The organism is Streptodolium elevatio, assembly GCF_053592165.1.
Genome location: NZ_JBSFVE010000006.1, coordinates 1 through 114,142 on the forward strand (window position 1 = coordinate 1; position 114,142 = coordinate 114,142).

A 114,142-nucleotide genomic window follows, 5' to 3' on the forward strand; every position below is an offset into this window, starting at 1 on the left:
CCCTTCCCCAGCCGCCCCCCCCTGGCCCGCGTTTTTCCCCCCCCGGTACCCGGGGGGTTGCGGCCGCGCCCACCGCCTTCCGCAGGCGGTGGGCGCGGCCCCGACTTAGCATCGTCGGCATGGAGTCCGTACCCGGGAAGCCCCACGCAGAGCGGCCTTCCGCATGAACTTCACCCTGGTCCAACTGCGCTACTTCGTGGCCGCCGCGAGGCACCGCAGCATGACCGGGGCCTCCCGCGAACTGATGGTGTCGCAGTCCGCCATCTCGGCCGCGATCGCGCACCTGGAGCGGGAGTTCGGCGTACAACTGCTGGTGCGCCACCACGCGAAGGGGCTGTCCCTGACCACGTCGGGGGAACGGTTCCTGGCAGAAGCCCGCGGGCTGCTCGGGCACGCCGACGAGATGGCCGCCAGTGCCAAGGCCTTCGGCGGGGCCCTGCGCGGGGTGCTGACGCTCGGCTGCGCCGACACCGTCGCGCCGTTCTACCTGCCTCCGCTGCTCGCCGAGTTCGCCGAGCGCCATCCCGAGGTCGAGGTGCACATGACCGAGGGCGAGGACGACGGCCTGCGCGAGACCCTTCTCGAGGGCGGCTGCGAACTCGCGCTGATGTACGACCTCGGCAACAACGTCAACGGCAACGGGGGCGGCGAGTCGCTGGACGGCGAACTGCTCGCCCGCATACCCCCGCACGTCATCGTGCCGCCGGGCCATCCGCTGGCCGGCGAGAAGGCGGTGTCGCTGCGCGCGTTCACCGGCGAGCCCATGGTCCTCCTCGACCTGCCGCACAACCGCGACTACTTCGCGGTCCTGGCCCGCCGGGCCGGGATCAGTCCCCGTGTGCGCTTCCGCAGCCGCAGCCCCGAACTGGTGCGCGCGCTCGTCGCCGCCGGGCAGGGCTTCGCGATCCTCAACCAGCGCCCGGCCACCGACACCACGTACGACGGCGGCCGTGTGGTCGCCCTGGAGCTCACCGACGACCTGCCGCCGCTGCCGCTGATCCTCGCGCAGGCGCGCGGAATCCGGCCGACCCGCCGGGCCGCCGCCTTCGCCGCGGTGTGCCGGGACTGGTTCGTACGCGGCCGACGCCCGCTGAGAGTGACGTAGATCACATCAAGTCACCGCGATGCCCGCGTCACGATTCCCGGTCGGCCCACTCTCCATGGGTATGACGAACCCTCAGAACGCCCGCCGCGAGAACCCCTACGTCTCCGCCGACGAGCCGCTGTGCGCGACCGACCGGCACCTGGCATGGCTGCTTGCCGAGTGGCGCCGCCGCAGTTACGCGGCGGGTTGGCCGGGACACGCCGTGTGGCTGACCCCCGGTGCCGAGGCGGCCGTGGCGGCGTTCTTCCAACCCGGCAGGATCCGCGGCGCGTGCGAGCTGCTGGCCCGCGACCGGGCCGACGCGGACATCCCCCTGCTGACCGCGCTGTCCGACCTGGACCTGCTCTTCCTGACCGCGGTGGGCCGCGGCGCGTCCGACTCGGTGGTGTCCGGGTACGCGGCCGCCCGGCACGCCCGCAGCCCTGTCGTCGAGGGCTACGACCCGGTGTCCGAACTGCCGACCGAGGTCCTGCTGCGGCGGCATCTGATGCGGATCGCGGCCGACACCTCGCTGACGCCGCACGAGCGCCCGGCCGTGGTCGCGGTCGAGCCGCAGATCGGCGCGTACCCCCTGCATGAGCGGCTGCGCCTGACGCTGCTGGTCGCGCAGCACGTCATGGAGATCTTCGGCGCGCCCGCGCACCTCCTCGGCGACGGGCGGCTCGCGGTGGCCACGACGCGCCACGACGTGCTGCCCTCTCTCCTCCAACTGGCCGAGCTGGCGCCCTACGACCCGGTGCTGGCCGCGACGGGCAGGAGCGCGCTGCCCACCCTGCGCCCCTCGGTGGTCCGCGTCGAGCCGCTGCCGACCGAGGGCACCGGCCGCCGGGGCGGGCTGTGGGTGGCGTGATCCCGTCGGCCCCGGCCGCACTCGGCGGGCTGGGCCCGGGCCTCGCCGGTGCGGCGGGTGCCGCGAGCGGGAGGGACGCGGCCGGGGTCGGCGTCACGCTGGGCGGCGTGACGTCGGTGGGCGCGGTGGCGGCGGGCGCCGTCCGGGCCGGCTTCGTCCGCGACCGGCACGCCGGTCCCGCCGACGCCGCGCCGCTGTGCCGGTGAAGCCCGGCGGCGCGACTACTCGCGCACCACCAGCACGGGGCACGCGGCGTGGTGGACCACGGCCGTGCTGACCGAGCCGAGCAGCAGCCGCGAGAAGCCGCCCGTGCCGCGCGATCCGACCACGACCATCACGTGCCGCTCCGACATGCCGAGCAGGACCTCGGTGGCGGTGCCCGCGAAGACCTGGACGTGCAGATCCCCGTCGAAGGGCGTGTCGCGCGCCCGGTTCACGTCGCCCACGAGGGCGTCGGTCTCGCCGCGCACCGCTTCGAGGGCGGCGTGCATGTCCTCGACGTAGACCGCGCCGGGGGCCATCGCGGCGTAGGTGCCGGCCGGGGGCGCGGCGCTGACCACATACAGCGGCAGGCCGCGCAGTTGGGCCTCGGTCATCGCCCAGTCCAGCGCGCGCCGGGCGGGTTCCGACCCGTCGACGCCGACCACGACCCCGCGCGGTTCGTCCTCTGCCATGGGTGGCCCTCCCAGTGCGTGCCGCAGAAACCCGTTCGGCTGCTCCGAAGGGCTGGAAGGGCTGGTACCGCAAAACCCACAATTCATCACATTTTCTGAGAATTGCGGCACAGGTATCACCCGCCCGGACGTGCGTCGACGGGCGGCCGGGACGGGCAGGCGAAGAAGAAGGCAGGCGAAAACACTGCGAGGCAACTGCGAGGCAACTGCGAGGCAACAAGGGAAAAGGTCAGGTGCAAGGCAGCCGAGGGGTCATGGGAAGGCGCCCCCCGGCGGACCTTCCCACGACCGGCCTCTGCTCCGCGGTCGGGTGCTCCCGCTCCCCGCCGGACACGGAGAACCGCAGGCTATCCACAGAGTGTTAGGAACAGATGACGGCAACATGACGCGTGTGCGGCGGCCCGGGTCGGCAAGATGCCGGCCGGGCCGCCGCGGTCGCGCCCAGGTGCCTCGTTCAGCCGACGCCGCCCGCGAGGGAGACCCCGCCGTCCACGACCAGCGTCTCCCCCGTGATCCACCCGGCGTCGTCCGAGAGCAGGTACGCCGCCGCCTTCGCGACGTCCTCCGGCACCCCGAGCCGCTTCATCGGGTACGCGGCGGCCGCCTCGTCCTCGCGCCCCTCGTACAGCGCCTCGGCGAACCGCGTCTTGACCACCGCCGGCGCGACCGCGTTCACCCGCACGCCGGGCCCGAGTTCGGCCCCCAGCTGGCGCGTCATGTGGATCAGCGCCGCCTTGCTGACGTTGTACGCGCCGATGAACGGCCCCGCGACGATGCCGCCCACCGAGGCCACGTTGAGCACGGATCCGCCGTGCTCGCGCATCCACGCGCCGTACGCCGCCTGCGTCCAGCCCAGCGCCGAGACGAGGTTGACCTCCATGATCTTGCGCACCGCACCGAGGTCCGCCTCGATCAGCGGCCCGAAGTGCGGGTTGATCCCGGCGTTGTTGACCAGCATGTCCAGCGAGCCGAAGCGCTCCAGCACCGCCGCGACCGCCTCTTCCCGGTGCGCGGGGTCGTCCGCCTTGCCCGCCACCGCGATCGCGACGTCCGGCCCGCCGAGTTCCTCGACGGCCGCGTCCAGGTCCTCCTTTTTGCGCGCGGTCAGGCACACCTTGGCGCCGCGCGCCGCGAGTTCCGCCGCGATGCCGAGCCCGATACCGCGGCTGGCCCCGGTGACCAGCGCCGCCTTCCCGGCGAGCCGGTCCGTCAAGTCGACCGTCATGCCACGAACTTCCCTTCTTCGAGGACGGTCCGGGCCTTGGCCGCGAGACCGGAGAGTTTCTCCCTGCTGAACCGGGCCGCCCCGCCGTCGCCCGCCTGGTCGCCCATCGCGCCCGCGGTGTACCGGTCGAGGACGCCGGCGAGGATGCAGGCCAGCCGCCAGTAGGCGAAGGCGGCGTACCACGCGATGCCGGCCAGGTCCCGGCCGGTGGCCTCGGCGTACCGCGCGCAGAAGGCGGCGCGGTCGATGAAGCCTTCCGAGGCGGTCCCGTCGGACGGCAGCAGGTCGCCGGTCTCGCCGCGCTCGACCCAGTAGACGAGGGTCGTGCCGACGTCGGCGAGCGGGTCGCCGAGGGTGCACAACTCCCAGTCCAGGACCGCCTGCACGCTGCCGTCGGGGCCGATGATGCAGTTGTCGAGCCGGAAGTCGCCGTGCACGATCGTGGCGCCCTGCTGCTCGGGCACCGAGGCCACCAGGGCCGCGTGCACCTCGTCTATCTCCGGTACGCCGTCCAGCCGCGTCGCGTCCCACTGCCGGTGCCAGCGCCGCAACTGCCGCCCGATGTAGTCCTCGCGGCGGCCGAGGTCGCCGAGCCCGACCGCGTCCACGTCGACCGCGTGGATCGCGGCGAGCGTGTCCGCGAGCTGCTCGCCCGCGCGGCGCCGCCCGGCGACGTCGAGGGCGCGCGTGGCCGCCTCGGCGTTGCGCAGCACCTCGCCTTGCACGAACTCCATGACGTAGAAAGGCGCGCCGTTGACCGAGTCGTCCGGGCTCAGGCCCACGACCGGCGGCACCGGCACCGGTGTGCGCCCGTCGCCGAGCGCGGCCAGGATGCGGTGCTCGCGCCCCATGTCGTGCGCGGTCGCCAGCACGTGTCCGAGCGGCGGCCGGCGCAGCACCCACCGCGTGCCGACCCGGTCCTCGACGACGTACGTGAGGTTGGAGTGCCCACCCACAACCGGGGTGAAGGCCAGCGGCGGCACGAGCGAGGGCACACGTTCGGACAGCCACGCGGTGACCTCGCCGGGGGCGACGCCGGCCGGGGCCGCGGTGCTCGGTTCGGTCACGCCTGGGCCTCCGGTGCGTCGAGCAGGGCGGCGAACTTCTTGCGGGCTTCCTCGCGCCGGGTGGGCACGTGCTCGGTCGGCACCTCGGCGGGCCGGTAGTTGCGCAGCACCTGCCGGGCGACGCTGACGCGGTGGACCTCGTCGGGGCCGTCGTAGATGCGGGCGGCGCGCGCGTACCGGTACATCTGCTCCAGCGGCAGGTCGGTGGAGAAGCCGAGCGAGCCGTGGATCTGGACGGCGCGGTCGATGACGTCGTAGAGCACCTGCGCGCCGAAGAACTTGATGGCGGAGATGTCGGTGCGGGCCGCGGGCGCGCCGTCGCGGTCCATGCGCCAGGCGGCGTGCAGGGTCATCAGGCGGGCGGCCTGGATGCCCGCGTACGAGTCCGCGATCCAGTTCTGCACGGTCTGCTTCTCGGCGAGCAGCGAGCCGTGCGCGTACCGCGACAGCGCCCGCTCGCACAGCATGTCCAAGGCCCGCTCGGCCTGTCCGAGCCAGCGCATGCAGTGGTGGATGCGGCCGGGGCCGAGCCGGAGTTGGGCGAGCTTGAAGCCGTCGCCCTCGTTCCCGATGAGGTTCTCGTACGGCACCCGCACCGAGTGGTAGCGGATCTCCGCGTGGCCGCCGAAGCCGTGGAACCGGTCGGTCCGGCCCGGGTCCTCCAGCGTCGCCACGTCGCGCACGACCTCGACGCCGGGGGTGTCGGCCGGCACCACGATCATCGAGGCGCGGCTGTGCGGGTTGGCCTCGGGGTCGGTGACCACCATGACGAGCAGGATGTCGGCGACCGAGCCGTTCGACGTGAACCACTTGTGGCCGTCGATGACCCACTCGTCGCCGTGCCGCACCGCGCGGGTGGCCAGCAGGGTCGGGTCGGAGCCCGCGGTGTCCCGTTCGGTCATCGAGAAGGCGCTGCGGATGTGCCCGTCGAGCAGCGGTTCCAGCCACTTCTTGCGGTGCCGGTCCCGTCCCGAGGCGGCGATGCCGTGCGCGAGCAGTTCGGCGTTGCCGGAGTCGGGCGCGTTGTTGCCGAACACCACCGGTCCGTAGGGCGTGCGGCCGAGGATCTCGTGCATCAGTCCCAGGCGGACCTGGCCGAACCCCTGCCCGCCCAGGTCCGGCGGCAGGTGGGCGGCCCACAGGCCGCGGGCCTTGACCTCCTCCTTCAGCGGTGCCAGCACCGCGCGCAGTGTGGCGTCGTCGAATTCGAGTGTCTCCAGCGGGTAGATCTCGTCGCGGACGAATCCGCGCATCCACTCCAACTGCTCCTCGAACTCCGGCTCGGTGGAGAAGTCCCAGGCCATAGTGCCCATCCCCTCGCGTGATCGGTGCTGGTCGGTCGAGTGCCCGCGGCGGCCGGACGGCGGTCTAGCCGGCCGCGGCGTACGGGCGTGCCACACGTCTGGAGAAGGCCAGCGAACGGCCCGCCTCCAGCGCGGCGAACTGCATGAGGTGCGGGAGCAGCCGGTGCAGCGGTCCGACCGTCACCGCGGGTCCGGGGGTGCGCCCCGGTCCCGAGACGCCGAGGAGCGCGCCGAGCCGTACCGCGGCCCGGCCGACCTCGCCGTGCGTCATGGGCCGCGCGGGGCCGTGGGTCTCGGCCGCCGCGCCGCGGTCGAACAGGGCGACCGTGGAGGTGGTGACGCGCTCGGCGTACGGGCGCACCGCGTCGCGGTCGCGCGACACCGCCCACGAGGTGAGCACCTGCAGACCGCCTTCCCTCAGCACGAACATCTCCTGCGGCGGGTCCGCCGCACCACCGGTCGCCCGGGCCACCGTCATCGCGTCGCCGCCGCTCTCGACGAAGACCATCCGCGGTGCCGTACCCCGCAGTGCGCGGTGGCACGCCGCGACGCCCTGGCCGGGCGGCATCGGGACCGTGGCGGCACCGGCGGCCAGTACCGCGAGGTCGAGCACGGTCCACTCGACACACGGTCTGACCATGACCCCGATCCGGTCTCCCGGCAGTACGCCGCCGGCCATGAGCCCGGCCGCCACGGCGACCACCCGGTCCTCCAACTCCCGCCAGGTGAGCGAGCGTTCCACGTGCCCTGCGGGGTCCTGCCAGTGTGCGGCCATGCGTTCGGGCCAGTGGTCGGCGGCCCGCCACAGCGCCGCCAGCAGGTTGCGCGCGTGCTCCACGCCGACACCTCCCTGCCCGGCCGGAGACCGCGGGGACGGGGCGCGGATGTCGGCGCGCCGTACTCGTGCCGCCGGATGCCAACCAACGGTAAGCATCGTCGTCGACCTGCCCCGAACCTTGAAGACCCACGGCCGCACACCTCGACTCGGACCGTCCGGCTCACACGCCGAGCGAGCGCCCGATGATCTCCTTCATGATCTCGTTGGTGCCGCCGTAGATGGCCTGCACCCGGCTGTCGATGAAGGCCTTGGCGACCGGGTACTCCATCATGTAGCCGTAGCCGCCGTGCAGTTGCAGGCAGCGGTCGACGACGCGCTTCTGCAGGTCGGTGGTCCACCACTTGGCCTTGGAGGCCTGTACGGCGTCGAGTTCGCCGTCGACGTGCCGCATGATGCAGTCGTCGAGGTACGTGCGGGCGATGTCGAGTTCCGTGGCCATCTCGGCGAGTTCGAACCGGGTGTTCTGGAATCCCCCGATGGGCTGCCCGAACGCGGTGCGCGTCTTGCAGTACTCCACGGTCCCCTCGAACACCGCCTCGGCGCCCGCCACCGCGGCCACCGCGATGCCCAGGCGCTCCTGCGGCAGGTTGTGCATCAGGTGGTAGAAGCCCTTGTCGACCTCGCCGAGGAGGTTGTTGCCGGGCACGCGCACGTCGTTGAAGAAAAGTTCGGCGGTGTCCTGGGCCTTGAGGCCGATCTTGTCGAGGTTGCGGCCGCGTTCGAAGCCGGCCATGCCGCGCTCGACCATCAGCAGGCTGGTGCCCTTGCTGGCCTTGGCCTCGGGGTCGGTCCTGGCGACCACGACCACCAGGTCGGCGTTGATGCCGTTGGTGATGAACGTCTTGGCGCCGTTGAGGATCCAGTCGTCGCCGTCGCGCACCGCGGTGGTCCGGATGCCTTGCAGGTCGCTGCCCGCACCGGGTTCGGTCATGGCGATCGCGGTGATCAGCTCGCCGGAGCAGAAGCCCGGCATCCAGCGGGCCTTCTGCTCGTCGGTGGCCAGGTCGTTCAGGTACGGCGCGACGACCTCGTTGTGCAGGCCGAAGCCGACGCCGCTGGCCCCGGCGCGCACGATCTCCTCGGAGATGGCGGCCAGGTAGCGGAAGTCCCGGACGCCGCCGCCTCCGTACTCCTCGTCCACGTCGATGCCCAGCAGGCCCTGCTTGCCGGCCTTTCGCCACAGCTCGCGGTCGACGATCCCGGCCTTCTCCCACTCCTCGTGGTACGGCGTGATCTCGCGGCGGACGAACTCCCGCACGCTCTCCCGGAACGCGATGTGCTCGGCGTCGAGATGACGGTCCCTCATGGCTGATCCCCCTGCCTGGGCTCGGGTGACTCGGAAGACTCCGAGGAATCGGACGGCTCAAACAGCTCGGACAGCTCGACGGGCTCAGACGGCTCGACGGGCGCCGACGGCTCGCACGGCTCGGAAGCCCCGGATGACCGGGGCGCATGCGCCGGAAGCGCAGCCGCGCGCAGCGTGTCGACCTCGCGCTGCAGGTCGGCGGCCATCTCGGCGATGAGCGCCGCGCGGTCGATCGCGCCGCCTTGGTCGGCGGCGCGCGCGGGGTCGCGGCGCAGCAGCCCGCCCAGGGCGAACCGGGCGAGCATGGCCGCGAGTTCCTCCGCGGTGTACTCGCCGTCGGGGCGGTACCACTTGAACATCCAGTTGCACATGCCGATCGCGGCGAAGCCGGCGATCTTCGGGTCGACCGCCATGAACTCGCCGTCGGCGACGCCCTCGCGGATGACGGTGCGTACCGCGGTGTCGATGTCGCGCTTGAACTTGTCGAAGACTTCGCGGGCGCTGTCCGGCAGTTGGTCCTCGTCGCGGAACCCGAGCCGGTAGAGGTCGAGGTCGCGGGTGAGGCCGAGCACGTGGAGCTCGATCATCCGGCGCAGGCGTACGGACGCCGGCTCGGCGAGCACCACGACGGCCGAGATGCGGTCGAACCCGACCCGCGCCCAGTCCTCGAAGATCGCCCGGACCAGCGCCTCCTTGTTCGGGAAGTAGTGGTACAGCGCGGCCTTGGAGACTCCGAGCTCGTCCGCGATCTCCTGGAGCGTGACGGCGCCGATGCCGCGCACGCCGAACAGCCGCGTCGCGGTACCGCGGATCTCGTCGCGCATCAGCTTGTTGCGTGGCGCCATCGTCAACCCATGGGTAGGAATTCCGACTCTCTGGTCGGATGCTAGGCGCGCGGCGGATCCGGGGCAAGACTCGATCAAGAGATGACCGCGGAACGGTGCCCGGCCACAAGCAATGCCGCGGTACGCGTGCTCCTACCCGGTTCCCGGCGCTCTCCCGGCAAATTGGCCCGCTGGCCGGTCGGTGGGAGCAGCCGCGCGGCTCCGAGCAGGGCTCGCGACACGCATTCCCAACACATAAGTTGGAAGACTTCCGGGAATCGGCGGGCCCGGGGATGTCAAGACGGCGGCGCCGGCTCCGACCACCTTGCGAAGGGCCCCGGCCGGGGGCCCGCGGTCCACGAGGAGCAGTGAGATGCAGTTCCTGATCAGCATGCACATCAACCCGGCGGTGTTGGACGCGCTGACCGACGAGGAGAAAGCGGCCATCGGCGAGGGCCACGGGAGGCTGCTCGCCGCGCTCAAGGAGTCCGGCGAGCTGCTCACCACGCAGGCGCTCGTCGACCCCTCGCAGGCCGCCGTGGTGTCGGTGCGCAGCGGCCAGCCGGTGGTGACCGACGGCCCGTTCCTGGAGTCCAAGGAGTACCTGGGCGGCTTCTACCTCCTCGACGTCGAGGACAAGGCGCGCGCGATCGAGATCGCGGCGCAGATTCCGGACGCCGCGATCAAGGGGCTGGGGATCGAGGTGCGCCAGGTCATGTTCTCCGACGGACAATTGGAGGCGTGACAGAACCGGACATCGAGGACCTGCTGCGTGAGCTCACGCCGCAGGTCCTCGGCCTGCTCGTACGCCGGCACGGCCAATTCGAGGGGTGCGAGGACGCTGTTCAGGAAGCCGTCCTGGCCGCCGCGGTGCAGTGGCCAACCGACGGCGTGCCGGACAACCCCCGCGGCTGGCTGGTCACGGTCGCCTCCCGGCGGCTCGTCGACCAGATGCGCAGCGACCACGCCCGGCGCGAGCGCGAGGTGGCGACGGCCGTCGAGGTGGTGCCCGGGAGCGTCCCGGACACCGACGACACGCTTGTCCTGCTGTTCCTGTGCTGCCATCCGACACTGACCGCGGCGTCGCAGACCGCCTTGACGCTGCGGGCGGTCGGCGGCCTGACCACGGCCGAGATCGCCCGGGCGTTCCTGGTGCCGGAGGCCACGATGGCGGCCCGGATCAGCCGGGCCAAGCAGCGCGTCAGGGCGGCGGGCAGCACGTTCGCGCTGCCGCAGGGCGCCGAGCGCGAGGAGCGGCTGCGCGTCGTCCTGCACGTGCTGTACCTGATCTTCAACGAGGCCTACACCGCGTCGTCGGGCAACGAGCTGCACCGGGTGGACCTCGCGCGCGAGGCGATCCGGCTGACCCGCATGGTGCACGCGCAACTGCCCGAGGACACCGAGGTGGCCGGACTGCTCGCGCTGATGCTGATCACGCACACCCGCCGGGACACGCGTACGACCGCGGGCGGCGACCTGGTGCCGCTGGACGAGCAGGACCGCACCCGTTGGGACCGCGAACTGCTGGACGAGGGCACGGCGTTGGTCAGGACGTCGCTGGCCGGGCCGGCGCTCGGGCCGTACCAGCTGCAGGCCGCGATCGCGGCCACGCACGCGGACGCGGCCAAGGCCGAGGAGACCAACTGGCGGCAGGTGCACGCCCTTTACCTGATCCTGGAGCGGATCGCGCCGAACCTGATGGTGACCCTCAACCGCGCCATCGCCCTGGCCGAGACCGAGGGGCCGGAAGCCGCACTGACCCTGCTGGCGACGCTGGACGACGACGCGCGCACGGCCGGACACCACCGGCTGCTCTCCGTACGAGCGCATCTGCTGGAGAAGACCGGTGACACGGCGGGCGCGTACGAGCACTACCGCCGTGCCGCCAAAGCCACCGCGAGCATCGCCGAACAGCGCTACCTGGAGTCCCGGGCAAGCAGGTTGCGGGCGTGACGGCCCGCGCCCGCCCCGCCGGTCAGGCGACCGCGGCGATGACGCTGCCCGCCGTCGCGGCCGTGCCCGTGCCCCAACGCGTGGCCCGGCCCGCGGCAACCCCGCGCAGCCACAGCTCGGCACCCACGACATCGGCGAATCCGCCCAGCAGTTCGCTCGGGTCGCCGCCGCCGGCGCCTTTGCCGAGCACCGGCCTTGTCGCCCGGTCGAGCGCGGCGCGTACCGCGGTGGTGTCGAGGATGCCGACTTCGGCCAGCAGCGGCGAGGCGAACAGGTCCCGCAGGTCCGCGGCGTTGCGCCGCAGGCCCCGGATCTCCGAGCGGGTGTAGTCGCCTTTGCCGGTGCGCGACAGCGCCGAGCGGGGCACCAGGCCCTCGACGGCGGTGTGCAGGAGCGTGCGCGGCCCGTCGCCGCGTCCGCGCGCCCACGCCGGCAGCGCGAGACCGGCCCGGACCACGGCGTTGTCCAGGTACGGCGCCCGCATCCGGACCCCGCTGCCGTCCGCGATCTGCTGCATCACCCGGTGCCGGTCCGCCGCGCGCCGCACGGAGACCCACGACGCACGGTCGCCGGGCCTGCGGTGCACGGACGGGTCGGCGCGGCGCTCCGCGGTGTCCGCGGCGGTCAGCTCGGCGTGGGCGCGCAGCGCCGCCGCGACGCCGCGCCGGGCGTCCGGGTCGGCCCACACAAGTGTGGGACCGGGCGCGACCCAGTTGACGAGGGCGTCCATACCGCCCGCGGACATCCCGAGTTCGTCGGCTTCGAGCACCTCGGCCAGCCCGACCAGCGCCCGGTCGAAGCCGGTACGCCCGACGCGGCGGGCCGCCGCGGCCAGGTCGCCCGGCCGCACGCCCGCGACCCGGGCCCACGCGCGGGCGTGCCGCATCGCGGCGACGGGGTGGCGGTCCATCGCGAGGTCGGCAAGGTAGGCGAGCGGCGTGCCGAGCACCGCGTCGCCGCCGTAGCCGGTCAGGTGCACGTCGATGCCCGCCTCGCGGGCGGCCTCCATGTGCCGCAGCGTGCGGGCGATCGTGACCAGCGACGAGGCCGGGTCGTCGGGGACCGGCGGCGCGTCGAAGGCGTCGATCAGCCGCGCGTACGGCAGGCAGTCCGCGTCGGCGGGAACGAGCAGGTGCCGCAGGCGCGCCGACTTGGTGGCGACCTGCGAGGCGTACTCGACGTCGTCGCGAGCGCTCGGGTCGGCCCAGGTCACGGCCACGACTTCGTGCTGCGCGGCCCGTGCGGCCAGGAGCGAGAGGACGGTCGAGTCGCGCCCGCCCGACAGGTCGGTCCCCGTCTTCGCGGCGGCCCCGACACGGCGGTCCACGGAGGCGGTCAGCGCCTCGCGCAGCGCCGCGGCGGCGGCCGGGAAGTCGAGGGGTGCGGCGCCTTGTTCGTGCAGGCGCAGCCGGACCTTGGAGCCGGTCAGCTCAAGCGTGTGGCCCGGCCCGACGCACTGCACGCCGGCGAACAACGAGCGGCCGGCGGTCAGTTCGGGGACGTCCGGGCACAACACGCGCGCCGCCAGCAGGTCGCGGTCCAGGCGGGCGCTGGTGAGGTCGGCGAGCGGGAGGGCGAGGGAGGCGTACACGAGGCCGTCCTCGAACGGCGCGTGGTAGACCTGCCGCAACCCGGCCAGATCGCCGAGCACCAGCGTGCGGCGCCCGAGCCGCAGGACCACGTGGTAGCTGCCCGGCCAGCACGTCAGATGTCGCAGCCCGCCGCCGCGCGCGACCGCGAGCCCCACCTCCAACTCGGCGTCGGTGGCCCGGCAGTCGCCCAGCACGGCCATCTTGTCCCGCCCCCGGGCGACGGTGCGCACCTCGTCCTGCGGCCAGTCACCCACCAGCCACAGGGGATCGAGGCCGTCCCAGACGACCGTCGAGTGGTCGGGTCGCGGCGCCGAGTGGCTGCCGCTCGTCCCAGCGAACCAGCGCATGTCAGATCCCCCTGTACCGCGGTCCTCCACGGCACCGGCCAACGCATCGCCGGCACCAAAGCCCTTACAGTCAAGCAAGGTTAGGCAACCCTGTGCAGAGCGCATGGGCAGGCGCACAGGCACACGGTACCGGCGCACGGCACAACATCACGCCCGAGTGTCGCTCTTTTGTTGGTTTTTCCACCTTTTGGTGGCGAATTTTGACGGCCTATCAGCTACCTGATGCGTACCGTCTTGACGCCTCTCGTACACCCGTTGACCGGCGCTCGTACGAAAGCGTCATTCCCCTTACCCGCGCCACCCCCTCCGGTTACCCTGAGGTAGACGGAAGTCGCCTTTGGGGGCAAGCCATGCGCAGTGGTCCTAAGAGCGACGGGTCAGGGCAAGCCGCCCTCCGACCCGCGGTGACGGCTTCCCGTCTTCCCCGGCCACTCCCCCGTCCGCGCGAGGTACGCGCCCACGAACCCCCGGACGCCGCAACCCGATCCGCCGCATCCGCCGGCGCCGGGTCCACCACGGGACCGGCCGCGCGAGCCACGGCCGCCCCGTCCGCCGCCGCACCGTCCGCAGGCACGACGCGCAAGCGTTCGAGCCGGTCGGCCGCGGTCCGCGACGAGGCACAGGACGGTGACACCGGTCCGGTGTCACCCGGGCAGGGCACGCACCGGCCGAACGCGCGTGAGCCGAACACACGGGAGCAGGCCGGTCGCGAACAGGCTCCTCGGGGGCCGAACGACCTTCTCGGCACGCTCCTGGTACGCGCCGGCGTGAGCAACGCCGGTCTCGCGCGCCGGGTCAACGACCTCGGTGCCGCCAGCGGCCTCACCCTGCGCTACGACAAGACCTCCGTGGCCCGCTGGGTCGGCAAGGGCATGACCCCGCAAGGCCCCGTCCCCCACCTCATCGCGGCGGTCCTCGCCGAACGGCTCGGGCGCCCCGTGCCGTTGGAGGAGATCGGCCTCGACGAGAGCGGCCCGTCCGATCCCGATCTGGGCCTCTCCTTCCCGCGCGACCTTGCCGAAGCCGTCGTCAAGGCCACCGACCTGTGGAGGCACGACCACGTGAACCGCCGCGAATTCCTGACCGGGACATTCGCCGTCACCGCCTTCGCGACCCCCCTCGCGCGTTGGCTCATCACCCCGGCGGACGCACTGGCCGAACACCGCGGCTCCGACCGCAAGGTCGGCCAGACGGATGTGGCCAAGCTCCGGGAGGCGGCGGCCGAGGCGAGGCGCTGGGACAGCAAGTACGGCGGCGGGGACTGGCGCGCGTCCATGGTGCCCGAATGCCTGCGCGTCGAGGCCACGCCGCTGCTGCGCGGCAGCTACCAGGACTCGGTGGGACGCCAGTTGTTCGGCGCGACCGCCGAACTGTCCCGGCTGGCCGGGTGGATGGCGTTCGACACCGGGCAGCACGAGATAGCCCAGCGCTACTACATCCAGGCGCTGCGGCTCGCCCGCGCCGCGGCCGACGTACCGCTCGGCGGATACATCCTGGCCACGATGAGCCTCCAGGCCACCTACCGCGGCCACCCGAACACCGCCGTCGACCTCGCGCAGGCGGCCGTGGAGCGCAACCGCAGCGTGGCCACCGCCAAGGTGACCGGCTTCCTGCACCTCGTCGAGGCCCGGGCGCACGCGCGCGCGGGCGATCCGGGGGCGTGCGCGCGGTCGCTCAACGCCGCCGAGGGGCACCTCGAACGCGCCCGGACCGGTGACGACGACCCCGAGTGGATCGACTTCTTCTCGTACGACCGCCTCTGCGCGGACGGCGCCGAGTGCTACCGGGACCTCCGGCTGCCCGAGCAGACCCGGCGCTTCACGGCGGCCGCGCTGGCCGGGCGCAGCGAGGCGTACATCCGCTCGCACGGCCTGCGCCTGGCCGTCGGCGCCCATGCCGACCTCGCGGCCGGGGACATCGACGCGGCGTGCGGCGGCGGCATGCGCGCACTCGCGGTCGCCCAGCGCGTGCACTCCGCCCGCAACACCGCCTATGTGCGCGACCTCGTCTCCGGACTCCAGGCCGCGCACGCCCGCGAGCCCGTCGTACGGGAGTTCTCCGAGCAGGTGCGCACCTCCATCGGCATCACCGCCTGACACCGAACCCACGGCGAAGGGCCGCACCGCGACGGCCCGTACCGCGACCGGCCGCACCGGCGCCGCGCGATACTGGGCGTCGGCCGGGGGCCGATCGGAGGCCGCCGGGGGGCGGGCCGGGAACGCGGAGGGGCGCATGCTCAGGTACGACGTGATCGTCATCGGCGGCGGCATCGTGGGGCTGTCGACGGCGTACGCCCTCGTCCGACGAGCCCCGGGCACCACCGTCGCGATCCTGGAGAAGGAGACCTCCTGGGCCGTGCACCAGACCGGCCGCAACAGCGGGGTGATCCACTCCGGGCTCTACTACAAGCCCGGCAGCCTCAAGGCCAGGTTCGCCGTCGAGGGCGCCCGCCGCATGGTCGAGTTCTGCGCCGAGCACGGCATCGCGCACGAGGTCACCGGCAAGCTCGTGGTCGCCACCGACCCGTCCGAACTCGGGCGCATGAAGACGCTCTTCCAACGCGGCGAGGCCAACGGTGTACCCGTGCGCGAGCTGACGTCCGATCAGATCCGGGAATACGAGCCGAACGTGCGCGCGATCGCCGGACTGCACGTCGGGACCACCGGCATCGTCGACTACACCGACGTCTGCCGCACGCTCGTCGGCCTGCTGCACGCCGAAGGCGTGTCGCTGCGCACCGGCGCCGGAGTCACCTCGCTCGCGGTGCACCCGGGCGAGGTCGTCGTGCAGACGCGCCTCGGCGAGGTGCGCGGCCGGGTCGTGGTCAACTGCGCGGGCCTGTACAGCGACCGCATCGCCGCGATGGCCGCCCGAGCCGAGGGCGGCGCCCCGCCGCCGGTCCGCATCGTGCCCTTCCGCGGCGAGTACCACGAGCTGGCACCGCACCGCCGCGGCCTGGTCCGCGGCCTCGTCTACCCGGTCCCCGACCCGGCGTTCCCCTTCCTCGGCGTGCACCTGACCCGCGGCATCCACGGAGACGTGCACGTCGGCCCCAACGCGGTGCTCGCGCTGCGCCGCGAGGGGTACGCGTGGACGCAGGCCGACCCGCGCGAACTCGCCGCGACCCTCGGCTACTCCGGCATGTGGCACATCGCCCGGCGGCACTGGCGGTACGGCGCGGGCGAGATGCTGCGCTCCCTGGCCAAGCCCGCCTTCACGCGCGCCGTGCAGCGCATGCTGCCGGCCGTCACCGCGGACGACCTGGTCCGCGCCCCGGCCGGGGTGCGCGCGCAGGCGGTACGCCCCGACGGCGAACTCGTCGACGACTTCCTCTTCACCGGCGGCGAGCGCATCGTGAACGTCCTGAACGCCCCGTCGCCAGCGGCCACCGCCTCTCTCCCGATCGGCGAGGAGATCGCCGACCGCGTCCGGGAACGCCTCGCCGCGGGCATCTGAGGACAGCGGCAGGGGCCCGCAAAGCCCTCCGCCGAACCGCCTCACTCGCCTGCCTGACTTGCCACCCTGACTCGCCACCCTGACTCGCCACCCGACATGCCCACCCCGAGGAGCGGCCATGGCCAAGGTCACCATCTCCCTCGACGCCGACCTCGCGATCGAGCTCATGCTGATGTCCGGCACCAAGAGCCCGCAGGACGCCGTCCAACTGATCGCCCTGGACTATCTGGCCCGCGGGCGCCGGACCGAGGCACGCACCGGGGACGCCCGAGACGCGCGCCGCACCGCCGAACCGCGCCCGGGACCGTCCGAGCAGGGCTGACCGGCCCCCGGGCAGGGCCGGATCGGGCCCACGCCTCCCGTAGCATCGAAGAGTCTCCCGGCACGGCCTCCGCGTGCCGTGCCCCCGAGCCGACGGCCTTCTCCCCATGTCCTCCGCCACGCCTTCCGACACGTCCGCCACGTCGACGACGTCCGCCACGGTCTCCGCGTCCGCGCACCGGCCGGCGTCGCCGCCCGCGGGCACCGAGTCCACCTTGGCGCCCGACCCCTTCGGCGGGCCGCCGGTCGGGGTCGTCCGCACGTTCCACCCGCGCCGAGGACGGCTCAGCCCGCAGCAGCAGGACGCGATAGAGCGGCTGTGGCCGGCGTACGGCCTGCCCGTGGACGGCAAGCCGCGCGAACCCGCGGCGCTGTTCGGCAACGGCGGTCCGGTGGTCCTGGAGATCGGGTTCGGCATGGGCGAGGCCACGGCGGCGATGGCCGAGGCCGAACCCGGCGTCAACATCCTCGCCACCGACATCCACACCCCCGGCATCGGCAATCTGCTGCACCTGATCGAGGCACGCGGGCTCGGCAACGTGCGCATCGCCGAGGGCGACGCCGTGGTCCTGCTGACCGAGATGCTCCCGGCGGACTCGCTGGCCGGGATCCGGGTGTTCTTCCCGGACCCGTGGCCCAAGTCGCGCCATCACAAGCGCCGCCTGATCCGGCCCGGCTTCGCCGCTCTCGCGGCGTCGCGCCTGGCCCCCGGCGGCACGCTGCACTGCGCGACGGACTGGGCGCCGTACGCGGCGTGGATGCTGGAGGTCCTCGAGGCCGAGCCCGCGCTCGCCAACACGGCAGGGCCGGGCGGCGGGTACGTACCGCGCCCGGACCGGCGGCCGATGACACGCTTCGAGCGCCAGGGCCTCGCCAAGGGCCACGAGGTCGCCGACCTGATCTTCCGCCGCGTCTGAACCGCCCGCGACGCCCCGCGGACACGGGACGACGCATTTTGGGCCAAGGAAACGAACCGGTCGCCGGTCCCGGCTATCGTCACACCATATGGACACGCCCGATCACGCGCTGACCGCCGCCGGACCCTCCGGCGGCGGTAAGGCGCGGGCGCTGCGGGCGTTCCTCGCGAAGCCGCGCAACCGGATCGTGGTGCTCGGCCTGCTGTTCGCCGGATGCTGGATCACCGCCGCGGTCAAGATGAGCGACGTGACCGGCCTCGACGGCCTCGCGGTCGGCATACCGCTCGCGGCGGCCCCCGTACCACTGGTGGTCGGCGTGTTCCTGCTGCTCGCGCGGGCCCGACCGCAGCCGTGGCAGCACCTGGCCTTCGCACTGTCGTGGGGGGCGGGCGCGGGCGCACTCGCGGCCCTGTACGCCAACTCGTGGTCGATCGACGCGATCGTCGACCGCTCCGGCGAGTACCAGGGCGAACTGCTCGGGCTCACCGTCGTCGCGCCGTTCGTCGAGGAACTGGCCAAGGGCGCCGCGGTCCTGCTCCTGCTGCTGTTCCGCCGCCCGTGGTTCCGCGGCCCGCTGGACGGACTGGTCCTCGCCGCCACCACTGCCGCGGGGTTCGCGTTCACCGAGAACGTCCTGTACTTCGGCCGGGCCTTCGGGGAGGGCAGCGACGAGGGCGACGCCGCCGCGCAGACCGCCGCGATCTTCCTGGGCCGGGCGATCCTCACGCCGTTCGCGCACCCGCTGTTCACCGCCGCGACCGGCCTCGCCCTCGGCATCGCGGTGCTCCTGCGGAACCGCTCGCGGGCGGTTCTCGTGGCCCTCGGCGGCTATCTGGTGGCCGTCGGCCTGCACTCCGCGTGGAACGGCTCGGCGTGGAAGACCACGGTCGACGACGAGCCCGCGATCATGCTGTCCGTCTACTTCCTGGTCATGGCACCGCTGCTCGCAGGCGTGTTCGTGACCGGCCACAAGCTGCGCGGCGCGCAACTGGACGCGGTCCGGACCCAACTGCCGCACTACGTCGGGGCGGGCTGGTTCAGCTGGAACGAGCCGTACGTGCTCGGCTCGGTCGCCGACCGCAACCGCCAGCGCCGCGCCGCTCTCGCGCTGTACGGGAAACCGGGCGAGCGCGCCGCACGGCAATACCACTGGAACGCCACCGCGTTGGCCGAGCTGCGGCGGCGCGCGGTCCGGGGCGACGTCACCGCGGAGGAGTTCACCCCGCAGGAACGGGTGTTCCTCGACCGGTTGTGGGAGCTGCGCCACGCGCTCGGCGAGGTGCCGGAGCGCACGATGCCGACGCCGCGCTGGGGGCCGATGCCCACATACGGCTGGACGCAGGGGGCGGCGTGGCCGCAGTACGGCCCGGCGGGGGTCCCGCAGGCTGCCGGGCCGCCGTACGCGGCGAACCCGTATGCGGCCCCCGCGCCTGCGGCGGCGTTCGCGGCGCATCAGTACGGCGGCGCCTATCCGTATTCAGCGCACCCTTACTCGGCGCACCCTTATTCGGCGCAGCTGTACCCGGCACATCTGTACGCGGCAAATCCCTATACCGCGCACCCCTACGCCGCGCATCTGTACGCCCCCGCCCACGCGTACGCCGCCGTCCCCCACGCGGGCGCCGCGCACGCCGTCGTCCCGCCCGGCTGGAGCGTCCGGCCGCCCCCGGCCGGGGACCCGCAGCCCGCCGCACCGAACCCCGTGGACGCGGTCCCGCCGAAGCCTTCGGCGGCCCCCGCAAGCGAGCCCACGGGCGGCTGAACCGCCGCCCGCACCGCCCCCGCGTACCGCGCACGGCACCAAACGCGGGTGCGTCCGCCGCAGACCCGGACGCGTGGGACTATGGTCCCCGCCCGCGCCCGCCTGTGGGCCCGACTGGAGAATGCCCGTGCACATCAGCGTCAACTACATCCCGAGCGAGCGCGACATCGCCGACGGGGTCATCGCGTTCCGCCGCGGCCTGTTCCGCGGTCTGACCGTGGGCGGCGCGATTCTGCTGGCGGCGGGTCTGGTGGTGCTGCTGATGGGCGCGCTGGACGGCGGGGTCGCCTTCTGGCCCTTCATCTTCCTGGCCTTCGGTGCGGCGATGCTGGGCCTGCGCCTGTGGGCGCCGCTGCAGGCGGCCCGGCAGAACCGGCACATGCACGGCGACGTGTGCGAGGTGACGTTGACCGACGAGGTGTACCGGTCGGCGATAGGGGCCAATCGCGCGGAGATCCCGTGGAGCACCTTCCGCAAGCTGCGGTCGGTGGACGAGCAGTGGATCTTCGAGTTCAACCCGGCGCAGGCGATCATGGTGCCGCACCGGATCTTCAGCGCCGAGCAGAACGCCGAGATCGGCGGCTTCCTGCGCGAGCGCGGCCTGACCCGGCGCTGACCCGGGGCCGACGCCCGGCCCCGACCGAGCACATCCGACCCGGACCCGACCCGAATCCGGCCCGGCGCCGACGCGGCTGCGTCAGCGCCGGTCGATCGGGCGTACCGCGTAGTCCCCGCGCGCCCGTTCGCGCCGCTCACGGTCCATCTGCCGCGCGATGACGACCTCCAGCGCGCTCCACCCGCAGGCGAGCAGGAAGAGCGCGGCGAACACCAGCGCGACGACCCACAGCCACGAATGCGCGATCACGGCGAACGCCGCGACCATCACGGCGACTATCGTCATCGCGAAGAACACGAAGGTCAGCGCCGCGGCGTCGCCCGCCCGTTCCGAGAGTCGGTTCCGCCCCACCGGCCGCCCCTCCCATTTCGCATCCACACCCTTTAGGGGTAGATGCCCGGGAAGCGCGCGGCCATACGCGCGCGGGCGCCTCACGGCTCCAGTACGACTCCCGAGGTCACGTGCGTGACGGTACCCGTCATGCCGCGCGAGCGCGGCGACGCGAGGAACAGCACGGCCTCGGCGATGTCCTCCGGCTGCGTGATGCGCCGCAGCGCGGCGCTCGACGCGAACTCCGTGCGGACCTCGTCCGCCGTCAGGCCGCGGCGTTCCGCGACCTCCTCCAAGTACTTGGCGAGCTTCGCGTTGTCGGTGTAGCCCGCGACCACGACGTTGACCCGGATGTTGTCGCGGCCCACTTCGCGCGCCATGGTGGCCGAGGCGATCTCCATGGCCATCTTGGTCGACGCGTACGCCGCCATGTACGGCAGCTTCATGCGGGGCGCCTCCGTGCTGATCTGCACGATCGACCCGCCGCCCACCGCCCGCATGTGCGGCAGCGCGGCCCGGCTCACCTCCAGCACGCCCAGCACGTTGACGTCGAACGCCCGCCGGTACTCGTCGCGGTCCAGGTCCTCCACGCGGCCGGACGGGTTGTAGGTGGCGACGTTGACCACGACGTCCACCCGCCCGAGCCCCTCCGCGGCCGCGCCGACGAGCGCGTGGCACGCGTCGCGGTCGGCGATGTCGGTCGGTACGGCGAGCACCTTGCGGCCGGTCTGCGCCGCGACCCGGTCGGCGAGTTCGCGCAGCGGTTCGGCGCGTCGCGCGCCGAGCACGAGGTCGGCTCCCTCGCCCGCGAGGGCCAGCGCGGTGGATAGCCCGATCCCCTCGCCCGCGCCGGCCACCACCGCGACCCGTCCGTCCAGGCTCCCGCTCATCGACGCCACCCTCTTCCGCGCGTAAGACCGCGCATACATCCGCACATGCCCCCCGGCACACACCCGCGGATACTTTCCTTGCCCTTATCGGGTATCAAGGAACTGACGGATCATCAAGATCAGTCCACCGGCACACGGAGCGGAGACGGCATGGACGAGGGCGCGATGCGGGACGTGGGCAGGCTCCTGGCGTACGAGGAGATCCGCCAGTTGGCCGCGCGCTACGCACTCGCCGTCGACAGCAGGGACCTCGACGGGTTGTGCGCGTTGTTCGTCGACGACGTCCGCGTCACGCGCGACACTTCCGGGCGGGAGGCCCTGCGTGCGTCCTTCGCCGACCAGTTGCGTCCGCTCGGGGTGACCATCCTCAACGTGGGCACGCACGTCATCGACCTGCTGGACGAGGACCACGCGACCGGCCACGTCTACTGCAAGGGCGAGATCCAGGAGGGTTCGCGCTGGATCCACCAGGCGATCCTCTACCGCGACGTGTACGAGCGGCGCGGCGGACGCTGGTACTTCGTGCGCCGCCGCCACGATCTCTGGTACGGCGCCGACGTCGGGGCGAACCCGATCGGACTGCCGCCCGCGAACTGGCCCGAGCGGTCGTACGGTTCGGGCACTGTCCCCAGCCTGTGGAAAACCTGGCAGGAGTTCACGGACCCCGAGGGCAACAAGGCGGGCGAAAACGGAGAAATGCCCTAGCCCTTCGGCGTAACCCCTATCGGCTGGTATACGTATGAGACTCATGGAACCGGCCGTCTGGGTGCCGGCTTCCTGACTCGGCAACCAGAGGGGCAGCACGTGATCCGGTACCGACTCCGGGTGGACTTCTATCAGGACGTCCCGGAGGACCGGCCCCCGACGGGGTACGTGGGTTCGCTGCTGTCCGGCGACTTCGCGGGGCCCGCGCTGCCGCGCGGCGGCGACTCGATCTCCGCGATACCGCTGGGCGGCGCGTACGTCGGCCCGTGGACAGGCGGTCCGTACATGCTCGTGCACCGCGTCGAGCACCACCCGGTGCCGGTCGACCTGGACGGCCACATAGTGGAGTGGTGGGAGCAGTACCCGCACCCGTCGGTGCACGTCGTGGTGCGCGCGGAGTGGCCCGACGAGGAGAAGTCCGAGCACGAGCTCATGAACGTCTACGAGGCGCAGGGCTGGAGTTCCTTCCCGGCGGGCCCGGACAACCCGTTCGTGGCGACCACCGACGTCGCGGTGTTCTGACCCGGCACCGACCCGTCTGGACCGGTCCTGGGGCTCCTGACCCGGTTTCCGGCGGCCCGCGCGGCCCGAAGGCCGCCTGCGCGGGCTACGGAGCCTTGTAGCTCTTCTTGTCCATCGTCGTGACCAGCTGCTTGACGACCGCGTCGTAGGTCTTCGGCAGCCCGCCGGTGCTGAACGAGATCTTCGACTGCGGCAGCCACCACACCTGCGGCTCGATCGACGTGCCGTCGGTGCAAGGGACGGTGTAGCGCGCGTACTCGTACGTCAGCGCCCCGAGCTTCTGGAACTTGCGCCCCGTGGTCTTCGGCTTCGGCCCCGCGGCGCCCGGCGCGAGCGAAGGGCACCACGCCGCGGGCGCGCCCAGCGTCCAGCCCGCCGGGTCGTCGAGGGCCACCTTGCGGTCCTGGCTCTCGCCGACCCATACGCGCAGTCCGCCGCGCAGGCAGTCGGTGCGCACCTCGACGGGCAGTTCCAAGGGAGCCACGCACACCATGGCGGGGCCGTTCGGCCGGGCGTCCCATCCGGCGGGGATGGTCAGTTTGAGGCCGGACAGGTCGAACACACCCGGGCCGACGAGAGTGCCCGGCGGCGGGGTGTCCGGTTTCGCCGCCGGCGGCGCGGGCGGCTTTTCCTTTTCGTCACCGCCGATCGCGGCGACCGCCGCGACCACGCCGACGATGGCGGCCACGACCGCCGCGGCGGCGATCAGCGGCTTGCGGTGCCGGGCGAAGACGCTGCCCGCACTCTCACCCGTGCCGCCGTCACCGTCGGCGGCACGCCCGCGACGCCGACCGGACGCTCCGCCGGTTCCGCCGCCGTCGGCGAACAGGCCCGCCAGCGAGTCGCCGACGACCGTGTCGCTTTCGTTGGTCCCGGGCCTGTGCGGTGTCCCGGATGCGTACCCGGGAGCGGCGCCGAAGGCGGCGTCGCCGTACGGCGCGTACCCGGCGGGTGCCGTACCCGGGCCGGGGGGCATCGGCGGCGGAGTCGGCGGGAGCGGCGGCACCGAGCCGACCGGCCCCCGCGGTTGCGGGACGCCCGGCGGCGGCACCGGGAGCGGCGCGGGGACGGTGGCCCCGTCCGCCATTCCGCCCGGCTGCTGCCCGAAACCGGGCCCCTGAGTCTGCCCTTGGGAAAAGTCCTGTCCGAACTCCGGTGCGGGAGCGGCCGCATGGCGCCCGGCCCGGCGCCTGCCGGTACCAGGTGCGGAGATGCCGGATGCGGAGGCGCCGGGTGCGGCGGGACCGGGCGGCGCCGGTGGGGCCGCGGTGCCCCCGTCGGAGGCCCAACCCCCCTCGATGGCCGGGGCCTTCCAGTGCAGGTTGATCAGCGACGTGGCGTCCGAGACCGGGTCGGCCGCCGGTGCGCCCGCCCCGAGCGCGCCGCGCCAGGTGCCGGTGACCGTCTCCAGCACCTGGTGGGCGGACGGCCTGCGCAGCGGGTCCTTGTCCGCGCTCCAGTCCACGATGCCGCGCAGCGCGTTCGGGACACCGGCCGTGTCCGCGTCGTCCTGGAGCACGCGCAGTGCGACCACTTCGGGGGCGCCGGTGCCGAAGGGTATGACGCCGGTCGAGGCGTACGCGACCATCATCGCCCAGGCGTAGACGTCGGCCGCCGGAGTGCTGTTCTGTCCCTTGAACCGCTCCGGGCTCATCCACGCCGGCGAGCCGATCATCATGCCGGTGCGGGTGAGCCCGCTGTCCTCCATCGACCGGGCGATGCCCAGGTCGAGCACGCGCGGTCCGGCCGGCGAGCACACGACGTTCTGCGGCTTGAGGTCGCGGTGCACGATGCCGACGCCGTGCAGGGCGACCAGGGCCTCGGCCAGTCCGGCGGCCAGCGCGAAGAGTTCGTCGCCGGCCATCGGGCCCTGGCGCTCGACGCGTTCCTGGAGGGTCGGACCGGGCACGTACTCGCAGGCGAACCACGGTTGCGGGGCGTCCACATCGGCGTCGAGCACCGGTGTCGTGCAGGTGCCCTGCACGCGGCGGAGCAGGGCGACCTCGCGGCTGAAGCGGGCGCGGAACTCGCGGTCGTCGGAGAACTGCGCGTGCACGATCTTGATGGCGACGCGCCGTTCGTAGTGGTCGAGCCCGGCGTACACCGAGCCCATGCCACCCGATCCGAGCCGGCCTATCAGCCGGTACGGCCCGACCGCCCGCGGATCCGCTTCTCCGAGCGGCCGTATCCCCGCACCGGCTTCGGCTGCCATACCGCCTCCGCGCACTCACTCGCCGGAGGCGGCCCCGAGCGCCCGCCTCCTCGTCCGGGGCATCCTCTCACCCTGCCCACTGGCGATGACACGTCGTCAGAGCGCCCGCGGTTCCCGGCTGTCGGGTCCGGCTCTAGTCCCGGGCCCCGACCGCGTCGACCGGGTCCATGCGCAGCGCGGACCGCGCGGACAGCGTCCCGGAACCGAATACCAGCACCAACGCGACTGCTACGAGCGGCACATAGATGGTCGGCGGCATCGAGGGATCGAACGACCCGGTGACGCCGTTGGCGAACGCGCCGAGCGTGACCCACGCGATGGCCGTGCCCAGTCCCACGCCGACGATTGCGGCGACCGCGAGTTCGCGGCGCAGCATGGCCATCACCTGGCCGCGGGTGGTGCCCGCAAGGCGCAGCACGGCCAGTTCGCGGGTCCGGGCGCGGGTCGCCATGACGATGGTGTTGACCACGCCCAGGGCGGTGAACACCGCGATGGCGCCCAGGATCAGGGCGTTGGCCCACGCGCTTTCGTTGGCGTCGTCCGACACCTCGTCGAGGTACGCGTCGCGGTCCAGGACATGGCCCTCGCGTTCCAGCGCGGCGGCGAGTGCCGCCTTGTCGGCGCCCGGCGCGGCCGTCACGTACACCTTGTCGAACGTGCCGACCGTGCTGTGTGCGGCGGCCACGTCGCGCGGCATGAGGTAGTCGCCGAATCCGAACGCGTTGTCGAAGACCGCGACGACGCGCGCCTGCATGGGTGTTCCGTCGCCGAGCCAGTACTTGATGCTGTCGCCGACGTGCTTCCCCTTGGCTTCCGCGTGCCGGTAACCGAGCGCGACGGTGTCCGCGCCGCGCAGATCGGACAAGTTGCCCTCGCGTACGCCGAGTTCCATCACCTGCGCGGTATCCGGCCCGACCCCGCGTGCGTCCATCTCCACGGCGTCCGACAGCGACCCGTCCATGACGGTCGTCTCGACGGTGCCGGAGGCGGCCTGTACGCCGGGCAGCGTGCGGATGCGGTCGACCGCGGACTGCGCGATGCCGGCCCGGTCGGAACCGTCCACGACAAATGTCGCGGTCGTCCGCGCCTTGCTCTGCGAGATCGTCTCGTCGGCAACGGTCGTGCCGATGAACAGGATCGAGCACGAGAAGGCGATCGTGAGCGCGATGGGCACCGCGATGGACGCGACCCGGCCGGGCTCCGCTGCGCCGTTGGCGCGCGCGAGGCGGCCCGCGGCGTCGCCGGTCGGTGCGATGAGCCGTCCGATGACCGCGACCGACAGCCGGGCGATGGGCAGTCCGAGTAGCGCCACCGCCACCATGAACGTGAACACGATCCCGATCGACGCGCCGGCGCCTTCGTCGCCGCCCAGGTTCGTGGAGACGATGACCAGCGCGACACCGCCCGCCAGCGCCGCGACGCCGAGCGTGTAGCGCAGCACCGGAACGAGGATGCGTCGCTTGGCCGTCGCGCCGAAGACCTCGGTGGGCCGCACCTTCGCGGCGCGCCCCGCGGCGGCCAGGGCGGCGACCTGGGTCACCAGCACCGCGCTGCCGAGTCCGACGACACCCGGCAGCCACGACTTCACCACCGAGAAGCCGGCGGGCAGGGCGTCGGCGCTGTCGAACAGGTCGGCGAGCACGTTCGAGAACGCGTACCCGAGCGGCACCGCGAGCAGCGCCGCGACGGTCGCGACGAGCAGCGCCTCGGCCGCGACCATGCGGCGGATCTGCCCCGGCGTCGCACCGACCGCGCGCAGCAGGCCGATCTCCCGGATGCGCTGGCGTACCGAGAAGCCGAACGTCCCGGCGATCACGAAGACCGCGGCGAAGGCGGCGCTTCCGGCGAACACGCTGACCACCGGAAGTGTCGCTTCCTGCATGGAAGTCCGGGCGGGTGCCTCCAGGCGCGCGAGCGAACCGCCGCTCAGCACCTTGACCTCGGGCTGCGCACGCGTGGGGTCGCCGAACTGCGGTCCGGCGACGGCGACGATGTCCCGGAGGGCGGCCCGGACCTGCTTCTTGTCCGCGCCCGGGTCGAGCGTGACACCGATGAAGTCGGCGAGCGAGGGCACCGTGCTCAGGCCGGCGGCCTGCGCGTCGGGCAGGAACACCGAAGGCGCGCCCTGTCCTGCGGCGATCCCGGCGACGGTGACGGTACGCGGCCCCTGCGGCGTGCCGAGGTCGAGCCGGGCGCCGGGCCGCAGGCCGAGCGCGGCGGCGGTCGCGGTGTCGACGACGGCCTCGCCGTCGGCGCGCGGCTCGTGCCCGTCGGTGAGCCGGTACGGCGTCAACTGCGCGCTGCTCCAACCGTGGACGTCCGCACCGAGCCCACCCGGCAGCCCAACCGGCACGCTGCGGTCCGCAACCGCCGCCTGTACGCCCGGCACGGCACCGATCTGCCCGGCCAGCCCGGCGGGGATGCGCGAGGTCTGGCGCAGCGGGTCCGTCTCCGACTCGTCCGAGGACTTGGCCATCTGCTGGGTGCGCGCGAGGTGGTCGGATGCCGCGACCGCGAGGTCGGTGCCCCGCAGCCGCTCCACCGGGGAGTCGGTGCGCAGGACGGATTCGAGCATGACTCCCGCGGCGGTCACCAGGACCGTGGCGAGCGCGACGGCGAGGAAGGCACCGGTGAACCCGGCCAGTCGGGTGCGCAGGGTGCCGAGGGCGAGCCGGAGCACTGGTCAGCCCTCCATGTGGATCATGCGGTCGGCGACGGCCTCGGCGGTCGGCGCGTCGAGGGTGTCGACGAGGCGGCCGTCGGCCAGGAAGACCACGCGGTCGGCGTACGACGCGGCGACCGGGTCGTGCGTGACCATCACGACGGTGTGCCCGTAGCCGTCGACGACCTGACGCAGCAGCGCGAGGACTTCGCGCCCGGTGCGGGTGTCGAGGGCGCCGGTCGGCTCGTCGGCGAACAGCACGTCGGGGCGGGTGACCAGGGCGCGGGCGATGGCGACGCGCTGCTGCTGGCCGCCGGAGAGCTGCCCGGGGCGGTGCTTGGCGCGGTCCGCGAGGCCCACGCGGCCCAGGACTTCGCGTACCCACTTCTTGTCGGGGCGCTCGCCCGCGAGGCGCAGCGGCAGCGTGACGTTCTGCTCGGCGGTCAGCGAGCCGACCAGGTTGAACGCCTGGAAGACGAATCCGACGCGGGTGCGGCGCAGCTTCGTCAGCTTGGTCTCGGACAGCGTCGCGATGTCGGTGCCGGCCAGTTCGACGCGGCCGTCGGTGGGGCGGTCCAGGCCGGCGGCGCAGTGCAGGAACGTGCTCTTGCCGGAACCGGAGGGGCCCATGACGGCGGTGAAGCTGCCCCTGCGTATGTCGGCGTCGACGCCGCGCAGCGCGTGCACCGCCTCGGAACCGCGTCCGTACACCTTGGTGACTCCGGTGAGGCTGACCGCCGAGGTGGCGGCGGCCGCACGGGCCTCGATGACGGATGTGGCGCGCCTGCCCATGGCGGGTCCTCCTGTTCCGCGGCCGGGCTTTCCGACCGTGGAACCAGCCTGTCCGGTTCGTGATCACGTCTCGATCCGGCGACCGCCCCGGTTCTCGGTGGGGCTGTCCCCACCCCGCGCGCTGCGGAGGACCCGGGGGCCTCGCGGGCGGTCCCGGTCGCCGACGAAGTCTGGCCTTACCGGTGGCGGTGCGTGATAGGTGTGCATGGGCCCGTCACCACGGGCCGCCGTCGAGGACCGGAGTTCCGCATGAAGATCAACGTCGACTTCGACAAGTGCAAGAGCAACGCCCTGTGCATGGCCGAGGCGCCCGAGGTGTTCGAGGTGCGCGAGGACAACTTCCTCTACATCCTCCGGGAGAACCCGCCGGAGGAACTGCGCGCGCAGGTCGAGGAGGCGGCCCGGGTCTGTCCGACCCGGGCCATCACCGTCACGGACTGACCGCGCTCAACCGCGCCGGCGGCGGATCCGGTCGCGGAGGTCCCGCGTCTGCTGTGCGGCGCCGGAGCCGAGGCGGGCCGCCTGCCCGGGGATCGCCGAGCCCTGGTACGCCTGCCGCACCGCGCTTCCGGCGCCGCGGCCGAGCTCCGCGGCCCTGGACAGCGCTTTGACGTTGACCACGAGGGTCCCGGCCGAGCGGTCGTGCAGGGTACGGCGGCGCGGGCCCAGGACGGCCAGCGGGTCGACGAACCCGATGAGGCTGAGCAGGCCGAAGACCGTGACCAACTGCCAGTCGCGCAGGATGATCTGGTACCACATGAGCATGAGCGCGCCCCACGGGAGCAGCACCGCGACGAAGGTGCGGCGGGCCGAGCGCCCGATGCCCAGGCGGCCCGAACCGCCTTGCGCCGGAACGACCTTCATCCCGAAGACGATCTTGCCCAGGGTCCGGCCGAACCTGGCGTGCATCAGCCAGTCGTAGATCGTCGGCACCAGCAGGTGCGCGAGGACCAGGAGCAGCAGTATCAGCTTCGTCTTGTCCCACAGCCCGTCGACGACGTCGAGCGGCGCGCGCTGCGCCTTGTCGGCGTCACCGAGCAGGAGCGCGCGGAAGGTCTTCGCGAACGTCGTGTTGGGGAGGTTGGCCGCCTCGCCCTGGAGGTAGTTGTAGGCGACGAACCAGAGCGGCGCGACGAGTGCGGTCATGAGGGCGTAGTCGACCGTGCGGGCGAGGAACCGCAACAGCCGTGACGCGAGCGGCAGATCGACGGGCGGCGGGCCGGGCGGCGCACCGTACGGCTCCCCGGGCGGTGCGCCGTACGGCTGCCCGGGAGGTGCTCCGTACGGCTGCCCGGGCGGGGGCTGCCATCCGGTCGCGGTCGGCCCCTGCGGGTCCCACGCAGGCGGCTGCCCGGGGTACGCGGGCGGCTGGGCCGGCTGCCCCGGGTACTGCCCCGGGTACGAGCCGGGGTACTGCCCCGGAGGCTGGTTCGGGTACTGCTCCCGATCCGGTCCCGGCTGCTGAGGGAACGTCATGCACCGGACGGTCCCGCGATGTTGCCCGGGGCGTCAAGCCACGCCGCGCGGCTTTCAGGACAGTTCGCCCAGTGTGACGTCCACCGTCGCGTCCCCGCCGCCCGCGCGTACCAGGCTCACCTTGGCGGTGTCACCGGGCTTGAGGCCCGCCAGCACCTCGGCAAGCGCCGCCTGGTTGGCGGTATCGGTGCCGTTGACCGCGGTGATGACGTCGCCGGCCTGGATCCCGGCCCTGCCGGCCGCGCCGTTCGGGTCGACGGTGACGACGCCGACGCCGGCCGCGTCGCCACCGCGTCCCACGACGGTGGTCGCGGTGATGCCGAGCGCGGCCCGGTCGGAGTCGGTGACCTTGCCGTCCTTGATCATCTGGTCGGCCAGGTTCTTCGCGGTGTTGGAGGGGATCGCGAACCCGATCCCCGGCGCGAGGCTGTTGCCCGCGCCGGTGGCCGCCGCCAGGGTCGGGATGCCGACGACCTTGCCCTCCAGGTCGACCAGTGCGCCGCCGCTGTTGCCCGGGTTGATGGCGGCGGTCGTCTGGATGAGGTTGGGGATCGTCGCGCCCGGCGAACCGGAGTCGGCGGCCTCGCTCTGGGTGCGGTTGAGCGCCGACACGATGCCCTGGCTCACGCTGCCGGACAGGCCGAGCGGGTTGCCCATCGCGAGCACGATGGTGCCCACGTCGATCCTCGACGAGTCGCCCCACTGGGCGGGCTTGAGGTCGCCGGGCGGGTTGTCGAGGCGGATCACCGCGACGTCGTTGGGCGGGTACGAGGCCACCAGCTTCGCGGTCAGCGGCTGCGCCCCGGTGGCCAGGGTCACCTGGAACGCCGTGGCGTTGCCGACGACATGCGCGTTGGTGAGGATGTTGCCCTTGTCGTCGTAGACGATGCCCGAGCCCAGTCCGTCCGGGGTGGTGATCTGCACGACCGACGACAGGACGTCGGTCACGACCTTGCGGTACGCGCTCTGGAGGTCGTCCGCGCCGCCCTCGGCGGCCGGTTGGCCGGCCTTCTGCGTCGTCTCGGAGGACGTCTGCGCGGGAGTGTTCCCAGCGGCATTGCCCTTGTCGTCGCCGTCGTCCGAGCAGCCGGCCGCACCGACCGCGAGCACCGTCGCGGCGGCCAGGACCGCGGCCGCGCGGCGGCATCGGCCCAGTGGTCCCGCCCAAGTCCGTGCAGACACCGCAGACTCCCTCGCGTACCTCGACCCGGCGGCTCCGCCCGGACCCACCCCGGGCCCACAGGGCCCCGCTCCGGACCGACTCCGGATCCGCTCATCAATGCCCGAAATGTCGGAATCAAAAACTCCGGGGATTCACTCTCTCGGCGCAACCCGCCCGAAGGCCCCCCTTGCTTCCTGGGCCGAACCCGGGTGACATTGCGTCGCGGCGGGCCGTCCCGTGCCCGCCGGGCTCATGGACCAGCGCAACCCGGAGGCACCATGCTGTCGCTGCAAGAGATCTCGGACCGGTTCGAAATCCAGGACCTGATGGTCCGTTACTCGCACGCGGTCGACACCCGCCAGTGGGACCTGCTCGACGACGTCTTCACGGCGGACGCGCACATCGACTATTCGGCGATGGGCGGCTCGACGGGCGACCTCGCGTCGACGAAGAAGTTCCTCGCCGATGTGATGCCGAACTTCCCCGCGTTCCAGCACATGGTCGGCAACTCGGAGGTCACCCTCGACGGCGACACCGCGACCGGCCGCACGATGTGCCACAACCCGATGGTCATGCCGGGCGAGGACGGTCAGCAGAGCCTGATGCTGTGCGGACTCTGGTACCTCGACACGTTCGTGCGCGTCGACGGCAAGTGGCGTATCAAGTCCCGGGTGGAGGAGAAGGGCTACATGTACATAGCCCCGGCCACTCCCGGCATGGGCTGAAGGATCCCTGCGGCCGACCCGGTCCGGCCGACCTTCGTCGGTCGGTCCGCGGCGGTCGGTCCGCGGCGGTCGGTCCGCGGCGGGTCGGCTCTGCTGGAGAACACGCCCGGAGATCGTGCGAGGGGCGGGTGTACGACGACACGTCGTACACCCGCCCCTCGCACGTTGTGATTCGTGTCCGCTTGCCGGTGTTGCCCGGCAGGTGCCGCCCGGTGTCCATGCCCGACGAGTGTGCCCGCCGGGCCGCCGGCTACTTGGGCGCTGCCGCGAGCCCCGTGCACGGGCGCAGGGACGCGCGCCGGTCGGTGATGCGCTTGGCCTCGGCGGCCTTCTGCGGGACGGGCACGCCGCGCGAGTCGATGAGCGCCGGGGTGAAGGCCTCCTTGACCACCTTGCCGCCCGTGACGGTCAGCGTGGTCACGCCGGTGTCGTTGGAGTTCGGGTAGGGCGAGGTGCCGTACCAGAGGAAGTTGCCGAAGCCGTAGCCGACATAGGTGTCACCGAGCATGCCCGCGCCCTGCATCACGTGCGCGTGGGTGCCGACCACCGCGGTCGCGCCGGCCTCCGCTAGGCCCTTCGCCAGGTCCTTCTGCGTGGCCGACGGGCACTTGTCGCCCTCGATGCCCCAGTGCATGTAGACCACCACGACGTCGGCCTGTGCCTTGGCGTCGCGCACCGCCTTGACCAGGCGGGCGGACGTGAGCGCCGTCGCGATCCCGGGCTTGGTCGCACCCGCCGCGTACCGCTGGCTGGTCAGGTCGTTCACCTGGCTCGCGGCCACGACCGCGACCCGGACGCCGTTGACCTCGGTCGTCCACGGCCGGTACGCGTCCTCGGCGGTCTTGCCGAAGCCGACGACGGGCAACGCGCCTTTCTCGGCCGCCGCCAGGGTGTCGGTCAGCCCGGGCTGCCCGAAGTCCACCGCGTGGTTGTTGGCCATGCTGACCACGTCCACGCCGGTCGCCTTGAGGTCGTCCAGCGCGCTCTTCGGCGCCCGGAACGTGTACGTCTTGGCCTCCGCCGCCCCGCGCTCGGTGATCGCAGACTCGAAGTTGACCATCGCGATGTCGGCCTGTTCGAGGGTCTTGGCGACCGGACCGAGCGTGTCCGCGCCTTCGCCGAGCCGTGCCACCGTCCGGCCGGTGAAGTGCACGTCCCCGCCGAACGCGAGGGTCACCGTGCCGGGCGTTCCCCCGGCGGGCGCACCCGACCCGGTCGGGGCGGCCGGCGAGCCGGGAGCCTGGGGTGCGCCGGGGCTCGTGGCGCCCGCGGAGGCGACCGGTGCGACGTCGTCGTCCGACCCTCCGTCGGACCCTCCGACCAGGGAACATCCGGTGAGCAGAGCCAGGGCGCAGGCGCCGACGACGACCCGGAATTGCCGGGAGGAGGGTATGTGCACCGGCACACGCTAACCCACCCGATCACCGTGCCGTTCGGAACCGGTTCATTCACTGCCGCGTTCTGATCGCCTACGACTTTCGATCGAGGATGTTTTCCGTTCGAGGATGTGCCTAGGCTCCCGTCCGTCCGCTTGCGCGTGCGTCGTCGTGCGCTCCGGCGCACACCTGTACCCCGGCAAAGCCCACCGAGCACCGTGTTCCGAAAGGCCACCGCATGACCGGCGCAGTCGACAACAAGCGGCTCATCGAGCAGTTCTGGCAGGACCTGTACGAGCGGGACTTCGACAAGGTCGGCGCGTACTTCGCCGCCGACGGGCACTACACGGACGTGCCGGCGCCGGGCGCCGGGGCGTACGGCCCCGAGCAGATAGCGGCCCGCCTGCGACTCGGCCTGGAGATGCTGTCCGGCTACGAGCACCACCTCAAGCACATCGTGGCCGACGGCGACATCGTCGTCACCGAGCATGCGGAGAAGTGGTTCTGGGAGTCCGGCGAGAGCGTCCTGCTGCCGTTCGTCTCGGTCCACGAGGTCGGCCCCGACGGCAAACTCGTGCGCTGGCACGACTATTGGGACTTCAACACGCTCATGAACGCCGCCCCGGCGTGGTGGCTGAAGCACATCGCGAAGGGCTTCGCCTGACGTTCCCGGCGCCTCCCGTACCGCCCAACTCCCGGGCTACTCTTACCGGTTGGGGGAGGCACGGGATGGCGTACGGCCGCTCCCACCCACGACGACGACCCGGGCACCGCGGTCTTGGCCGACGTGCCGGGAAGGGAGTGGACCGTGTCCCAGCAGAGCCCCGGAACGGCCGGAAGCCCGAACGCGCTCCGCGTCTCCGCGCTGTGGCGCTACCCGGTCAAGAGCATGATCGGCGAACCACTCGAACTGGCCCGGCTGGACCCCGACGGCATGCGCGGCGACCGCGTGTGGGCGGTCCGCGACGAGGAAGGCGACTTCATCGCGGACGCCCGCCGCAACCCCGTCCTGCTCGGCCTGCGCCCGCGCTACCTGCGGCCGGTGAGCGCCGCCGACCCGGTGCCGCCCGTCGAGATCACGCTGCAGGACGGCCGGGTCGTCCGCTCCACGGACGCCGACGTGCACCACGAGCTCGGCAGGGTGCTGGGCCGCCCCGCCACCCTGCGCTCGCGGCGGCCGGCCTCCGACGAGGCGTACTACCGGCGCCTCCCGCCCGAGGACGGCGACTGGGTGCGCTTCCTGGAGGAGTTGTTCGGCGTCGACACGGGCGCCGAGGTGCCGGACCTGAACCTCTTCCCGGACGCGCTGTGGACCAACCAGACGATGCCGGGCACACACCACGACGCGTTCCCGCTGCACGTGCTCACCGACCGCTCGCTGGAGTCGCTGCGCAAGCTGTCGCCCGGCAGTGACGTGGACGTCCGCCGGTTCCGACCCAACGTGTTCATATCGGTGCCGGACGAGATCGAGGGGGACTTCCCCGAGCGGGCGTGGACCGGGCGGGACCTGCACATCGGCACGGCGGTGCTGCGCATCGAGGGCGAGTGCCCGCGCTGCGTGATGATCAGCCATCCGCTGCCGGACGCGGAGCTGGCGGCCGACCGGGGGTTGCTGCGTACCGTGCACGCCAAGGCCGGCCACAACGTGGGGATGTACGCGTCGGTCGTGTCGCCCGGGGTCCTCGGCGTCGACGACACCGTCGAGGTGCGGGAGCCGCGGGTCGAGGCGCCGGACGCCGGGGAGTAGGGGCCGACGCGGCCGTCGGGTGCGGGGCCGGGCCGCGCGTCCGCGTGGAAAATGACGAGCCCCGGCCGCGGGGCCGGGGCTCGTCGGAAGTCTGGTCCTTCGGGCTCAGTCATGGATCCTACGCTTGAGCACGCCGAAGGCAATTAGATCGTAGCACAAGAACGGGTTCCTGCCTGGGATTCCCCGGACGACCGGGCCCGGCCGACCCGGGCCCTGGCCCGTCAGGCCCGGGTGACGGCCTCGTAGACGCGGTCCGCGAGCTCCGGGTGCATGTCGAGGAAGCCCTCCTCGTCGACCTCGAACGCCCCCGTCCGGAAGCTCTCCACAAAGGTCCGGAGCATGCGCTCCATGTCGGGGTAGTCGGTCTGCACCGGGGCGCCGTCGACGTAGCTCCAGACCTGCACGATGCCCTCGTCGGCGGTCCAGGCCACCGCGTAGAAGTCGCCGGCGGGCGACACCAGCAGCGGCAGCCACTCCTCGTCGCCGTCGGACTCCACCTCGACCTCGTCGCGGAACTCCATCGCCTCGTCCAGGCTGACGAGCACGTACCCCGGGATGAACGACGCGTCGTCCACCGTCTGGTCCTCCTCGGCCCGCGTGCCGTCCGCCCAACCGAACCACGCGACCAGTTCCTCGGGGGCGCCGTCGAGCTTGGCCCGCACCGCCTCGGGCGCCAGCCCGGGCTCGAAGAGCCGCACGACTTTGCGCTCGAGTCTGTCCAGCTCGCGCCGGACTCCGTCGAGTCCCTCCGTGACCGTGGCCATACGTTCCCCTGCTTCTTCAAACGTCCAGACGCGTACGCACCGTGCGCACCCCCGTACAGGATGTCGTACGGCACCCTCACAGCCTGGGGCACGCGCCGCCGATGCAGAAGGGCCCGGCCGAGTGGCCGGGCCCTTCGATGCGCTTAGCGGGTGATCCCCGGGGTCACTTTCCGTCGAGACCCAGGATGGCGTTCTCCGGCAGAACCGTGTGCACCAGGTCCGGGTTGACCGGGCCGTTGAACGGCGGGTACTTCGGGCCCTGCGCGTTGCGGCGGTAGACCGAGGTCGAGTGCTCCGAGGTCTTGTCGAACTCGGGGATGACCTTCTCGCCGAAGAGCTCGATCATCTCGAGGTTCTCCTCGTGCGACATGCCGTCGTTGATGCCGAAGACGAGCTGGTCGGTGCCGACGGCCTGGTACGCCTCGATCTGCTCGCAGACCTCCTCCGGCGTGCCCACCAGCATCAGGCCGGACTCGATCACGAAGTCCAGGAACTCGTCGCCGCCCTGCGAGAGGTCGAACGGCGGCTCGGGCCAGGTCACGGCGTCGGCCGACTTCGGCATGGTGTCGTGGTAGAGGTTCACCATCGTCACCAGGTAGCCGCGGCCCTTGGAGATGGCGATCTCGCGGGCGCGCTTGCGGTCGTTCAGACAGATGACCGCGTTCGTCATCATGACGTTGTTGTTCTGGTAGTCGCCCAGGATCTCGACCGGGTTCTCCGCGGCTTCCTTGTAGGCCTCGATGCGGCCCTTCAGGTTGAAAATCGGCTCGAAGTTGAACGCGATCGCGCCGATGCCCAGCGAGCCGGCCTTGGCGAACGAGCCGGGGTTGCCGCACGCCATCCAGATCGGCGGGTGCGAGTGCCCGTACGGCTTGGGCAGGATGTTGTGCGGGGTGGGCACGGTGAAGTGCTCGCCGTGGAAGGAGTAGTCGTACTGCTCCCACATGCGCACGATCTCGCGCGAGACCTCGTCCCACTCGGCCTTGGTCGAGTTGGTGTCCATGATGTTGAACGAGGCGACCTCGTGGCTGCCCGCGCCGCGGCCGGTGCCCCACTCGAAGCGACCCTCGGTGATGTGGTCCAGCATCGCCGCGCGCTCCGCGAAGCGCACCGGGTGCTCCTTGCGCGGCGAGAGCGAGTTGATGCCGGTGCCGAGGTGGATGCGCTCGGTCTTCGCGGCCACGTAGCCCATCGCGACCTCGGGGGCCGACATGTGGGAGTACTCGGTCAGGGCGTGGTGCTCACCGAACCAGACGTACTTCCAATTGTGCTTGTCGGCCTTGATGGCCAGCTCCAGCTCGCGCTGCAGCATCAGGTGCTCGGAAGCGCGATCGTGCGCAGCCGGTCCCGGGATGTAACCGTTCAGGAAGATGCCGAACTCCACGTGGAGCCTCCCAAAGTGCTGGTTCAACAATGTCGCGTCTGGCGGCTGCGCCCGTACAGCGGCAATGTACGCGCGGCCGGTCGAGACTTGTGGTGAGAGGTGTCTAACGTCACGTCAGAAACCGCTGCTGCCAAGGGGGTTCACAGACGGCCCCCGACCTGCTAACTGTCTCTCGACGCATTGGTAACAACACGCACCGTTACCGCCCTGTTCAGGCGACACGTGTAGGCCGCACACCCGTAACGCCGACGTGATCGGCGTCGATCAGATTTGCCTGTTTCTGGGTTCTGCCGGACGCATTCCGATGCAATGTGCGGACTGTTCGGACTCGCCGCAAACTCGCCGCGAACTCGCGTCGAACTGGGCGCCGAACCGGGGGCCGACTCCCCGTCCGGGACGCTCGGTACGGATCTACCCCCGGCACCGACCGCGTCCTTGTCTTATGCATTTTTGGTCGGTGTTCCGCTTGGATGGGCCCATGGGAGAAAGCCTCGACCTGCACCCCGCCCTGACCCGCCTCGATCTGCTCGCCGATCCGGTGGCCGACGCCCTCAAGCAGTGGACCGGCCCCGTACCGGTCCACGCCGTCGAGGTCGCGGAGATCGACCCCGACCTGGCCGACACCGCCGCCTTCTGCGCGCACTACGGCGTGACCCTCGAGGAGTCCGTGAACTGCGTGGTCGTCGCGGCCAAGCGCGGGTCCGAGGTGACGTATGCGGCCTGCATGGTGGCGGCTACGACGCGCGCCGACGTGAACGGCCTGGTCCGCAAGCACCTCGGGGCCCGGAAGGCCTCGTTCGCACCGCTCGCCGAGGTCGCCGCGATGTCGGGGATGGAGTACGGCGGCATCACGCCCGTCGGGCTGCCCGCCGGCTGGCCGATCCTGGTCGACGCCGCCGCCGCGCGGCTGCCGAGTGCGGTGATCGGGTCGGGCAACCGCCGCTCGAAGCTGCGGCTGCCGGGCCCGGCGCTGGCGGCGCTGCCGGGGGCGGAGGTCCTGGAGGGGCTGGGCGTGCCGCTCGGCTGAGCGGATGACGTCAGTTCAGCACGCGCTCGACCTCGGCGTTGGCCGCCGGGCTCAGCAGCGCGCTCCAGCGCTCGAACAACGTGTGGAGCTGCTTCCGCTCGATCTCGTCGAACACCGGGCTGATGGCGGCGATGTCCAGCTCGTTGGCCGCGGTGATCTCGGCGAACGCACGGCGCAGGCGCGGGCCGGGCACGTAGCGGGCGCCGGTGAAGCGGTCGGTGAACGTGCCGTGGTCGTCGGCGAGTTCGGCGTAGGTCGCCTTGCGGTCGCAGCTCGCGTAGAAGTAGACCAGCTCCTCGGCCTCGTCGCCGACGAGGGCGGCGAGTTCGGGGCGGCGGTCGAGGCCGTACAGCGCGACCGGGAACCCGTCGGTGCCGTAGAACGCATGGCAGAGGCCCGCGAGGCGGACCTCGCGGTCGGCGCCCCACTCGGTCAGCATGTCGTGCACGCGCACAAGGTGGTCGAACAGCGTCCCGCCGGGGTGGCCGATGCCTTCGGCACCGAGCTCGCGCAGCACTGCGACGGCGTCCGTCGTGACCACTGGTGCACCGCCAATTTCCGTCGGGGAAAAGCAAGGTGATGGAACGTCAGTTCCGTGCCGGGGATGGGGTCGGCCCCGCCGCGCGTTGTCGACGATCACACGGCGGGTTGCCGCCCCGGGCCCTGACGAAAGCGTCCCGCCTCGGGAACACCCAAGTCAATCCTAGGATTTCCTGGGCTTGATCCAAGAGATATCTTGCTTCTCATGACTCTCGACGACCTGCGGACCTTCGTCGCGGCCTGCCGCCACGGCAACCTGACCCTGGTGGCCCGCGAACTCGGCCGCACGCAGTCGGCGGTCAGCCAACACATCAAGCGCCTGGAACACGAGCTGGGCCTGGACCTGCTGGAACGCCTGCCCCGCGGCGTCGCCCCCACCGAGGCCGGTCGGATCCTGTTCGCCGCCGCGAGCGACGGACTCGCGGGCCTCGACCTGGCGCTGCGGCGGCTGCGCGACCTGCGGCAGGGGCACGGCGGTGCGGTGCGCGTCGCGACCGGGGCGACGACCGTACGCCACTTCATGACCGCCGCGATCGTGGAGTTCCGCCGCCGCCACCCGACCACGTCGCTGGAGTTCCAGACCGAGAGTTCGAGCCGCACCTGCATGGAGGCCGTCGCCGCAGGGCGCGCCGACCTCGCGTGGATCACCATCGGCGAGCCGGTGCGCGGCATCGAACAGCGCCCGGTGGCCAAGCTGCGCTGGATGCTCGCGGTACGCCGCGACGACCCGCTCGCGCAGCGCGACGCGCTGGGCCCGGACGACCTGGCCGGAATCCACCACATCCGCCTGCCCGAGACGTCGACGTCGCGCCTGCGCCTCGACGCGCACCTCGCGGCGCACGACATCCACCCGCCCGCCACCACCGGCGTCGCCGACTGGGACACCGCCATGCTGCTGGCCGAGCTGGGACTCGGGCACGCGGTCGTCCCGGACCTGCCGAACCTGTCCCGGACGCCCGAAGGACCGCTGCGGCTGATCCCGATAGCCGACCTGCCGCCGCTGACCGTCGGTTGGGCGGCGAGGCAATGGGACGCCCTGGCCCCGGCTGCTCTGGAATTCGCGGGCTTCGTAGAGTCGTCCCCATGACCATGTCGACGCCGGGGCCCGCCGCTCCCGGACCGGTCGTCGCCGACGACCCGGCCGCCGCACCCGAGCTGCTGTTCGCGTACTACAACGCCACGGCCGAGGAACTGGGCCACCCGGCCTGGGCCACGCCGGCCGGCCTGCCCGACTACTTCCGCGTCGACTACGACGACCCCGCCGCCTACTACGCCCCGCCCGGCGGCTACCTCACCGCGCGCCTCGACGGCCGCCTCGCGGGTGGCGTCGGCTACCACTTCCACGGCCCTGACGTCGAGGTGAAGCGCTTGTACGTGGCCCCCGACGCGCGCGGCGCGGGCGTCGCGCAGGCGCTCATGGCAGTGCTGCACGAGCGCGCTCGCGCCGCCGGTGCGCCGCGCTGCGTACTGGACGTGCTGCCGCAGCGCACCGGCGCGATCAACCTCTACAAGCGGCTGGGGTATCGGCAGATCGGTCCGTACCGCGACGACCACGGGCCGATCGACCTGGTCTGCTTCGCCTACGACCTCTGAGGCACGGCATCACCGTCGTCGCCCGGACGGCCCCGGCTCAGTCCGCCCCCGGCGTGGCCTCCCCCAGGGCCGACAGCCGCGCGAACTGCTCGTCGCTGAGCGCCACTTCGAGTGCCGTCAAGTTCTCGCGCAGGTGCGCCTCGGACGACGTCCCGGGGATGGGCACGACCGTGTCGCTACGCCGCAGCAGCCACGCGAGCGCGGTCTGCGCCGGAGTCGCCCCGATCTCGCGGGCCACCTCCGCCACCACTCCGTCCGGTCCGGCGTGCGCGCCCATCGCGATCGGGAAGAACGGCACGAATGCGATGCCGTGCGCGGCCGCATGGTCGACGACGTCGTCGTGCCCGCGAGCCGCCAGGTTGTAGAGGTTCTGGACGGCGGCGATCGGCGCGGTGTCCGCCGCCTCCCGAAGCTGATCCACCGTCACCTCGGACAGCCCGATGTGCCGGACCTTCCCCTCCTCCCGCAACCGCCGCAACGCGCCCACCTGTTCGGCGACCGGGTAGGCGGGGTCGAGGCGGTGCAGGTAGAGGAGGTCGAGACGCTCCACGCGCAGGCGGCGCAGCGCGAGTTCGGCCTGCTGGCGGAGATAGGCGGGGTGGCCGAGGGGAATCCACTCGTCCGGGGCGGGGCGTACGACGCCGACCTTGGTGGCTATGGAGACGGAGTCGCCGTATGGGTGCAGCGCCTCGGCCACCAGTTCCTCGTTGGCGCCGAGCGCATAGGCGTCGGCGGTGTCGACGAGGTTCGCCCCGAGCTCGACGGCCTTGCGCAGCACGGCGACCGCCGCGGCGCGGTCGGCCGGCGGACGCCAGATCGGCGCCGCCGCGGGGTCCGGTGGACGCTCGGGTCCATCGGCGAGCCGCATCGCGCCGAAGCCGATGCGCCGGACCGTCAGGTCGCCGCCGAGGGCGAAGGTGGACGGCGGAACAAGCGTGTTCGTCTTCGAGTTCGTCATGACCGGAACGCTATTTTCTGCCATCAATGTCAGATGCAAGAGGATGTGAGGGGCGTCACATGAAGATCGGCGACCTGGCCCGCGCCACCGGTGTCAGCCCCCGCCTGCTGCGCTACTACGAGGAGCAGGGACTCTTCGCGGCACAGCGGGCGCCCAGCGGGCACCGGCGCTACGGGCCGGAGACGGTCGAGGCGGTGGGTCGCGTACGGGCACTGCTCGCCGCCGGGCTGCCGACCAGCGTGATCCGCGACCTGATGGCGTGCTTCACCGAGGGCACCGACCTGGACGCATGCGCCGCGCAGCACCTGCGCGAGCACCTGGAGGGCGTGGAGGCGCGTATCACTCAGCTCGAGACCACGAGGTCCACGCTGGCCGCCCTGCTGACCGCGACCGCATCCCGACCCCAGGTCGCCGCCTGAGCCGTTCGGACGGCGCATCCGAGCGGGGCCGCCGAGCGGGCCTCCGGAAATATCCTCCGGAACTTTCGATCACAACGATGAGTTTCCGCTGACCCGCCGGTCTACCTCTTTGAAAGCACGACGCGAGACGGACAACATGGCCCAAAAGCCACGGGCTCCGCACCGGACCGCACTATCGAGAAGAGGCGCAGACATGGCCACGATGATCTTCGTGAACCTCCCGGTCAAGGACCTGGACAAGTCCAAGAAGTTCTACTCGGCACTGGGCTACACGCTCAACGAGCAGTTCAGCGACGAGAACACCGCAAGCTTCGTCGTCAGCGACACCATCGTGGTCATGCTGCTCAAGGAGGACAAGTTCCGGGAGTTCAGCACCAAGCCCATCGCCGACGCGCGTACGGCCACCGGAGCGCTCCTCTCCCTCAGCGCCGAAAGCCGCGAGGAGGCCGACCGCCTCGCCGACATCGCGATCTCCTCCGGCGGCAGCAAGGCCAAGGACCCGCTCGACATGGGCTTCATGTACGGCCGCTCCTACCTCGACCCGGACGGCCACCACTGGGAGCTCGTCTACATGGACCCGGCCGCCCTCGAAGGCTGACCTCCCCCGGCACCCACCGACCCCGGAACGCCCCGAGCGAAACCTGCGCCCGGGGCGTCCCGCATCCCCGTCCCACCGCCGCGCGACCCGGCTCCACCCGGCCTCGCGAGCAATTGCGCCCGGACTGCCCGCACTTCGAACCGGAAACGGATAGTCCGAACCCGCCGTCACGCAGCAGGATCCCGAGTCATGAGCGCTCATGCCGATCCCGTCGAGCACGACGACCGCTGGCTCCTCAACCTCCGCGGCGTCGTCGTCACCGGCCTCGGCATCGACTTCCGGCTCACACTGCACCTGGGCTCGGACTGGCTCCTCGTCCTGGAGGACCGCGTACGCCTCGCCCGCGGCCCGGCCCGTGCGGGCACCACCGTGACCCTCGTCCCGGAGACGCAGGATGTCGCCGCCGCACTCCCGCTGTTCGGCAAACGGATCCTGTCCGCCGTCGCCCACAAGGCCGGCGCGCTGGGACTCGTCTTCGAGTGCGGCACCCACCTCGCCTGCGGCCCGGGCGAAACGTACCCCGCCTGGACCCTCCAGGGCCCGCACGGCTGGGCCTTCGCCTCCCTCCCCCACGGCGAACTCACCGTCTGGAAAGGCTCCCCCGAGTAGGCCGGTCAGACCGCGACCGCCGGACGCGAGGGTCCATGGAACACCTGTTCCGCGTGCCAGGAGCGGTGGATCGCGGCGAGTTCCGGCGTTCCGGGCTGCGGGCCGAGCAGCGGGCGTCCGGCCAGCGCGACGACCTGTTCCCTGGCCGCCGCGCTGTGCCCGACGAAGCGCTGCGCCACCATGACGCGGAACTCCTCGTCCACGCCCAGGACACCCTTGTCGAAGAGCTTGTGATGCAGCGAACACAGGCAGAGCGCGTTCTCCACCTCGTCCGGGCCGCCGAGCGCCCACCAGTGCACGTGCGCGGCCTCCAGCCCGACGGGAATCGCGCCGATCCGTCCGTCGTAGCCGCAGAACGCGCACCGGTACTCGTAGGCGGTGAGTACCTCTTCACGCAGCATCTGGCTCCGCCGGCGACCTCCCGGGACCAGCGGCTGCGTCTCGGCGTACTCGAGTTCCAGCCCGGCGGCCTCGCACAACTCCGAATGCAGCGAGGGCGGGAAGTGCAGGTCGAGCAGCGTACGGGCCATCCGCCCGAGCAGCGCGGGGTCGCGCCGCAGCGCCGCCCGGAGGTCGGGAGCGAGCCGGCCGGCCGCCCCGGACGCCCGCAGGTCGCGTACGCCGCTCCCCGGACTCCCCGCCCCGCGACTCGTACGCACCTCCCACACCCCGTCGTTCACCAGGTGGTGGAACGGGTACGCGGGGGTCGACCGGTTCCCCGGTCCGTACTCGGCGAGCAGCCGCTTGAGGTCCTCCTCGACCGCGCTGTACGCCAACTCCTGATCCGCGTCCTGCTGGTAGCGCCCCAGCGCATACAGCAGCAACAGCGGCTTGTGCGGAGCCCGGACCCCCTTGCTCGTCCACTGCCTCAACGTCGCGGCCCGTTCCAGCCAGTCCATGCGCAGGATCATAGGAGCGTCGGTCGTGCCCGGAACGACAAAGAAGCCCCGCAGTCGAGGTGATCGACTTCGGGGCCAAACCGCGGGTGAGCGGGGGTACTTCGGCTGTGCAGCTGGTGGCCAGGGGCGGGGTCGAACCGCCGACCTTCCGATTTTCAGTCGAGCATGATCGCTCCGCCCTGGTCCTCCCTCATGATCTGGCGTCCTACTTTGTCCAGATCACAACCCATTCTCGGCCCCGCAAGTGCTCCCCCGTACGCCCCCGTTGCCCCCCGTCCGGGCACACCAGGGGCACACCTTGCATGGCCTCAGCCAGGCGCTGAAACCTTCTCAAGCTTCGTCATCTGCGCGCGGGGCCAGATGACGCGTCACCCCTTCACAAGCACACGCCTGAAGCACAGATCCCCGGTGCTGGTGTCCGGATCCCCGCAGCCAGGGGTTCTACGCTGCTCAGCTGGCCCCGCAGCAGAACCCCGAAGGGAACTCAGGAATGACGACCGCCACGCCGCGTACTGACGCAGTCCCCGCCAAGACGGCAGCTCCACGTCAACAGAAACTGTTGTCCCCACCGATGTGGAGGCACGGGAGACTGCACACCGCGAGCCAGCGCAAAATCACCAGGCGAGGTCACCAGCGTTGAGGATCTCGCTGACCAGATTCTTGTCGGCGTTAGTCGGTTCAGTCAGCGCCTCCATGACGAGGCCACTCACCAGCTCGGTTAGATCTCGCCCTCCGCTCGCGTTCAGCTCCCCCTGGAGATAGCTCAGCCCGGTGTTGGCGTACTCCTCGAAGATCTTGATCCGATCGTCCAGCCGATCGTCACTCAAGATTTCAGGGTCGTCGGGCGAGTCCGAGGCTGCCAGCAAAGCCAGGAGCACGTCGCCGAACTTCCGGTTCTCCACCCGCGAAAGGTTGATGCGTTCCTCGGTCTTCTCGAACGGTGTGCGCTGTCCTCGCTGCATGCCCAGCATTGCGGCGAACATCATCGCCTCATACATATGCGCGAAGGGGCCGTCCTTCGCAGCCAGTGCGGCGAGGAGGTCCTCGTGTGCAGCAGGACGCCGGAATCGCTCGTCTGCCATCAGACCGTCACTTCTTCCAAGATCGTGTGCTCGGAGTCACCGCGAATCACGAGCGCCACCCCTCGGCCATTGATTGCGATCGTCGGCTCTTTCGCATCTGCCTTCGATGTAATCGAACGAAGGACATAGGTCCGACTTGCGGCCGACTGCAGGTGCCGCATCACCTGGCTGCTCGCCTGTGAGTCGGAGAGCAGAGTGACAATTTGGCTCGTCAGCCGGGGCAGTGCCTCAGCGACCTCGTCCTGGTAGGTAGTTCCCAGGGAACCAAACGGCGAGTCAGCAACCAAAGGGTAGATTCCGCCCTCGTCGAGGGAGTCTGAGCTCTTGTTCTGCTTACGGTCATGGATCTCGTGCGCCATGTCGGACACTGCCCCAACGAACGACAGGCCCAAGATCTGGTTCTCGCCCGTGCTGCGGATCGCGGATTTTCCTTGCGAATCGGCGCGCAGCTCGACCTCGAATGACGGCGTCAGTTCCGGCGTGAAGGGCTTAATGCAAATCCGAGAAAAGATGCCCTTGACCTTGGCATCCAGTTGGCGCCGCACTTCCTCGGTCTTGAGCTCCAAGATGTCTCGCAGCGCCTCGTGAACCTCGTCGACGAGCGCCACCTGGCGTTGCACGCGGCGCGCCTCATCGTGCTGCACCTTGGCGGAGCGGAATTTCCTCCGCACCGCCGTAATCTCCTCGTCCAACCGTGACAGTTCCTCGCCAGCGCGGCGCCACTGGTCGTGGGTCTCGAAGCGCTTTTCCTCGTACTCTTTGCGGCGATCCTCCAACCGCTGTACATCCGCCAGGTCGACGCCCTTCAACTGGCGGTCGATGTCGCTGCGTTCGGCGTCGATTCGGCCGATCCTGGCCTCGAGGTCTTGGAGGTCCTTCGCAATACTGCGCAGCTCCTCTTTGAGCTCCTCACGAGCCTCGCGCATCCGCACCGCGTTGCCTGCTAGGTTCATCCAACGCGCTTGAACATCGACGAGACCAGCAGTGTAGCGACGCTCGGCGAGCGCTGTGTGTTCCGGCGAACCTGGAGGAACCGGGGTGCCACACATACACACGCCCTCTTCGAGCAGACCGTCGATAAAGTCCCGCTGGATGCCGGCAGGCAGTTGGTGCCGCTGCCGCAGCCCGTCGGCCAGGTCCAGCACCTGCTGGTCGATACCGCCGGTAAAGGCAATGAACCCTTTCTCTGCCAGAACCTTGCGTTTCCGCTCGCGTACCTCCTGTCGGCGGTCGTTCTCACTGACCAGGTCCTGAGCCAGCTTGACGCGACGCTTCTGCAGAGGTGCAACGGCTTGGTTTTCCAGGAGCGCCTTCCCTGCGGCTTCAGCCTCCTGTTGATAGCTGGAAATGTCCGCGGAAAGCTTGAGCTCCAGCTCCCGCACCGCCGCCTTGCGCTGCTCTAGCGCCGCTTCTTCGTCCGCAAGCGCTTGCAGCCTACTGTCGCCGAGACTCCGGGCCTCCTTGTTCAGCAGTCGCAGGGCAGCGGGGAGGTGGGTCTCTATAGCGCGCTCCATGACCTCAAGGCCCATGAGGGTCTTGATGGCGTTCTTCACCTCCCCGGTTCCGTCGCCGGTGAACATGCGCTCCATACGCTCGCCGTTGAAAAAGAAAAACTTACGCAGGCCCTCGGGGAGGATCTTCTCTATCCGGTCCTGGCCATTGTCGATCTCGATGCTCTCGCCCAGTCGGGTTTCGGTCACCTTGACCGGCCAGAACTGCTGCAAATTCTGTTGCTGAGTGACCTTTTGCAGCATCGCTTCGCGACGCACCACGAAGAGCGCACCATCGTGCTCGAACTCCAGCTTCACGAAGGCACCAACCTCGGTGTGGAGGGGAGCGGCTTCCCAGACCGGGTCGTGGATGATTCTTTCTGGGGACTCCACGTCCTTGGTGAAAGTGCCATACAAGGCCCAGGTAAATGCGTTGAGCAATGTGGTCTTACCCGCGCCGTTGGTGCCCAGAACGAGGATCACTGGGTGATCCTCTGTAACTTCCAGGTTCATGACGTAACGCCCGCGAAAACAGCGGAAGTTCTCCAGGGTTAGCTTGAGGAGCTTCACCTCGCAAGCTCCTTCGCTGCCTCGACGATCTTGCTGGGGAGCAGGCTCGGGTTCTTCACATGCAGATGCTCGCGTTCAAGCTGAAGAACACGCTGGGTAAGCTCTCGGGCTTGGGGTGACAGCCGATCCAGGATGTCCTTGGTGCTGACTTCCAGCTTGCTGCTCATCACTCTCCATGGGCTAGGTTTTCAGTGGTCATGTATCAAGCAAGCCGAACCGCAATCGCAGGGGTCGAAGGGTGTCCAAGGTCTCCGCCTCGTTGTCGGCAAAACGAGCAAACTCCGAGACGCGGGTGAGTTCACGCGCAACCATGCGGCGCTCGGTCTCGCGGTTGAGATTGGTGACGGACTCCGGCGGAATCACGATGAAGTCCACAATGTCTGCATGAGTCTTGCCCGGTGCTCGACGTAGCACGCGCCCACGACGTTGGACAAACTGTCGGGGGTTGGATGAGCTGGCAAGCAGATACGCAGTGCGCGCCGCAGGTACGTCCACTCCTTCGTCGAGGCACCGCATCGACGCGATCACTTGGATTTCGTTTCCGGATTCGAAGCGTCGCAACACGTTGCGACGCTGCTTACGAGACGTCTCTGACGTGTACGCGGCCGTGGGCATCCGTAGGTCTTGACCAACCAGCTTCATCGCCTGCTGCAGCTGCGAACTCCCGTGTGTGGGTCCGTGTGGGTCCGCAGCCAGGGGGTGTCGGCCTTCCGCGCAGTACAGCAGCTGGAACCAGTCGTCCTTGCGTTGGGACACCTCTTCACGCAACGCCGACAGTTTGCCGCGCGCATGCCCAAGGATGCTGGCGCGCTTGCGCAGGAGCTTGCCCAACGGGCCATCGGCGTCTGCGTCGTCAGTGAACTCCCTTGCTGCGAATGCCTTTGCGATCGCCTCTGTAACTCTCCCGTACAGCTCGATTTCGTCGTCATCCAGCGCAATCAGGATCGGCGTGTAGGTGTAGCGGCAGAGAGCGCCGACCTTGATGGCACCTCCGATATCCATGTCAAAGACGACGTCACCAAAATACCGCTGAAGAGCAGCTGTTCCCTCGTCGTCGAACCAGCGCTCCGGCGTTGCGGAGAGTCCGAGTCGGAAGCTGGCGGCCTCCGGCAGCAGGTTGCTCAGCTGCCGCGCCCCCAGGTTGTGCACCTCGTCCGCGATCACCAACAGATGGCTGCGGTGCCTCTTCAAAAGTCCTTGAAAGCGGTCTTTGCTGAACGTCGCGTTTGTGGTCACGATGACCCCGTTTGACGTCGTCTCAAGGGCTAGTGCTTCGATGAGATATGTTGCCCGGGGGTACCAAGAGTTCGTCGACTCGTAGGCCCTAATCGGGACGAGTCCAAAACGCTCGACATCCTCCGCCCACTGGTCCACAAGGTGCTGAAGCGGGACCACGATGACAGTAAGCATTGGCCGCGCGCCGGCTTGGCTTCGCAGCCGCTTGGACAACTGGGCTGCAGCAGCGAGCGCCGCGATGGTCTTACCCGTCCCCGTTGCCATGCGCAGAATTCCGCGGCAGCTGTTATTGAACCAAGCTTGAACTGCGTGTTTCTGGTAGTCGCGGATGTTCAGCTCACCTGGGATGGCAAGGAGTCCGTCAGTCTCTGGAGGGGGCAAGTCGACCAACGTGCCACGGTCGGTGAGTTTGACCGAATCATCAGCTCCCTCGGCCTTATTGCCGTACTGGTCGAGGAACGGCTTGGCTACTTCTGTGAACGAGAAGACTCTCAGATACTCAGTTCGGTCGAACCACAGGTCTTCAAAGTCCAGCCCTATGCGTGCGGCGCGATCGCCGTCGCCAGGATGCCAACTACGAAAGACCTCGATCGACTCGAAGTTTCCAACCAATCCAGGCAGGGTCTCGTTTGCGCTGCCTTTGAAGGCCACAATGTCCTGGTTGTCGCGGAAGATGCCGATCTTCTCGTGGTAGATGCCCACACGATTTTCTGCGCAAATGTAGGCAAGCTTCATGTCGAGGCGCCCATCCGCCACGAGCATGCCGAGCTTTCCGAGGCCCGTGGCTGCCAGCGCATCGACGCTGGCCTCTTCAAGGTCACGAAGTGCGGCCCGCTCCAGGACTCCACGAAGTGCGTAGCCAGCCTGGATCTGGGCAACGTCTTCCGGCCGCAGCTGAGGAGACGCAACGATCCGTACATAGCCGCCGCGTGTAGCAAAGTCGTCCAGGCCCTGCCCGAGGACCGCGAGCACGGACGCGCTGAAGTAGCCGACCGCCCGGTCGTAGCGGCTCGAAGCGGTAAGGGCCGGAAGATAGAAGTCCTTGACAAGATCCGCACGATCGCTGCGGTAGTCGTCCCGGAAGGATATAGCGCGCAGAGCTTGGGATTGGCCAGTCACAACATTCCCATGAGGTCGATGAGCTCATCATTCGTTGGCGGTCCGCTGGGCGCTTGACCGAACGTCGGCGACACGTTCGACGCTGCGTCTTCAGGGCTCTGGAATGCCTCAGGGACGGAAAATTTCGCCACGGATGCGCCAACGCGATGGACGATACCCTTGGAAACGCAGAAGGGAGCCGTCGACGCAACCTGGCGCACCGTGGAGACCTTGACCGAAAAGTCCCGTGTTAGGTTGGCCTCCAACTGCGGCAGGGAAATTGCTCCCCCGGCCTGGTCGACCTCGTCAGCCACCAGCTCTTTGACGGTGGTGTAGCGCCGCAGGCCCCACTCCGTAAGAGCCCAAGCGTCCAGGTCACTGCGCATGAAACGGGAATCCGAACCTAGACGGCCTTTGAGCGAGCGCACATCGACATCGCCGCCGATCCCGTCGGCTATGAGCTGAGATGCCAGCGGGTGGCCAGCATCCTTCAGGCATTCGATGGCCCGGGTCACAAGCGTCTGCGGAAGCGAACGCGACAAAGGCGCCGACGGAACCTCGAATAGGCAGTCCGCGTCTGAGGAAGCCACGGTGACCTGCGCACCAACCAGGATCCAGCCTCCCGAATCTGCCATGGCGACTGACCGATTATTCAGCAACGCTTCACGGATGCGGGCCAGCTCGGGGTGACTAGGCAGGAGGCTTCGAATCTGAGATGGGGTCAACGGATCTGTCGCCGAACTCAGCACATCTAGCACCTGTACTGCAAGCGGTCGTTCCGAGCGAACAGCCGTCACCTCCAATGGAAGTGTCCATCCGGCTGTGCCTGCAGTCGCGTTCATGATTCGACGTGCGATAGCCTGAAGCGGTTGCGGCAACGAATCAGGGTCCCGAAGCAACGATCCGAGGCTCCGATTGGGAGCGCGCGCCGTGGCGTAGGCGGCCAGGTGCTCCAACGCACTCGCGAGATCGCGTGGGCCCAGGGTTTGTTGGCCTTGCTGCCTATCTGCAACCGTTGCCGTATGAGCATCTGGGTGCACGCCGTGGGGCATGCCGCGCCCAGTTCCAGGCGGCTCGTGTTGCGAAGAACTCATGTGCTTCCCCCCGGGCGCACTCACTTCCTCAACCGCTCCTTTAGAAATGCCGCGACCGCCGCCGGACCCGCGCCGTCGAACGTGGTCTCGCGTTGGATGAATACCAGAGACACCCTGCATGACTTCCGGTGCAAAGTCGACGGCGTGTTCTGGAACGTGACCGCCGTCGCCCGCACGCATAATCTCGCCATCACCAGATGACCAACGCGACCGCGGGTAAAAGCCATTACGTGAACGCAACTGTTTTCCTCCGCGCGCCGGCGTCGCCTCTGAGGCCAGGGGATAGATCGCAATCCAAGGGAAATTCGAAGTGGCGACGCCTGCACCACCGCGCCCCACGCCGACTCGCCTGGTTATCCTCCTCTCAAGCGATCACAATATTCCCGAGTTTCCTCCGCCGCAGATAGATACCTACAATCGAAATACTTTACACGCGTTTTCGAGGATCTGAGATTCCCGCTGCTTGTACGCCTCGACATCCCATCCGACGAGACTCGACAATTCACTCGTCATGCGAATGCGACTTGACGCATAATAGGCCGCCTGTTTGTCGGCAAAGGATTTATTCCCAGCGCTCGAATTATCCTCGGGCCCAAAGAAGGTAAGATTCCCCAGGTGGTGACGCACCTGATTGAGATTGATATCTCGATCCCCCGGCAAGGGGTTCTGGGGATAGATATGCTCCAATGTAACCCGCGCGAGATCGAATACCATTGTCATATCGGGCTTAGGATTCCCGACCGCGCCCGCAGCCAGCCACCCAGAGTGCTCTTCTAGGGTAGTTAGCAGTTCACGAATATTTCCACGCTGCGCACCCCCATGGTCATATCGCAGACGGTTGGCGAGGCTATTCTTGAACTGATCGTCGGGCGCAGACTTGTCGATAAGATTCCTTAGGCCGGAGCGGAGGCTCCCCCAGTCGACAGAGCCGACATTCTGTCGAATTCGCTTCGCCTCTGCATAATAGAGTTTTCCGGGAGCCGTAGCATGCCCTCCACAAACATTCTTATAGCGAAAGGCAAAAATCTCAAGCATATATACGAGATCTGCGAACTTCTTCTCATCGACGCTATTTGCAGCCGAGAGAAGCAGTGGGAGCGCAAGGTCATGCTTCAGGGTTTGCACCAACCGCCGCAGCCTGTCCCGCTGCCACGCAGTCGACGCGGGAGCCTGGCCAGGATCCACCTCAGTGTCATATGGCCATGCTCCTTGACTCAACAACAAAAAAGTATCTTTCTCGTTGTTAAATTTGCGCACACTTTCGACGATCACGTCGGCAGCAGTTTCAGAACTTACTGCTCCGCTCGGAAAATACTCCTCGCGAAGCTTCTTGAACATTGGGATGCTCGTCCGGATGCCCGTGGTAGACGGGTAGTAGGCGCGAAAGAACTCGCTTACATCCTTCGATGGTGCGGACAGGATCTCGTCCCAAAGCTTCGCAACCTTGTCTTGCTTTTCTGGGAACGATTGCACAGTCTCAAGTGTGTAGCTTCGAAGAAGGTCAGCATCCTCCAAGGATCTCCCGCGGTCGTTCAGCACGCTGAAGAGTTGGTACGCACGCTCGCGATCATGCGAGACGATCTGAATCACGTGAGATTGGCTAATGACCGCAGTTCGGAGTCGATCCAACTCTGCAACGCATTCCTGATACGTCTTATCGTCACTTATCGCAGGAATGATCAACGCCGACCGGATCTGCGCTTCTGCAGCGGCAAGAAGCTCGTGACTTTCTCGTACGGGTGTGCCGGGCTTCCCAGAAATGAGGTCTTCGAAGAAGTCGCTGTCCGCCAGCGAAAGTTGAAGCCTAGGCAGTGTTTCAGTGCGACCAGCGCTCACATTAGCGTTGCGCCACTTTAGGAACCTATCGTGCGTGTCTTCCGCAAGAGTCTTAGCGGATGCTGCCGCGCTTTCATCCCCGTCCGATTCCGCACGTTTCTCAATATTACGGGCTGCTCGGTGAATTTGGGCCAGGGCCATAACCACCGTCGCAAGCCGCTGCTGACCGTCCACAATTTCATACTCATGCGGCCGAGCCTTCGTGTGGTCAGTGTGCTCAATACACACTAGCCCCCCGAAGAAGTGGCTGCTTTCCTGAGGATCTCCCGCAACAAGATCTTTAATGTCGTCTGTAAAAGCTGCGACCTGCGCCTCCCAAGCGTATGACCGCTGGTATCTCGGCACAAAGAATGGGTGGTGATCTTGGAGAAGATTACCCACCGCAACGCTGCGGGGTGTGACAGATTCGGCCCCGAAAGGCATGGGCGGCTCCACTCGACAAGCTTGCGCTCAGTGCCCCAACCATGCCATAGGTTCTGCCGCTCCATAGGCGCAACTCACAACGCCGCGTCAAAGGCGCTGGAGTGCAGGTATCAAAAGCCCTATGAAATTCTGACCAAGTACCAAAAAAGTTCAGGAAGTGGATTTTTGCCGCAGATAGATATAAAGATTACATACTGGACTAATCATCTAATGACTCAATATCATGAAGTTTTATGCGTACGTAACCCACCGAACACACACCCTGCTCCGCGCCATTACACGTGCAACGACCCCATGTATGCCTTCTCGGGCCTGTGATGTCGTGATCGATCGTCTGGTCAGAGGGAGGTCTTCGAGCCAGATCATCGAGGCGCAATCTTCAGGACCCGCGAAGTAGCTCTCGGGCATCCTGTCGAAGCGAGTGCCGATGCCGCGCCAGTCGCCCGGTTGCTCAAGCGTTCATGAAACACCGTCGAACGGCGGACCGCCTGGACCAGCAGAGACCCGCCCGCCTGCGACACCACCGCCGCCGAGCCTGAGTCCACGCGGACGTGCGGGTACAGCCCGGTTCGCTTCTTCACCCGGTAAGTGCTTCTTCCTCGCGACGAACAGGGCCTTCGACAAGCCCTATCGTTGCAGGTCAGAAGCACTTTCCTTTTTCCCGGCCCCTCGGACAGCCCACCAGGTCAGAGCCCGAGGTTAGCTTGCGACCGAACCGATCAGTCCCTCGATCGTCGTCATCTCCTTGTTTGCGCCGAGGTACCCGATGCCCCGAGCCAGGTGGATCGTGAGCGTCTTGGAGACGTTCTCGTCCGTCGGCTTCAGACCGTCGGTGACGCAGCGTTGCTTGAGGAGGGCCAGGTAGAGGTCGCCGTGCTGGCCGGCGAAGGTCTTCCAAGACATCTCGACGTTGGAGTCGGTGACGACATCCTTGACCAGGGGGGTGGAAGCGTCTGCCAGGGAGAGGGCAAGGGCCCAGCGGCACAGGACGTTCCACTGAGTGATGCCTGTGGTGCGCTTCAGTCGGACCAACCGGTCCTTGCTCGGCGTGGCGAGGCGGATGTTCTCAAGCGACATTCTGTGCTCCTGCGTTCCACCAGTAGCCCTCGACGACGCTGGTGGTGAAGTTCGAGTCGTCGTGGATCAGGGTGTAGGTGCGAGCCACAGACTTCTTGAGGCGGCCAAGCAGGTACTCGTCGATCTCCTCATCGGTGGAGAGCAGCAGAACCTGGTCGCTGGCGTACGGGAAGTAGCGGTCGACAAGGTGCTCGCGGTGGCGACTGTCGAGACGGCCGAGAGGGGTGTCAATGACGCTGGGCAGGCGGTTCCCTGCGACCTTCATCAACCCCCAGAGAAGGGAAACCGCCAGAATCTGTCGCTCGCCAGCGCTGAGGCGGCCTGGGTCGATCGGTTCGCCGTGGGAGTCGGACAGGGCGATTGTGAACTTGTCGGTGTCGATGCGCAGGTCCTGGACCAGGCCCTGCTTCCGCATGAGCTCCTTGAAGCTCTGCAGCACCGCAACTTCGAGGCGGCTGATGTGACGTTGGAGCAGTACTTCTCCGAATCGTTCCAGCGTGCCGCGGGCCTTCTCCGAGTACCGGATGAGGCGATCGACTTCTTCGGCTTTGACTTTGGTCCGCACGAAGTTGTTATGGGCCCGCTCGAGAGCAGCGGTGACGTACTCGCGTCGCCGCTTCAGCTCGGTGACCCGCTGCTCGTCTCTGGTGACCTCTGCCTGTACACGAGAGAACTCCCGGAGCTGCTCCTCGCGCGCCATCTGGAGGGCTTTCACCGTGCTCTGCTCTGGGACACCCGCCAACTGCCGGTCAAGTTGGTCTACTTCCTCAGCAGCAGATGCGGTCAGGGTTAGGAGCTCGATTGCTCGGCCCTTGTCACGCACGAGAACTTCATCCAACACGGAGAGCTGTGTCAAGGCGTCATAGGGAAGCTCGAGATCCACCTTCAGGGTGGTCGACGTTGAGCGTTTCGCCCGGTCTTCCTCAAGGTTCATCATGACCTCGGCCTTGGCGTCCTCGGGTAGGAACTCGAGCAGCCATTTATCACGCTCCACCAGGACATCGAGGACTTGACCAGCCTCCGCAGCCGCTTTCTCGTGTTTGGCCTGCTTGCGCACATCCTTCAGTTGCGGGCCCAGCATCAGCAGGGGCAGAGGCCCAGCGGCGATCTGGACCAGAGCAGAACGGAATTCGCCAAGTCGCTCGGTGGCCCGCTTACGCTCCTCCTCAAGCTCTACGCGACGCTCGAAGAGGCTGCCTCCTGCGTTCTTGAACTCTTGCTCCAGGGAATCAAGTTTACGCCTGGCCTTAACCATTTCGGACTCTCGCTGAGCCAAGTCCTGACAGGCCATTTCCAGTTGCGCCTGTACAGACTTCAGTTCCTTTTCCTGCGCATGGATGCTGTCCATCAGGTGCTGTTCTTCGTCGGACAGCTTCTGGCGACGTTGCAGAGCAAGGAGATCGGTACGGAGCCGGTGGACGGCACTCACACCGAGTAGCGAGTGAACAGCAGACTCGATGACCGAGGCGGCACGCTCTGGGTCTGCGAGTGACTCGATCTTTTCGCCATCGAAAAACAACAGCGAGGCGATCTCGAGGGGCAGGAGGTCCTCAACGTGATCTGCCCAGCCCTCGCTGAGCAGCCGGTTGAACTTGGTGTCGGGCTCGGTGCAAGAGCCGGCAGTTCCTTGGTCGTTGTAGTCCTCATCTACGAAGACGTTGAGGTACTCCTTCAGGGACTTCCCGCTGGTGTGCCAGCTGCGGATGACCTTGTAGTAGTGCTCCTTGCCGTCCACCGTGACGGTGAACTCCAAAGTGACCGACGAGCCGCGGGTGGTGTCGTGCTGGCGATTGATGCTCTCCCGGAGGAAGGTGTCGTACGCCTTGTCGCCCCGTCCGCTGCATCTGGCCCGAGGACCATACAGAGCCAGCTGGATGGCGTCGAGCAGAGTCGTCTTGCCGCAACCGTTGAGACCGCCGATCAGGATAATCGGCATATTCTTCTTCACGGTGAGGTCAAGCGACTGCTTACCCCGATAGGCCCCGAACTCTTCGAGGGTGAGGTTACGCAGGAGCATCGATGTCGGCCGCTTCGTCGAGAGTCGGGTTGGTTGCTACGTCTACGTCTTCGCGCCACTTCTTCTTGCGCTGGGCGAAGGCGAATGCGTCATCGCGATCTTCGTAGAAGCCCTTCTGTACGGCTTTTTCGAGTGCCTGGAAGAGGCCGGAACGCCTAGACATGGTGCGATACTTACGCTCCACGGAGAGCAACTCGCGAACCATGTCGTAGTGCAGCTCGTCGCCGTCGCAGATCTCCTTGAGGAGGTCCATCTCATCAGCGCCCATGACGAGCTGCTCATCGAGCGGACCGCCGGGGAAGTCCTCACCCGTGGTCTGCTTGTAGATCCTTGGTACGGAGTCCTCTACCTCGTGCTTGTCGAAGACCCAGATGCGCCGGATCTCGTGAAGCTCATCGAGTGTGACCAGCTCGATGTTGCTGACATGTTCCGGAGCGTTGGCCCGGATCCAGGTCTGCGCGGTCAGCAGCTCCGTGAGCCATTCCTCCCGGTACTTCTGGAGGTATGGGCCATGGACGATAACGTTCTCGCCGTCGCTGCGACGCTCAAAGATCTTCACTTGGCCGTTCATACGGCGGAAGTCACGAGCGGGTTTGTCCGGTCGAGGGTGAGGGAGCTTCTTCCCCGGCTGATAGTCAGGGTCTTCCTTGTCTTCTACGAACCCGAAGGGGGAGTCGAGCTTGTCCCGCAGCTCCAGGAGCGGGGTCATCCACTCCTTCTCTTCGTCATTCCGGATCATCGCCGTCATGGACTTGTCTTGCTCAACCAGAGTGCATGTCCAGCAGCCGAAGCGGCTTGAACCGCAGGACGGGGTGGTGGAGTCGACGACGAGCGGGCACTCGCCATCCTCAGAGGCACCCTGGTACATGCTGAGCAGGTCGTGATTGTTGTAGCCCCAAGGGTTAGGCTTCTGCATCAGGAATTCCCACACATCGTCATTGGTCCAGTCTTCGACCGGGCTGTAGACCAGCGAGTTGGGGAGATTCGCGTTGGGGGATAGACGGTCACGTACGCGCCGCTTCTCGTGCTTCTCCATAGCGCGGGCGCGTACCTGGCTCTCGGTCTTGCGGATGCCGAGGACCATGATGGCCTCGCCGTGGGCAGCCACGACATTACGAATGAACGAGTTCGACGGCTTGATCTTCAGACGCTCGGTGCACCAGCGGAACTTCGGGCGGGGCGCCGGATAGCCGCGGCCGATGAGATTGACCCAGAAAGTGTCCTTGACCTCGGGGGTCAAGCGGTGCGGCTTGATGGGTAGGCCCTGTGCGGTGGCTGCCTTTTCCATCGCCTCTAGTGATGTGGTGACCCAAGCGGCCACCACAGGGTTCTCGACCAGGGTGTCCGTGCTGATGACGTGAACCGTCTTGGTGAGCTGCTCGGTCGGCATCTCCTTGAGGGCCGTCCAGACCAGTTGGAGGACGGCCGTAGAGTCCTTGCCACCGCTGTAGCCGATGACCCAGGGAACTTCGTCCGCGGTGTACAGTTCGCGGATCTCATCAGCCAGCTCGGTTTCGACCTCGTGGAGCGAGCGTCCGTCGAACGCCAGTCGCCGGATAGAGGGAATACCAAGAGGCAGAGGGGTGGTCATGCTTCGCCTCGCAGGTAAGCGTCTTCCACCCGCTGTTCCTCGGGGCTGAGCTCGAGGCCAAGGTGGTTACGCAGGTAGGTCACGGTCAGGGTCACGTTCTGGTGGCTCTTGGACACGCGACCACCGACGATGGCGCGTCCTTCCCAGTGGGTATTCGACCGGGTCCAGTCCACGTTCTTGAGGGGGGTGAGCCGCTTCTGCCACGTAGAACGTGCAGTGGACTCCCGGAACAGGGAGTTGCCAATGCGCCCGAGGGCATGGAGGGCGATGCCGTGGCTGTGGATGAAATCGCGGCGCATCTCTTTGGCGGAGAGATCCCGACTGCGGACCATCGCCCACTCCGGGACGGTTTCATCAATCGTTTCCCAGTATGACTGGGCGAGATCTGTAGCAGCCTCCGGCTTGAGATCGAGTCCCTGGAGGAGAGCCTGGGTGCCGTAATAAAGGGCGCTCAGGGTAAACATCATTCGGGAGCGGGCGGAGAGGTTGCTCTTCTCCATCTCGACGTAGCCCTTGAAGACGCGTGATCGTCCAGCCATGACACGGACCACCTGTGAAGAGAGGTCCCGGTGGTCATAGAGGACGCCAATGGAGCGTGCCGGGCGGACCGCGTGCCGATTGAGGTCAGCGAACATCTGCTGCGACCGAGCCAGACCATCGTCATGGAAGAAGACAACGGCAATTGTCTCCTCGCCGAGATCGGGGTTCTCGTTGAGCGCGAGCTCGATAGCGGCGCGGCGGTGCTGCCCGTCATTGATCAAGAACCGAGAGTCCATGGGAATGCGGAGCTGGCCGGTGCGGAAGCCAGAGCCATCGGTGCTGTGGCTCTCGAAGTTCATGTCGCCGTCGACGGAGGCGGTGAGAGCACTGAAGACGTAGTCGCCCGGATTGTCCAGTATGTACTTAGACAGGGCGGGGAGGCGACCCTTGTTGAGGACGCGCTGAGCTCTTAGCTCAGGGGGGAGTTCGTCCTCGTCGAAGATGAAGATCTTGGGGATCAGGCGCAGAGGGCACATCGAAACGTAAAACTCTCGACCTGCCTGAATCCCCCGGATCGCAGGGAAAATGTACTCGAACCCCGTAGACGTACGTGGGGAGACGACTCGGGTTGCAGGTGCCACAGCTTCGTTCTCCACTTCTGCAACTTTAACGTACTGACGGTGACTGCTGTCCCTCAGTCGACGTACCAACGTGTCCTCCGATGTGTGCAGGTCACCGTGGAGGTCATACACGTGATCCGGCGAGGCGCGTGTGCCCGTCTGTGTCTTGCCACCCGTGGAACAACGGGCTCCATGGCTGGTGTTGGCGTACGCAACATGTCTTGCTGTGCGTTAACGCCATGGGCATGTACGTTAACTGATTGACGTACACGGGTGGTAGGCAAACGCGCTAAGAAGTAGGTGGCTGTTGTGGTGGCGTATCTGGATGTGGCGGCGACGACGCGGGTCGACCCACGGGTCGCTGACGTGGTTCTCCACTGGATGACCGAAGATTTCGGGAACGCTGGCAGCCGCACTCACGGGTACGGGACCCGTGCCAGGAAGGCGGTCCAGGAAGCGCGGGCGTTCCTGGCGAGAACAGTCGGAGCCAAGCCGGAAGAGGTCATCTTCACCAGCGGAGCGACCGAGTCCAACAACATCGCCCTCCTGGGGATGGCGCCGTACGGCGAGAAACACCAGCGGCGGCACATCATCACCTCTGCCATCGAGCACAAGGCGGTCATCGAGCCCCTCCTGCACCTGCGGAGCAAAGGCTTCGAGGTCGACTTCCTCGAACCGGGTCCGTCGGGACGGATCACCACGGAGTCCGTGCTCGAGAAGCTGCGCCCGGACACTCTCCTGGTCTCCCTCATGCACGTCAACAACGAGACCGGCGTGATCCAGCCCGTCGCCGAGCTTGCCGAGAAGCTGCAGAAGACGCCGACCTACTTCCACGTCGATGCTGCGCAGGGGTACGGGAAGGTTCCGGAGGACCTCAAGGCGCCCATCGACATGATCAGTATCAGTGGCCACAAGGTTGGCGCTCCGAAGGGAGTGGGGGCGCTTGTCACTCGCCGCCGGGGATGGGACAAGGCTCCGCTGGAGCCGATCATGTTCGGCGGCGGGCAGGAGAGAAAGCTCCGACCTGGGACGCTCCCCGTGCCGCTGATCATGGGGCTCTACGAGGCAGCCAAGATCTTTCAAGAGGGGCGGGGGCGCTGGGAACGTGAGGCTCTCGCAATGCGGGAGCGCTTGCTCACTGCGCTTGGTAGGACACGCTTCCGCATCAACGGGGACGCGGATCATTCGGTGCCGCACATCCTGAACGTGACCTTCGACGGTTTGAACGCCGAAGCGCTGATTGTCAGAGTCAAGGATCAGGTCGCGGTCGCTACTGGGTCGGCATGCACTAGCGCTTCCTACACGCCGAGCCACGTCTTGATGGCCATGGGGCTACCGGAAGAGGTGGCCACCAATGGGCTGCGTTTCTCCTGGTTCCCCAGCCAGGTCGCGGACTTCGACCCGGAGGAGTTCGCGGCGACGGTCGTACGGATGCAGCCCGACGCCTCGTGAGCGGCGCCGGGCCATAAGGAATCAGTCGGTTGCGCGGCGGACCAGCCGGTGACCACGCAGCTCGCGTCCGCAGCGGATCAGCTCGGCTTCCCACCCGTTCTCGGTACCGATGATGTGCGGGTGCTCGTACAAGCCTGCCTGGAGCTCTGCCCGTGTCAGACGCTCATACTTCGGCACGTCCGGGTCGTCCGATGCCAGGAACTCGTGCTTCCGGTGGAGCAGCGGGCGGTTGGCTGAGCTGGCGTACGAGACATACGAGGTCTCCAGGGATCTCAGGTCTACGAGGTACGAGGACGAGATTCTCGGGTGGGGGTCGGCGTCGAACTCTGGGTAGTCGAGCCAGCTCACTGCGCGTCCCTGGTGCTTCAACTTGGCGATGGTCCATTCCTGAGGCCGGCCAGCGGCAATCGATGCGCAGTGCTCGTACAAGCGGAGGACGATCGGCATCTGGTCGATCGCGCGCTGGTGGACATAGAGAGCGGTCGGGGTGAGCTTGCCAACGGCGGATGCGTGCATTGCGCCGCGGATGTAGGTGTCGTCCCTGAGCTTGAGAAGGAGGCGGTCGGAGCGCTGGCACGCCTCCTTGTACGAGGAGAAAAAGGAACGGACGTCGAGCTGGACGCTGAAGGGCAGAGTGCTGAAGCGGCCACGGCCGTTGAAGACCTCGACAGCCAGGAACAGCAGCGTGTTCAGCGTGGTGCGTTTGCGGCCGTCGGTGACCTTGTTGGCGTCGGAAGAGTCGCGGATAAGGCGCCGAAGCTGACCGGGCTTTAGGTGCGCGAGCTGTTCAGCCATGGGGCGTGGCATCTCTTCGACACGGGGCGGGCGACCGCGACGCTCGACGTAGTCCACAAGCGAAGCGATGGCTGAAGTGGTGTCCTCGGAGGCTAGCCACTCGGCATCGGGGACGATGCGATGTGCGAGGTAGCCGAGGCGCGCGGCGTCGTCCTTGAACGCGTAGACAATGCCCGGTGCGGCGGAGACGCAGCGAGTGTGGGTGACTTCCTCGACGTACTTTCGTAGCTCGCTAGAGCCGAAGAGATGCTGGAAGGTCTTGCGGCCGGTGAGTAGCCCGTCTCCGAATTCTTGGCCTCGGACTTTGGACTTCTCCCAAGTCAGGCGCGCGGAGACGATCAATACGGTGGTAGCGAGTTCCCAGGCTTGCTTCAGGGTCTGGCGGCGCTCGGCTGCATCCTCAATCACGTTTAGGACGTACGTGAGCAGCACGACGTCTGAAGGAGCGAGGGGAGCCTCGGGGCTGTAATACGGGTCCCAGCCGGTGATGCGGCAGTCGAACCGTTCCAGGGATCTGACGTCACCACCGCGCCCACAGCCGTAGTCAAGGACTGTGCGGTCGGGCGTGAGCTGACGATCGGTAAGAGCTTGGCGGGCTGGCACCGACAGCGTACTGCGGCCGATCGCGGTGCGGCGGCGGTCGCTGTTCCAGGACTGCTGCACGTCGTCCTCGCTGGTCGAGGAAGGGGACGGCGGCAGCATAGTCAGCGCGAGATGGTCATGGGGTGACGAAGTTGATTCAGCAGCGTGTGCGTGTAGAAGTGATCCGGGTTCGAGGACTTCAGCTACGCATGCGCACCGGCTGAGGTGGCGGGGCACACCCGACGAGATCTTGGCCTCCGGCGACGACGCGCTCGAGGAACGGCCCCGTTGGTGTCGCCTGCCCGTCCCCGAGCCGCGGCTCGGGGGTGGAGGCGGCCTCGTCGGCGTTCGTGAATCTCGGAACGGCCGACCGCGCGCGTCCGTGCTCCCCAATGTCCTGCTGCTTGGCGTTCATGTGGACGGCCCCGCCGGCGTCCAGGAGGTAGGCGTCCGCGGGGGCTTGATGGGCGATGTCCAAAAAGGTGGCGCGCCGCCGCCGGATTGGCCGTCAGGCCATAGCCCGAGCCGGTTGAGATGCGTAGCGACGCATACTGCGCAAAGTACCGTTCGGTCACAGGTTCTCGTACCTACCGTCTTCGCCATTCAGGTCGTAGAGCGAAGCACGCCATTCGAGGTCGGCGTCGTAGCCAAGCCGCTCCGCGACGACGGACCGTACCGCTTCGCGGAGCAGATGCCACGCCTGCGAGCTGGCCCCGGGCAAGGCTGCGGCGATGGTCGCGGACAGGTGCAGGGCACCGTGAAGAGATTCGGCTACGGGGCCAGAGTCATCGCGAACGGGTAGGCGGAGATCGTCGACAGCGCGATCTCGCGCGTGTTCTCGACCACACCGCGATTGAGCAGTACGACCGAGAAACACCACGTGCTCGACAGAATCCAGCCGGGTCGTCGACCGGCGCTGAGACGCCGGTGGTGTAGGCGGAGGCAGTGGAAAGTGCTCGGCTCCAGTGATGTATCTGGTAGACGTGGTCGCGAAGCGCGACAAGGGATGGGGGTCCTTCGGATGCAATTGACGTCGATCGACGGAGTGCGGCTTGAGGCCGCTTTCCATCCGGCGCGGAGCCGGGGGAAGCGCGGCGCGGTCATCCAAGTGCACGGCATCAACGCGGACATGGCTGAGGGCGGGATGTACGTGCATCTCGCGGACCGCCTCGCCGACGCGGACTTCAACGTCTTGCGGTTTTCGTTCCGCGGCCACGGCGGAAGCGGCGGGACGCAACGCGGCGCCACGATCGCTGGCGAGATGCTCGACTTCCAGGCTGCGGTCGAGTACGTGGCCGAGCAGTTCCCCGGTCAGTTGTCGGTGGTGGCGTCGAGCTTCGGGGCCGTGGCCGCCTCCCTGTCCCTGCCGTGGCTGGGGGAACGGCTTGACCGGCTGGTGCTGTGGAATCCGGTGCTGGACCTGCGGCGTACCTTCATCGAACCGGAACTTCCCTGGGGCAAAGAGAACTTCAACGTCGATCGGCAGAAGATGCTGTCGGCTCAGGGGTTCCTGTTGCTGGACGGTGAGTTCGAGGTCGGCCGAGTGATGTTCGAGGAGTTCAACCACTACCGACCGATGAGCTACCTACTCGCCAGCGAGGTACCCGCGTTGGTAGTGCACGGCGACCGGGACAGCGCTGTCTCGTACGAGATCGCCCGGGAGGCCGCTGCTGCCAAACGCAATACCGAGTTCCATACGGTGCTCGGTTCCGACCACGGGTTCGATACACGGGAGAGGGAGGACGAAGCAATCGAGGTGACGACAACGTGGCTCGCCCACGGCGCGGAGGGGGGGTGAACATCGCTTCCCTGTACGCGCCGGTTCACGTCGATGGCAGCAGCGTGATCGGCGAGTTCTGCGTTTTGGGGTACCCGAAAGAGGCTCGGCTGAGGGCCGAGCAGCGGAAGCCCGGCTCGGAAACGGCCGGCGACAGCGTTGCGATCGGGCCGACCTGCCTTGTGGCCAACCACGTCGTAATCCATGAGGGCGTCCGGATCGCCTCCGAGTGCGTGATCGAGGACCGGGTGCGTATCGGGTACAACACGAGCATCGGCGAGCGCACGCGCATCGTCTATGGGGCGTACGTATGCGACCGCGTCGTCATCGGCGCGGACGCGTGCGTCGCCGGGTTCGTTTGCGACGGGACGGTGATCGGGGACCGGGCCACGGTGATGGGCGAGTTGGTACACGAGTACACCCGCCCGCACGAGGACTGGTGGGAGGTCGATGAGGCGCCGCCCATCATCGAGGCCGACTCCGTGGTCGGCTATGGAGCACGAATCGTCGGCGGGGTACGGATCGGTCCGCGAAGCTACGTCGCCGCTGGTGCTGTTGTCACGAAGGATGTTCCGCCGGGGTATGTCGTGACGGGGGTGAACGTCCTCACCCCGACCGAGCGGTGGTCAGGGCGAAGGTTGCAAAGCCTGATCCATCACTGGGAGTTGCTCTCGAAGGCGGGTTTGCGCTGAGGCGCGGCGCTGTGGGTGATCTGTTCGCCACAGCGAATCGGTGCCGCGCGATTGAATGCCGTCGACTGTGGGGCGGCTACGACGGCACGAAGTCCGAGTCCTCGGTGTCGCTGCCGGCCTCGCCTTTCGGGCGCTGGCGGACCAGTGGTGGGTCGAAGGCGAGGGCGGCGAGTTGACGGGGGAATCGGGCGCGGAGGTCCGCGCGGGGATGGTCGATGTAGAGGGTCGCCAGGAACTCGTCGACGGGCACGATGGCGTTCTCCAAGTGGGCGGCGAGGAGAACTTCGATCGCGGGTCTGGTCAGCAGGTAGCCGAAGGTGCAGTGGCTGTAGGCCGGCGAGACGAATCCCTCCAGCACAGGCTGGTCGTGCTCGGCTTCCAACGGGAACCGTCCCAGGTACAGCAGATCGAACTGGTGGCGCCCCATTAGCCGGTCCAGCCCAGCGAGCAGGTCGTCGAGGAAGGTGGCGGGGAGGATGGCGTCGTCTTCGAGGATGACGACATACGGCTCGTCGCCGGTTTGTGCGGCGTGGCGCCAGCAGGCCAGGTGGGCGAGGGTGCAGCCGATCTCGCCGTACTTCAGGGGCCTGCTCCACCAGGGGTTGTCGGACTCGGTCTTCCAGGGGAAGAGCTTGTAGCCGGCGGCTTCGAGGTGGTCCCTGGTGAGGTCGTGTCCGTCAAAGGGGCCGGTCCAGTCCGAGGTGAAGGCAACCGGAAGTTCGGGTGGGAGGCTGCGGGTGATCCACGCGCGCCGGTCGGGCCGCCTGGGCAGGTTGATCACGTACGCGCGGACATCAAGGGACGTGATCAAGGTGTCAGGTGCCTTTCCAGGTCCGGTTGTTGGGGTAGCGGTCGGAGTTGTCGACGACCGTGGTGAAGGGCTCGTTGTTGCGGCGTGCGAGCAGCAGTAGCGGGGGGACGATCGTCAGGTCGGCCACGTCGGTAATGCCGCCCATGCGTCGGGCTTCGGTGACCAGGACGAAGTCGTCATCACCGACGAGTTCGGTGATGTGGCGGGCGCTGCGTGCACCGCGTTCGGCTTCGAGTAGGCAGCGAGCCGCGCCGAGGACACCCAGGGTCAGGCACCCGCCGAGCAGGAATACGGTGGTGCCGCCGGCAAGGGTGAGTCGCGTGAAAACGGCGAGATCCTCCAGCAGTTCGTGGCGTTCGGTCCAGCGCGGCCCGAGGACAAGGCCGTCCAGCAGAGGCACGACCAACGGGTCGTCTTCGCCGAGCGGGTGGGGAGCGAAGTAGTACGGCAGTTGTGGGAGAAACTCCCAGTATTTGGCGTTCCACGGAGGGCCGCCGACGACGACCAAGACGTCCGCGTGGGTGTCGAAGTACTCCGACGGGGCGAAGTCGCGAATGGTCGTCGTGAGGGCCAGTTGCGCGAGTCGGCTGCGCAGGTAGATGAGTGTGTCCAGATCCGCGAACTTCGCGTAGCGCAGGTAGTTGCGGTCGGACGGAGCGGCGTACTCGGGGCGTTCCGATTCCGGGATCTCGGAGCAAACTATGTCCACGCTCGAGCCGTCGGACAGCCGCCAGAATGCCCACAGTTCATCCCACCACGGCGCCGGAACCGTAGGTCGCCCCCGAACGGCGGGCGACACGTTCGTCGGGAACGTGCTTTTGGGCGTGTGGGGCTCTGTGTCTGCCAAAACTATGTAGGCGAGGGTGTCCAGCGCTCTGTCGGAGCGTCGGCGAACGGTTTTGGCCGCGCACTTTTGCAGACGCGCCAACGACTCCTGCCGTTCGGTGAGCGTCGGATACCGGTGCTCGGGGGCCAGGTTCAAGTCGACTTCGATCGACAAGCGCTCAGCGTCGGCAAGACCGTGTATCGCCCGCCGGAGCACGGCTACGAGGTGCGTGACTTCCTCCACAGGGCCCTTGTCGTCGGCTTGTCCGCCGGCGAGGTGGGCCCGCACCGGATGGGTCAGGGCGGTGAGGACGGCGGTTGGGCGTGCGAGAGCGTGACCTTGGCGCAATCGCTTCAGACAGCCTTTGACCTCGGCAACGGACAGCGCAGGACTGGACACCACGATGTCCAGCCTATGTCCAGCAGTTCGGCCGGTGACCACTATCAGGGCTCGTGACTGGCCTAGGCGATCACGCGCGCAAGCATCAGGCTCATCGAGATGACCACTGAGTCGGCCGTCCCTTCCCGACAGTTGAGCCGACCCGAGACCTCTGCGCGCCTGAGAAGGCCCGCCTTGAGCGGGCAGGCTCGCGCACCCCGATGGCACGGAGGCTTGATGCCGCACACCCTGAACGCATCCGAACATGCCGGCGACCCCGCGACATCGTTTCGTCCCGGTGGACGCCTTCTTCCAGCGCAGCGGAACGTAAAGCCGTCCGTCGCCCACCTTTTCGCCGATGACACCACCCACTCGTTGGAAGCCCTGGGCCAAGCCCATCAAGCGCTGTGCGCTGTCCCTCCCGGTCCGTCCGGGCACGGCATGCTCCTGCACACCTGTCAGCGCATCGAGTGGTATACCGCCGGCGATTCATCCGCATCCATCCGGATGCTGGAGAGCCGTCCCCGTATCTGGGGACGTCATCGGGCGCTCATCCGGCTGGCGCAGATCGCTGCTGGTACTCGGTCCCTTGTCCTCGGGGAGAGGTTCATCCACCGGCAGGTCGTGGACGCGGTCGGACGCCTGACGTCCGATCACCCGCTGTTCCAACTCACCACGAGCGCGCTGCGCTTGGCGGAGCAGGCTCGTGAAGAGTTCGATCTGCGCGCCGAAGTGGACTACAGCGATCTGCCGACGCTCCTGCTCACGCCGCGCGGCGACGCGCGGCAACTGCTGGTGATCGGCGGCGGAATGCTCGCTCGTGCGGTCGCTTCCGCACCACCGGCCGGGTACGAGCGAGTGGTCATGCTGACGCGGGGCCCGCGCAAGCTACGCCGCCTGGTCGAAGGGCTCGGAAACGTCACGGTGGTCCGTGCTCCGAGTCTGGAGACGGCATTGGCCGATCGACCGTACGACACCGTCATCGCGACGACGAACCTGCACCCGGAGTATCGGCGCCGGGTGGCCGATGCCGCGAGCTCCCCGCGGTGCGGCGGCGTGGTCGACCTGTGCTGCGCACCGGCCCTCGATCAGCGCCCCAAGCGCTACCACCACCTCTACGACCCCGAGGTGCTGCACACGTTGGCCGCAGCCAACCGCGACCTGGCCGAACGGGCGGCACACGCTCGGCAATGGATCACTCAGCACGCGGAGGTGCCCACGTGACACACCGAACAACCGACGTCCTCGTGATCGGAGCGGGCCCGGCCGGCCTGATGGCCGCGGACCGGCTCGCCCGGCACGGCGTAGACGTCATCCTTGTCGATGCCGGCCGCCATCACACCAACCGGATTTGCCCCGTTGACCGACTGCGCTCCTGTCACGGCTGCCGAGGCGTGTGCAACGTAATCTCAGGGTTCGGGGGCTCCATCCATTACGGAGACGGCGTCAAGCTCTCGAAGTTCCCCAGCGGCCGACGTCTGGCCGAACTTTTGGGCCCCGAGCGCGCTGACGCGCTCAGCGACGAGGCCCTGGCTTACCTGTGCGGGTCCGCGCTGCCTGACTTCCGGGGTGCTTCGCCCGGTGCGACACCCTTCGCGGTGAAGGACTATCCCGTCGCCTCGCTCTCCTCCGCCCAAGTCCGCCGCGTCATCGACGAGTTGTACGAACGCCTCACCACGAGCGGCAACATCAGGGTGCGTATGGCCACGGAGGTGGTTTCCCTACGGCCGCACGCGCACCGGGGGTTCACCGCCAGACTCCGGTCCCCTGAGGGCGACGAGCAGATCACCGCCCAGCGGATCGTGGCCGCGGTCGGCCGCCGCGGACAGCGATGGTGGGCGAGGCAGATCCGCGCACTCGAACTTGAGTTCGCCGCTCCCATACCGTCCGTCGGCGTACGGTTCGAAGCGCCCACCCCTCTGTTGTCCGCCGGCGCCGCCATCCACGACGACTTCAAGACCACACTCGTCCGCCATGGCGTGAAGGTGAAGACCTTCTGCTTCTGCGCTGGACCGGGCGGTGGGCGCATCAAGTTCACCGACTACGGCGGTCACACCCTGCTGGACGGACACGTGATACCTGAAGCGGGAGCCTCCGCCCTTGGGAACTTCGCCCTGCTCGCCCAGCTGCGCGACGACGTCGGCCGGCCCCGCGACGCCGCCTGGGTGGACGGCCACCTCCTCGCCCCCTACCGGGCCCTGCGTTCCGACAGGCCAGGCAAACCGGTGCTCCAGTGGTACCCGGACTTCCGGCACCGGCGGCTTACCTGCGCCGACCTGGCCGAGTTCACCCGACGTGCCGGCCACGCCCCCTCCCTCCACGACTACCAGGTGGCCGACCTGGCCGGCATCCTCCCCGCCGACGTGCACGCGGCGCTGTGCACGGTCTTCGAAGAGCTGATCGCCGCCTTCACGGGCCGGCCGCTCGCCGATCGGGAAGCCCAGCAGGTCGCCGTCATCGGTCTGGAACTGGAGAACCTCTGGGACGAACTCGCCCTGACCGACGGCATGGAGACTTCTCTGCCCGGCCTGTACGCCGCTGGCGACTGCACCGGTCTGGCCCAGGGCATCCTGCAGGCCGCGGTCGCCGGCCTCGCCGCGGCGGACCGTGTCCTGGCGTCCCATGCGCCGGTCCTTACGAACCACGGGACGGTGTGACCGTGTCCCCTGCCGCCCAGGCCCTTCGTCTCGCCTCGGACCGCTTCGCCGAAAACCTCGTCCTCGCCTTCGTCGGTGGCTCCTACGCCCGTGGCACGCAAAAGGCCACGAGCGACATCGACGTCTTCGTCCTCCTCCACCACGGCGACCGCGCGGCCGAGCGGGCATTCGCCGAAGACCTGCGCGAACTGCACCTCGACACCGGGCTGGACTTCGACCACTGCGGCGAGATCTTCGATGCCGCAGCCCTGGAAGCACTGCTGACCTTCACCGAGCGGGCGCTCGCGGCGGCCCCCGTTCTCCAGCGGTCCGCCTGCTACCAGGCCGATTGTCCGCTGTCGGTCTTCCGCAAGGGCGACGTCGTCTACAAGTTCCTCGCCGACCCGAAGGTGCACATCTGCGACCCGCACCATCTGATCCCCACCTTGCAAGAGCGGGCCGCCGCCTACTTCACCCGCTGGCCGATGCCCCGCATCCAGGAGCACAAGGAACACCTCGCCCTGCCATCTGGCAGCGAACAAGCTCGACTCGCCGACCTGTGGGCCGGCCGGGAGGCAGACCACGACTGGACCGACACCCCCGTCGGCATCGGCCTCGACCGCTGGTTCGGCACCACGCTCCAGGCCCGCACACGCTGCTTGCCGCCGCGCCCGGTCACCACTGCGCCGAGCGGCAGCCCCCAGTGCTGCCCGCTCCCACTCGCCGAAGGCCTGACCCGGGACGCGTTCGCCGCCCAGTGCCTCGCCTTCCCCCACACGCTCTCGGAGGGACCGTGACCGCTGTCGAGCTCGGCATGCCGCTCATACGCAAGCCGATCTACACCCAGCCCCGCGAGCGCTTCGTCTTCCTCTACCCGACCACAGCCTGCGGGCTGCGCTGCAAGACCTGCTACGTAGGCAACACCCGCCTCAACGAAGCGAACACCATGACCGTCGAGCGGGCGGTCGAGATCATGGACTACTTCAAGATCACCGGCGGCCACGACAAGCTGTACCTGCTCGGCGGCGAACCCACCCTGCACCCGCAGCTCCCGGAGATCGTCCGCGAAGCCCGCGACCGCAGCTACACCGTGACGATCTCCAGCAACGGCGACTTCGACGACCGCGTCTTCGACCGGATCGGGCCGGAGATGCTCGGCTCGTTCAACTTCTCCCTGGAGTCCGCCGACCCGATCGTCCACCGCAAGATCCGAGGCAACCCCCACAACTTCGACAAGGTCACCGACCGCATCGCCGAGGCCCGCCACCGCGGCTACCAGGTCCGCGTCATGTGCACGGTCTCCAAGACCAACGCCCCCGGCGCGCTCGACCTCATCCCTTTCCTCGCCGACCTCGGGGCGCACACCCTGAGCTTCCACAATCTCGGCAAAACCGGAAACGGCGCACGATTCCTCCAACCGCTGGACCCCAGCGAGTGGATGGACTTCTGCGCCGCCATCGAGGCATACCCGCCGCAGCCCCGCCTCGCCGTCTACTACCCGCCCACCTTCGTCCCCGCCGACGAGCAGGCGCACTGGGCGGAACGGGGATACCCCGGCTGCCCGGCGCGCACCCTGGACCGGCCACACGTCTACCCCGACGGCACGGTCTACGCCTGCCCCGTCTTCATGGACGACGAACGGCACTACGCCCGCTTCGAGAACGGCCGCCTGATCCTCAACCCGTCCCCGGACAACGAGCTGAATGCGTACCTCAGCTCCGACCCGGTATGCACCGGCTGCCCGAACACCGGCACGTGCGGCGGCGGTTGCCCGGCCTACTCCCAGCTGCCCGCCTACAGCAAGGACGGCTTCTACTCCTGCGACCGGCAGATCACGCCGCTGTGCGTCCTTTGGACCGTCTCCGCGTGGGGCACCCGGCCCGTCGACTCCCTGCACGCCCTGCGATAACGGAAGGCACCGCGATGACCGACACCCTGCACGACGCCGTCCCGCACGCCGCCGCGGCCACCGCCGCGAAGGAGCCCTTCCTCTTCCTCTACATCACCCATCGGTGCTCACTCCGCTGCGCCCACTGCTACATGGGAGACCGGCTCGACAACGAGATCCGGATGAGCCCCGACAAGGTCGAGGAGATCCTCTCCGCCCTCCGTGTCCTGTACGGGCAGTACAAGGTCTACCTGCTCGGCGGCGAACCGACGACGCACCCGGAGCTCGACGCAATCCTCGACGTGTGCGCGTCCCAGGGCTACAAGACCGTCATCACTTCCAACGGCCTCATCCCGCCGAAAGTCTGGTCCGTCCTGGACGACCGCCTCGACTCGTTCAGCTTCTCCATGGACGGCGCCCAGCCGGCCACGCACGAGAACATGCGCGGCCCGAACACGTGGGCGCCCCTGATACGCAGCATCGAGCGCGCCGTGGCGGCAGACCGTCAGACTCGGGCGATCTTCACGATCACCACCGAGAACCGCAGAGACGTGTTCGCCGCGATCGACCTGGCCGACCGAGTCGGCTTGGAGATGCTGTCCTTCCACTACTTCACCCCCACCGGGCTCGGCATGGACAAGCCGCACCTCCAGATCCCGCCCGCCCAGTGGATGGAGCTGTGCCAGGAGATCAGCCGCCACGCCGCCGACCGCCGCGTCCGCGTCTTTTACCCGCCTGCCTTCGCCAGCCCCGACCAGCTCGCTGAGATCAGTGCCCAGGGCTACAGCGGCTGTACCGCCCGCAACCTCGAACGCCTCGCGATCTTCCCGGACAACCGTGTGTACATCTGCTCGGCGTTCTTCGACACCGATCTGCACTACGGCACCTGGCGGAACGGCGGGATCGTGCCCCGTGTCCACAAGGGCCAGAGTGAACTCACTCTTGTCAGCAAAACCGCCCCCGGCTGCCGCACCTGCGCGCACGCTGGGGTATGCGGCGGCGGCTGCGCCGCGTACGACCATCTTCAGCGCACTCTCATCAGCACCGAGTGCGATCAGAAAATCGTCCCGATCTGCCCCCTGTGGTCGATGCCGGTCGAGCCCGCCGCCACCGCCCATCGTCTGGTGGATCTGCGTTGAAATCCGCAGCGTGCAAGAACGGTGCCCCCACCCTGCCAACAAGGCACGGCGGGGGCACCCACAAGTTCAGCTCACGATCCGGTGGCGGCGAGCTTGGCCGAGGCGGCATCGAGGCGGGCCAGCGTCCGTTCCCGGCCCAGGACTTCGACCGACTCGAACAGCGGGAGCCCGACCGTGCGGCCGGTCACCGCGACGCGTACGGGCGCCTGCGCCTTGCCGAGCTTGAGCCCGTGCTCGGCTGCGGCGGTCTCCAGGCCAGCCTTGAGTGCGTCCGCGGTCCACTCCGCCTGGGCCCAGCCATTGCGCGCCGAGGCGAGCATGGCTTCCGCGCCCGGCTTCATGGCCTTCGCCCACGACGCCTCGTCGTACGGGGCCTCGTCCAAGAACAGCCAGTCCACGTACTTGGTGATCTCGCTCAGCACCGTGATGCGCGGCTGGGCCAGCAACGCGACGGACCGGAACACCGCATCGTCGAAGGCCTCCGAAGGCCATGGCGCATATGGGGCCTGGAGCCACCTTTGGCACGCGGCGGCGAACTCCTCTTCCGACAGCTTGCGAATGTACTCGCCGTTGAACGCCGACAGTTTCTTCACATCGAAGAACGCCGCTGCCTTGTTGACGTCCTCCAGCCGGAACAGCGCCTCAAGCTCCTCGTACGGACGGATCTCGGTGTCGTCGCCGGGCCCCCAGCCGAGCAGCATCAGGTAATTGACCATCGCCTCGGGGAGGTACCCCTCGGCGAGGTAGTCCTCCAGCGCCACCTTGTCCCGGCGCTTGGAGAGCTTCTGCCGCTTCTCGTTAACGATCACTGGCAAGTGTCCCCACACCGGGGGCTGCGCGCCGAACGCCTCCCACAGCAGCTGCTGCTTCGGCGTGTTCGACAGGTGCTCCTCGCCGCGAATCACGTGGGTGATTCCCTCACGGACATCGTCTGCCGCGTTGGCCAGGATGAATACCGGCGATCCGTCGCCGCGCGCGATGACGAAGTCCTCGATGGCGTTGTTCGGGAACTCGGTCCGGCCCCGCACCACGTCGTCGACGACCGTGGCACCTTCGTCCGGCGTCCGGAACCGCAGCGCTCGACCCTCCGCATATGCCAGCCCGCGGTCACGGCAGAAACCGTCGTACCCCAGGTGCTGCGAGCCCGTCCGCTGGACCAGTTCCTCGCGGTTGCAGTCGCAGTAGTACGCCTTGCCCTCGGCATGCAGCTTCAGCGCGGCCTCGCACTGGCCCTCGGTGTTGTGCGACTGGAAGTACGGGCCCTCGAAGGCCGGGTCCTTGTCGCTGATACCGATCGCGGCCAGTGCACTGATGATGCCGTCCACCCACTCGGGGCGGTTGCGCTCCGCGTCCGTGTCCTCGATCCGCAGGACGAACTTGCCCTGCTGCTGTCGGGCCAGGGCCCAGTTGAACAGCGCGGAGCGGGCTCCGCCTACGTGAAACATCCCGGTGGGGGATGGCGCGAATCGGACACGGATTGTCTTGGACATGCCGACAAGAGTAGTCGGCGCTACCGGTGCCTCTCGCATGTGCAACTACGCACGCTCTCGAGTCCAAGTCCCTCGAACGACGCCGATAGGCGCACGGCTGTGTCGGCGGAGACGCGCCCTCCACAAGTAATCAGCAGACCGGCCAAGTGGCCTTCTCGACCTGGAGGGACGACGCCGGTAAGCCGCTGTGAGTTGTGTGCAGTCGCGCTGCGGTCGTCCAAGCGATCTGCACGGCTTGCGTCTGGGGCGCCGAGCAGCGCGATGAGTGTTCTCGTGGGAGGTATGGCCGGTCCCGTGTAGGACCGGCCAACTTCCTCCAAGGATCAAGCGAATATGGCATCCGTAAAGCAGGCAAAACTGTGAAGAGGGAACTCCAGGACGTCGCCCACTGGGTTCTTGGAGTCGCGGATTCCCACGCGCTTGCGCAGGACGGCAACGTCGACGCAGTCAGAGCCCGTGCCGGAGGCGTTTGCCTTGGTCCAGACAGCGCTGGGGTAGCGGGGGTGCGGCGTGGGACTGATCATGACGCGTACTCCTCCAAGATCCTGCGCAGGTAGTGCTCGCTGTCGCTCGGACTGAGCGACAGGGGTTCGAGATCCGCGAACGTTGTTGCGAAGTGAGCGACTTCGTCGGCCTTTGTGATGTAGATATTCCCAGTCAGGCTGTCGGAGTAGACGACGTCGGGATCGTCGTCTTCCGGGAAGGTCAGCCAGAGGAAGCTGCCCATCTGTCCGCGGTGCGCGCCAGCGCTGAACGGGATCACTCTGATCGTGATGTGGGGCCGGCGCCCTGCTTCGACGAGATGGGCGATCTGCTCCCGCATGATCGCGGGGGAACCGACTACGCGACGGAGCGCGCACTCGTCGATGATCGCGGTGACCTCCGGGGGTTCGTCGCGGTCGAGGAGTTGCTGGCGTTTCATGCGCAGGCGTACGCGCCGGACGACGACGTCCTCTGGCTCGTTCGGACAGTGGGCGCTGATGATCGCGTGTGCATACGCCTCGGTCTGAAGCATTCCGAAGATGATCGTGGAGCTGACCGTGCGCAGCGCCTTGGCGGCCGTCTCGACGTTGAACAGAGTTCCCAAGCCAACCGGCACGACGGCGGATTCGTCCTCCCACCAGTCGGGTTTCTTGGCTTCCTCCATGAGCGCCAGAAGTTTGGTGATGGAGTCGTCGTCGGCACCGTACGCGCGCAACAGCGCTTCGATTTCGATGCGTTTGAGTGACGCCTTGCCAGTCTCGATGCGACTGATCTTGGGCTCGGACGCCTCGATGACGCCTGCGGCCTGACGGGCCGTCAAGCCTGCTGCCTTTCGGTGAGACCGAAGCTTGCGCCCCAACTCCAGGCGCAGGCGGGTCGGTTCAGGCGTATGCCCCACGAAAGCCTCCTTCGCCGACTGTGTGACTCGTGACGGCAATCTTGCCGTAGCTGACGGGGACTGCTCGGGCGGGCGGCTTGCGACTGGCAGCGTCCAATGAAATTTCACAGAGTTCTATTGCCCAGTGAAAGTTTACCAGTACAGTGGTCAGTCACCGGACCACCACGGTTCGTGATCACGGCACGAGCCTCGGAGGCATCCACCAGCCGCGCACCCCCGCGATATGTCGCTCGCATCTGCGCCGCTAAACGCCAGGGGTTACGTCACAACACAAAGAAGGAGCTAGCGATGGCCAGCTTTCTCTCGCCCCTGCTCACTCGCCTGACGTCGTTATTCACCGCGTGCCGGCAGCGTGGCCGACACCGGGCGGGACAGCCGCCCGTGCTGACTCCGGACGCCCCGCAGACCATCCCTTCGGTCGATCAGCCCACTGTCGAACTGCGCCCGGAGTCGCCCACGTTGGTGCGGCCGTACATCCGCGCGCATGAGCAGCGCGTCAACGAGCATCGAGCGCAGCGCCAGCGACGGATCGCGTTGTGGCTGGCGGTGCACGGTGTGGACGCCGGTCCGCGCTCGATCCACGGATCGGCGGTGCCGCGATGATCGCGTTCGCGGGACTGCGCACCGCGCTCCCGGTTCTCTTCGGATCGCATGTGGTGTGGGGCGGATTCCCCCGGTCGAAGGAATGCCCCCGCCAGTCGCGGAAGTTCGTCGTGTCCCTGCTCAGCGTTTGGGGCGCGGAGTCCGAGGCGTGCGATTGGGGGGCGTTGGTGATCACGGAACTGGCCACCAACGCATGCGTGCACACTCGTACGCGGGTGATCCGCGTGGCCGCTGCGCGGTTTCGCGGCGTCGGGTATATCGCGGTGGCGGACGACGGTCCTGCTCCGCAGGCGGATGCATGGCCAGGTGTTCCGGCCCCAGACGACGCCGTCTCCGGACGAGGGCTGGAACTCGTCTCGGCCTTCAGCGCATCCAGCGGACGCTTTCGATTCGGTAGCGGCTCGCTGTTCTGGGCCTCGCATCCCCTGCGCGGTCAGGCGACGTGAAACCGGCGAATGGGCCGTAATGCCCGGGGCGTCACCCCGTGGTGCGGTGGGCGCGTACGTTGCCTGAGGTGTCTTCGGCGATGCCGATGTTCGCGCTCACCAGGGCGGGAGCAATATCCGGGGTGGCGAGGTCTTGGCCCGTGGCGGCGTCGAGAACGACCGGCCCATTTGCGGTTCCGTAGACGGCTCCGTGCCATGCCACAGTGACACTTGGGGCGACGCGGCCGGCGGCCCTGGTCGGGCAGCCGCCACAGTTGCTTGCCGGTCGTCGCGTCGAGTCCCATGACGATGCCGGCGCCGACGCAGACCGTCACCGCGCGGCGGTCGTAGAGACACGCCATGTTGTAGGTGCCGCCGAAAGGCCCGCCGGTGCCGATCCAGGGGTGTCGCCATCGACGAATTGGAAGGAGGGGCGCCCGCTGGAGTAGTCCCGGCTTTCCACGGCGACGAGCTTGGGTCCGACGTAGGTGATCCTGGTTTGGTAGCGGTTGTTCGGAAACTCCAACGCCAGCTGCCGTCCGCGATGCTGAGCGTGGTCACCACCTGCATGGTGTTGGTGCTGCCCTGGGGCTCGATCGCGATGACCGAACCGCCGGTGACCGTGGCGCCGAAGAAGCCGTCCTTGAACCACGCGACCGTGCGCGCGACGGTATCCACCGCGTACACCGACGCGGTGGAATCGTAGTCCTGGGTCAGGGAGATGACGACTCGATCGCCGTGCGCGCCGATCACCGACACCTTCGCAGCACCCGTCGGCAACCGGGTGGACATCGTCCAGGCGGCGGTGTTCTCCGCAGGGTCGACCGCGACAAGGCTCAGCTCGTAGTGCCCGGCGGCCGTGCCGCGGCCTGGCACCAGAACCACGAACGGGGCCACGACCAGCTCGCGTCCGCCGACTTCCAGCAGGGCTGGGGCCCCGCTACGACCGGGCCCTGCGCGAGCCCGGTCGGCCCGGTGCCTAAGGGCGGACCATCGGGCGCGAATGTGTCCGATACCGCCCACTCACCGCGTCCAGCGTCTGGAGGCCAGCTACGGTCGTCGTGTAGACGGTCGTCCCGTGGAGTACCGAGGCCTCCAGCGATGCCTCCGTCAGCGATGGAAGCACCACCCCCTGCGCGGCGAACGTCTTCAGAGAGTCGTACGACTTCACCTCCGCTCGCGGCGCCGCCAGCGGCGGAGGCGGTTTGGACACACCCGTCCGCGGCTCGTTCACCGGCCAGGCCCGGTCGTTGCCGTCGCCTCCGCCGGAGCACGCCTGCGACGCCGCCGAAATCGACACGGCGCTGTCCATCCTGGCATCGGTGCTGGTCAAGAGCTGACCGGTAGAGACCCGTCGTCCCGATCGACGCGGCCAAGGCCAGCCTGAACCCTCGCAGCACCAACAAGTCGCCGCAACCGCCCCAAACACCCCTCACGGCAAGCCTGTGACCAGGGCGCCCGGCTTCCGCTGCCCGGCTGCAGCCAGCCGCTCGACGACCGCGCGGACCTGCCCGGTGGTGGCCGCGGCGCGGCGATGAGTGCTCAGGAGTGTCAGAAACCGGGCAGATCGATGATGTACGTGATGGGGTCCGGGCGCATGGAGCGCGCTAGCTCGGAGATGTGTTGTGCCTGGGCGGCAGACAGGCGCCGCGCCTCCCACAGCAGAACCGCAGCGTCCATCGCCTCCGGGGCCGGAGGCGATGGCACCTCATGCAGGTGAACGCCCGTCAGCGCGGCCAGCGTTCTGGCGTCGATCCCCAGCAGGGCTGAGAAATCCGTCACCAAGCGGGGCGTCAACTCCTTGCGGCCGTCGCCGATCGCACCGTAGGTGGACGCCGCCAGGTAGGTGGGCGTCACCACTGACAGGACCTTCGCCATGCCCATCCAGTCCAGATTGCGGTACTGGAGCATGCGGATGACCCGACCGCCCGGACCGGCATGGGATGCGAGCCGCGTCGCGGTGAAGACGGAACGTTGTCGTTCCTCCTGGGGCAGCGAGCGGATGAGATGCACGAGTTCACGCCGCTCGGCACCGGGGATGTGTACTGCGTCCATCACGATGTAGCGCGCCCATCGCCCTGCTGCGGCGTCCCACGGCGCCAGGTCGTCCGGGACCGCCAACCCCGCGAGGATGCACAGATCCACGGTCTGGACACCCACGACAGGCGCGATCCGCCGGAGCAGCCCCTCGCTTGGGGCTTCCCCCGCGATCACCGCTCGGACCTCGTCTGCCGTCAACCCGGCACGATCGGCCGGCTCCTGCACACTGAGCTCCAGGTGGTTCAGCAACCGCGCCAGCGTCACGCCGAAGCCGGGGTGCTCCGCCGTGCCCGCAGCCTCACTCACCTTGCTGATTGAAACAGGTAGGGAACCGAAGGGAAAAGGCGGCCGGCACGTTCACCTGTCGGGCGGCACACGTCACCGTGAGCGCTGGACTTTCGCTGCAGCGGTCACTTCGCGGATGCCTCGGGAGAGCGGAACGGTTTGGCAGCATCACTGCCCCGAGGTTAAACGAAACGTTTGGCTGCTGTTCAGTTTCTGAACGCCGGGGATGTTCAGAAACTGAACGTGGATCACCTGAGCTGTCAGCGACGTGGGCCCGTGGGCGGTGCCGGTGGTGTGGGACTCGGCAACGTGGTGATCGTGGTGGGGCGTCGGCGGCGTACGCCGGTAGTGCTCGAGGCGCCGTGGTCGGGGGGTGCGGGGTGTTGGGTGATGCGCCAGTAGAGGGTTTTGGCGGGGTGGGTGGCGGTGTGCAGTTCTCGGCGGGCGGCGGTGTCGGCGAGGAGGACGGCGGGGTTGTGGCCGGCGGTTTCAGCGACGGCGAGGGCGTGCGCGAGGAGGGGCCAGTGCCGGTCGCGGGTGATCGTGTCCGCGTGTTCGGGGAGCGCGTCGTGGACGGCCTGGATCAGGCGCGCGTTCGCGGTGGAAGTGATCGGGCGGATGGTGGTGTTCGCGAGGCGGGCACCAGCGTCGGCGCGGGCGTGGTCGCGGGCGGCGGTCAGGTGCTGGATGGCGGCCTGGGCTGCGGCGGCTTGCTGGAGGTGCCGGCGTTTGCGGTGCCACAGCACGGCGAGGACGGCGATGTCGACGAGGAGTCCGACCAGGCCGAGGAAGGGGTCACCGGGGCGGTCGGATCCGATGCGGGCGACGTCCTTGGCGATGTCGCGCAGCACTGCTGCGGCTTGGTGGTGCGCGCGTCTGGCGCTGCGGGTGGCTCGGTGGAACACGGCTGCTGCCGCGCGTAGTTCGGCCTGGTAGTGGGGTGGTGCGGTGCGGGCGGTGGCATAGAGCAGTTCGCCGAACGCCGCGATGTGTGCCTGCGCTTCAGCACCACGGTCGCGGGCCCCCTCCCCTTCGCTGCTGCCGTTTGCGGTGGTGGTGATGTCTGCGGTGAGCAGGTTGCGGGTGTCGTATAGGTGGCGGTGTGCGCGGCGCCAGGGGTGCTCGCCGTTACCGACCAGATCCGTTTCGGTTGTGGGGTCGTGGTTCTGGGCGGCGAGGCGTTCGCGGATCCGGCTGAGGGAGAGGTCTTTGGCGAGTTTGGCGCCGCCGTACCAGATGGCTTGCTGGTCGGTGTTGTCGGCGGTTTCGGGGACGGCGACGCTGTAGCCGGTGTGGTCGCCGGACGGCGCGGTGCGGTAGCGGAACCGGATGCCGAGGGCGCGGAGGGTGGAGACGAACTCGGCTTCGTCGCGTGCCGCGGCGACGGCGTCGGCGACCTGGTCGCGCAGCCACTCGCGGTCGGTGACGGGTTTGGCTTGGCGTGCGGCTTTGGCTTGTTCGGCGCTGGTGGGGCGCTGGGGGGCGGTGAAGTCCCCGGAGTTGAGTCGGCGTAGCCCGAAGTCGCGTTCGATGCGGCGGCATTCGGCTTGGGCTTTGCGGCCGTCGCCGTTGCTGCGCGGGCGGCGGCCGTCGACGCGGACGGTGGTGGCGACGATGTGGATGTGGTCGTCGGCGTGCCGCACCGCGATCCAGCGGCAGCCGAGCGGGTCGTCGTCGGAGGCTATGCCGGTCGCGTGGACGATGCGGCGTGCGACCTGGGCCCATTCGTCGTCGGTGAGGTACCGGTCGCCCGGCGCGGTGCGCACGGGGCAGTGCCACACGTGCCGTTGAGGCATGCGTCCGAGTTCGGCGGCGCGCAGCTTCGCGTGCAGGTCGAGGCGCTCGGCCAGCTCGGTGAGGGTGGCGCCGGGATCGCGGCCGGGGTCGGGGGCGCCGGTCAGGTCCCACGCGGCGACGATGTGCGGGTCCTCGTGCTCGTCGCGGCGCCCAGGACCGTAGAGGTAGGCGAGCAGACCGCGGGTACGCGACCCGGTGGAGATGTCGGGGACCAACGTGTCACGCCCCTGTGCGGGCGGCCGTGCCGATGCGGTTCGCGGCGGACGGAGGGGTGCGACGGACGGCGGGGCGGCCGCGGTGCCCGCACGCGGTGCAGGCACCGTCGTGGTCGAGGATTCCGGTCAGCACGTCGTGGACGAGCGCAGCTGTGGCGTCGACGCGGCCGAGGACCTGGTCGGCGTGCTCGGCGGTGCCGGCGGTGTTGACCGCGTGGGCGACCTGGTTGAGGTTCACCCCGACCTTCCGCAACTGGAACGACAGGCGCTCGACCGCCTCGACCAGGCGGCGGCGCAGATCCGTGCCGGTGCCGGACGCGGACGCCAGACCGGCGAAGACCACCGCGTCCCGGACGCGATCAACGGCGTCCGCGATACCGGAGGCGAACGCCTCACCAGCGGACGCCCGGACGGACACCGGAATGGCGGTGGAGAAGGCGGGGTCCGCGTCCGGCGCGATCGGTTGACCGGGTTCCGGTCCGGCGGACGGCAACAACGCTGACTCGGCGGACCCGGCGTCGGCGGTGCGTGCGGTCCGCAGGATGTGGTCAGCGGCGCGGAGTCCGGCGTCCGCGACGTACCAAGTAGGCGTCCGTCCGGACAGCGCGGCTGCCTCCAAGACCCGTCGCTTGCCGTCCGCGGTGAACTGCGCCGGGACTGCGATCTCGCGTTTGGCCTCCGCCGGCGGACGCCGCAACCCAGGCCGAACACGCGCGCGGGTGCCGTCCGGATCCGCAAGATCGGCATCCGCCAGCGCTTCGGCCGCACTCGCCAGGAGCAAGGACCGCGACTGACCGGTCACCGCGATCGCCTCATCCACCACGGCCAACTCGGACGGACTGAACCGGGGATTGACCTTGGCGTCGCGAGCCACGCCCACGCGCAACTGGTTGATACGCGCAGGGCGCGGAGGCACGCCAGGCTTCACTGGCACATCGGCAGCAGCGTTGTCGGTGCGTTCGGTATCAGCGTGGACGGTGTCTGTGCGATCGTCTGCCTCCCCCTGGTCGTGGCCGCGCTCGGCTGCGATCCCCTTCCGGCGGGACCTCCGGCCCGCGTCGCCCACCGCCACCCCCGGGGCGGGGCCAAGCGCGTTCCCCCCTCTCAGAGAGGGGGGAACGCTCCAGCTTGCTCCGCCCGGGGCATCCCAACTCACAGGCACAGCACGGCTGTTCACGGTGCCTACGCGGGCGCGGACGGGGGTCTGGCGGGCAGCTGCTGCCCGAGCGGCAGCCGCATCCGCACTCGGGTCGTTGTGGCGCGCACCAGCCGATACGGGGCGATCAGGCTCGGCGGGCGTGCGATGGGCGCTGTCGGGCTGGTCGGGCGAGATGGAGGGTTCGGGCACAGGCTTCCTCGGCAGGGGTTGAGACGGCGTCGGTCGCTACGGCAGAAACTGATGACGCGACTTGTCGGGTGCGTCCACAGGCTGTGGAGGCCGTTCGCATCAGGTCGTGGCTCGGTCAAGCGGCTTCGTGCGTGGCGGAGCTTCAGCGCGGAGCTGCCGCATGAGCACAGTGAGGCGGTCGTTCCCGACGGCCAGACCCTGGGCGGAGATCGCGTCCCTGACCGCGGCGCGACTCAGGCGTCCGGTCCCCGCTTCGACCGCGCGGGCGATGCCGAGCAGGACCGCATCGTCCGCCGTCGGACGCCGCCCTCGACGTGCGGACGCGGGGTCCGCAGTCACCAGGACGGCTTGCGGCAGGTAGGCGTCCGGACGTGGCGTCGGCGCCTCGGCGTCCGCCGGACTGGCCGGCCGGACTCCGTGACCGACGTCCTCGGAGGACTCCTGTCCGGTCACCGCGGTCGGGGGCGAAGGCACCTGACCGGTTTTCTGGTCAACGGGCAGGCCCGCCTCCACCGAAAGCCGACCCGGCTCTCCGGATTCCGTCGACCACGCGGGCGCGCGGTCCGCGGCGTCGGTGGTCGCGTCGATGTCCACCGCGGACAGGTTCCGGTTTGGGTGTGGCGTGTCCGCGTCCGGGATGTCGCCGGGGTGGTGGATGAGGGTGTGCAGGTGAACGGCACCAGCCAGCGCGAGCGGGGCGACGGCGGACAGGACGCCGACGACGCCGTCGCCGAGTTGCAGCCCCGCACCACCGTCTCTGTTAGTGACTGGCCCGTGCGTGAACACCTGCTGGTTGAGGCGGACCGCATGCAGGACGTTGGCCCAGATGCTCGCCCCGGTCGCGACCGCCAGGAGGAGCCACACGTACGCGCGGGCCGCCGGCCTCGCCCGGCGCATGAGCAGCAAGGCGCGCACGCCGTACGCGATGAACCCGTCCACGATCAGCGGGAACAGCCAGGTCAGCACCGGCCGCACATGCGCTGCGGCGGCCATCTGCCGCAACGCGTCGTAGGACAGCACGAACCCAGCCACCGCAAGACCGCCGACCGCGGCCCGGTCCCAGAGGCTGGCAAGTCGGGTCACGGGGGCAGCCGCGTCGCTGTCGACCGTTTTCGTATCCGGCGGCGGTGCGGGTATCGGGACGGTGGGGTGCACAGCAGGCTCCTGGGACGGATGGGCGGGGTCGACCGGGACGTCGACGCTGCCTGTGGAGGAACGTCTGGAACGTGGGGCAGCGGATCCGAATACCGCTGCGCGGCCGGGAGTTTCGTGAGGTCAGGCGGTCGTGCCGATGACGGACCGGCTCGGGCCAGCTGTCCGGGCTGGGGCCGGGACTGGGTTGGAGGTGGCCCGGCACGGGCCGCAGAGGCCTCCCCAGCGGTCGCGTCCGGTGCGGGTGTGGCATCGGGTGCAGCGGCGCTGTTCAGAGCGGGCAGGGGTGCGCGTGGCGGTTTCGGGTCGCAGGCGGCGGTCGCCCGGTCTCGGCACCGCGTCGTCGGGGTATGCCACGTCGCGGGTCGAACAGGCGGCGCAGTGCTTGCCGTCGGTGCCCGGGAAGCCGCAGCCAGGGCATGAGCTGTTCGCACCGTGCCGAGGCGCGGGCAGCGCCTCGACGGCAGCCCCGACGTCGCTTCCCGCCGCAGGAGTGTCCGCTCGGTCGGCGCGGCGAGCAGTGGCCTTCCTGCTCGCCTTGCGATCGACGCGACGTTCCGCGCAGGCTCGGCACGCCGCCCCGGTGTCGAGGTCGAGCCCGTCCTCGCATCGGGCGTTGCCACACTCCCCAGCTCGGACCAGGGCGATCGCGACGCCGACCGGCCGTACCAGGGTTTCGTTCTCATGGCTGGCGGCGTGGCCGTGGGTATGCCATCGACGCGCGACGCGTTCCGCGAGCTGCTCGGGGGTGCGCTCAGCGAGTTGGGCTGTGACGGCGGCTACCAGACCGCGCGGTGCTCGGTGGCCCGCGGCGTCCTCGACGGCATGGGCAAGGTCGGCGGGGTAGGCGGCGATGACGTAGGCGACGTCGTCCGGCAACAGCAGGGTTCGGAATCTGCGGGTCTCCGTCGGCTTGCCGGCGTCGGGCGCGGCATCGCCGCCTCCGCGTCCGGGGCCGTTACTCAGGTGAGATGCCCTTCGGGCGTCAGCGGCGCTACGCGCCGAAGGCGCGTCTGGAGAAGGGTTCTGGACAGGGTTCTTAATAAAGGGCAGCACCCGTGCTGCCACCCCCGCAGCATAGGTGCTGCCACCCGTAGCAGCATGGGTGCTGCGACCCCCTGTCCCGTGTGAGGTTGCGGCGAGGCTCGAGGTGGCAGCGTGGATGCTGCTACCCCCCTCGCTGAACTCGGTAACCGGACGCTCGGTTTGACCGCCTGCGATGCCGACAACGGTGCCGCTCTGGACGTACGCGTCGGAATGGTTCTCGGCGCTGCTGGACGCGGCATGGCCAGCACGGGTGTTGACGCCTTTGGCCACGCCGCCCTTGCGGATGATCCCGGCCTCTCGCTTGGCACGGCGGCGCTTCTCGGTGCGTTCCTTGACGACCTCGGCGGCGGCCTTTCCCGGCGGCAGTGGGTCGATCCAAGTGCCGTTGCCCTGCCACATCACGCCCGCGTCGTTGAGGTGGTACAGGTTCGCGTCGTTGACGCCCGCGCGGTCGATCCTGCCGCGACGTTCGACAGCGATGAGGCCGGCGGCCTCCAGTTCGTCGATGGTGCGGTCGAGCGTGGACAGGTGTACGCCGAGTTGGGCGGCGAGTTCCTTGCGGAATGGCTTCGCCTGGCCGGTGTCGCGGCCTTGGGTGTCGGCGTAGGAGACCAGGATCGCGTACAACGTCCTGGCGTTCGCCGAGTAGCGCGGGTCGCACATCCACCGCGAGGCGACCATCCCGAACGGGAGGTTGCCGCCGCGCCGGACCTCGGGCGCCTGGGTCACCGGGCCACCGCCGCTCTCCGGTCGGCGCGGGCACGAACGGCGGTGTAGGTGACGGGTGTCCGCGCACCGCTATCGGTCGTTCGCACGCGAACGTACGCGGCATCGTCGGGCCCGTCTGCCGACGGTGCAGGCAGGTGCGCGGATGCACGGACTGGCAGCTCGGCGCCGGCGGACTGCGGGGCTGTACCGCCGAGATGGGGCGGCATAGGATGCATGCCGATCTCCTGATCCCGTGGCCGTGAGCTTCCAAGGGCGTAGGCCACGCAGGTGTGTGCGACCCCCGGCGTTCTAGCGCCGGGGGTTTTCGCATGTCGGAGGGGTCGCCGCGCCTTGGTGACGCGGCGACCCGGACACTACGAGCACCCCTCGCACAAGTCCAACGGACCGTCTGGTGAAGGGTGCTGACACAGCATCAGGCGGCGCGAAGCCCCGGTCGGGGGCTGCCCACAGAACGTAGGGATGCGGGTACGGTCACGTCGCCGTCCGCAGCTGATGGGGTGTCGGACGCGCTCAGAATGCGGAGCATGTCCGCGGTCACCACCCGGTAGGCGCGGCCCACGCGCAGCACCCGGCACGGATAATCGCCGAGTTTCGCGAGTTCGTAGCCTTTGCTACGAGACAGCCCGAACGCCCGGTTCGCGATGTCCAGCGTCACCACGGTCGGCAACGACAGCAGTTCCTCCCACGACATGCCGGCCCTCGTCGGGCTGACGGGTGAGGCGGCAGCTGCAGTTGGGCGGGCCGCAGCACGGTCATCGGGTCGAGCAGTCGAGTGGGCGCCCGGCTGGGCGGCGGGGTGGGTGCCGGACAAGCCGGCGGAGCGGATAGTCAAGCGCATCTCCGAAGGCAGGGAACAGGGGCAAGAGCGACTCGGCGCTGGAAAGGCAACCGAACCCTGTGGCACCGGAAACCGATCCACCGGATTAATCGCGCGAGGACCCGAAAAGGTTTCGCTATTTCGACGTGACGACAATCACATCCTGGATCGCGCGAAAAACTTGACGGCCGTTTTAGGCGGTCCCAGAAATTGACCCGTCAGCCTTTTGCTGGATCGGCCTATGCACGGAGCCATGCCGCACCGCACGTTGCGCTACAACCTGCGCATGCGCGACTCGTGGCCCGGCGGTGCATGCGACAGCCAAGCTGCGGGCCAGCTGAGGGGGTTCGTCCGGCAACGCGGCACGGAGCGCCGGCGCCAGGGCGGCAGGCTTGGCGGCGGTTGCCTGCGTCCGGCTCGCGGCGAAACTGCACGGCCAAGCGCCCATTCTCACAATGCCGGGAAATGCTGCCTGGTCCGCGTGCGGCCCGCACAATCCCGAGAAATCCAGAGAAATTTGCCGGGTCGCGAAAACGATGCTACTAACTACGACGCGATGTACGGGGCGGCGCTTCGCGCTCCCTTTCCCTCCATTCGCTCGCTCTCCTGAAAGGCTGCATATGAAGGGTTCCACTGCGCGTCGCTGCGGCTGCCGCAATCCGGAGACCGGCCAGAAATACGGCTCCGCCTGCCCGAAGCTCGGGCAGCGGGGCCACGGCCGTTGGGCGGTCCGCCAGGAGCTGCCGGCCGACGCGGAAGGCAACCGTCGCCAGTTCCGCCGGCAGGGCTTCAAGACCGGACCCAAGGCGCAGGCCGTGCTGGACCACGTCCGCGCTCTGCTGGCCATTCCCGACGCGGACGATGAGGAAGGCCGCCGCGCGATCGGTGACTTGCTCGACCGCATCTCCTCCGAGGGCTCGGAGTTGCCGGACCTGGAGGAGACGACGCGGCGCTTCCGGTCCGGTGCAGACGTCACGCGGCGCAGCACGGTCGGCGAGTGGCTGGACGAGTGGATCGCGGGCAAGAAGGGATCAGCCTCGACGGTCAACAACTACGCGATCGACATCCGCAAGCACCTCAAGCCGCGGATCGGCCACATCCGGCTCGACCGCCTGCGCGTCAAACACCTCTCCGAGATGTTCCAGGACATCGCCGACCGCAACGAGGAGATCGTCGCCAACAACCTCCTGCGCCGGCAGGCCGTCGCCGAGTTGGAGCAAATCCCGTGGAAGGGGGCGGACCCCAGGGCACGCCGCAAGGCGCTCAAAGCGCGCATCGACGCGTTGCCGCCGTTCGAGCGGGTGGTGAATCCGACGACCCGTCAGCGCATCCGCGCGACGCTACGGGGGGCGCTGAACGCGGCGATCGCCCAGCAGATCATCACCTTCAACCCGGCGGCCCATGTCGAGATGGACCCGGCCAAGCGCCCGAAGCCGGTGCTGTGGACGGCCGCCCACGTCGAACGTTGGCGGGCGACCGGCGAACAGCCGTCGCCGGTCATGGTCTGGACGCCTGAACAAACCGGCCAGTTCCTCGACTTCGTCGCCGAGGACCGGCTGTACGCGCTCTGGCACCTGATCGCCTTCCGCGGCCTGCGACGCGGCGAGGCCTGCGGCATCCGCAAGGGCGACCTCGACCTGGATGCGAGAACGCTGTCCGTCGCCAAGCAGCTCATCGTCGACGGCTGGACGGTCGTAGAGAGCGATCCGAAGAGCGACAGGGGCATCCGGACGATCGCCCTCGACGCGGAGAGCGTCTCGGTCTGCCGCTCGCGCCTCGCCCGGCAGGCAAAAGAGCGTCTCCAGTGGGGCGATGCCTGGCAGGACACCGGCCGCCTCTTCGCCAAGGAGGACGGCTCGTGGCTCCACCCGGGCTGGGTCTCGGAACGCTTCGAGAAGCTCGTCGAGGACTCAGGGCTCCCGCCGATCCGGCTGCATGACCTGCGTCACGGTGCCGCGACACTGATGCTCGCCGGCGGCGCGGACATGAAGGTGGTGCAGGACACACTCGGTCACGCGACGATCGTGCTGACCGCCGACACGTATACGAGCGTGCTTCCCGAGGTCGCGCGAGCTGCCGCCGAGGCCGCCGCTCGGCTTGTGCCTCGCGGGCGCACCACGACGGCCGGGCACACCACGGGCACACCAGCCCCGAACAACAAAGAAGCCCCGCAGTCGAATGTGATCGACTTCGGGGCCAATCCGCAGGTCAGCGGAGGTACTTCGAGTTTCTGAGCTGTGGCCAGGGGCGGGGTCGAACCGCCGACCTTCCGATTTTCAGTCGGACGCTCGTACCAACTGAGCTACCTGGCCTGGGAGTGGAGAAATCCGCCTCGCGGCGGATCTTCCAGCGGTCCTGACGGGATTTGAACCCGCGGCCTTCACCTTGACAGGGTGACGAGCACTCCAAACTGCTCCACAGGACCTTGCATTGAGTTGTCGAGCCGGGTTGTTCCTGCCCTGCTCGGTGTTGCTTCACTCTACCGTACTGGCCGTGCGGCTTTGTGCGTGCCCCCAACGGGATTCGAACCCGTGCTACCGCCTTGAAAGGGCGACGTCCTAGGCCACTAGACGATGGGGGCTGGGTGGCCGGTCCGGCGTCTTGTTGCCGTCGGGGACGGTCAGAACTATACGGGGTGCTCGGCCGGATGAGCAAAACGGTTAACGGCAGGGGGAGCATCCGGCCCCGGAGGGGGTGGCGGCGCGCAGAATGGGGGCGTGCTGGAAATGTCGCGTGAGGAGTTCGAAGAGCTGGTCGCCGAGGCTCTGGACCGCATCCCGCCCGAGCTGACGACGCTGATGGACAACGTCGCGATCTTCGTCGAGGACGACCCCGATCCGGCCGGGCCGGAGCTGCTGGGGTTGTACGAGGGGATCCCGCTCACCGAGCGCGGCGACTGGTACGCGGGGGTGTTGCCGGACCGCATCACGATCTACCGGAACCCGACGCTCCGGATCTGCGAGACGTACGAGCACGTCGTCGAGGAGGTCGAGGTCACGGTGGTGCACGAGGTGGCCCACCACTTCGGGATCGACGACGAGCGCCTGCACGAGCTCGGGTATGGGTGAGCCGGCGCGGCCGGGCGAGGCGGTGGGTCCGGAGGCGGTGGGTCCGGAGGCGGTCGACCCTGATGTGGACTTCCGGCCGGCCGCGGCGCCGTCGCTGTGGGACTGGCGCGTGCTCGCGGTGGTCTCGCTGGGCGGGGCCCTCGGTGCGGCGGCGAGGTACGGGGCGGCCCTGATCTGGCCGACGCCGGAGACCGCGTTCCCGTGGACGACCTTCGCGGTCAACGCCGTCGGGTGCGCCCTGATGGGCGTGTTCATGGTGCTCGCCACGGAGGTGCGGACCGCCCACCGGCTCGTACGCCCGTTCGCGGGCACCGGGATCCTGGGCGGGTTCACCACGTTCTCGACGTACGCCGTCGACATCCGTCGGCTCTCGGAGCACGGGCGCGCCGGGGTGGGCGTCGCGTACCTCGCGGCCACCGTGGTGTGTGCGGTGGTGTGCGTGTGGGGCGCGACGGTCGTCACGCGGAAGGCGGCGGCGTGAACTGGGTGCTCGTGGTCGTCGGCGCCGCGGTGGGTGCGCCGCTGCGGTATCTGACCGACCGGGTGGTGCAGGCCCGGCACGGGACGGTGTTCCCGTGGGGGACGGTGGCGGTGAACGTGGCCGGGAGCCTGGTGCTGGGCGCGTTGACCGGCGCGGTGGCGGCGGGGGCGGCGTCGTCGGATCTGGCGCTGCTGGTCGGGACGGGGTTGTGCGGGGCGTTGACGACGTACTCGACGTTTTCGTACGAGACCATGCGGCTGGCCGAGACCGGGCACCGCGTCCAGGCGGCGGCGAATGTCGCGGTGAGTCTGGCGGCGGGCATCGGCGCGGCGTTCGCGGGGGCGGCGTTGGCCGACGTGTGGTGGGCGTGAGGCCGCCGGATCTCGCGCCGTCGGCGTGCATGCGACTGCGCTCACCCGTACGGGTGATGCCGCGTGGCCGGAGGATTCGGGCCCCCCGGCCCCGCCAAGGATCCTGACACGGATTCGGGCGTGGAGGGGCGACCATGGGCGACGACGCCGGACGGGCACGGGACTTCGAGGAACCGGCGTTTCCGCGGGGGCCGAGAGGCGCCGTCCGCGCGGAGCCCCCGCTGCGCGTGGGCACGTGGACAGAGTTCGGGGACACGGATGATGACGAGGCGTCAGAGGAATCGGCGCCGGAACTCGGGCCCGAGCACATGGTCGAGGCGGCCGTACCGCGGGCGCGCGGGGCGCGGCGCGTGCTGCCCGGCGAACCGGACCCCCGGGATGCCGGCCGACGAAATGCGGAGCCCCGGAATGCAGGCCCCCGGGATGTAGGCCCCCTGGCTGCTGCGGACCCCGACACGGACGACGAGACGACGGTGCGAGTACGCCCCGGTCGCCCCACGCGGACCAGGCCCGAGGGGCCGGAGGTGATCGCGGGCCGGGTCGAGCAGGCCGCCCCGGCATCGCACGGCTGGGCGGTCGAGGCGGAGCGGCCGGGCGAGCCCGAGGACGCCGACGAACCCGAGGGACCCGAAGAGCCCGAAGAGTCCGAAGAGCCCGAGGAGGCGGTGGGAGGTCGGCTCGGCCGGGAGGACCGCGAGTACGGCACAGCGGAGGACCCGTGGCGGAACTCCGGCCCCACGTCCGCCGCGGGGAGCGCCGAGTACCTGTCGTACGCGGCGTACCAGGAGCCGATCCCGCAGGTGAGCGCATACTCGTACGCGTACCCGGGCTTCATCGTCGAGCCCACCGCCCCGGAGCCGGGCGTGGTGTCCCCCGTCACCGCCGTGCAGGCCGAACCCGGCTCCGGACAACTGGAGTTGCGCCGAGGACGGCACACCGCAGGCGAAGGCTCCGCCGCCGAACACCTCGCGTTCGACCTCGTCAACGACAGCGAAGTGCGCCCCGCCAGAAGCCCCTTCGAGGTCGCCGTCCTGCTGGGCGCGCCCGCCCTGGCCCTCACCGCCTTGCTCTACTACTTCGGCTGGGCCCGGAGCGCCGCGATGGCCGACTTCCTCGGCTTCGACGCCGACGTGCTCGGCTACACGACGCGCGAATACCTGCTGCGCAGCGTCGACACGCTCTACCACCCGATCCTGGCCGTGGTCGGCGTCCTGCTCGCCGCGCGCATGCTGCACCCCCACGTGCTGGTACGCCTGCGCCGACACCGCCGCGCCGCCGCCCGTCTCTCCTGGATCCTGCGCTGCGCGTGGTTCGCGGTCCCGGCGGCGACGTGGACCGCCGTCTTCAAGTGGCCCGGCAAGTGGCCGCTGTTCTGGCCGCTGCTCCTGCCCTGCGCGCTGACGGTGGGTGTGCTGGTGTCGGCGTACGGCGTCCTGCTCTCACGCCAACTCGGCACTCACCGGCGCGCGACGGGAATGGGCGTGCGCCCCTGGTCGTTGTCGGTGGTACTCACATCGGCAGCGGTGGTGCTGTGCCTGTTCTGGACGCTCGGGGCGTACGCCCAGGCGGACGGCCAGGCGGCCGCACTGCGCACGGTCAAGTCGCTGCCGACGCGCACGGCGGTCGTCGTGTACTCGGCCCAGGACCTGCGAGTGGCGGCCGAACAGGGCGTCACGGCCGAGGCACTGACCGGTCGGGAGTCCCCGTACCGGTTCCGGTACGCGGGGCTCCGCCTGCTCCGACGTGCCGAAGGGCGGCTGTTCCTGCTGCCCGACAAGTGGGCCTGGGACCGTCCCAGGCTCATCGTGGTCCGTGAGGACGCCGGAGTCCGGGTGGAGTACTTGCGCGCCCGGTGACCGTTCGGGCCCGTACGATCCGGAACGCGATCGTCCGGATTAGACAAAGACCAGGTCAGACCGGGTTCGGACCAGGTGCGGGCACCGTCCCGGCGGTGCTTTAGGCCAATCGGGGCGAAGACGTCCTGTAGGCTGGTAGATCGACTCGTGTTCATCTCCAGACGCCGGCTAGAAAGCGCGGCGTCTCACAGGCTCGTTCAGGTGCTCAGCAGAAGGTCGCGGCAATTGCGACCGGTTCCGGGCTGCGGACCTCCGACGTGCCGTATTCGGAAGGTTCTGCATGCCCCCGCTGTCCCATGACTCTGTCACGCCCATGCCCGTGGACGCCGACATCACCGACGAGACCGTCACCGCGGCCGTCACCGAGACGGCCGTCGACACCGTCACCGACGCCGACACCGCGGTCCTGAGCGCGACCGAGGTCGTCGAGACCGTCGAGGCCGACAAGGCCGCCGACCCGGTCGAAGACGACAAGGCCGCCGACGACTCCGACGCCGCTGCTGCTGCTGCTGCTGCTGACGAGAGTGCCGAGACCGGCGCCGAAGCAGGCGTCGAGAACGAGGCCGGCCCCGAGCCCGAGGCCGACGAGGAGACCGAGGCCCCCGGCCCGACCTTCGCCGAACTCGGCATCGCCGACGTCCTCGTCGAGGCCCTCGACCGCCGTGGCGTGCGCCACGCGTTCCCGATCCAGGCCGCGACGCTGCCCGACGCCCTCGCCGGCCGCGACATCCTCGGCCGCGGGCGTACCGGCTCCGGCAAGACCCTCGGCTTCGGCCTCCCGACGCTGACCCGCCTGCGCGGCCAAAAGGCCCGTGCGAAGCGCCCGCTGGCGCTCGTGCTGGTGCCGACCCGCGAGCTGGCGATGCAGGTGCACGACGCGCTGGAGCCGTACGGCCGCGTCCTCGACCTGCGCATGAAGGTCGTCTGCGGCGGCATGTCGATGCCCCGTCAGATCATGGCCCTCGAACGCGGCGTCGAGATCCTCGTCGCCACCCCGGGCCGTCTCCAGGACCTCGTCGACCGCGGCGCGTGCTCGCTCGACTCGATCAGGATCGCGGTCCTGGACGAGGCCGACCAGATGGCCGACATGGGCTTCCTGCCCGAGGTCTCCGCACTCCTCGACCTGGTTCCGGCCGGTGGCCAGCGCATGTTGTTCTCCGCGACGCTGGACAACGGCGTCGACGCGATCGTCAAGCGCTACCTGACCGACCCGGTCACGCACTCGGTCGACCCGCACGCGTCGTCGGTCACCACCATGACCCACCACGTCCTCACGGTTCAGCCGAAGGACAAGGTGTACGTCACGGCCGCCATCGCGGCGCGCCGCGGTCGCACGATGATCTTCGTACGCACCAAGTTCGGCGCCGACCGCGTCGCCGCGCAGCTGCGCGAGGCCGGGGTACGCGCCGAGGCGCTGCACGGCGGCATGACGCAGGGCGCGCGCACCCGCACCCTGGCCGAGTTCAAGGAGGGGCAGACGCCCGTCCTGGTCTGCACGGACGTCGCCGCGCGCGGCATCCACGTGGACGGCATCGACCTGGTCCTGCACGTCGACCCGGCGGGCGACCCGAAGGACTACCTGCACCGCGCGGGCCGTACGGCACGCGCCGGCGAGGCAGGTGCCGTCGTCACGCTGGCCCTCCCGCACCAGCGCCGCAGCGTCGACCGCCTCATGGAGCAGGCGGGCGTCGAGCCTGAGCGCCTGCGCGTGAGCGGCAGCAGCGACCCGGAGATGCGCCGCGTCACCGGTGCGCGCACGCTGTCCGAGGTCAAGGCGCAGTCGGTCGCCGACGCGGCGGTGGCCGCCGAGGAAGAGGCCGAGCGGCTCGCCGGACGCATCATCGAGCTCAAGGCGAAGGCCGCCGAACTGCGCCGCAAGGCCGCCGAACTGGCCGAAGCCGCAAAGCGCCAGGAGAGCGAGGAGAAGTCCCGCCCGCCGCGCGCCGAGCGCTCCTACGACCGGGGCGACCGCGGGGACCGCGGCGAGCGTTCGTACGACCGCGGGGACCGGGGCGGCGAGCGCTCCTACGGCGACCGTCCGCGCCGCGACGACCGTCCGCGCGGCGACCGTTCGTTCGACCGTGGCGACAACCGCGGCGACAACCGGGGCGACCGCCCCTCCTACGACCGGAGCGACCGCGGCGGCGACCGCGGCCCGCGCCGCGACGACCGGCCGTCCTACGGCGACCGTTCGTACGGTGGCGGCCCGCGTCGTGACAACGGCGTCCGCGACGGCGCCCGTTCCGCCGGCGGCTTCCGCGACCGGCACGACAGCGGTGCGCACCGCGGTCCGCGTACGGACCGGGCCGACCGCCCCTCGTACGGCGACCGTCCGCGCGGCGACCGCCCGTACTCGGACCGCCCGTACAACGACCGTCCGCGTGGCGAGCGTCCCTCGTACGGCGACCGCCCCTCCTACGGCGACCGCCCGTCCTACGGCGACCGCCCCTACGAGCGCCCGCGCCACGACCGGCACGACGGCCCGCCGCGCCGTGAGGGCGACCGCAAGCCCCGTTGGAAGAGCTGACCCGACCTACCCCCGTCGGGCATGAGCTGAGCTGACAATGCCGAAGGGCCGCACCCGGAGTGATCCGGGTGCGGCCCTTCGGCATTGCCGTCACGTGTTGGCGCGGCCCTGCGCCGGTCCGGGGTACGCCCGAGGCTCAGCGGTCCGCCGCCGCCTCCTGCACGGCACGCCCCGCAGGCCCGCTGTCCGGCAGACGCGCGGCGGCGAGCTGTGTCGACTGTGCGACCAACCGCCCGCGCGCGTCCCAGATCTCGCAGACCTCGTCCATGAGCCCGGCCTCGATCAGGCGGGCGTGGTGGCGTACCGTCAGCGGCCCGGCGGCGGGCACGGCCCGCACGTACACGGTCAGTTGCAGCGTCGGCATCCAGCCCATCGCGCCGAGGTCCATGGTGACCGGCGGCAGGACGTCCGCGATGAAGAGCAGCGAGAGCGGGTCGGCCGGGTGCCCGTCGGCGAAGTGCACGAGGCCGCTGAACTCGCCCGTGCCGCCCGGTGCGCCGACCGCGAACCCGAGGCCGGCCGGGTCGAGTTCGAGCACGACCTCGTCCATGATCGGCAGTGACATGCCGCTGGTGGGCTCGTGTGCGGGAATGCGCATCAGGTGTTCGCGCGCGGGCAGCGGGGCCGGCGGGTTGACGCCCCACCAGGGCTCGGTGTCCTCGGCGAGCGTGCCGAGTGTGAAGGCGGCTTCGATGCAAATGCGCCCGTTCTGCACGAGGCGCGCGTGTGCCTGGGTGACGGTACGCCCGACGCGCAGCAGTTCGACGTGCACCTCGGCCTTCCCCGGTTCCGGGGCACCGACATAGCTCGCGCTCGCGGTCAGCGGATGGACGTGCCCGGCACCGGACGCGGCGGCCTCCGCCAGTGCCGCGCGGCCCATCGCGGCCAGCAGGTAGCCGCCGTTGGGCTTGCCGCCGATCGTCCAGACCGGGTCCAGGTCCACGGTGTACGCGCCACCGGCGGTCCCGAGGGGATCGTCCGCCTCCGTCGTCGCGGTGCCCGCCGCCGGGGCCACCGCGGTCGCGGTCGCGAAACCTGCCACAACCATCGCCTCCTCGCCGAAGTGCCAAGGCCGCGGCTCGCAACCGTTCCGTAGGCACCGACCTGCTCAGTTCACTAGTGAAACTGACACTAGCAGGCATAGGTTACCGACGGGTAGGGACGTGGTCGGGCACTACTGTTCCGGTCATGAAGAGGACCCCGTTCGGCGCCTGGCCGTGTTCGATCGCCCGCGCGGTCGACCTGCTCGGTGACTGGTGGACGCCCCTCGTGCTCCGCGAGGCCGTGTTCGGTGTGCGCCGCTTCGAGGAGTTCCAGCGTCATCTCGGGATCGGCCGCAACGTGCTCGCGCAACGGCTCAACAGGCTGGTGGACGAGGGCCTCATGGACCGCGTGCCGTACCAGGACCGGCCGTTGCGGCACGAGTACGTGCTGACCACCAAAGGACGCGACTTCTTCCCCGTCCTCGCCGCCATCATCGCCTGGGGCGACACATGGCTCTCGGACGACTCCGGCGCGCCGGTCGTGCTGCGGCACCGCACCTGCGGGCACGAGACGCAGGCGGTCGTGGCCTGCGCGAAGTGCGGGGATGCGCTGCGCATCGAGGACATGGAGGCGCTCGCCGGGCCCGGTCTGCCGACGGACATCGCCGACCTGGCGGTGGCGTCGGGACGCTTCCGTACGCGCGCCGCGGCGGGCGTACCGGCAGCGGAAGGGGAGCCGGCCGCGGCGGCTGCCGACTCCCCCTGACCGCCGTCACCCTGTCGGGCGTACGAACACCAGGATCTGGGCGATCGCCTTGATCAGGTCCACCGGGTCGAGCGACGGCACCGCGAGCCCGCCGGTCGCCTTGGCGATGTCGTTGAGTGTGGCCATATCGGCGTTGGCCCCGTACCCGACAGCGAAGATCGGCAGCGGCTTCTGCGGATTCTGGAGCTTCTGGAGCTGGGTCAGGAACGCCTGCTTCGACATGGTGAACGGCGTGTCCTCGTCCTTGCCGTCCGTCAGCAGGAAGATCTGGTTGAACGCGGCGGCGTTGTACTGCTTCTGCGCGTCCGCGACCGCGTCGAGGACGGTCCGGTAGAGCGGCGTCCCGGCCCCGTTCTGGGCCTGGAAGCCGGTCAGCGTCTTGACCACGACCTCCTTGCGCGACAGGTCGCCGACCTTGGCCTCCAACGCGCCGAGCGGCACGCGCTCGACCCATGGCCCCTTCTGCGTGGGCGAGACCGCGAAGTCGCGTACGCCGACCTCGGTCGTCTTGCCGAGCAACTGCGTCGTCTCGACACTCGACGCGCGCATGATGTCGGCCTTGGTCTTGCCGCCCTTGCCCTGCACCGGCTCGTTCATGGAGCCGGAGCCGTCCACAAGGATGAGCACCCGGAACGGCATCGGCTTGTAGTCCGCCCAGGCCTGCACCATCTTGACCACCTGCGTCAGGTCGCCCTGTTGCGGCGCGGCCATCGGCGTGGGGGGCGCGAACTTGACGTTGGGCAGCACGCTCACCGGCGGCTGCTGCTCGGGGCCCCGGAACCCGGCCTCGGTCACCGCCTTCACGCCCTCGGGCGAACGCAGCATCCCCAGAACCTCGTTCGCCCGCTCCGCCACCTGCTTGTCCGCGGCGGCCGCCTGCGACAGCACGGCCGGGTAGTCGGCCTGCACGAGGGTGCCCGACGGGTAGAGGGGCACGTACGGCACCGCAGGGCGCGCGTTGTCGTACGCCCACAGGGCCTGCTCGGTCACCACGAACGCGCCCACGTCGGCAAGCGCCTGCTGGCCGTTGGGCATCCGGGACGAGGTGGACAACAGGGTCGCGGCCGGCGTCTCGGCGTCGCTGATGTTGCTCCGGAATGCGAACGTCTTCATCGCCGCGACGGTCGGATCGGCATTCGCGCGGGCCATCGCCGCACTCACCGCGACGACGCCGAGCAGTCCTTCCGTCGTCCGGGTATTGCTGACCGTGAACTTCGGCAGCGTCCGGTCGTCGATGCGGTTGAGCAGCGTCAGCCAATCCGGCGGGCGCTCCAGCCACTTCTGCTGTACCGCGACCTGCTCGGGGGCGGCCACGACGAGCGGAGTGAAGGCGACGGGAGCTCCGGTGAGCGGATAAGGATTCCGGTCGCCCAATGCCGCCGCGGCTTCCTGGAGGCGCATGGACGAATCGGCTATCCACAAATCGGGGGGCTGCTCGGCACCCGTGCGCAACGCACCCAGAAGCTCGGCGGCGGAACGTCCCGTCACCTCCACCGAGGCGCATCCCCGCGAGTCGTTGACGCGTTTCGCGACGTCCGCGGCAACCGGCGCGAACTCCGGTGCGGTGACCACCTTCACGGGCTTCGGCTGTTGCGCGCAGGCATTGGCCGCGGCGGCATTCTCCGGCGACTTGTTCTGGTCCGGCCGGTGGTAGATCAGCACGTAGGCGGTAGCCACGGCGAAGAGCACGAGAAAAGTGATCACGGCGAACAGCGGGCCGCGTCCGCGCCGCCCGCCGCGCCGCTGGCCGCCGGGCCCCGGGCCGCGCGCCCGCCGCCTGCGGTCGACCCGGGACGGCGGTAAGTGCTGCGGGGCCTGGTACGCCGCGGGCGGTGCCGCGGACGGCGGTGCCGCGTACGACTGCTGCCGTCCGGTACGCGCGGTCGCGGGCTGATCCGCGGACCAGGGCACTCCGGCAGGTGGTTGGTGCGGGAGGTCGCGCGGGTTTACCGGATTGACCCGGCGGTGCCCTCGCGAGCCCCCCTGCCCATGACGCCGTTGTCTGCTCGCCATCGATCCTTGTCCCCCGACGTATCCGAAGTCTGAGAAGGAATCCGACGTGCCAAAGAACACCAGTCGGAACAATAGCGCGTATAAAACAAGATCATTCAAAAATGCGCATATTACTGAAAGTAACGCAACATCGGTTCTCGCTATGGAGACAAATTCCCTCGCCCGGCCGGTGAGCCAACTCAGCTGTGCGGCCCCGGGTACTAACGGACCGTCAGGAAGATCACCCGGCGTCCAACGCGGAGCTCGGCATCTGTCCGCTTTTCCCCGGGATATTCCCGTCGCTTACCGTCGCGGCCAATGCGGCGGCCGTACAAGGAGTCACGAAAGGCGGTGGTGCGGCGCGGAATTCCGCAGGCCTGTCGGACGCCTCTGCCGGAACTCCCGGGACGGGCGGGACGATCGGCCAACCACCCACAGTGGCGATCGCGCCACCGGCGCCGGGAAGCCGGGCTCCGCGGGGGCGCATCAGGCGCGATGTGGGCGCGATTCGGGAGTGCTCCGGAGGGGATTCGGGTGCACGCACCGGGTCGCGTACGCGACTATTGCGCCCGCCCGGTGGGCGCGACTTGCGTAGGCGCCGTGTGCACCCGCCTTGTGCACCCGCCCTTCTGCGGCCGGCTTCTGCGGCCCGGCCTTGGGCGGCGAGATCCCGCGTACGGGTCCCGACGGGACCCTGACACGCTCCGGACGGCCCCCGACGGGCATTGACCGTGATCGGCAATTTTGGTTAGCCTCACCTAATATTCTGCGGCGCGATCACCGCCGCCCAGCACGCTCGCGTGGCCTCGCGCCCAAGTCACCAGCGGGAGGCCACAGTTGTCCGCCGACGTGTCGGCAATACGTACGGGCTCGGCGGCACGCGCGGGCAAAGCGCGACTCGGGACGGGCCTGGCCGTGGCCGTCGCCGCCCTGGCCCTCCTCTGCCTGGTCAGCATCTGGGTCGGCACCCGCGGCATCTCCTTCACCACGACGTGGGAGCTGCTCTGGCACAACGACGGCTCCAAGGCGGCCGTGGTGATCCACGACTACCGCATCCCCCGTACGCTGCTCGGCCTCGTCGTCGGCGCCGCGCTCGGCCTGTCCGGCGCGCTGATGCAGGCGCTCACCCGCAACCCGCTCGCCGACCCCGGGCTGCTCGGCGTCAGCCTCGGCGCCGCGACCGGCGTGGTCGTGGCGATCACCTTCGTCGGCATCGGATCCCTGCTCGGCTACGTGTGGTTCGCCCTCGCAGGCGCCGCACTCGCCTCGGCCGCCGTCTACATCCTCGGGTCGTCGGGGCGCGGGGCGGCGACACCCGAGCGCCTGGTGGTGGCCGGAGCCGCGATGACCGCGGTGCTGTACGCGTTCGATACCGGCGTACTCGTCCTCCGCCCGCGCGCCTTCGACGAGTTCCGCTTCTGGACGGTCGGATCGCTGGCGGGACGCAACATCGAGGTGGTGCTGACCGTCCTGCCGTTCATCTCGGTCGGCGGCCTGATGGCGCTGCTGCTCACCCGGTCCCTGAACGCGATGGCCCTCGGCGACGAGGTCGGCCGCGGGCTCGGCGTGCACATCGGGCGTACGCGCGTGCTCAGCGCAATAGCGGTGATCCTGCTGTGCGGTGCGGCCACCGCGGCGGCGGGACCGATCGGGTTCGTCGGACTCGCCGTCCCGCACATGGCGCGCTTCATCGTCGGCCCCGACCAGCGGTGGGTGCTGGCGTACTCGGTCGTGCTGGCGCCCACCCTGCTGGTCGGCGCGGACGTCCTCGGCCGGGTGCTCGCCTCTCCGTCGGAGATCCAGGTGGGCATCGTCACCGCGATCCTCGGCGGCCCGCTGTTCATCGCGCTGTGCCGGCGCCGGAAGTTGGTCATGCTGTGAGCGCCGTCATCCGCACGCCCGGCGGACGCATTTCGCTGCGCGTCGAGACCCGCCCCGCCGTCGTGGCCATTCTGCTCGCCGTGATCCTGGTCGTGGTGATGGGCATCACCCTCACCACCGGCGAGTTCGAGCTGACCGTGCCGGACGTACTGCGCGCACTGGTCGGACAGGGCAGCACGAAGGCCGACTTCGTGGTCAACACGCTGCGCCTGCCACGTCTCCTCACCGCTGTCCTGGTCGGCGCGGCGCTCGCGGTGAGCGGTGCGATCCTGCAGAGCCTGTCCGGCAATTCGCTCGGCAGCCCGGACGTGATCGGCTTCACCAACGGCTCCGCGACGGGCGCGCTGATCGTCATCATCGTGCTCCAGGGGAGCATGACCGAGACGGCGATCGGTGCGCTGATCGGCGGGCTGGTGACGGCGATTGCCATCTACCTGCTGGCGTACACCGGTGGCGCGCCCGGGTTCCGCCTCGTCGTGATCGGGATCGGGGTCAGCGCGATGCTGCTGGCGCTCAACTCGTACCTCATCACCCGGGCGCGACTCCAGGACGCGCTGGAGGCGCAGAGCTGGCTCATCGGGACGCTGGGCCACCAGAACTGGGACCAGGTACGCGCGATCGCGTTCGCCTGCGCCGTCCTCATGCCCACCGGGCTGGCGTACGCGCGCAAACTCTCCATGCTCGAAATGGGGGACGACACCGCGGGCGCCCTCGGCGTCGACGCCCGCCGCGCCCGCCTGGTGCTGCTGACCGTGAGCGTCGCGTTGGCCGCGGTCGCCACCGCGATGACCGGGCCGATCTGGTTCATCGCCCTCGCCGCGCCGCAGCTCGCCCGCCGCCTCGCGCGGCCCAGCGGGCCCGGCCTGGTCACCGCGGCACTGATGGGCGCGGTCCTGCTCACCACGAGCGACCTCGCGGTGCAGCGCATCTTCGAACCGTCGATCGTCCCGGTCGGCGTGGCGACGGGCACGATCGGCGGCCTCTACCTCATGTGGCTGCTGGTCACCGAGACCCGCAAGAACCGCGCCTGACGCCCACGTTCCGACCGCGCGAGGCCGTCGGATGCGCGTCGCCCGATGCGCCGAAACGCCGGATGCCCTGGCCGCGGGTGCGAACACCGCGGCCAGGACATCCGGCGAAACGTTCCGTGACCCTGCTGTCGGGTGCCCCCTGCTATCCGGTACCCCTGCTACCGCGCGATCAGCTCTTCGCCGTCATGAGCGGCACGACCTGGTCGATCGCGTAGGGGATCGACAGAACCGTGTTGAACGAGAACGCCGCACCGATGTCCGGGTTCTCGTACGGGATGAACAGGTCGCGCTTCTCCTGCGCCACCTTCAGCTTCGCGTACAGCGGCTCGGCCTTGATCCGGTCGTTGGCCGACGTACTGGAGGTCACCCACACCAGGCGGTCCGCGTCGAGGAGGTCGAGCTTCTCCGCGCTGAACTCGGCGACGTTCGCCCCCTTCTGCGCGTTCTCGTCGATGCGCGGCGCGAGCTTGAAGCCCATCTCGTTGAAGAAGATCGCCTTCGGATCGGTCTTCGTGAACGCCGCGTACTTCCCGGCCTCGAAGCTGTCCGCGACGATCAGCGTCTGCGCCGCGAACTCGGGGTGCTGCTCGCGCACCGTCTTGAAGCGCGTCTCGATGCCGGTGATCAGCGTGTCCGTCTCGGTCGCCTTGCCGAGCGCCTTGCCGATCTGGCGCGTCATGACCTGCCAGGGCGCGGCGTAGTCCTCGTGCCCCTTGGGCTGTGCGACGACGGGGGCGATCTTGCTGAGCGTGTCGTACTGCTCCTGCTTCATCCCCGAGTAGACGGCGATGATCAGGTCGGGATCCAGTTCGAGGATCTTCTCCATGTTGTACTCGTCACGCTCACCGACGATCTGCGGCGGCGTCGTACCCCACAGGTCCTTGGCCCACGGCCACTTGCCGTACGGCTTCTCCTTGAACCACTCGATAGCCCCGACCGGCTTGGCACCGAGCGCGAGCACCGTGTCGTGGTCCGAAAGGCCAAGGGTGACGATCTTCTTCGGCGCCTCCTTGACCTCGGTGCTGCCGTACTTGTGCTCGACGGTCACCGGGAAGACGCCGGCCGACGCGGCCGCATTGTCGGCACCGGGCTTCGCCTCCGGCTTGTCGTCGTCGCCCCCTCCGCACGACGACAACGTGAGCACTGCGGCAACGGCCACCGCCACGGACGCCAGGCGTCTGGCAAGTCTCGGCCGACCTATGGAGGAACCTGTGGGCACGACCGCCCCTTTCACGACGGGGGCATCCCGGAACCCGGCCCACCCCAGAAAATTTAGGCAAAGCTAACCTAACCTCACCCTCCCATGGAAGATCCACTAGCCCCTCCGACGGGCCACCACGCGCGGCACCCCCGGATACTCGAAGCGCGTTCGCGGCGATACCGGTACTCTGCCGATGGGCAATCCCGGCTCCGCGCCACCGCCCACCAGGGCCGCTAGCTCAATCGGCAGAGCAGCGGACTTTTAATCCGCGGGTTCAGGGTTCGATCCCCTGGCGGCCCACCCGAGCAAGCGCCCAGATCAGGCCACTGACCTGGGCGTCTGTTATTTACATGTGCGCCATCCGATCAGCACCCATCTCACATCGTGGGAACCTGGGCGCATGGGTGCAGCGCTAGTGCATGCAGACCTGCGTCGGCCGAGTGCGGCATCGCACGGCGTGACGGCCAGGCCCCCAGCCGGGGAAGGGCAGGTCCCCAAGGAATCGGACTCAGCGGCTACGGACGACAACGACCACCGCTCCGTGGACTCTCGACCCGGACACGCCGGGCGGGTGGACCGCCGAGACCGTGCCCAGATGTCCGAGTAGCGGTTCGTCGTGACGCACCCGGCCCGCTCGGGCGCAGTGCGCGCGGCCGCGCCGGGACTTTCACAGCGGCGACCGAACGGGCCCCGCCGGACGCGGTGGGGCCCGGGGTCGTTGAAGGCACGCTCTTGTTCGTGAGGTATCAGGCGGACTGGGCGTTGTGCAGGGCGGCCAGGTGTTTGCGTCCATCAGTGATCAGGCGGTCGTAGACGGCGTTTTCGAGTGGTAGGAGTCGGCGGCGATCGAGACGAACATCTGCAGGCCGTAGCCCAGGTTCTCCTGCTTGAACTCCGAGTCGAAGACTTTGCCGGCGATGAAGCCTTCGAACGCCTCCATCGACGCCGCCCCGGCACCGACCGCCTTCTCGGCGGTCTTCTTGACCTTGTCGGCGGTGTCCGGCTCTACCTTGGCACCTGCTGCGGCTGCGTTCGCCCTCGTGGTTCGGGACGGCGCCGTCACCGATGGCGGACATGCTGGAAGCGCTTGACGCGCGGCCCGGAAACTTCACGGTCGAGATCGGTACGGGCACCGGGTACAACGCCGGTCACGACGGCGGGCCCGGAGATGTAGTTCGTGCTGATGGTCCCGCCGACGTGCTCTCCTCGGTGATGACCTCCTTCGAGCATCGCCACCGGCACTTTGGTGGCGTTCAGCTTTCGCTCGAACATCGACGCCGTGGTGAACTTCGATCCGATATTCGTCGGCCTGTACGGCTTGGCGATCGGACAGCTCGCCCTCGTGGCGTTCGGCGTCCTCCTCGTCGGCTCCGAGTACTCCTCCGGGACGATCCGGACCTCGCTGGCGGCGGTGCCGCGGCGCGGCATGGTCTTCGGCGCGAAGGTCCTGGTCGGAGCGCTCGTGGGTCTGGTGGTCTCGGTGGCCACCGTGATCGCCACCTTCGCCGTGTCCCAGGCGGCGCTGGGGCCGTACCGCACGACTTTCGGAGTGGACGGCGTGCCGTCCGCCGTCGCGGGTGGTTGCGCGTACCTGACCCTCGTGTGCGTGTTCTCCATCGGAGTGGCTGCGCTGCTGCGGAGCTCCGTCGTCTCGCTGGGGATCCTGATCCCGCTGCTCTTCCTCGGGTCCCAGGGGCTCGGGAACGTCCGGGCGCTGAGAGCCGCCGTGCAGTACTTCCCCCAGCAGGCCGGCATGGTGCTGATGCACCTCACCGGCCCGCAGGACGACCCGCGGTTCGCGCACGACTACGGCGTATGGGGCGCGCTGGCGATCCTGCTGGCGTGGACGGCCGCCGCGCTGACCGGAGGCTGCCTGACGCTGTACCGCCGCGACGCGTGAGACCACCGGAGCGCCGTCAGCTGCCGGCAAGGCCTGGGGACGGGAGCGGGGCGAAGTCGACGAGCAGCGCCCGGGACCGGCCGAAAGCCGGAGCGTACGGACACCCTCGGCGAGCTTCAACGAGCCGTCGTGGTGCGCACGCGCGACGTCAGGACGAGGGGTCCGCTTCGGACGGGATGCCGGTGTCGACGAGGATCTGTTCTGCTTCGGCGAGATTCTCGAGGTCCAGGGCCTGCGTCATGGCCTGCTGGGCCTGCGGCTGGGTCGCGTGCGGCGGCACCACGAGCAGCGCGAGGAGGTTTTCGTCGTCGCGCGTGATCAGGAGGGTGTCGTCGCCGAGTGGGAACCAGTCGACGTGCACGATGCGGTGATCGATGAACAAGTGGTCCGGGACCCCGTCCCACGCGTCCCGGTCCAGTCCGACCCTCGTGATCGGACCCATGCGTGCGGCCAACGCGGTGACGAGTCCGCGCAATTGCGCCCCGATGTCGCGGGAGCGCGGCCACCACGCGCCGTCGAGCATCCCGTGTCGAACCCCGGTGACCTGCGGCCTGAGCAGCACCGTGCCGGGAGTCACCCGCTCGTGTGTCGTCCCCTGCCCACGCCCGCGTCGTCGCGGGGTCTCCGCTTCAGGCATCGGACACCACCCGTCCGCAGGGCTCACGGTGAGCTCTGTTCCGCCGCGACGGTGCCGCCCAGGACGGGTACGGCGCGCAATGGTCCCGGCACCTACCCACGCTACTCCGGCTGCCGCGTGTCCGACGGACCGCGCGGCAGCCGGACCGGGAACGTACCGGAAATCGGACCGGCACGCGGGCGACGCCGGCACTCCGTCGAAGACGGCTTCGGAGTCGCAATTACCCAGGGATTTAAGGCCGTTCGTCGCCATCTGCAGGGCGCGCCGCGGACTCGCGTAGAATGGCGTGTCCGGGGCTACTCGCATTTCGGCGGTCAAGCCGGTTTCGTCCTGGAAGAACCGCTACGCCGGACCGCGTTCGACGCCGTGTCCGGGGCAAGGTTTCGGGACACCGTGACGCTTCATCTCTCTCCGCCGCTCACCGCGCAGAACGCCAGTGTCGCCGATGCCATGAGCATCTGTGACCTGACGATCAGCGAGAACACCACCGTCGACGAGGCCCTGGCCATCCTCGACAGAGACCCCACCATGCAGCACCTGCTCGTCGTGGATCAGGGCGGCCGATGCGAAGGGGTGGTGACGCGGGTGAGCCTGGCCGCGTTCCTGGCCCGGTCCTGGTACAGCCAGCGCACGCCGGTCCGGGACACCCACCACCAGCGCGGGCCCTTCGCTTGGCCCGGCATGCCACTTGCTCTCGCGGCCAAGTCCATGCGCGTGAAACGCCAGACCGTGTGGCCGGTCGCCGACGACGACGGCCGCCTTGTCGGCGTGCTCGACTTCCGGTCGGTGCAGGACCTCCTCCTCCGGGTTTCCTGACCCGTCGACAGATTCCCGGGCGCGGCCGCCGAGGCCGCGCCCCTCGCGCGGCCCGCCGCCCCGGGATCCGGGGTACTCTCGGCGTACCGGGCATATTTCGTACGCCGACCCCGATGTCGGTGTCGTCCTCGGCGAAAGACAACGCCGGACGGGTGACACCCGACCGGAGTCAGGTCGACTTGCATGACCATGACCAATCCCTCCGCACCGGCCCGCCTGGCGTTCGCCCCGGCGGGGCGGAACCGGAGCCGCATCGACGGCGCCTGGTGGCCCCGCTCCCGCGACCTCGCGGCCGAACTCCCTTCGCTGGGCCTGGCGATGACGGGCCTCGGGGTGATCACCCGGGCGACGGTGAACCCCAGGCACTGGGACAGCGTCCCGCGGCTGGTACGCGTGTCGGGTCGCCCGCTGAAGGTCGGCTGGTTTACCGACGAGCAGGACGAGCACGAGATCATGCTGCTGTCGTACCACGCGGCACGTTGGGAACTCCTCGTCGTCCCACCGGAGACGGACTCCGCGGTGGCCGCTCAGCTCATGGAGGCGGCCGCCTCACCGGACGACCTGCGCGGCGCCGGCGAATTGATCCGTGCCATGGTTCGTCCGCTTGAGTCCGTGGTCGGGTCGAATGGCCGGGCTAAGCCCGGGTATCGACAGTTGGTATGACTGGCATGACCCGGACCACGACCCGAGCGGTCCCGCGGTCAGGCCGGAGCGACTTCTCCGTCCTGTCCCAACAGATCACGGAAGCCGGGCTGCTCCGGCGACGCCCCGGCTACTACACGGCCAGGATCGCCCTGGTGGCCGCCGGCTACGTCGGCGGCTGGACCCTCTTCGCAATGGTCGGCAGATCGTGGTGGCAGCTGGCGGTGGCTGTCCTCCTCGGCGTCATGTACGCGCAAGTCGCCTTGCTCGCCCATGATCTGGCGCATCGTCAGGTGTTCCGCCTGCGAAGGCCCAGCGAGGCCGGCGGACGGCTGGCGGCCAATCTGTGCGTCGGTATGAGCTACGGGTGGTGGCAGGACAAGCACACCCGGCACCACGCGAACCCGAACCACGAGGGCCTCGACCCCGACGTCGTACCGGACATCCTGGTCTGGTCGACCGGGCAGGCACGCGACGCGCGCGGGATCGCCCGGCGGATCGGGCGGGTGCAGGCGTTCCTCTTCTTCCCGCTGCTCACCCTCGAAGGCCTGAACCTGCACGTGTCCAGCGTGCGTGCGCTCTTCCGTCCGGAGTTCCGGCGCAGGAGCCTGGAGTCGGTGCTGCTCGGCGCCCACATCGTGGGATACCTCGGCGGCCTGTGGTTCGTCCTGGGGCCGGTGGGCGCGCTGTTGTTCCTGGCGGTCCACCAGGCGGTATTCGGCGTCTACCTCGGCTGCACGTTCGCCCCGAACCACAAGGGCATGCCGATGCTCACGGACGCCGACCAGCGGCCGGACTTCCTGCGGCGCCAGGTGCTCACCTCGCGGAACGTACGCGGCGGCCGGCTCGTCGAGGTGCTGCTCGGCGGCCTCAACCACCAGATCGAGCACCACCTCTTCCCCAACATGCCGACGCCGCACCTGCGCCGCGCCCGGCCCATCGTCAAGGCGCACTGCGCCCGACTCGGCATCTCCTACACGGAGGCGGGGCTGATCGCCTCGTACGCGCAAACCCTTCGGCACCTGCACCAAGCCGCCGCACCTCTGCGACGGCCGGCGGCATTGTCGGTCTGACCCGTGACAGAACCCGTCCCCGATGTGCGCCGCGGTGCGGCAATCACGCTGCCGCCAACGGCATTTCGCGGTGTTTCCGGGTTTGCCGAATCTGCCCGACCACACGGTTAGGATCCCAGGGGTCGGCCATGAACCGGCAGTCGTGCAGGGTGAGTCGAGGGGGACGAATGACTGGGCACGATCCGATCGATGAGTGGGCACCGCAAGGAATCGACGTGACGGTGCCGAGCGTCGCGAGGGTGTACGACGCAATGCTCGGCGGCAAGGACAACTTCGCGTCCGACCGGGCCGTGGCGGACAAGATCCGCTCGGTCCTGCCGGTCAGCGCCGAGAGCGCCGGAGAACACCGTGCGCTTCTCGCGCGCGCCGTGCGCTTTCTCGCCGCACAGGGCGTCGACCAGTTCCTGGACCTGGGTTCGGGCCTGCCCACGGTGCAGAACACCCACCAGGTCGCGCAGGCGGCCAACTCCGCGGCCCGCGTCGTGTACGTCGACAACGACCCGATGGTTCTCACGCACGGGCGCGCGCTCCTGACCGGCGACTCCGGCACCGCGGTCATCACCGCGGACGTCCGCGACCCCGAGGACGTGTTCGCCCGTCCCGAGGTCCGCGAACTGATCGACCTGGAAAGGCCGTTGGGTCTGATGATGGTCGGCGTGATCCACCACCTCGGGGACGACGACGATCCGGCCGGCCTCATCAAGCGCTACGTGGACCGGATCGCGCCCGGCAGCTACCTGTTCCTCTCGCACTTCCAGGCGGATCCGCCGATCACCGACCGGATGGAGCAGGTCTTCCTCCAGATGCTCGGCAGCGGCCGCTTCCGGACCAAGGCGGAGATCGAGGCGTACTTCGACGGACTCGAACTCGTCGAGCCGGGGGTCGTGGACATTCCGTTGTGGCGCCCCGACAGGCCGATCACCAGGCCCCTGGCCGCCGACGACCCCAATCGGCTCATCGCGACAGGCGTCGCACGCAAGGCGTAGCGCCGCACCGCGCCGCGCGGCGGCACACGGCCCGCCGACCCTCCGGCGCGTGTCAGTGGGCGGCGCTAATGTCGGCAGAATGAGCAGTGAAGCAATTTCGGACGGGGCAGTGGAAGTGGCCGTCCGCCTGTCGCCCGCGGCCGCCGACCGGGTCCGCGGGCTGATCGGACTCGGCCTCGCGGCCTCGGTCGAGGACTACGTCGCCGACTCGGTCCGGAACCGCCTCGCCGGTTTCCAGGAGATCAGCGGCGGTACGACCGGGCAGCCGGACGGCGATCCGAGGGAATGGGTGACCCCCAGGCGTTAACGCGCCTGCCGCGCCTGCCCCCGCGCGAGCCGGTCGACTGCGTCCGGGTCCGCGGGAGCGGTCGCGGTGAGAGTGCCGACCAGTGCCTGGGCGAGAACGGTCGCCGTACCGATCCGCGCATCCTCCTGCTCGTCGCCGGTCACCTTGCCGATCACCGCGTCGCGCACGGACTGCGAGATGTCCAGGGAGCCGAACAGTTCGGGGAACGACAGGGCCATCAGGCATACGCCCACGTTGGCGGACAGTATCGACTGGGCGGCCAACTCCGGCGGCCTGCGCAGGCGTCCGATGTCCTGGCAGCGCCGCACCACGGCGAGGAGCAGGGCCTGCGCCTCCTTGATCGCCTGCGGCTTGGCCTCCCCGGTGGGCGTGAACATCAGCCGGTACAAGTGCGGGTTGCCGAGCGCGAACGCGACGTGGCTGTCCCAGGCCGTACGCAGGTCCGCCACCGGGTCGTCGGTCAGCGGGTTGCGCCGCTTGTTGGCGAGGAAGCGCTCGAATCCGGTGTCCGCGACGGCGGTGAGCAGCCCCTGCTTGTCGCCGAACTGGCGGTAGATCTCGGGCATGCCGACGCCGGCCCGGTCGCAGATGGCCCGGGTCGAGATCGCCAGCGCGTCCTTGGTGGCCAGGAGTTCCGCGGTGGCCGTCAGGATGCGCTCTCGTGCCGTCGACATGCCTCGCACGATATCAGCGTTAACACATCTGACCTGCACAGATCGGTGACGAAGGAAGGAACACGTGAGCTTACGTAAGCAGTGATTACGAGTTGTGTTAGCGTTGATCACAGGCGGGGAAGCACGCGCCCCCTGCCTGTCGACCTTTCGCAGCGAGAGAGCTGGTACTTCCCATGAGCCGATCGACGTTCCTCCGCGCCGCTTCGACCACCGTCGCGGTAGCCGCGAGCGCGACCCTCCTCGCCGCCTGCGGAGGTGAGGCCAACGCCGACGGCGACCCGGCCACCACCACAGCGGGCACACCGTCCGCCTCGCCGACGGGCGGGTCCACCGCCGCCTCCGCTGCCTCCGCTACGCCGAACTCCGGCACCCCGTCCGCGGCCGCCGAGGCGTTCACCGTCACGCACATAGGCGGGCCGACCACGATCCTGGAGGTCGCCGGCGCACGGTTCCTGATCGACCCCACCTTCGACCAGCCGAAGAAGTACAGGAGCGGCCTGGAGAAGACGCAGCCACCCGCGTTCGGCACCGACGGCATCGGCCGGATCGACGCCGTACTGCTCTCCCACGACCAGCACGACGACAACCTCGACGACGCGGGCCGCGAACTCCTCAAGAATGTCCCGGTCGTGCTGTCCACGCCCGGCGCGCACAAGCGACTCGGTGATCACGTCACGGGCATGGCCAGTTGGACGTCGACGGAACTGAGGACCCCCAAGGGCACCGTCAAGGTGACCGCGGTGCCGGCCCTGCACGGTCCCGACGGAGTGGACCGCGGCGAGGACGGCGAGGTCACCGGGTTCGTGCTCAGCGGCCAGGGCGTACCGACCACGTACATTTCCGGCGACAACGCATCGGTCAAGGTGGCCAAGGAGGTCGGCGACCGCGTCAAGCGGGAGATCGGGCCCGTCGACACGGCCGTCGTCTTCGCGGGCGCCGCGCGTACGCCGGCCATCCTCGACAACGCCCCGCTCACCCTCACCTCGCAGAACGCCGCCCTGGTCGCGAAGGACCTCGACCCCCGCAAGGTGGTCGCGGTGCACACCGACAGCTGGAACATCTACTCCGAGGACATGGCGTCCCTCGTGAAGGCCTTCCAGGACCAGGAAATCGCGGGGAAGCTCGTCGACATGCGACCGGACGGCACCCCTGCGAACCTGGCGTAGCCGGGCGCATCCTCCGCAGCTCACCTGAAGCCCCGGGGCCGACGTGCGATCGCGCGTCGGCCCCGGGGCTTCTACGTGCAGGCGGCGCCACGGAATCCCCCGGTTCGTCGGACCGGCCGAACATCCGAGCGGGCACGCGCGTTCGACGCACTCGCTCGCGAACCGACCTGCCATCATGAGAGGTTCGATACGGATTCGCGGCACGCTGCCGCCACGCGGCCCCGGGCCGGGCCGCTCGTCGAACCGAAGGAGTGGGCGTGCGCGAAGACACCGGGCCCGCACGCGCCACCGCCCTGCGGCCGGACGGCCTGCACGACCTGCGCGGGCGGCCGGTGCCGGCGGCTCTGCGCTACGGCCCGACCGACCTCGTCGTGGTCTCCGGGCTCCCGGGCGCGGGCAAGAGCACGCTGATGGCCCGCTGCGCACAGGCTCCGCTGATCGACTCCCAGCACGTACGGGAGAGTTACCAGGACCGGCTGCCGCCGTGGCTTCCCTACTCGGTGTTCCGCCCGCTCGTACGCTCCACGCACTACCTGCGGCTGATGGCCGAGTTACGGGCCTCCGGACCGCTGGTGATCCACGATTGCGGAACGGTGCCGCTGGTGCGGTCCTGGGTCCGGCGTACCGCCCGGCGCCAGCAGCGGCACGTGCATCTGCTGTTCCTCGACGCCGACGCGCAGGCCGCGCGCGGCGGCCAGCACGCACGCGGACGCAGCGTCTCCACAAGGGAGTTCGCCCGGCACCGGGCCGTGGCCCAGCGCTCGCTGGACCGGCTGCTCGCCGCCTCGGCACCGCCGCCCGGCTGGGCGTCCGCGGTACTGCTCGACCGGGCGGGGGCCCGGACCCTGCGGGAGATCGTGTTCCGGGCGCCGCCGGGCAGAGCCCTGCCGGTGCCCCGCGAACCCCGAGGTTCCCAGGACACCGGCCGGGCCAGGCTGGTCAGGGGCGCGTGAGGACGTTCACGCGGTCCCAGATGCGCAGCACGTTGTTGAGCACCCGGGTCGGCGGCGCGGCCGGGTCCGGGGCGAGGCCGGGGAAGTGCCGGGCCAGGGCGCCGAAGACGGCGTCGAACTCCATCAGCGCAAGGTGGTTGCCGGCGCACAGGTGCGTGCCGAACCCGAGCGCGAGGTGGTCCGCGACATCCGGGCGCCGGACGTCGAAGACGTCGGCGTCCGCTCCCCACTTGGCCTCGTCGCGGCCCGAGGAGCCGAACATCAGCCAGACCTGGGCCCCTTCGGGGATGGTCGCGTCCCCGACGGTCGTCTCGCGCATGACGCGCCGACCGAAGCCCTGGATGGGCGCCTCGTAGCGGAGGGTCTCGCCGAAGAGCGCCTCGTACGGCACCTTGCCGTCCCGCACCAGCTCCCACTGCTCGCGGTCCGAAGTCAGCATCTGCACGGCCGTGGCGATCGCGTGGATGGTGGTGTCCATCCCGGCGGTCGTGTAGGCGGCCATCGTCATGACGCACTCGATCTCGGCGATCTCGCCTCGGTCGGCGGCGGCGTGTGCGGCGCCCAGCCAGCTGTCCGGGCTCACGTTGTCGCGCGTCGCGACCGTCTGCAGGAACTCGAACATCGCCTGGGCGGCCGGAAGCCCCGCGTACACCCGCGGGTTCGGCGCCGCGAAGGTGTCGAACACCGACTCGACCTGCTTGACCAGCCCGCTGCCGTCCACGTGCGGCAGGCCCATCAGTTCGAGGATGACGCCGGTGACGTACGGCGCCGCCAGGTCGGCCACCGCGTCGAACGAGTCGCGGTCGGCCAGCGACACGACCAGCTCGTCCGCCCGGGCGCGCAGGCTGTCCGCGAGGTCGCGGATCGCGCGCGGAGCGAGCTGCTTGGACAGTACGCGGCGCAGGCGCGCGTGCTCCAGGCCGTCGGCGGCGAGCACCGAGCCCGCGGTCACCCACTGGTTGCCCTCGGGGTTCAGGTGCAGCCCGTTCACACTCGAGAACGTCTCGGGGTCGAGCAGCGCGGCCTTGACGGAGTCGTACCGCGACAGCACCCACGCGTTGAGGCGCTCCGCGTACACCGCGGGCCCGAGGGCCCGGAGTTCGGCGTACGCCGGGTACGGGTCGGCCAGCACCTCGTCGCCGAACAGGTCGAGCGGCGACGAAGGGCCGGAGACCGGCTGGGATATGGCGGATTCGGTCACTGCGATTCCTTTCACACTGCGGCTGCGTCGGCGCGCGCGATCAGGCGGTCCATCAGGGACAACATGACGTCGCGCGCCGACGCCCGTTCACGGGCGTCGAGCATCAGCACCGGCACGGTGGGGTCGGCGAGGTCCAAGGCGTCGCGAATGACGTCCGGGGAATGCGTCTGCCTGCCGTCGAAGCAGTTCGCCCCCACCACGAACGGGGTACCGCGCTTCTCGAAGAAGTCCACGGCGGCGAAGCTGTGGTCCAGGCGGCGCGTGTCGACCAGGACCACGGCGCCGAAAGCGCCGCGCAGCAGGTCGTCCCACATGAACCAGAAGCGCTCCTGGCCGGGCGTGCCGAACAGGTAGACCACCGAGTCGTCCAGGGTGATCCGGCCGAAGTCCATGGCGACCGTGGTCGCGGTCTTGTTCTCGATGCCGTTCAGGTCGTCCACCCCGACGCCCTCGGCGGTCAGCCGCTCCTCCGTCCGGAGCGGGCGGATCTCGCTGACCGTGCTGACGAACGTGGTCTTCCCGACGCCGAAGCCCCCGGCGATCAGGATCTTGATCTGCTGCACCGCGGGTATCGGGGCGGGGTCATAGCTTGCGGGCAAGGCCATCCCTGACTCGGTAGAGGAGGCGGATGTTGGTCGCGTCGGCCCCGCTCACCGCGGGCTGATGGGTGATCAGCCCCTGGCCCAGCAGTTCGCCGAGCATCACGGTCAGCGGGGTCACGAACATGTGGAGGCGTGCGGCCAGTTCCGTGACGATCACGGTGCGGGCGGGGGCGCCGTGGCAGATGGCCAGCACCGCCCGCCACTCGTCGGGCAGCGCGCCCACCGCGTCTTCCGGCACGGCCGCGGCCACCAGCGAGTTCATGGTGATCCGCGTGGACGAGGACGACTGGACGTGGCCGCCGGTGAGGGCGAACGGCCGGGTACGCCTCCCGGGCAGGTCTCCGCGGTGCCGCCCCGTCACGTCGTGCGTACGTTCGCTCGAGGCTTGGTACCCATGAAGTCACCGACCGCCTTGGCGACCCGGAGCACCTCGTACATGACGGCACCCATGTCCGCCCTGGCCCCGGTGACGACCACGATGGTGCTGCCCTCACCGCAGTTGGTGATGATGAGCGTGCGATCGACCATCTTGACGACGCTGTGCAGCAGTGGGCCGCCCTCGATGCTCGTCGCCAGCCCGCGGCCCAGGCTCGCGTAGCCCGTGCCGGCCGCGGCCAGGTGCTCGACCGTCTCCCGGTCGAACCCGAACGCCGACTTGGGCAGGCCGTCGTCGGACAGCAGGACGGCGCCGAGCAGTTCGGGGACGTCGGCCAGGTTCGCGTGCAGCATCCGGTAGACCTGCTCGTCGAACGGGTTGCTGGTAAGAGGGTCTTCCCTGAACATGGTTTATCCCGTTCCCTATGGCGTCGCCGGGTCGTCCTCGGCACGTCCTGCCTCGTTGAACTGGCCGGGCTGCTCGGCCTGGTCGAACGCAGCCTGGAGCCCGCGGTACATGTCGCGTGCCGCTTCGGGGGAATCCGGGTCGTACGGAACCTGCGGAACTCCCCCGGTGTCGTCGCGCAGTTGCGCGGCCAGGTGTTCGCCGCGCGAGCGCTTGGGCAGCGGATCGACGTCGAGTTCCTCGGCGGGCGGCAGCTGGTACGTGCCGCTCCCGGTGGCCGTCCCCGCGAGCTGCCGTGGTGCGGGCAGCGCCGGCGGAGCCGCCGCCGAAGCGACCGCCCGGACCGGCGCCGCCCCCTGCCGGATCGGCAGCGGCTCGGCGGCCCCCGCGGGCCGGTCGGACTCGGGATGCGGGCGGAGCTCGGGCGCCGACCACGGATCGGTGCCCTCGTATGGCGGGGAGACCTGGCCGTGGTCGGTGCGGCTCGCGAGCAGGCTGCGCGGGACGAGGACCACCGCGGCGGTGCCGCCGTACACCGAGCGGCGCAGGGTGACGTCCAGGCCGAGGCGGGCGGCCAGTCGACCGACCACGAACAGACCGAGCTGGGAGGCGTTGTCGGCCATCTCGGCGTACAGCGGAACCTGGCCGAGGCGCTCGTTGAGCTGGTCGTACTGCTCCTGGCTGAGGCCCATGCCGCGGTCCTCGACCTCGACCGTGACGCCGTGTACCGCGGCCTGGGCGCGCACGACGACCTTGTAGTCGGGGGGCGAGTAGCGCGCCGCGTTCTCGATCAGCTCGGCGAGGACGTGGGTGAGCTCGCTGGCGGCCGACGGGATGACTCGGGCGTCGGCGAGGAAGTGCTTCTCCACGCGTTCGTGGCCCGCGGCCTCGCCGGCCGCGTCCATGAGCAGGTTGGCGATGTGCGCCGGGGCGTCGTGCGGGTTGCTGATGACGCCGCCCGACAACACCTGGAGGTTCTCAATCTGGCGGCGCAGCCGTACCGTCTGGTGGTCGAGACCGTAGAGCCGCGAGGTGAGTTCGGGGTCCTGGTCGTGCAGCCGCATCAGGTCCTCGAGCAGCCGCAGCTGTACCCCGACCAGGACGACGGAGCGCCCGGTGACGCCTTCGGCGAACCGCTCGAAGCCCTGCCGTTCGCGGTACACGAGCTCGGCGCCGTCGGCAGCCTGCCGGGCCAGGGTGGCCACGGCGTCGCCGATCTGCCCGATCTCGTCCTTGGCGCCGGTAGGCCTGGGCAGGCCGGAGGTGTCGACGGAGGCGCCGCGCTGGAGCGAGCCGATGATGTCGGGCAGCTCGTCCTCGGCGAGGGCGAGCGCGTGGCCGCGGAGCTTGTTGGTGCGGCGGATGACGGTGCGGATCGTCATGAGGACGACGCCGACGATGAACAGCACCGCGGCGGCGCTGCCGGCGACCAGCCACCACGCGCTGCGGCGCAGGTCGCTGGACTTCTGGAAGGTGTTGTCCAGCAGTCCGATGACGCGGCCGACGTTGAGTCCGGTGAGCTGGCCCGCGAGTTGCTCGCGGGTGGCCTGCCACTGCTGGACATCCGTCGGCAGGAGGACACCGCCGGTGGCGACCGGGGTGTGGTTGGCGAGGACGGAGTCCTCGATCTTCGTCTTGGTCGTCCACGCGGGGTTCGCGAGCAGCCCGTCGTAGACGGCCTTGTCCTTGGCCGGGAGGTACGGTGCGACCCAGGTGCCGTAGATGAACCGCTGCACGCCGACGTTGTGCGCGAAGTCGGCGTACTGCGCGTCGGTGAGCTT

109 protein-coding genes, 5 tRNA genes and 2 pseudogenes (1 of these 116 cut by a window edge) are annotated in these 114,142 nt (G+C 69.2%); 55 read left to right on the plus strand and 61 right to left on the minus strand.

Features of this window, described 5'->3' with window-relative positions:
- Positions 1–163: 163 nt before the first annotated feature.
- From ACWD12_RS13325 to ACWD12_RS13335, 3 genes are all read left to right on the plus strand, one after another.
- On the plus strand, positions 164–1,105 hold the full coding sequence (locus ACWD12_RS13325) for a LysR substrate-binding domain-containing protein (protein WP_358357498.1): 942 nt from the start codon (positions 164–166) through the stop codon (positions 1,103–1,105).
- 61 nt (positions 1,106–1,166) lie between these two features.
- Positions 1,167–1,955 (plus strand): hypothetical protein, encoded by a 789-nt coding sequence (locus ACWD12_RS13330; protein WP_450099655.1) that lies wholly within the window; start codon positions 1,167–1,169, stop codon positions 1,953–1,955.
- Positions 1,952–2,161: a hypothetical protein gene (locus ACWD12_RS13335; RefSeq protein ID WP_450099656.1), complete on the plus strand. Its 210-nt coding sequence runs from the start codon at positions 1,952–1,954 to the stop codon at positions 2,159–2,161. Before ACWD12_RS13330 ends, ACWD12_RS13335 begins: the two co-directional genes overlap by 4 nt.
- A gap of 15 nt (positions 2,162–2,176) precedes the next feature.
- Here ACWD12_RS13335 and ACWD12_RS13340 read toward each other — a convergent pair whose 3' ends face one another.
- The 7 genes from ACWD12_RS13340 to ACWD12_RS13370 form a co-directional block, all read right to left on the minus strand.
- Complete coding sequence (locus ACWD12_RS13340) at positions 2,177–2,629, minus strand: universal stress protein (RefSeq protein WP_450099657.1); 453 nt, start codon at positions 2,627–2,629, stop codon at positions 2,177–2,179.
- 454 nt (positions 2,630–3,083) lie between these two features.
- Positions 3,084–3,854 carry an SDR family oxidoreductase gene (locus ACWD12_RS13345; RefSeq protein ID WP_358357506.1) on the minus strand — a complete coding sequence of 257 codons (771 nt, stop codon included), beginning with the start codon at positions 3,852–3,854 and terminating at the stop codon, positions 3,084–3,086.
- A complete protein-coding gene (locus ACWD12_RS13350) occupies positions 3,851–4,921 on the minus strand; it encodes a phosphotransferase family protein (protein ID WP_450099658.1) in 1,071 nt (356 codons plus the stop codon). The genes ACWD12_RS13345 and ACWD12_RS13350 overlap by 4 nt, the downstream gene beginning before the upstream one ends.
- Positions 4,918–6,225: an acyl-CoA dehydrogenase family protein gene (locus ACWD12_RS13355; RefSeq protein WP_450099659.1), complete on the minus strand. Its 1,308-nt coding sequence runs from the start codon at positions 6,223–6,225 to the stop codon at positions 4,918–4,920. Before ACWD12_RS13355 ends, ACWD12_RS13350 begins: the two co-directional genes overlap by 4 nt.
- 64 nt (positions 6,226–6,289) lie before the next feature.
- Positions 6,290–7,063 (minus strand): AMP-binding protein, encoded by a 774-nt coding sequence (locus ACWD12_RS13360; RefSeq protein ID WP_450099660.1) that lies wholly within the window; start codon positions 7,061–7,063, stop codon positions 6,290–6,292.
- 160 nt (positions 7,064–7,223) lie between these two features.
- Entirely contained in the window at positions 7,224–8,369 is a 1,146-nt protein-coding gene (locus ACWD12_RS13365; RefSeq protein ID WP_358357516.1) for an acyl-CoA dehydrogenase family protein, read from the minus strand.
- Positions 8,366–9,214 carry a TetR family transcriptional regulator gene (locus ACWD12_RS13370; protein WP_450099661.1) on the minus strand — a complete coding sequence of 283 codons (849 nt, stop codon included), beginning with the start codon at positions 9,212–9,214 and terminating at the stop codon, positions 8,366–8,368. Before ACWD12_RS13370 ends, ACWD12_RS13365 begins: the two co-directional genes overlap by 4 nt.
- Positions 9,215–9,566: 352 nt before the next feature.
- On the opposite strand from ACWD12_RS13370, the gene ACWD12_RS13375 reads away from it, so the two are divergent.
- On the plus strand, positions 9,567–9,938 hold the full coding sequence (locus ACWD12_RS13375; RefSeq protein WP_450099662.1) for a YciI family protein: 372 nt from the start codon (positions 9,567–9,569) through the stop codon (positions 9,936–9,938).
- On the plus strand, positions 9,935–11,146 hold the full coding sequence (locus ACWD12_RS13380) for an RNA polymerase sigma factor (RefSeq protein WP_450099663.1): 1,212 nt from the start codon (positions 9,935–9,937) through the stop codon (positions 11,144–11,146). Before ACWD12_RS13375 ends, ACWD12_RS13380 begins: the two co-directional genes overlap by 4 nt.
- Positions 11,147–11,168: 22 nt before the next feature.
- Here the strand turns inward: ACWD12_RS13380 and ACWD12_RS13385 are convergent, their stop codons facing one another.
- On the minus strand, positions 11,169–13,085 hold the full coding sequence (locus ACWD12_RS13385; protein WP_450099664.1) for an albusnodin/ikarugamycin family macrolactam cyclase: 1,917 nt from the start codon (positions 13,083–13,085) through the stop codon (positions 11,169–11,171).
- A 767-nt stretch (positions 13,086–13,852) separates the two neighbouring features.
- On the opposite strand from ACWD12_RS13385, the gene ACWD12_RS13390 reads away from it, so the two are divergent.
- From ACWD12_RS13390 to ACWD12_RS13415, 6 genes are all read left to right on the plus strand, one after another.
- Positions 13,853–15,181, plus strand: coding sequence for an MFS transporter (locus tag ACWD12_RS13390; RefSeq protein WP_450099665.1), 1,329 nt, complete (start codon positions 13,853–13,855; stop codon positions 15,179–15,181).
- Between the two features lie 136 nt (positions 15,182–15,317).
- A complete protein-coding gene (gene lhgO, locus ACWD12_RS13395) occupies positions 15,318–16,541 on the plus strand; it encodes an L-2-hydroxyglutarate oxidase (RefSeq protein WP_358357529.1) in 1,224 nt (407 codons plus the stop codon).
- A gap of 118 nt (positions 16,542–16,659) precedes the next feature.
- Positions 16,660–16,863: a hypothetical protein gene (locus ACWD12_RS13400; protein WP_358357533.1), complete on the plus strand. Its 204-nt coding sequence runs from the start codon at positions 16,660–16,662 to the stop codon at positions 16,861–16,863.
- 106 nt (positions 16,864–16,969) lie between these two features.
- Positions 16,970–17,779 (plus strand): tRNA (guanosine(46)-N7)-methyltransferase TrmB, encoded by an 810-nt coding sequence (gene trmB / locus ACWD12_RS13405; RefSeq protein WP_450099666.1) that lies wholly within the window; start codon positions 16,970–16,972, stop codon positions 17,777–17,779.
- Between the two features lie 88 nt (positions 17,780–17,867).
- On the plus strand, positions 17,868–19,541 hold the full coding sequence (locus ACWD12_RS13410; protein WP_450099667.1) for a PrsW family glutamic-type intramembrane protease: 1,674 nt from the start codon (positions 17,868–17,870) through the stop codon (positions 19,539–19,541).
- Between the two features lie 127 nt (positions 19,542–19,668).
- Positions 19,669–20,157 (plus strand): YcxB family protein, encoded by a 489-nt coding sequence (locus ACWD12_RS13415; protein ID WP_450099668.1) that lies wholly within the window; start codon positions 19,669–19,671, stop codon positions 20,155–20,157.
- Positions 20,158–20,238: 81 nt separating this feature from the next.
- On the opposite strand, the gene ACWD12_RS13420 is transcribed toward ACWD12_RS13415, so the two are convergent.
- A complete protein-coding gene (locus ACWD12_RS13420) occupies positions 20,239–20,508 on the minus strand; it encodes a hypothetical protein (RefSeq protein WP_358357543.1) in 270 nt (89 codons plus the stop codon).
- Between the two features lie 80 nt (positions 20,509–20,588).
- Positions 20,589–21,377 (minus strand): SDR family NAD(P)-dependent oxidoreductase, encoded by a 789-nt coding sequence (locus ACWD12_RS13425; RefSeq protein WP_450099669.1) that lies wholly within the window; start codon positions 21,375–21,377, stop codon positions 20,589–20,591.
- A gap of 150 nt (positions 21,378–21,527) precedes the next feature.
- Here ACWD12_RS13425 and ACWD12_RS13430 point away from each other — a divergent pair, with 150 nt between their 5' ends.
- Together ACWD12_RS13430 and ACWD12_RS13435 are read left to right on the plus strand one after the other, a co-directional pair.
- Positions 21,528–22,082: a nuclear transport factor 2 family protein gene (locus tag ACWD12_RS13430; RefSeq protein ID WP_450099670.1), complete on the plus strand. Its 555-nt coding sequence runs from the start codon at positions 21,528–21,530 to the stop codon at positions 22,080–22,082.
- A gap of 99 nt (positions 22,083–22,181) precedes the next feature.
- Positions 22,182–22,604 (plus strand): hypothetical protein, encoded by a 423-nt coding sequence (locus ACWD12_RS13435; protein ID WP_358357548.1) that lies wholly within the window; start codon positions 22,182–22,184, stop codon positions 22,602–22,604.
- Between the two features lie 1,414 nt (positions 22,605–24,018).
- Here ACWD12_RS13435 and ACWD12_RS13440 read toward each other — a convergent pair.
- The 3 genes and pseudogenes from ACWD12_RS13440 to ACWD12_RS13450 all read right to left on the minus strand — a co-directional run.
- A pseudogene (locus ACWD12_RS13440) lies at positions 24,019–24,816 on the minus strand (serine/threonine-protein kinase); the annotation flags it as partial.
- A gap of 133 nt (positions 24,817–24,949) precedes the next feature.
- Positions 24,950–27,496, minus strand: a complete 2,547-nt coding sequence (locus ACWD12_RS13445) for an FtsX-like permease family protein (RefSeq protein ID WP_450099671.1) — start codon at positions 27,494–27,496, stop codon at positions 24,950–24,952.
- 3 nt (positions 27,497–27,499) lie between these two features.
- Positions 27,500–28,270, minus strand: coding sequence for an ABC transporter ATP-binding protein (locus tag ACWD12_RS13450; RefSeq protein WP_450099672.1), 771 nt, complete (start codon positions 28,268–28,270; stop codon positions 27,500–27,502).
- A 249-nt stretch (positions 28,271–28,519) separates the two neighbouring features.
- Between ACWD12_RS13450 and ACWD12_RS13455 the strand changes: the two genes are divergently transcribed.
- Positions 28,520–28,711 carry a ferredoxin gene (locus ACWD12_RS13455; RefSeq protein WP_450099673.1) on the plus strand — a complete coding sequence of 64 codons (192 nt, stop codon included), beginning with the start codon at positions 28,520–28,522 and terminating at the stop codon, positions 28,709–28,711.
- A 6-nt stretch (positions 28,712–28,717) separates the two neighbouring features.
- Here the strand turns inward: ACWD12_RS13455 and ACWD12_RS13460 are convergent, their stop codons facing one another.
- Together ACWD12_RS13460 and ACWD12_RS13465 are read right to left on the minus strand one after the other, a co-directional pair.
- Positions 28,718–29,746, minus strand: coding sequence for an RDD family protein (locus ACWD12_RS13460; RefSeq protein WP_450099674.1), 1,029 nt, complete (start codon positions 29,744–29,746; stop codon positions 28,718–28,720).
- Between the two features lie 54 nt (positions 29,747–29,800).
- Positions 29,801–30,928 carry a S1C family serine protease gene (locus ACWD12_RS13465; RefSeq protein WP_450099675.1) on the minus strand — a complete coding sequence of 376 codons (1,128 nt, stop codon included), beginning with the start codon at positions 30,926–30,928 and terminating at the stop codon, positions 29,801–29,803.
- Between the two features lie 258 nt (positions 30,929–31,186).
- Here ACWD12_RS13465 and ACWD12_RS13470 point away from each other — a divergent pair, with 258 nt between their 5' ends.
- A complete protein-coding gene (locus tag ACWD12_RS13470) occupies positions 31,187–31,633 on the plus strand; it encodes a nuclear transport factor 2 family protein (protein ID WP_358357561.1) in 447 nt (148 codons plus the stop codon).
- Positions 31,634–31,883: 250 nt separating this feature from the next.
- Here ACWD12_RS13470 and ACWD12_RS13475 read toward each other — a convergent pair whose 3' ends face one another.
- Positions 31,884–33,032 (minus strand): CapA family protein, encoded by a 1,149-nt coding sequence (locus ACWD12_RS13475; protein ID WP_358365008.1) that lies wholly within the window; start codon positions 33,030–33,032, stop codon positions 31,884–31,886.
- Positions 33,033–33,247: 215 nt separating this feature from the next.
- On the opposite strand from ACWD12_RS13475, the gene ACWD12_RS13480 reads away from it, so the two are divergent.
- Both ACWD12_RS13480 and ACWD12_RS13485 read left to right on the plus strand, forming a co-directional pair.
- Positions 33,248–33,673, plus strand: coding sequence for a nuclear transport factor 2 family protein (locus ACWD12_RS13480; protein WP_450099676.1), 426 nt, complete (start codon positions 33,248–33,250; stop codon positions 33,671–33,673).
- 144 nt (positions 33,674–33,817) lie between these two features.
- Positions 33,818–34,756, plus strand: coding sequence for an MOSC domain-containing protein (locus ACWD12_RS13485; protein WP_450099677.1), 939 nt, complete (start codon positions 33,818–33,820; stop codon positions 34,754–34,756).
- A 221-nt stretch (positions 34,757–34,977) separates the two neighbouring features.
- Here the strand turns inward: ACWD12_RS13485 and ACWD12_RS13490 are convergent, their stop codons facing one another.
- Positions 34,978–35,520 carry an SMI1/KNR4 family protein gene (locus ACWD12_RS13490; RefSeq protein ID WP_358365001.1) on the minus strand — a complete coding sequence of 181 codons (543 nt, stop codon included), beginning with the start codon at positions 35,518–35,520 and terminating at the stop codon, positions 34,978–34,980.
- Positions 35,521–35,683: 163 nt separating this feature from the next.
- The gene (locus ACWD12_RS13495) at positions 35,684–36,904 is read right to left on the minus strand and encodes an LLM class flavin-dependent oxidoreductase (RefSeq protein ID WP_450099678.1); all 1,221 of its coding nucleotides are present in this window, start codon (positions 36,902–36,904) and stop codon (positions 35,684–35,686) included.
- Between the two features lie 466 nt (positions 36,905–37,370).
- On the opposite strand from ACWD12_RS13495, the gene ACWD12_RS13500 reads away from it, so the two are divergent.
- Positions 37,371–37,931, plus strand: coding sequence for a YbaK/EbsC family protein (locus tag ACWD12_RS13500; RefSeq protein WP_450099892.1), 561 nt, complete (start codon positions 37,371–37,373; stop codon positions 37,929–37,931).
- Between the two features lie 10 nt (positions 37,932–37,941).
- On the opposite strand, the gene ACWD12_RS13505 is transcribed toward ACWD12_RS13500, so the two are convergent.
- Positions 37,942–38,472 (minus strand): DUF6817 domain-containing protein, encoded by a 531-nt coding sequence (locus ACWD12_RS13505; protein WP_358358932.1) that lies wholly within the window; start codon positions 38,470–38,472, stop codon positions 37,942–37,944.
- A gap of 204 nt (positions 38,473–38,676) precedes the next feature.
- Here ACWD12_RS13505 and ACWD12_RS13510 point away from each other — a divergent pair, with 204 nt between their 5' ends.
- Together ACWD12_RS13510 and ACWD12_RS13515 are read left to right on the plus strand one after the other, a co-directional pair.
- Entirely contained in the window at positions 38,677–39,558 is an 882-nt protein-coding gene (locus ACWD12_RS13510) for a LysR family transcriptional regulator (protein WP_358358930.1), read from the plus strand.
- On the plus strand, positions 39,555–40,064 hold the full coding sequence (locus tag ACWD12_RS13515; RefSeq protein ID WP_450099679.1) for a GNAT family N-acetyltransferase: 510 nt from the start codon (positions 39,555–39,557) through the stop codon (positions 40,062–40,064). The genes ACWD12_RS13510 and ACWD12_RS13515 overlap by 4 nt, the downstream gene beginning before the upstream one ends.
- A gap of 37 nt (positions 40,065–40,101) precedes the next feature.
- Here ACWD12_RS13515 and ACWD12_RS13520 read toward each other — a convergent pair whose 3' ends face one another.
- Positions 40,102–41,022, minus strand: a complete 921-nt coding sequence (locus ACWD12_RS13520; protein ID WP_450099680.1) for an aldo/keto reductase — start codon at positions 41,020–41,022, stop codon at positions 40,102–40,104.
- A 59-nt stretch (positions 41,023–41,081) separates the two neighbouring features.
- On the opposite strand from ACWD12_RS13520, the gene ACWD12_RS13525 reads away from it, so the two are divergent.
- The 3 genes from ACWD12_RS13525 to ACWD12_RS13535 all read left to right on the plus strand — a co-directional run bounded on the left by ACWD12_RS13525 (position 41,082) and on the right by ACWD12_RS13535 (position 42,648).
- Positions 41,082–41,441 (plus strand): MerR family transcriptional regulator, encoded by a 360-nt coding sequence (locus tag ACWD12_RS13525; protein ID WP_358358924.1) that lies wholly within the window; start codon positions 41,082–41,084, stop codon positions 41,439–41,441.
- Positions 41,442–41,634: 193 nt separating this feature from the next.
- Positions 41,635–42,039 (plus strand): VOC family protein, encoded by a 405-nt coding sequence (locus tag ACWD12_RS13530; RefSeq protein WP_450099681.1) that lies wholly within the window; start codon positions 41,635–41,637, stop codon positions 42,037–42,039.
- 189 nt (positions 42,040–42,228) lie between these two features.
- A complete protein-coding gene (locus ACWD12_RS13535) occupies positions 42,229–42,648 on the plus strand; it encodes a DUF6188 family protein (RefSeq protein WP_358358919.1) in 420 nt (139 codons plus the stop codon).
- Positions 42,649–42,653: 5 nt separating this feature from the next.
- On the opposite strand, the gene ACWD12_RS13540 is transcribed toward ACWD12_RS13535, so the two are convergent.
- The 7 genes from ACWD12_RS13540 to ACWD12_RS13570 all read right to left on the minus strand — a co-directional run bounded on the left by ACWD12_RS13540 (position 42,654) and on the right by ACWD12_RS13570 (position 49,772).
- The gene (locus ACWD12_RS13540) at positions 42,654–43,547 is read right to left on the minus strand and encodes a phosphorothioated DNA-binding restriction endonuclease (protein ID WP_450099682.1); all 894 of its coding nucleotides are present in this window, start codon (positions 43,545–43,547) and stop codon (positions 42,654–42,656) included.
- A 114-nt stretch (positions 43,548–43,661) separates the two neighbouring features.
- Positions 43,662–43,732 (minus strand) — tRNA-Ser (locus ACWD12_RS13545).
- Positions 43,733–44,161: 429 nt separating this feature from the next.
- Positions 44,162–44,629: a DNA phosphorothioation-associated protein 4 gene (locus ACWD12_RS13550; protein ID WP_450099683.1), complete on the minus strand. Its 468-nt coding sequence runs from the start codon at positions 44,627–44,629 to the stop codon at positions 44,162–44,164.
- Entirely contained in the window at positions 44,629–46,689 is a 2,061-nt protein-coding gene (locus tag ACWD12_RS13555; protein ID WP_450099684.1) for an AAA family ATPase, read from the minus strand. Before ACWD12_RS13555 ends, ACWD12_RS13550 begins: the two co-directional genes overlap by 1 nt.
- Positions 46,686–46,856: a hypothetical protein gene (locus ACWD12_RS13560; RefSeq protein WP_450099685.1), complete on the minus strand. Its 171-nt coding sequence runs from the start codon at positions 46,854–46,856 to the stop codon at positions 46,686–46,688. The genes ACWD12_RS13555 and ACWD12_RS13560 overlap by 4 nt, the downstream gene beginning before the upstream one ends.
- Before the next feature lie 28 nt (positions 46,857–46,884).
- On the minus strand, positions 46,885–49,044 hold the full coding sequence (locus ACWD12_RS13565; protein WP_450099686.1) for a DEAD/DEAH box helicase family protein: 2,160 nt from the start codon (positions 49,042–49,044) through the stop codon (positions 46,885–46,887).
- Entirely contained in the window at positions 49,041–49,772 is a 732-nt protein-coding gene (locus ACWD12_RS13570; RefSeq protein WP_450099687.1) for a hypothetical protein, read from the minus strand. Before ACWD12_RS13570 ends, ACWD12_RS13565 begins: the two co-directional genes overlap by 4 nt.
- Before the next feature lie 273 nt (positions 49,773–50,045).
- Here ACWD12_RS13570 and ACWD12_RS13575 point away from each other — a divergent pair, with 273 nt between their 5' ends.
- Complete coding sequence (locus ACWD12_RS13575; protein ID WP_450099688.1) at positions 50,046–50,318, plus strand: hypothetical protein; 273 nt, start codon at positions 50,046–50,048, stop codon at positions 50,316–50,318.
- A gap of 210 nt (positions 50,319–50,528) precedes the next feature.
- Here the strand turns inward: ACWD12_RS13575 and ACWD12_RS13580 are convergent, their stop codons facing one another.
- From ACWD12_RS13580 to dndB, 5 genes are all read right to left on the minus strand, one after another.
- Positions 50,529–52,388: a DUF262 domain-containing protein gene (locus ACWD12_RS13580; protein ID WP_450099689.1), complete on the minus strand. Its 1,860-nt coding sequence runs from the start codon at positions 52,386–52,388 to the stop codon at positions 50,529–50,531.
- A gap of 687 nt (positions 52,389–53,075) precedes the next feature.
- On the minus strand, positions 53,076–53,453 hold the full coding sequence (dndE, locus tag ACWD12_RS13585) for a DNA sulfur modification protein DndE (RefSeq protein WP_450099690.1): 378 nt from the start codon (positions 53,451–53,453) through the stop codon (positions 53,076–53,078).
- Positions 53,443–55,470, minus strand: coding sequence for a DNA sulfur modification protein DndD (gene dndD / locus ACWD12_RS13590; RefSeq protein ID WP_450099691.1), 2,028 nt, complete (start codon positions 55,468–55,470; stop codon positions 53,443–53,445). Before dndD ends, dndE begins: the two co-directional genes overlap by 11 nt.
- A complete protein-coding gene (gene dndC / locus ACWD12_RS13595) occupies positions 55,457–57,061 on the minus strand; it encodes a DNA phosphorothioation system sulfurtransferase DndC (protein WP_450099692.1) in 1,605 nt (534 codons plus the stop codon). Before dndC ends, dndD begins: the two co-directional genes overlap by 14 nt.
- Positions 57,058–58,197 (minus strand): DNA sulfur modification protein DndB, encoded by a 1,140-nt coding sequence (gene dndB / locus ACWD12_RS13600; RefSeq protein WP_450099693.1) that lies wholly within the window; start codon positions 58,195–58,197, stop codon positions 57,058–57,060. Before dndB ends, dndC begins: the two co-directional genes overlap by 4 nt.
- A gap of 264 nt (positions 58,198–58,461) precedes the next feature.
- Here dndB and dndA point away from each other — a divergent pair, with 264 nt between their 5' ends.
- Positions 58,462–59,613 carry a cysteine desulfurase DndA gene (dndA, locus tag ACWD12_RS13605; RefSeq protein WP_450099694.1) on the plus strand — a complete coding sequence of 384 codons (1,152 nt, stop codon included), beginning with the start codon at positions 58,462–58,464 and terminating at the stop codon, positions 59,611–59,613.
- 21 nt (positions 59,614–59,634) lie between these two features.
- Here dndA and ACWD12_RS13610 read toward each other — a convergent pair whose 3' ends face one another.
- Positions 59,635–61,110 (minus strand): DNA phosphorothioation-associated putative methyltransferase, encoded by a 1,476-nt coding sequence (locus tag ACWD12_RS13610; protein WP_450099695.1) that lies wholly within the window; start codon positions 61,108–61,110, stop codon positions 59,635–59,637.
- 451 nt (positions 61,111–61,561) lie between these two features.
- Entirely contained in the window at positions 61,562–61,711 is a 150-nt protein-coding gene (locus ACWD12_RS13615) for a hypothetical protein (protein WP_450099696.1), read from the minus strand.
- A 306-nt stretch (positions 61,712–62,017) separates the two neighbouring features.
- Between ACWD12_RS13615 and ACWD12_RS13620 the strand changes: the two genes are divergently transcribed.
- Both ACWD12_RS13620 and ACWD12_RS13625 read left to right on the plus strand, forming a co-directional pair.
- Positions 62,018–62,788, plus strand: coding sequence for an alpha/beta hydrolase (locus tag ACWD12_RS13620; RefSeq protein ID WP_450099697.1), 771 nt, complete (start codon positions 62,018–62,020; stop codon positions 62,786–62,788).
- Positions 62,785–63,459: a hypothetical protein gene (locus ACWD12_RS13625; protein WP_450099698.1), complete on the plus strand. Its 675-nt coding sequence runs from the start codon at positions 62,785–62,787 to the stop codon at positions 63,457–63,459. The genes ACWD12_RS13620 and ACWD12_RS13625 overlap by 4 nt, the downstream gene beginning before the upstream one ends.
- 76 nt (positions 63,460–63,535) lie before the next feature.
- Here the strand turns inward: ACWD12_RS13625 and ACWD12_RS13630 are convergent, their stop codons facing one another.
- Together ACWD12_RS13630 and ACWD12_RS13635 are read right to left on the minus strand one after the other, a co-directional pair.
- Positions 63,536–64,270 (minus strand): glycosyltransferase family 25 protein, encoded by a 735-nt coding sequence (locus tag ACWD12_RS13630; protein WP_450099699.1) that lies wholly within the window; start codon positions 64,268–64,270, stop codon positions 63,536–63,538.
- 4 nt (positions 64,271–64,274) lie between these two features.
- Positions 64,275–65,537, minus strand: coding sequence for a hypothetical protein (locus tag ACWD12_RS13635; RefSeq protein WP_450099700.1), 1,263 nt, complete (start codon positions 65,535–65,537; stop codon positions 64,275–64,277).
- A 174-nt stretch (positions 65,538–65,711) separates the two neighbouring features.
- On the opposite strand from ACWD12_RS13635, the gene ACWD12_RS13640 reads away from it, so the two are divergent.
- From ACWD12_RS13640 to ACWD12_RS13660, 5 genes are all read left to right on the plus strand, one after another.
- Positions 65,712–66,698, plus strand: coding sequence for a hypothetical protein (locus tag ACWD12_RS13640; protein WP_450099701.1), 987 nt, complete (start codon positions 65,712–65,714; stop codon positions 66,696–66,698).
- Between the two features lie 374 nt (positions 66,699–67,072).
- Positions 67,073–68,131: a hypothetical protein gene (locus ACWD12_RS13645; protein ID WP_450099899.1), complete on the plus strand. Its 1,059-nt coding sequence runs from the start codon at positions 67,073–67,075 to the stop codon at positions 68,129–68,131.
- Between the two features lie 2 nt (positions 68,132–68,133).
- Positions 68,134–68,907, plus strand: a complete 774-nt coding sequence (locus tag ACWD12_RS13650; protein ID WP_450099702.1) for a nucleotidyltransferase domain-containing protein — start codon at positions 68,134–68,136, stop codon at positions 68,905–68,907.
- Entirely contained in the window at positions 68,904–70,019 is a 1,116-nt protein-coding gene (locus tag ACWD12_RS13655; protein WP_450099703.1) for a radical SAM protein, read from the plus strand. Before ACWD12_RS13650 ends, ACWD12_RS13655 begins: the two co-directional genes overlap by 4 nt.
- Before the next feature lie 14 nt (positions 70,020–70,033).
- On the plus strand, positions 70,034–71,137 hold the full coding sequence (locus tag ACWD12_RS13660) for a radical SAM protein (protein ID WP_450099704.1): 1,104 nt from the start codon (positions 70,034–70,036) through the stop codon (positions 71,135–71,137).
- Between the two features lie 71 nt (positions 71,138–71,208).
- On the opposite strand, the gene gltX is transcribed toward ACWD12_RS13660, so the two are convergent.
- The 3 genes from gltX to ACWD12_RS13675 form a co-directional block, all read right to left on the minus strand.
- Complete coding sequence (gene gltX, locus ACWD12_RS13665; RefSeq protein ID WP_450099893.1) at positions 71,209–72,582, minus strand: glutamate--tRNA ligase; 1,374 nt, start codon at positions 72,580–72,582, stop codon at positions 71,209–71,211.
- Positions 72,583–72,950: 368 nt separating this feature from the next.
- Positions 72,951–73,151, minus strand: coding sequence for a DUF397 domain-containing protein (locus ACWD12_RS13670; protein WP_450099705.1), 201 nt, complete (start codon positions 73,149–73,151; stop codon positions 72,951–72,953).
- Entirely contained in the window at positions 73,148–74,008 is an 861-nt protein-coding gene (locus ACWD12_RS13675) for a helix-turn-helix domain-containing protein (protein WP_450099706.1), read from the minus strand. Before ACWD12_RS13675 ends, ACWD12_RS13670 begins: the two co-directional genes overlap by 4 nt.
- A gap of 288 nt (positions 74,009–74,296) precedes the next feature.
- Here ACWD12_RS13675 and ACWD12_RS13680 point away from each other — a divergent pair, with 288 nt between their 5' ends.
- The gene (locus ACWD12_RS13680; RefSeq protein WP_450099707.1) at positions 74,297–74,611 is read left to right on the plus strand and encodes a hypothetical protein; all 315 of its coding nucleotides are present in this window, start codon (positions 74,297–74,299) and stop codon (positions 74,609–74,611) included.
- On the plus strand, positions 74,608–75,057 hold the full coding sequence (locus ACWD12_RS13685; RefSeq protein WP_450099708.1) for an ATP-binding protein: 450 nt from the start codon (positions 74,608–74,610) through the stop codon (positions 75,055–75,057). Before ACWD12_RS13680 ends, ACWD12_RS13685 begins: the two co-directional genes overlap by 4 nt.
- Positions 75,058–75,088: 31 nt before the next feature.
- On the opposite strand, the gene ACWD12_RS13690 is transcribed toward ACWD12_RS13685, so the two are convergent.
- Positions 75,089–75,259 carry a hypothetical protein gene (locus ACWD12_RS13690; protein WP_450099709.1) on the minus strand — a complete coding sequence of 57 codons (171 nt, stop codon included), beginning with the start codon at positions 75,257–75,259 and terminating at the stop codon, positions 75,089–75,091.
- 276 nt (positions 75,260–75,535) lie between these two features.
- Here ACWD12_RS13690 and ACWD12_RS13695 point away from each other — a divergent pair, with 276 nt between their 5' ends.
- The 3 genes from ACWD12_RS13695 (at position 75,536) to ACWD12_RS13705 (ending at position 76,376) form a co-directional block, all read left to right on the plus strand.
- Positions 75,536–75,742, plus strand: coding sequence for a hypothetical protein (locus ACWD12_RS13695; protein ID WP_450099710.1), 207 nt, complete (start codon positions 75,536–75,538; stop codon positions 75,740–75,742).
- A 15-nt stretch (positions 75,743–75,757) separates the two neighbouring features.
- Complete coding sequence (locus ACWD12_RS13700) at positions 75,758–75,883, plus strand: hypothetical protein (protein ID WP_450099711.1); 126 nt, start codon at positions 75,758–75,760, stop codon at positions 75,881–75,883.
- 358 nt (positions 75,884–76,241) lie between these two features.
- Positions 76,242–76,376, plus strand: coding sequence for a hypothetical protein (locus ACWD12_RS13705; protein WP_450099712.1), 135 nt, complete (start codon positions 76,242–76,244; stop codon positions 76,374–76,376).
- 211 nt (positions 76,377–76,587) lie between these two features.
- Here ACWD12_RS13705 and ACWD12_RS13710 read toward each other — a convergent pair whose 3' ends face one another.
- From ACWD12_RS13710 to ACWD12_RS13735, 6 genes and pseudogenes are all read right to left on the minus strand, one after another.
- Positions 76,588–77,382 (minus strand): hypothetical protein, encoded by a 795-nt coding sequence (locus ACWD12_RS13710; RefSeq protein WP_450099713.1) that lies wholly within the window; start codon positions 77,380–77,382, stop codon positions 76,588–76,590.
- Between the two features lie 239 nt (positions 77,383–77,621).
- The gene (locus ACWD12_RS13715; RefSeq protein ID WP_450099714.1) at positions 77,622–79,373 is read right to left on the minus strand and encodes a relaxase/mobilization nuclease domain-containing protein; all 1,752 of its coding nucleotides are present in this window, start codon (positions 79,371–79,373) and stop codon (positions 77,622–77,624) included.
- Positions 79,374–79,377: 4 nt separating this feature from the next.
- Positions 79,378–80,289: a plasmid mobilization relaxosome protein MobC gene (gene mobC / locus ACWD12_RS13720; RefSeq protein WP_450099716.1), complete on the minus strand. Its 912-nt coding sequence runs from the start codon at positions 80,287–80,289 to the stop codon at positions 79,378–79,380.
- A 531-nt stretch (positions 80,290–80,820) separates the two neighbouring features.
- A complete protein-coding gene (locus ACWD12_RS13725; protein ID WP_450099717.1) occupies positions 80,821–81,804 on the minus strand; it encodes a DUF2637 domain-containing protein in 984 nt (327 codons plus the stop codon).
- A gap of 192 nt (positions 81,805–81,996) precedes the next feature.
- Positions 81,997–83,649 carry a hypothetical protein gene (locus ACWD12_RS13730; RefSeq protein ID WP_450099718.1) on the minus strand — a complete coding sequence of 551 codons (1,653 nt, stop codon included), beginning with the start codon at positions 83,647–83,649 and terminating at the stop codon, positions 81,997–81,999.
- Between the two features lie 511 nt (positions 83,650–84,160).
- Positions 84,161–84,340 (minus strand): annotated as a pseudogene (locus ACWD12_RS13735) (hypothetical protein); the annotation flags it as partial.
- A 518-nt stretch (positions 84,341–84,858) separates the two neighbouring features.
- On the opposite strand from ACWD12_RS13735, the gene ACWD12_RS13740 reads away from it, so the two are divergent.
- Complete coding sequence (locus ACWD12_RS13740; RefSeq protein WP_450099719.1) at positions 84,859–86,700, plus strand: tyrosine-type recombinase/integrase; 1,842 nt, start codon at positions 84,859–84,861, stop codon at positions 86,698–86,700.
- A 4-nt stretch (positions 86,701–86,704) separates the two neighbouring features.
- On the opposite strand, the gene ACWD12_RS13745 is transcribed toward ACWD12_RS13740, so the two are convergent.
- The 3 genes from ACWD12_RS13745 to ACWD12_RS13755 all read right to left on the minus strand — a co-directional run bounded on the left by ACWD12_RS13745 (position 86,705) and on the right by ACWD12_RS13755 (position 87,047).
- Positions 86,705–86,778: transfer RNA gene (locus ACWD12_RS13745), tRNA-Phe, on the minus strand.
- Between the two features lie 38 nt (positions 86,779–86,816).
- Positions 86,817–86,891, minus strand: a tRNA-Asp gene (locus ACWD12_RS13750).
- A gap of 83 nt (positions 86,892–86,974) precedes the next feature.
- Positions 86,975–87,047 (minus strand) — tRNA-Glu (locus ACWD12_RS13755).
- Positions 87,048–87,192: 145 nt separating this feature from the next.
- On the opposite strand from ACWD12_RS13755, the gene ACWD12_RS13760 reads away from it, so the two are divergent.
- The 5 genes from ACWD12_RS13760 to ACWD12_RS13780 all read left to right on the plus strand — a co-directional run bounded on the left by ACWD12_RS13760 (position 87,193) and on the right by ACWD12_RS13780 (position 92,769).
- A complete protein-coding gene (locus tag ACWD12_RS13760; protein WP_358358938.1) occupies positions 87,193–87,534 on the plus strand; it encodes a metallopeptidase family protein in 342 nt (113 codons plus the stop codon).
- On the plus strand, positions 87,527–88,015 hold the full coding sequence (locus tag ACWD12_RS13765; RefSeq protein WP_450099720.1) for a fluoride efflux transporter FluC: 489 nt from the start codon (positions 87,527–87,529) through the stop codon (positions 88,013–88,015). Before ACWD12_RS13760 ends, ACWD12_RS13765 begins: the two co-directional genes overlap by 8 nt.
- A complete protein-coding gene (crcB, locus tag ACWD12_RS13770; protein ID WP_450099721.1) occupies positions 88,012–88,386 on the plus strand; it encodes a fluoride efflux transporter CrcB in 375 nt (124 codons plus the stop codon). Before ACWD12_RS13765 ends, crcB begins: the two co-directional genes overlap by 4 nt.
- Positions 88,387–88,520: 134 nt before the next feature.
- On the plus strand, positions 88,521–90,242 hold the full coding sequence (locus tag ACWD12_RS13775; RefSeq protein WP_450099722.1) for a hypothetical protein: 1,722 nt from the start codon (positions 88,521–88,523) through the stop codon (positions 90,240–90,242).
- Between the two features lie 313 nt (positions 90,243–90,555).
- Positions 90,556–92,769 (plus strand): DEAD/DEAH box helicase, encoded by a 2,214-nt coding sequence (locus ACWD12_RS13780; protein WP_450099723.1) that lies wholly within the window; start codon positions 90,556–90,558, stop codon positions 92,767–92,769.
- A gap of 136 nt (positions 92,770–92,905) precedes the next feature.
- On the opposite strand, the gene ACWD12_RS13785 is transcribed toward ACWD12_RS13780, so the two are convergent.
- Complete coding sequence (locus ACWD12_RS13785; RefSeq protein ID WP_450099724.1) at positions 92,906–93,811, minus strand: thioesterase family protein; 906 nt, start codon at positions 93,809–93,811, stop codon at positions 92,906–92,908.
- Between the two features lie 146 nt (positions 93,812–93,957).
- Here ACWD12_RS13785 and ACWD12_RS13790 point away from each other — a divergent pair, with 146 nt between their 5' ends.
- The gene (locus ACWD12_RS13790; RefSeq protein WP_450099725.1) at positions 93,958–94,518 is read left to right on the plus strand and encodes a winged helix-turn-helix transcriptional regulator; all 561 of its coding nucleotides are present in this window, start codon (positions 93,958–93,960) and stop codon (positions 94,516–94,518) included.
- Positions 94,519–94,524: 6 nt separating this feature from the next.
- Here ACWD12_RS13790 and ACWD12_RS13795 read toward each other — a convergent pair whose 3' ends face one another.
- On the minus strand, positions 94,525–96,429 hold the full coding sequence (locus ACWD12_RS13795; RefSeq protein ID WP_450099726.1) for a hypothetical protein: 1,905 nt from the start codon (positions 96,427–96,429) through the stop codon (positions 94,525–94,527).
- Between the two features lie 918 nt (positions 96,430–97,347).
- Here ACWD12_RS13795 and ACWD12_RS13800 point away from each other — a divergent pair.
- A complete protein-coding gene (locus ACWD12_RS13800) occupies positions 97,348–98,391 on the plus strand; it encodes a FecCD family ABC transporter permease (protein ID WP_450099727.1) in 1,044 nt (347 codons plus the stop codon).
- Entirely contained in the window at positions 98,388–99,422 is a 1,035-nt protein-coding gene (locus tag ACWD12_RS13805) for a FecCD family ABC transporter permease (protein WP_450099728.1), read from the plus strand. Before ACWD12_RS13800 ends, ACWD12_RS13805 begins: the two co-directional genes overlap by 4 nt.
- A gap of 169 nt (positions 99,423–99,591) precedes the next feature.
- On the opposite strand, the gene ACWD12_RS13810 is transcribed toward ACWD12_RS13805, so the two are convergent.
- Positions 99,592–100,581: an iron-siderophore ABC transporter substrate-binding protein gene (locus ACWD12_RS13810; protein WP_450099729.1), complete on the minus strand. Its 990-nt coding sequence runs from the start codon at positions 100,579–100,581 to the stop codon at positions 99,592–99,594.
- A 269-nt stretch (positions 100,582–100,850) separates the two neighbouring features.
- On the opposite strand from ACWD12_RS13810, the gene ACWD12_RS13815 reads away from it, so the two are divergent.
- Positions 100,851–100,923: transfer RNA gene (locus ACWD12_RS13815), tRNA-Lys, on the plus strand.
- Between the two features lie 499 nt (positions 100,924–101,422).
- Here the strand turns inward: ACWD12_RS13815 and ACWD12_RS13820 are convergent.
- Positions 101,423–101,686: a hypothetical protein gene (locus ACWD12_RS13820; protein ID WP_450099730.1), complete on the minus strand. Its 264-nt coding sequence runs from the start codon at positions 101,684–101,686 to the stop codon at positions 101,423–101,425.
- Positions 101,683–101,895, minus strand: a complete 213-nt coding sequence (locus ACWD12_RS13825; RefSeq protein WP_450099731.1) for a hypothetical protein — start codon at positions 101,893–101,895, stop codon at positions 101,683–101,685. Before ACWD12_RS13825 ends, ACWD12_RS13820 begins: the two co-directional genes overlap by 4 nt.
- 7 nt (positions 101,896–101,902) lie before the next feature.
- On the opposite strand from ACWD12_RS13825, the gene ACWD12_RS13830 reads away from it, so the two are divergent.
- A complete protein-coding gene (locus ACWD12_RS13830) occupies positions 101,903–102,523 on the plus strand; it encodes an ABC transporter permease subunit (RefSeq protein WP_450099732.1) in 621 nt (206 codons plus the stop codon).
- A gap of 148 nt (positions 102,524–102,671) precedes the next feature.
- Here ACWD12_RS13830 and ACWD12_RS13835 read toward each other — a convergent pair whose 3' ends face one another.
- Positions 102,672–103,100, minus strand: coding sequence for a DUF5994 family protein (locus ACWD12_RS13835; protein ID WP_450099733.1), 429 nt, complete (start codon positions 103,098–103,100; stop codon positions 102,672–102,674).
- 453 nt (positions 103,101–103,553) lie between these two features.
- Here ACWD12_RS13835 and ACWD12_RS13840 point away from each other — a divergent pair, with 453 nt between their 5' ends.
- The 5 genes from ACWD12_RS13840 (at position 103,554) to ACWD12_RS13860 (ending at position 106,984) form a co-directional block, all read left to right on the plus strand.
- Positions 103,554–103,976: a CBS domain-containing protein gene (locus ACWD12_RS13840; protein ID WP_450099734.1), complete on the plus strand. Its 423-nt coding sequence runs from the start codon at positions 103,554–103,556 to the stop codon at positions 103,974–103,976.
- Between the two features lie 183 nt (positions 103,977–104,159).
- Positions 104,160–104,639, plus strand: coding sequence for a DUF5994 family protein (locus ACWD12_RS13845; protein ID WP_450099735.1), 480 nt, complete (start codon positions 104,160–104,162; stop codon positions 104,637–104,639).
- 5 nt (positions 104,640–104,644) lie between these two features.
- Complete coding sequence (locus ACWD12_RS13850; protein ID WP_450099736.1) at positions 104,645–105,691, plus strand: fatty acid desaturase family protein; 1,047 nt, start codon at positions 104,645–104,647, stop codon at positions 105,689–105,691.
- A gap of 167 nt (positions 105,692–105,858) precedes the next feature.
- Positions 105,859–106,677: an SAM-dependent methyltransferase gene (locus ACWD12_RS13855; protein ID WP_450099737.1), complete on the plus strand. Its 819-nt coding sequence runs from the start codon at positions 105,859–105,861 to the stop codon at positions 106,675–106,677.
- Between the two features lie 79 nt (positions 106,678–106,756).
- The gene (locus tag ACWD12_RS13860) at positions 106,757–106,984 is read left to right on the plus strand and encodes a hypothetical protein (RefSeq protein ID WP_450099738.1); all 228 of its coding nucleotides are present in this window, start codon (positions 106,757–106,759) and stop codon (positions 106,982–106,984) included.
- Here the strand turns inward: ACWD12_RS13860 and ACWD12_RS13865 are convergent.
- Entirely contained in the window at positions 106,981–107,658 is a 678-nt protein-coding gene (locus ACWD12_RS13865; protein WP_450099739.1) for a TetR/AcrR family transcriptional regulator, read from the minus strand. The two genes, ACWD12_RS13860 and ACWD12_RS13865, sit on opposite strands and share 4 nt — an antisense overlap.
- Before the next feature lie 173 nt (positions 107,659–107,831).
- Between ACWD12_RS13865 and ACWD12_RS13870 the strand changes: the two genes are divergently transcribed.
- Complete coding sequence (locus ACWD12_RS13870) at positions 107,832–108,824, plus strand: MBL fold metallo-hydrolase (RefSeq protein ID WP_450099740.1); 993 nt, start codon at positions 107,832–107,834, stop codon at positions 108,822–108,824.
- Between the two features lie 257 nt (positions 108,825–109,081).
- Positions 109,082–109,777, plus strand: a complete 696-nt coding sequence (locus tag ACWD12_RS13875) for an AAA family ATPase (RefSeq protein WP_450099741.1) — start codon at positions 109,082–109,084, stop codon at positions 109,775–109,777.
- Here ACWD12_RS13875 and ACWD12_RS13880 read toward each other — a convergent pair.
- The 5 genes in view from ACWD12_RS13880 to ACWD12_RS13900 are tightly spaced (at most 15 nt apart) and all read right to left on the minus strand, a layout consistent with a single transcriptional unit that may run on beyond the window.
- Positions 109,764–110,978, minus strand: coding sequence for a cytochrome P450 (locus ACWD12_RS13880; protein ID WP_450099742.1), 1,215 nt, complete (start codon positions 110,976–110,978; stop codon positions 109,764–109,766). The two genes, ACWD12_RS13875 and ACWD12_RS13880, sit on opposite strands and share 14 nt — an antisense overlap.
- Before the next feature lie 11 nt (positions 110,979–110,989).
- Positions 110,990–111,583 (minus strand): GTP-binding protein, encoded by a 594-nt coding sequence (locus ACWD12_RS13885; protein WP_358358857.1) that lies wholly within the window; start codon positions 111,581–111,583, stop codon positions 110,990–110,992.
- Positions 111,561–111,941, minus strand: a complete 381-nt coding sequence (locus ACWD12_RS13890; protein ID WP_358358854.1) for a DUF742 domain-containing protein — start codon at positions 111,939–111,941, stop codon at positions 111,561–111,563. The genes ACWD12_RS13885 and ACWD12_RS13890 overlap by 23 nt, the downstream gene beginning before the upstream one ends.
- Entirely contained in the window at positions 111,938–112,363 is a 426-nt protein-coding gene (locus ACWD12_RS13895) for a roadblock/LC7 domain-containing protein (protein WP_450099743.1), read from the minus strand. Before ACWD12_RS13895 ends, ACWD12_RS13890 begins: the two co-directional genes overlap by 4 nt.
- Before the next feature lie 15 nt (positions 112,364–112,378).
- Positions 112,379–114,142, minus strand: partial view of a nitrate- and nitrite sensing domain-containing protein gene (locus tag ACWD12_RS13900; protein ID WP_358358850.1) — the 3' portion only. Its footprint extends 654 nt past the window's final position; only the last 1,764 of its 2,418 coding nucleotides appear in the window; the start codon falls outside the window, past its right edge; the stop codon is at positions 112,379–112,381.

Bases quoted from the DNA above. Each gene is read 5' to 3' on its own strand.
- ACWD12_RS13760 (WP_358358938.1), top strand. From the start codon at position 87,193: ATGTCGCGTGAGGAGTTCGAAGAGCTGGTCGCCGAGGCTCTGGACCGC.
- ACWD12_RS13860 (WP_450099738.1), top strand. From the start codon at position 106,757: ATGAGCAGTGAAGCAATTTCGGACGGGGCAGTGGAAGTGGCCGTCCGC.
- ACWD12_RS13535 (WP_358358919.1), top strand. From the start codon at position 42,229: ATGAGCGCTCATGCCGATCCCGTCGAGCACGACGACCGCTGGCTCCTC.
- ACWD12_RS13640 (WP_450099701.1), top strand. From the start codon at position 65,712: ATGCCGCACACCCTGAACGCATCCGAACATGCCGGCGACCCCGCGACA.
- ACWD12_RS13330 (WP_450099655.1), top strand. From the start codon at position 1,167: ATGACGAACCCTCAGAACGCCCGCCGCGAGAACCCCTACGTCTCCGCC.
- trmB (WP_450099666.1), top strand. From the start codon at position 16,970: ATGTCCTCCGCCACGCCTTCCGACACGTCCGCCACGTCGACGACGTCC.
- ACWD12_RS13425 (WP_450099669.1), bottom strand. From the start codon at position 21,377: ATGAGCGGGAGCCTGGACGGACGGGTCGCGGTGGTGGCCGGCGCGGGC.
- ACWD12_RS13490 (WP_358365001.1), bottom strand. From the start codon at position 35,520: ATGGCCACGGTCACGGAGGGACTCGACGGAGTCCGGCGCGAGCTGGAC.
- ACWD12_RS13850 (WP_450099736.1), top strand. From the start codon at position 104,645: ATGACCCGGACCACGACCCGAGCGGTCCCGCGGTCAGGCCGGAGCGAC.
- ACWD12_RS13345 (WP_358357506.1), bottom strand. From the start codon at position 3,854: ATGACGGTCGACTTGACGGACCGGCTCGCCGGGAAGGCGGCGCTGGTC.
- ACWD12_RS13450 (WP_450099672.1), bottom strand. From the start codon at position 28,270: ATGGGCAGGCGCGCCACATCCGTCATCGAGGCCCGTGCGGCCGCCGCC.
- ACWD12_RS13845 (WP_450099735.1), top strand. From the start codon at position 104,160: ATGACCATGACCAATCCCTCCGCACCGGCCCGCCTGGCGTTCGCCCCG.
- ACWD12_RS13520 (WP_450099680.1), bottom strand. From the start codon at position 41,022: ATGACGAACTCGAAGACGAACACGCTTGTTCCGCCGTCCACCTTCGCC.
- ACWD12_RS13895 (WP_450099743.1), bottom strand. From the start codon at position 112,363: ATGTTCAGGGAAGACCCTCTTACCAGCAACCCGTTCGACGAGCAGGTC.
- ACWD12_RS13660 (WP_450099704.1), top strand. From the start codon at position 70,034: ATGACCGACACCCTGCACGACGCCGTCCCGCACGCCGCCGCGGCCACC.
- lhgO (WP_358357529.1), top strand. From the start codon at position 15,318: ATGCTCAGGTACGACGTGATCGTCATCGGCGGCGGCATCGTGGGGCTG.
- ACWD12_RS13515 (WP_450099679.1), top strand. From the start codon at position 39,555: ATGACCATGTCGACGCCGGGGCCCGCCGCTCCCGGACCGGTCGTCGCC.
- ACWD12_RS13780 (WP_450099723.1), top strand. From the start codon at position 90,556: ATGCCCGTGGACGCCGACATCACCGACGAGACCGTCACCGCGGCCGTC.
- ACWD12_RS13680 (WP_450099707.1), top strand. From the start codon at position 74,297: ATGGCCAGCTTTCTCTCGCCCCTGCTCACTCGCCTGACGTCGTTATTC.
- ACWD12_RS13560 (WP_450099685.1), bottom strand. From the start codon at position 46,856: ATGAGCAGCAAGCTGGAAGTCAGCACCAAGGACATCCTGGATCGGCTG.
- ACWD12_RS13670 (WP_450099705.1), bottom strand. From the start codon at position 73,151: ATGATCAGTCCCACGCCGCACCCCCGCTACCCCAGCGCTGTCTGGACC.
- ACWD12_RS13775 (WP_450099722.1), top strand. From the start codon at position 88,521: ATGGGCGACGACGCCGGACGGGCACGGGACTTCGAGGAACCGGCGTTT.
- ACWD12_RS13610 (WP_450099695.1), bottom strand. From the start codon at position 61,110: ATGCTGCCGCCGTCCCCTTCCTCGACCAGCGAGGACGACGTGCAGCAG.
- ACWD12_RS13885 (WP_358358857.1), bottom strand. From the start codon at position 111,583: ATGGCCTTGCCCGCAAGCTATGACCCCGCCCCGATACCCGCGGTGCAG.
- ACWD12_RS13685 (WP_450099708.1), top strand. From the start codon at position 74,608: ATGATCGCGTTCGCGGGACTGCGCACCGCGCTCCCGGTTCTCTTCGGA.
- ACWD12_RS13510 (WP_358358930.1), top strand. From the start codon at position 38,677: ATGACTCTCGACGACCTGCGGACCTTCGTCGCGGCCTGCCGCCACGGC.
- ACWD12_RS13385 (WP_450099664.1), bottom strand. From the start codon at position 13,085: ATGCGCTGGTTCGCTGGGACGAGCGGCAGCCACTCGGCGCCGCGACCC.
- ACWD12_RS13365 (WP_358357516.1), bottom strand. From the start codon at position 8,369: ATGAGGGACCGTCATCTCGACGCCGAGCACATCGCGTTCCGGGAGAGC.
- ACWD12_RS13865 (WP_450099739.1), bottom strand. From the start codon at position 107,658: ATGTCGACGGCACGAGAGCGCATCCTGACGGCCACCGCGGAACTCCTG.
- ACWD12_RS13525 (WP_358358924.1), top strand. From the start codon at position 41,082: ATGAAGATCGGCGACCTGGCCCGCGCCACCGGTGTCAGCCCCCGCCTG.
- ACWD12_RS13700 (WP_450099711.1), top strand. From the start codon at position 75,758: ATGACGACTCGATCGCCGTGCGCGCCGATCACCGACACCTTCGCAGCA.
- ACWD12_RS13790 (WP_450099725.1), top strand. From the start codon at position 93,958: ATGAAGAGGACCCCGTTCGGCGCCTGGCCGTGTTCGATCGCCCGCGCG.
- ACWD12_RS13325 (WP_358357498.1), top strand. From the start codon at position 164: ATGAACTTCACCCTGGTCCAACTGCGCTACTTCGTGGCCGCCGCGAGG.
- gltX (WP_450099893.1), bottom strand. From the start codon at position 72,582: ATGTTTCACGTAGGCGGAGCCCGCTCCGCGCTGTTCAACTGGGCCCTG.
- ACWD12_RS13370 (WP_450099661.1), bottom strand. From the start codon at position 9,214: ATGGCGCCACGCAACAAGCTGATGCGCGACGAGATCCGCGGTACCGCG.
- ACWD12_RS13455 (WP_450099673.1), top strand. From the start codon at position 28,520: ATGAAGATCAACGTCGACTTCGACAAGTGCAAGAGCAACGCCCTGTGC.
- dndC (WP_450099692.1), bottom strand. From the start codon at position 57,061: ATGACCACCCCTCTGCCTCTTGGTATTCCCTCTATCCGGCGACTGGCG.
- ACWD12_RS13825 (WP_450099731.1), bottom strand. From the start codon at position 101,895: ATGTTCGAGCGAAAGCTGAACGCCACCAAAGTGCCGGTGGCGATGCTC.
- ACWD12_RS13540 (WP_450099682.1), bottom strand. From the start codon at position 43,547: ATGGACTGGCTGGAACGGGCCGCGACGTTGAGGCAGTGGACGAGCAAG.
- ACWD12_RS13460 (WP_450099674.1), bottom strand. From the start codon at position 29,746: ATGACGTTCCCTCAGCAGCCGGGACCGGATCGGGAGCAGTACCCGAAC.
- ACWD12_RS13575 (WP_450099688.1), top strand. From the start codon at position 50,046: ATGAGCATCTGGGTGCACGCCGTGGGGCATGCCGCGCCCAGTTCCAGG.
- ACWD12_RS13870 (WP_450099740.1), top strand. From the start codon at position 107,832: ATGAGCCGATCGACGTTCCTCCGCGCCGCTTCGACCACCGTCGCGGTA.
- ACWD12_RS13765 (WP_450099720.1), top strand. From the start codon at position 87,527: ATGGGTGAGCCGGCGCGGCCGGGCGAGGCGGTGGGTCCGGAGGCGGTG.
- ACWD12_RS13855 (WP_450099737.1), top strand. From the start codon at position 105,859: ATGACTGGGCACGATCCGATCGATGAGTGGGCACCGCAAGGAATCGAC.
- dndE (WP_450099690.1), bottom strand. From the start codon at position 53,453: ATGTCGCTTGAGAACATCCGCCTCGCCACGCCGAGCAAGGACCGGTTG.
- ACWD12_RS13470 (WP_358357561.1), top strand. From the start codon at position 31,187: ATGCTGTCGCTGCAAGAGATCTCGGACCGGTTCGAAATCCAGGACCTG.
- ACWD12_RS13375 (WP_450099662.1), top strand. From the start codon at position 9,567: ATGCAGTTCCTGATCAGCATGCACATCAACCCGGCGGTGTTGGACGCG.
- ACWD12_RS13355 (WP_450099659.1), bottom strand. From the start codon at position 6,225: ATGGCCTGGGACTTCTCCACCGAGCCGGAGTTCGAGGAGCAGTTGGAG.
- ACWD12_RS13550 (WP_450099683.1), bottom strand. From the start codon at position 44,629: ATGGCAGACGAGCGATTCCGGCGTCCTGCTGCACACGAGGACCTCCTC.
- ACWD12_RS13530 (WP_450099681.1), top strand. From the start codon at position 41,635: ATGGCCACGATGATCTTCGTGAACCTCCCGGTCAAGGACCTGGACAAG.
- dndD (WP_450099691.1), bottom strand. From the start codon at position 55,470: ATGCTCCTGCGTAACCTCACCCTCGAAGAGTTCGGGGCCTATCGGGGT.
- ACWD12_RS13430 (WP_450099670.1), top strand. From the start codon at position 21,528: ATGGACGAGGGCGCGATGCGGGACGTGGGCAGGCTCCTGGCGTACGAG.
- ACWD12_RS13340 (WP_450099657.1), bottom strand. From the start codon at position 2,629: ATGGCAGAGGACGAACCGCGCGGGGTCGTGGTCGGCGTCGACGGGTCG.
- ACWD12_RS13400 (WP_358357533.1), top strand. From the start codon at position 16,660: ATGGCCAAGGTCACCATCTCCCTCGACGCCGACCTCGCGATCGAGCTC.
- ACWD12_RS13410 (WP_450099667.1), top strand. From the start codon at position 17,868: ATGGACACGCCCGATCACGCGCTGACCGCCGCCGGACCCTCCGGCGGC.
- ACWD12_RS13480 (WP_450099676.1), top strand. From the start codon at position 33,248: ATGACCGGCGCAGTCGACAACAAGCGGCTCATCGAGCAGTTCTGGCAG.